The organism is Mesorhizobium sp. 43Arga (genome assembly GCF_053714255.1).
Map to the genome: position 1 here is coordinate 110,571 of NZ_JBSKBO010000011.1, position 99,159 is coordinate 209,729.

Genomic DNA, 99,159 nt, shown 5'->3' on the forward strand with positions numbered 1-99,159 from the left:
CTTGCGTCGGGTGCGCATGGATGGTGCCGGCGATGTCCTCCAGCCGCGCCCCCATCTCCAGCGCCAGGCCGAACGCCGCCGCCAGCTCCGACACCCCCTGCCCGACCGCCTGGATGCCGACCACCAGATGGTTGTCGGCGCGGGCGACGACGCGGACGAATCCATCCTCGCCGAGCTTGGTCATGGCGCGACCGTTGGCGGCGAACGGGAACAGCCCGACCGTGATCTCGCTTTGGGCCTTGGCTTCCTCGGGTGACAGCCCGACCGTCACCAGCTCAGGATCGGTAAAGCACACGGCGGGGATCGCGCGCTTGTCCCAGCTGCGCTTGTGGCCGGCGACGATCTCGGCGACCATTTCGCCTTGCGCCATCGCCCGATGCGCCAGCATCGGCTCGCCGGTGACGTCGCCGATGGCGTAGATGCCGCGCATCGAGGTGCGGCACTGGTCGTCGATCCGGATGAACTTGCCTGACATGTCGAGGTCGATCTGGTCGAGGCCCCAGCCTTCGGTCACCGGCTTGCGGCCGACCGTCACCAGGATCCTGTCGGCGGAAACCTTCGCATTCTTGCCGTCCGCCGTCTCGACCAGCAGCGCATCGCGTTTTGTCGACAGCCCCTTGGCCTTGGCGCCCAGCATCACCTCGATGCCGAGCGCGGCAAGCCGTTTCACCACGGGCCGGGTCAGTTCGGCGTCATACTGCGCCAGCAGGCGCGGCAAGGCCTCGACCACAGTCACCTTGGCGCCCATTTTGGCGAAGGCCATGCCGAGTTCCAGCCCGATATAGCCGCCACCGACGACCGCGAGTTTTCCGGGCACCGCACTCAAAGCCAGCGCATCCGTGGACGATATCACAGGCCCGCCAAAGGGCAGAAATGGCAGTTCCACCGGCGCCGAGCCGGTGGCGATGACGATCGTCTCCGCTCGGATCACCTGGCTTCCCGTCTCGGTCTCGACCCCGACGGTCTTGCCGTCGCGGAACGTCGCCCAGCCATGCACGGTCTTGACGCCGGCCTTCTTCAGCAGGCCGGCGACACCGCTGTTGAGCCGGCTGACGATGCCGTCCTTCCAGGCGACGGTTTTGCCAAGATCGAGCGCGGGCGCCGCGACAGAAATGCCGAGCGGGCTCTTGCCGCCGGCCATATGCGAGACCTTCTCGAACTCTTCCGCCGCATGGATCAGCGCCTTGGACGGGATGCAGCCGACATTGAGGCAGGTGCCGCCCGGCTTCGCAACCTCGACGATGACCGTGTCGACGCCAAGCTGGCCGGCACGGATCGCGCAGACATAACCGCCCGGACCGGCGCCGATGACGAGCAGCTTGCAGGAGATTTCTTTCATGTTGCGACCCTTCGATCCGAGGGAATGTTCCGTCGCGATCCTTCACGCCCCCCTCTGTCCTGCCGGACATCTCCCCCACGAGGGGGGAGATTGGCAGTTTCGTCGCTGCGCCCATTTCGCCAGTATTGGAGTTTGGCGAAAGCCGGCGTGATATCCGATCTCCCCCCTTGTGGGGGAGATGCCTGGCAAGGCAGAGGGGGGCGCTGGCCCGCGGTCATCTCGGTCATTCCACCCTCAATCCACAAAGATCAGCGCCGGCGTTTCCAGCAGCGCCTTGATGCGCTGCACGAACACCGCGGCGTCCCAGCCGTCGATCACCCGGTGGTCGAAGCTCGACGACAGGTTCATCATCTTGCGCGGGATGAACTGGGTCCCGTCCCACACCGGCCGCACCATCATCTTGTTGACGCCGATGATCGCCACTTCCGGATGGTTGATGACCGGCGTCGTCGCGATGCCACCCATGGCGCCGAGCGAGGTGATGGTGATGGTCGAGCCGGACAGTTCGTCGCGCGTCGCGGTGCCGGACTTGGCCGCCTCGGCCAGCCTGACGACCTCGGCGCCGCAATCCCAGATGTCGCGTGCCTCGGCATGCTTGACGACAGGCACCACCAGCCCGGATGGCGTCTGCGCGGCGATGCCGATATGGATGCCGCCATGCTGGTGGATGATGCCAGCCTCGTCGTCGAACAGCGAATTGAGCTGAGGCTGGTCCGCGATCGCCTTGACCATCGCCCGCATCAGGAACGGCAGCAATGTCAGCTTCGGCCTCTCTCCAGCACCCTTGGCGGCCCGCTTCTCCTTGTTGAGCGCGGCGCGCAATTCCTCGAGTGCCGTGACGTCGATCTCCTCGACATAGGTGATGTGCGGGATGCGCGATTTGGACAGCGTCATCTTCTCGGCGATCTTGCGCCGCAAGCCCACCACCTTGATATCCTCGACGGCATCGTTGCGCGCGAGGCCCGATGCTTTGGCGACCTGCGGGCCGCGCGCCAGGAACGCCTCGATGTCCTCATGGCCGATACGGCCGGCCGGGCCGCTTCCCCCGACTTGCCTGAGATCGATGCCGGCCTCCTTCGCGCGCAGCCGCACGGCGGGCGACGCCAGCGGCTTTTCACCCTCCGGGCGCGGCGCGCCGGAAACGGACCTCTGCCCGCTGCCTTTCGAAAAGGCCGGAGCCGATTTCGCCTCAGGAGCAGCGGCTTTTGGCGTGGTCTTCGCGACCGGCGCGGCGGTCTCCGGCTTCGGCGTCGGAAGCTTGGCCGGCGGCTCGGCGGCCACCACCTCCACCGCGCCGCCCTGCGGCTTTACATTGCCCTCGCCCGCCACTTTCAGCCGCACGATCGGCGAGCCGATCGCCACCGTGTCGCCGATCTCGGCGCCCAGCCACAGGATCTCGCCATCGACGGGGGAAGGGATCTCGACCGTCGCCTTGTCGGTCATGACGGCGGCGAGCACGGTGTCCTCGCGCACGATGTCGCCGACCTTGACATGCCATTCGACGAGTTCGGCCTCGGCAACGCCTTCGCCGACATCGGGAAGCTTGATGATGTGTTCGCCCATGTCAGGCCTCCCCCATTTTAGGCTTCCAATGTTTCTTTGAGCGCGCGGCCGACCCGGGCGGGACCGGGGAAATAGTCCCATTCCTGCGCGTGCGGATAGGGCGTGTCCCAGCCGGCGACCCGCGCCACCGGCGCCTCCAGATGGTAGAAGCAGTTTTCCTGCACCAGCGCCGACAGCTCGGCGCCGAAGCCGGAGGTCAGCGTCGCCTCATGCACGATGACGCAGCGCCCGGTCTTTCTGACCGATGCGACGATGGCGTCGAGGTCGAGCGGCAGCAGCGTCCTCAGATCGATGATCTCGGCATCGATGCCGGTCTCCTCGGCCGCGGCCTGCGCGACATAGACCATGGTGCCGTAGGCGAGCACGGTGACAGCGGAACCCGCCCTGCGGATCGCCGCCTTGCCGAGCGGTACGGTGTAATGGCCGTCGGCGACCTCGCCGAGTTCATGCTTTGACCACGGCGTCACCGGTCGGTCGTGATGGCCGTCGAACGGGCCATTGTAGAGCCGCTTCGGCTCGAGGAAAATCACTGGATCGGGATCCTCGATCGCTGCGATCAGCAGCCCCTTGGCGTCATGCGGATTGGACGGCACCACCGTCTTCAGCCCGGATACATGGGTGAACAAGGCTTCCGGGGACTGGCTGTGCGTCTGGCCGCCGAAAATGCCGCCGCCGGTCGGCATGCGGACCACGATCGGGCAGGTGAAATCGCCGTTTGAACGGTAGCGCAGCCGTGCTGCTTCCTGGGTGAGCTGGTCGTAGGCCGGATACATGTAGTCGGCAAACTGAATTTCCACACAGGGCTTCAGCCCGTAGGCGGCCATGCCGATGGCCGAGCCGACAATGCCGGATTCGTTGATCGGCGCGTCGAAGCAGCGGCTCTTGCCGTATTTGGCCTGCAGGCCCTGCGTGCAGCGGAAGACGCCGCCGAAGAAGCCGACATCCTCGCCGAAGACGACGACCTTGTCGTCGCGCCCCATCGACACGTCCATGGCATCGCGAATGGCCTCGATCATGGTCCGTCTCGGCATGGCTCAGACTCCCGCCTGCTGGCGCTGGCGCCTGAGATGCGGCGGCATCTCGGCATAGAGGCCCTCGAACATGTCGCGCGTCGACGGCTTGCCGCCGGCATGCAGCGTGCCGTGGCTTTCCGCCTCCTTCTGCGCCGCGATCACCGTGTCGAGGATTTCGGCCTCGGCCTGCGCGTGGCGCTCGTCCGACCAGACGCCGAGCCCGATCAGATGGTTCTTCAGCCGCACGATCGGGTCGCCGAGCGGCCAGGCGTCGGATTCGGTCTTCGGCCGGTAGGCGGAAGGATCGTCCGAGCTCGAATGGGCCCCGGCGCGGTAGGTGACATATTCGACCAGCGTCGGCCCGAGATTCTTGCGCGCGCGCTCGGCCGCCCATTTGGCCACCGCGTGCACGGCGAGATAGTCATTGCCGTCGACACGCAGCGACGGGATGCCGAAGCCGAGGCCCCGCGCGGCGAAGGTTCCGGAGCCGCCGCGCGCAATGCCTTGAAAGGTCGAGATCGCCCACTGGTTGTTGACGACATTGAGCACCACGGGTGCCTTGTAGGTGGAGGCGAACACCAGCGCCGAGTGGAAATCGGATTCCGCCGTCGAGCCGTCGCCGATCCAGCCCGCCGCAATCTTGGAATCGTTCGAGATCGCCGAGGCCATCGCCCAGCCGACCGCCTGGATGTACTGCGTCGCCAGATTGCCGGAGATGGAGAAGAAACCATGCTCCTTCGACGAATACATGATCGGCAGCTGCCGGCCCTTCAGCGGGTCGGCCTCGTTCGAGTAGATCTGGTTCATCATCGTGACCATCGGATAGCCGTCGGCGATGAGCAGGCCGGCCTGCCGGTAGGTCGGAAAATTCATGTCGCCCGGCTCGAGCGCCTTGCGGAAGGCGCAGCTCACCGCCTCTTCGCCGAGATGCTGCATATAGAAGGACGTTTTTCCCTGGCGCTGCGCCATCTGCATGCGGGCGTCGAAGGTCCGCAGAGTCATCATGTGGCGCAGGCCTTCCAGCAGCTCCTCACTGGAGAGCAGCCCGGCCCACGGTCCGACGGCTTCGCCATCGCGGTTCAGCACGCGGATGATGGAAAAGGCCATGTCGCGGATTGTGCGCGGATCGACATCGATGTCGGGGCGCGGCACCGAGCCGGCCGCGGCGATGGTCACATTGGAGAAATCAGGCGTGCCGCCCGGCCGCACTTCCGGCTCCGGAACGTGAAAACGCAACATCCCAGCGTCGGCCATGACCTTCGTCCTCCAATGTTGCCTGGTGCCGATATTTGCACATCCGCGCGTCCAGTGCGAATTCGCCGAAGGTCATCGGACCGGCCGCGCCGGCCGAGCCAACCTCCCCGCACCAAGATGAAGATATGTCCGCGAAATTTCTTGTCGATGTTTCACGACAGCGCGCAATTTGACGCAAGGTTGCGCAGGGGTTTCCGCCAGATAAGGCGATTCACTGTCGGGCGCTGCGGTTGAAGCCGCCAATCTCCCCCACGAGGGGGGAGATCGAACTCTGTTCACGCCGCCGCCGTGCCATGCTAACCACCCCCCATGGCACAGAAGAAAGCTTTCGAGGTCGATTCCTGGCTCGCGCGACCTGATGCGCGCTTCTCCATCGTCCTGCTTTATGGTCCCGACCGCGGCCTCGTCTCCGAGCGTGCGAAAGCCTTTGCCGAAAAGACCGGGCTGCCGCTCGACGATCCTTTTTCCGTCGTCCGGCTCGAGGGTTCGGAGGTCGACCGTGACGAAGGCCGCCTGCTCGACGAAGCCCGCACCGTGCCGATGTTTTCCGACCGCCGGCTGCTCTGGGTGCGCAATGCCGCCGGCCAGAAGGCGCTCGCCGAGGACGTCAAGGCGCTGACGGCGGAGCCCGCGCGCGATGCCATCATCCTCATCGAGGCCGGCGACCTCAAGAAGGGCGTCGGCCTGCGCGCCGTGGTCGAGGGCGCCGACAACGCCATGGCGCTGCCTTGCTACGCCGACGAGGCCGGCGACATCGACACGGTCATCGACGACGAATTGCGCAAGGCCGGCATGTCGATGACGCTGGAGGCCAGACAATCGCTGCGTCGCAATCTCGGCGGCGACCGGCTGGCCTCGCGCGGCGAGATCGAAAAGCTCATCCTCTACGTCCACGGCCAGAAGGAGATCGGCCTGGAGGATGTCAGGGCGATGTCAGGCGACGTCTCCGGCGCCTCGTTCGACGATGCCGTCGACGCGCTGCTCGAAGGCAAGATCGGCGACTTCGACACCGCCTTCACCCGCCACTGCCAGTCCGGCGGCCCGCCCTTCCTGGTGCTGTCCTCGGCGATGCGCCAATTGCAGCAGATCCAGGTGATGCGTGGCCAGATGGACTCCGCCGGGCGCAATGCCGCCTCGGTCGTCGCCGGCGCCCGCCCGCCGGTTTTCTTTTCGCGGCGCAAGCTGGTGGAGAAGGCACTGGAGCGCTGGAGCAGCGAAGCGCTAAGCCGCGCGCTGACCCGGCTGCAGACCGCGGTGCTGCAGACCCGCAAACGGCCCGATCTGTCCGAGGCACTGGCGCGTCAGGCACTGCTCGGCATTGCGGTGGAGAGCGCGAGGCTGGGGCAGCGTTAGGAGGGCAATCCTCCCGTACTGTGCGGCCAACAGCTACTCGCCGGACCAATTGATCGGGGCGTAATGTCCGTTTTGGCCCGAATTGTCCCAGCTCATGCCATGGTCGCTGAATGTGCTGCCTTGCGCCCCCATCGCCATGGCCAGCCAGTCGGGATTGACGGGATGGCCGGTGGCCGCCCACATCTGCCCGTCCTCGCGCATCGTCGGCAGCGGCTCGACCGCCATCCGCATGACGCCGGCAATCGCCGCCGACCGCTTCTTGCCGTCTATCCGGTAGTCTATCGGCACCTTCCTGGCGCCGAGGTTCGTGCCGATCATCGGTGCCAACACCGCCATGGGGCCGCCCGCGGCGCCAGTGAAGATGGCACCCAGCGCCTCTGTCTGCCTGTCATCGGCCCGTTCGTCGATATAGGCGGCGGCTGTCCAATTGCCGTCTGCCATCGGACCCGGCGTGTGGGCGACCAGCGCGACGCTCAGCCCATCCAATCGAACGTCGCCGTAATTGCCCGTATCGATATGAAAGACCAGGCCGACGTCGCAAACGCCTTTCGTCGGCTTTGATGTCAGCTGCGCCTTGGTGGACAGCAGGCAAGGGCACACGACATCGCAGCTGCAATTTTCGAAGTAGCTTCCGGACAATTGCCAACGGACTGCCATTTGCACCTCCCATGCGTCAGGCGCGTCGGCATATCATTTTGGCGAGGCGGTGCCATTTCACGACGACTGCAGGAATGGCAAATAGCCCTCGCCGCGACCGGCACGCCTGGGCAATTTATTTAAGCCATGTCTAAAACAAGTTACGCCGTTGCCGGGCACTGTCAAGCCGCGGGTTAGGCTGGGGCTGCGGTCGGCGATTGGCCCATCTCCCCCCTCGTGGGGGAGATGGCTGGCAAGCCAGAGGGGGCGCTGACCCGCCGACTTCTCGATCAATCGCGATGCAGCTTCAGGTGAGTTCTCGGCCAGTCTAAGATGAACAAGGCAGCGCCCTACGACGCCCCCCTCTGCCCTACCGGGTATCTCCCCCACGGGGGGGGATCGGCGGTTTCGCCGATTTCGCCAGTCACCAGCGCCGCAAAACGAGGGCTGGCCCAACAGCCAGCCCTCGCTTTTTCTGCGTCAAATCAAGCTTCCGCTTGATGTCATTCGCCGGCTAACTACCGCTCCTGCTTCAATCTCCGGCACAGCTCATCGAGCTGCTCCAGCGACCGATAGGACACCCGCAGCTCGCCGCCCTTGCCCTTGTGGTCGATGGCCACGATCATGCCGAGCGTGTCGGTCATCAGCTTTTCCAGGGCCAGCGTGTCGGCATCCTTTTCCGGCACGGCTTGCGGCTGCTTCGGCTTGGCCGGCGTGGGGCCGGCCGGCATCTGCGCCAGCGCTTCGGCCTGGCGCACCGAAAGCCCTTCCTCGACGATGCGCTTGGCAAGGCCGGCCGGATCCTCCGCCGTCACCAGCGTGCGGGCATGGCCGGCCGACAGCGCCCCGTCGACCAGCATGTCGCGGATCACATCCGGCAGCTTCAGCAGCCGCAGCGTGTTGGCGACATGGCTGCGGCTTTTGCCGATGACATTGCCGAGATCGGCCTGGGTGTAGCCGTGCTCGTCGATCAGCTGCTGGTAGCCCAACGCTTCCTCGACCGCGTTGAGGTCGGTGCGCTGGACGTTCTCGATGATCGCCAGCTCGAGCGCGGTGCGGTCGTTGACCTCGCGGATGATGACCGGGATCTCGGTCAGCCCGGCGCGCTGCGCCGCGCGCCAGCGCCGCTCGCCGGCGATGATCTCGTAGCGACCCGCCTGCGTCGGCGACGACCGCGCCACCACCGGCTGCACCACGCCATGTTCGCGGATCGACTGGGCAAGGTCCGTCAGTTCGGCGTCGCCAAAGTGCCGGCGCGGATTTTTCGGGTTGGGGCTCACGAACTCGATCGGCACCTTGCCTTCGGCGCTCATGCCGGGCTTCTCCGGTGCCGCCGGGCGATCGATCTCACCGATAAGTGCCGCCAGGCCACGGCCCAGTCTTTTCCTCGAAAGGTCTTCGCTCATGTCTATTCCAAGTCTATTTTGGATAAGTCTGTTTTGGATAATCGTCTTGGGATCGTTTCGGCATCGAATCGGCTGTTAATTCTGGACCCGATCCAATCAAGCGGCGCGCAATTTACGTTCGCGGCGGATCACTTCCGAGGCCAGTTGCAGATAGGCCTGGCTGCCCGAGCACTTCAGATCGTAGAGGATCGCCGGCTTGCCGTAGGACGGCGCCTCCGACACACGCACATTGCGCGGAATGACGGTCTCATAGACCTTGTCGCCCATATGCTCCCGCACATCCTGCACCACCTGATTGGCCAGATTGTTGCGGCCATCATACATGGTCAGCACGATGCCCTGGATGGTGAGCTCCGGATTGATCGACCGGCGCACCTGCTCGACGGTTTCCAGCAACTGGCTGAGACCTTCCAGCGCGAAGAACTCGCATTGCAGCGGCACCAGCACCGAATCGGCCGCCGCCATCGAATTGAGCGTGAGCAGATTGAGCGACGGCGGGCAGTCGATCAGCACATAGCCGAAACCGGCCGACCGTGCCGAGGCGGCACGCAAGGCGTTGCGCAGCCGCAGCACCCGGTCGGGCGCCGAGGCGATCTCCATCTCGATGCCGAGCAGGTCGAGCGTCGACGGCACGATCGACAGGCCTGGCACGGCGGTCGGAATGGCCGCGGCTTCCAGCTCCAGTTCGCCGGTCAGCACGTCATAGGACGAGACGGTGCGGTCCTTGCGGTCGATGCCAAGGCCGGTGCTGGCATTGCCTTGCGGATCGAGGTCGACAATCAGCACCTTTTCGCCGATCGCGGCCAGAGCGGTGGCCAGATTGATAGCGGTGGTGGTCTTGCCGACACCGCCCTTCTGGTTGGCTACGGTGATGATTCGGGGGCCGTTCTTCATCATGGGTTTATGCCAGAAATTCATTTTTGGGTCGCCAAATAGCCCGACAGGTCGAAGATCAGACAGGTCGCAGGTTAGACAGGTCCAGGATGACGCCATGGGGGTCCGTCACACTGGGATGTTCTACCAGATCGAAGGCCCATCGGTTAACGCTTTCTTGCACTTCCGCTCGGTAATCCCGGCCTTTGTGGAACAGTCCGTGCGCACCTGCCATCAGCCAAGGCGCGGACAGGTCGAGCAGGACCGAAAGCGACGCCAGGGCCCGGGCCGTAACGATTTGCGGTGCTGGAACAAGCGCGTGGCTGTCCTCGATGCGCCGCGCCACGACCCGCGCCGGCAGGCTGAACTGGCCGATGACGGTCTGCAGGAACGACGCCTTTTTGCGGTTGCTTTCGACCAGATCGATGCTGGCGCCGTCGCGCTCGGCGAGCAGGAAAGCCACGACCAGGCCCGGAAATCCGCCGCCCGAGCCGATATCGACCCAGCGCGTGGCATTGGGCTCTATGCGCGCCAGCTGCGCACTGTCGAGGATGTGGCGCTGCCAGACATCGCCCGCGGTCGACTGCGCCACCAGATTGATGCTGCGATTCCATTTCTGGAACATGGCTTCGAACGCCACAAGGCGATCGAATGTTTCACGTGAAACCGGACCGGCCGCCTCCTGCAGGCTCTTCCAGGAGACAGAGCTCACGCAACGTCCCTCTGCGCGTTCTCGTAGTGGCGGACATGCGCGACAATGATCGCCAGTGCCGCCGGCGTCATGCCCTCCATGCGCTGCGCGTCCGCGATGGAACGCGGGCGCCGCGCCTGCATCTTCTGCTTCAACTCGTTGGACAGCCCAGGCACACCGGCGAAATCCACCGTCTCGGGGATCAGGCGGCTCTCTTCGTGCCGGATCTGCGCAACGTCACTCTTCTGCCGGTCGAGATAGACAGAATATTTCACTTCCGTTTCGAGACGCTCCGCAGTCTTGACGTCGATCGCCGCAAATCTCGGCTCAATCCTGGCCAGCCAGGCGACATCGACGTCGGGATAGGCCAGCAGCTCATACCCCGATCGCCGGACACCATCCCGGTTGATCTCCAACCCGTGCCGCGCCGCTTCATTGGGGGTCATCGCAACCGATCTGGCCAGTTCGCGCGCCGCGTCGAGCCGCTGCATGACATCGCCGTAGCGTTGCATGCGTTGCGCCGACGCGATCCCCAGCTTCGCGGCGAGCGGCGTCAGCCGCTCATCGGCATTGTCGGCGCGCAGCGACAGCCGGAATTCGGCCCGCGAGGTGAACATGCGGTAGGGTTCGCTGATACCGCGGCTGGTCAAATCATCGACCATCACGCCGATATAGGCCTCGGTGCGGCTGAGCACGATCTGTTCGCTGCCCGACGCGCGACGCGCCGCGTTGAGCCCGGCGAGCAGGCCCTGGCCAGCCGCCTCCTCATACCCAGTCGTGCCATTGATTTGCCCGGCGAGAAAGAGGCCGGCGACGCGCTTGGTCTCCAGCGTCTGCTGCAGCTCGCGCGGATCGACGTGATCATATTCGATGGCATAGCCCGGCTGCAGCATGGTCGCATGCGCGAGCCCGGGGATTGTCTTAAGGATCTCAAGCTGGACATCCTGCGGCAGCGAGGTTGAAATCCCATTGGGATAGACGGTGTCGTCGTCGAGCCCTTCCGGCTCCAGAAAGATCTGGTGGCCGTCGCGGTCGCCGAACTTGACGATCTTGTCCTCGATCGACGGGCAATAGCGCGGCCCGACGCCTTCGATCGAACCGGAATACATGGCGGAGCGGCCGAGATTGGCGCGGATCAGTCCATGCGTGGCTGGTGTCGTGCGGGTGATGCCGCACTCGATCTGCGGTGTGGTGATACGGTCGGTCATCAGCGAGAACGGCACGGGATCCTCGTCCGCCGCCTGGCTTTCCAGCGAAGCCCAGTCGATGGTCTTTCCGTCCAGCCGAGGCGGCGTGCCGGTCTTCAGGCGACCGAGCTTGAAGCCGGCGCGGTCCATCGTCGCCGACAGGCCGAGGCTCGCCTGCTCGTTCATACGGCCGGCGACGATCTTCTTCTCGCCAATATGAATGAGACCGCGCAGGAAGGTGCCTGTCGTCAGGACCACGGCGCCGCAGGCGAGCCTGCGGCCGTCCGCCAGCAGAACAGCGGCGATCCGTCCGTTGTTGATCTCGAAATCCAGGACTTCGCCTTCGACCACGTCGAGATCGTTCTGCTGCCGAATCGCTTCTTGCATGGCAAGGCGATAGAGCTTCCTGTCAGCCTGCGTGCGCGGCCCGCGCACCGCCGGACCCTTGCGGCGGTTGAGCAGACGGAACTGGATGCCGGCCGCATCCGCCACCCGGGCCATCAGCCCGTCCATGGCGTCGATTTCGCGGACCAGATGGCCTTTCCCGAGCCCGCCGATGGCCGGATTGCACGACATCACGCCGATCGTGTCGAAGCGCAGCGTCACCAGCGCGGTTCTGGCACCAGCGCGCGCGGCGGCACTGGCCGCCTCGCACCCTGCATGGCCGCCGCCCACCACAACCACATCATAGTGATCGGTCATTTCAAATCCTGGACTCGAAAAAGAGATTGACGGACACATGTCCCCGCAGGGCCAAACTGTCAAGAAAACTTCAAGGCAAGTTTCACGTGAAACAGGGTAGGAGGTGCACCCCGCGATGTTTCACGTGAGTCATGGCCGCAGCGCGTGTTTCACGTGAGTCGTGGCGTTGGTGGTTTCCCGAGGGCCTCCATACATTCGTCATCCCAGGGCAAAGTACGAGCGAAGCTCCGTCACGGAGATCCAGGATGACGAAGCGGCGGGCATTACTACAGCGGAAACCCCGGCGTGCTCAGCCACGTCACTGTTTCACGTGAATCATTTCCCGATGCAGAACTGCGAAAAGATCACGTCGAGCATGTCCTCGACATCGATCGCCCCAACGATTCGACCCAGCCTGTCCGCCGCCAAACGCAGCTCTTCGGCCCGCAGTTCCTGGCCGCCGATGTGCTCTTCGATCGCGCGAAGCAGATGGCGATTCGCCTCGCTGAGCAGTTCAACATGGCGCAGGCGCGACGGCAGAACATCGCCGACATCACCCGCCGCTTCCGCCGCGCGACGGCCAATCTCCGCCAACAGCGCCTCCACGCCAATGCCCTTCATAACTGAAATGCCGAAATCATACTTGCTGGCCGCATCACCCGACGCCTGCCCATCCAGCAGATCGAGCTTGGTGCCGACGCGCAACAGCGGGGCTGTGGCCGGAACCAGGCCGACGACCTTGGGGGACAAAATGTCCTCCAGCAGCAACAGGAGATCGGCTCGGTCGGCCTTGGCCCGCGCCTTCTCGATGCCGATCGCCTCGACCTTATCAGGCGCTTCGCGCAGGCCGGCCGTATCCGTCAGCCGGACACGCAGGCCGCCGAGGTCCAGCGTCACCTCGATCAGGTCACGGGTCGTGCCGGGCTCATCCGTTACAATAGCTGCATCGCGCCGCGCCAAGGCGTTGAACAGACTCGACTTGCCGGCATTCGGCGCGCCGAGGATCACGACCTCAAAACCGTCGCGGATGATTTCGGCCGCGTGGAATCCGGCGATGTGGCGATCGATCTCGCCGATCATCGCCCTGACATCAGACCAGACCGTATCCGAAACGGATCCCGGCACGTCGTCTTCGTCGGCAAAATCGATCTCAGCCTCTATCATGGCACGCGCGTGGATCAGCCGGCGGCGCCAACTCATATACAGATCGCTCTGCACGCCCTCGGCGTTCTGGACCGCGAAGCGTCGCTGCGCCTCGGTCTCGGCATTGACCAGATCCGCCAGTGCCTCCGTCGCGACGAGGTCGACCTTGCCGTTGAGAAAGGCGCGACGGGTGAATTCGCCTGGCTCGGCATGCCTGACGCCGTCGAAGCCGGCGATGATCTCCAGCATCCGGGTCACCACGGCGCGTCCACCATGGACATGGAATTCGGCGACATCCTCACCGGTAAAACTGGCTGGGCCGGGAAAGAACATGACCAGGCCGCTGTCGAGCACGGTTCCATCCGGCGCCCTGAACTTGCGCAGGACCGCCGCCCGGTCCTTAACCATGCCGCCAGCAATCGTTTCGACAACGAATCGAGTCCGCGGGCCGGAGATACGCAGCACGGCAACACCGGCCGGAAGCCGGCCGCTCGACAACGCAACGATCGAATCGCCTGAAATCATTTGCCCGCTCTGTTGAACCGCCCTAGCCTCGCGCCTTCAAACAAACTGAGTTGCCCATTGTGACATTGCCCGCGCAAAACCTGCTTGCCGAAGAGGCCAGCCCTTATCTGCAGCAGCACAGCGGCAATCCCGTCCATTGGCGGGCCTGGTCGCCGGCATCGCTTGAAGAAGCAAGGACGCTCGATCGCCCGATCCTGCTCTCCGTCGGCTATGCCGCCTGCCACTGGTGCCATGTCATGGCGCACGAAAGCTTCGAGAATGACGGCGTCGCCGCCGTCATGAACCGTCTGTTCGTCAATATCAAGGTCGACCGCGAGGAGCGTCCCGACATCGACCAGATCTATATGGCCGCGCTGTCCTCGATGGGTGAGCAAGGCGGCTGGCCGCTGACCATGTTCCTGACGCCGGACGGCAAGCCATTCTGGGGCGGCACCTATTTTCCGCGCGAGGCGCGCTATGGCCGCCCGGGCTTCATCCAGGTCATGGAAGCGGTCGACAAGGCCTGGCGCGAGAAGCGCGACAGCCTGCACCAGAGCGCCGACGGCCTGACCTCCCATGTCGAGGCACGGCTCTCCGGCACGCATGCCAGGGGAAGCCTCGACCGCGGCACGCTCACCGACCTCGCCGGCCGCATCGACGGCATGATCGACCGCGACCTTGGCGGCCTGCGCGGCGCGCCGAAATTCCCCAACGCGCCGTTCATGCTCACGCTCTGGCTGTCATGGCTGCGCGATGGCAACGCCGCGCATCGCGACGACGTGCTGGTCAGCCTGGAACGGATGCTAGGCGGCGGCATCTATGACCATATTGGCGGCGGGCTCAGCCGCTACTCCACCGATGCCGAATGGCTGGTGCCGCATTTTGAAAAGATGCTCTACGACAATGCGGAGCTGATCCGCTTCTGCAACTGGGCCTTTTCGGCAAGCGGCAATGATCTGTTCCGGATACGAATCGAAGAGACGGTCGACTGGCTGCTGCGCGAAATGCGCGTCGCCGGCGGCGCCTTCGCCGCCAGCCTCGACGCCGACAGCGACGGTGAGGAAGGGCTTTTCTACACCTGGAGCAGGCAAGAGATCGAAGCCGTTCTTGGTGACGATTCCACCTTGTTTTTCAAATACTTCACGCTTTCTGCCCCGCATGGCTGGGAAGGCAAGCCGGTTGTCCACCAAACCAGCGCCCAGCAAACCCAAAGCGTGGCCGATCGCGAACAGTTGATCCCGCTTAAGGCAAGGCTGCTCGCCGCGCGGGAAGAGCGCGTCAGGCCAGGCCTCGATGCCAAGACCCTCACCGACTGGAACGGCCAGATGATTGCGGCACTCGCCGAGGCCGGTCGCTCGCTGGCGCGGCCCGACTGGATCGAGGCCGCGGCCAAGGCCTTTACCCATATCTTCGGAGCAAGCCGCGACGGCCGCTTGCCGCATTCCATGCTCGGCGCCAGAAAACTGTTTCCCGCTCTGTCGAGCGATTACGCCGCCATGACCAATGCCGCCATCTCGCTGTTCCAAGCGTCTGGCGATTGGAGCTATGTCGACCAGGCGAAGCAGTTCATCGACCAGCTCGACCGTTGGCATGCCGACGACGCCGGCACAGGTTACTATCTGACCGCTTCGGACAGCACCGACGTGCCGATCCGCATCAGGGGCGATGTCGATGAGGCCATTTCCTCAGCGACGAGCCAGATCATCGCCGCGCTTGTGCGGCTCGCCTCCATTATCGGCGATCTCGATCTCGGCGAAAAAGCCTGGAAGATCGCCGAACACGCGGCTGGCCGTGCGGCACACCAGGCCTATGGCCAGGCCGGCATCGTCAATGCCTGCGCGCTTGCCATCGAGCCTTTGAAACTCGTCATCGTCGACAGTCCGGAGGATCCAAAGCTCGTTCCGGTCGCGAATCGAAGCCCCGACCCGCGCCGCGTCGACATCATTGCCGCGATTGGTTCGGAAACGAATAGACCCTTGCTGCCCGGCGGTGTCTTCCCGCCGACCAACAGGCCAGCCGCCTGGCTTTGTACGGGGCAGGTGTGTTTGCCGGCGTTGACGGATGCCGAGGAACTAGAGCGGCTGTTGCGGCGTCGATAAGGTCGTCATCCCAGGCGAAGCAAGGAGCGAAGCGACGCGGCGCAGACCCCTGGAGCTGCTCCGCAGCCCAAGGGATCCATGCCGCGACATTTGGGCGCCGCAACGGTGCAATTTCTGCTTCCGCCGCTTCTTCCGGTTGAGACCACGGCATGGATCCTAGGGTCAAGCCCGAGGATGACGAAGGCGGGAATGTGCTCCCGCCCACCCAATCACGTATTCATCGAATCGAAGAAATCCGCATTCGTCTTGGTCTGCTTGAGCTTGTCGATGAGGAACTCGATCGCGTCGGTGGTTCCCATCGGCGCCAGGATGCGCCGCAGCACGAAGATCTTCTGCAGATCCGAACGTGGGACCAGCAGGTCTTCCTTGCGGGTGCCGGATTTGAGGATGTCCATCGCCGGATAGATGCGCTTGTCGGCGACCTTGCGGTCGAGCACGATTTCCGAATTGCCGGTGCCCTTGAACTCTTCGAAGATGACTTCGTCCATGCGGCTGCCGGTATCGATCAGGGCGGTGGCGATGATGGTCAGCGAACCGCCTTCCTCTATGTTGCGCGCGGCACCGAAGAAGCGTTTCGGCCGCTGCAGCGCGTTGGCGTCGACACCGCCGGTCAGCACCTTGCCGGATGACGGCACCACGGTGTTGTAGGCGCGGCCGAGGCGGGTGATGGAATCCAGCAGGATGACGACGTCGCGGCCATGTTCGACCAGCCGCTTGGCCTTTTCGATGACCATTTCGGCGACCTGGACGTGGCGCACCGCCGGTTCGTCGAAGGTCGAGGAGACGACCTCGCCCTTCACCGAGCGCTGCATGTCGGTCACTTCTTCCGGCCGCTCGTCGATCAGAAGCACGATCAGATAGCATTCCGGATGGTTGGTGGTGATGGAGTGGGCGATGTTCTGCAGCAGCACCGTCTTGCCGGTGCGCGGCTGCGCGACGATCAAAGCGCGCTGGCCCTTGCCGAGCGGCGCCACCAGGTCGATGACGCGCGGCGAGATGTCCTTGGAGGTCGGAACCTCCATTTCCATCTTCAGCCGCGAGGTCGGATAGAGCGGCGTCAGATTGTCGAAATGGATCTTGTGGCGGATCTTTTCGGGATCGTCGAAATTGATGGTGTTGACCTTGAGCAGCGCAAAATAGCGCTCGCCCTCTTTCGGGCTGCGGATCGGTCCTTCGACCGTATCGCCGGTCTTCAGCGAAAAGCGCCGGATCTGCGACGGCGAAATATAGATGTCGTCGGGACCTGGCAGATAGTTGGCGTTGGCCGAACGCAGGAAGCCGAACCCGTCCTGGAGCACTTCGACCACGCCGTCGCCGATGATCTCGACGTCCTGGGCGGCAAGCTTCTTCAGGATCGCGAACATCAGCTCCTGCTTGCGCATGACGCTGGCGTTCTCGACCTCGAGCGATTCGGCATAAGCGATCAGCTCTGGCGGCTTCTTGTTCTTGAATTCGGTAAGTTTCATTTCTTGCATAGACGGACTCTGGGTGAGCTTTGGGAAAAAAATATCGGCGGGATGCGACAAATGCCGGGCGCGGCCGAAAACAATGAAGGGCGGCGCATGACGGGAAGGAAGACCCGTCTTTTATCGTCGGTCGGATGAAAGAGCAAGCCGCGTTTTAAGCGGCCTGATCGGCCTCAGAACGGCTTGACGACAACCAGGATCACGATGGCGATCATCAGCAATGTGGGGATCTCGTTGATCATCCGCCAGTGCTTCGCGGATTTTTCGTTGCGATCTTCGGCGAATTTGCGCACCGCGCCGGCCAGATAGCCATGAACGGCTGACAACAGCAGCACCAGGCCGATCTTGGCGTGCAGCCAGCCGCCCTGGAAGCCAAAGATTTTCCAGGCGAGCCACAGGCCGAACACCCAGGTGACGATCATCGCCGGATTGATGATGCCGCGCAGCAGGCGCCGCTCCATCACCTTGAAGGTCTCCGACTGCACCGAGCCCTTCTCGGCATCGACGTGGTAGACGAACAGCCGCGGCAGATAGAGCATGCCGGCCATCCAGGAAATGACGGCGAGGATGTGGATCGCCTTTGCCCAGGAATAGAAACTGTCGGGCGCCACGAAAAACAGAAGCGCCGTCAACGCGACCAGCACGCCGATGCTGACGACCATGCGCATCATCGCCTGTCCGGTGCCGTTCGGATTGTGCATCTCAGCCATCAGCGTGCCGCGCTCCTCACCTGCTTCACCATCGCCTCGACATGCGCGATCGGCGTCTCCGGCGTGATGCCGTGGCCAAGATTGAAGATCAGCGGCCCGTCTCCCAACGCCTTCAGGATCGCCTCGACGCCATCCGACAGCGCCTTGCCGCCAGCCACCAGGCGCAAGGGATCGAGATTGCCCTGGACCGCACCCGAACGCTGCAGATCCTTCGCCGCCGCCAGCGGCACCGTCCAGTCGATCCCCAGCCCCGTCACGCCGGTCTTCTGGCGATAGGTCCGGTAGCGGGCGCCGGCGCCCTTGGGAAAGCCGATGATGGGAACATCGGGATGAACAGCCCTCACCTGCCGGACGATCTCCGCCACCGGCCAAACGCAGAACTGGTCGAATGACGCATCGTCGAGCACGCCGGACCAAGAATCGAAAATCTGCACCACATCCGCGCCGGCTTCGATCTGGCGGATCAGATAGGCCGCCGAATGATCGGCCAGCACCTTCAAGAGATGTTGAAACGCCGCCGGCTCGCGATAGGCAAACAGCCGCGCAGGCGCCTGGTCGGGCGTGCCATGGCCGGCGATCATATAGGTCGCCACCGTCCACGGCGCGCCGCAAAAGCCGATCAACGTCGTCTCATCAGGCAGTTTTGCCCGCAACCGGCGAACCGTCTCGTAGACCGGTTCGAGATTCACGTGAAACACATCGCTTTCCACAGCCATGATCTCGGCCACGGAGATCGGCGTCAGAAGCGGTCCTCTTCCCTCTTCGAAGCGCACGTCGCGGCCGAGCGCATGCGGAACGACGAGGATGTCCGAGAACAGGATCGAGGCGTCGAAGCCGAAGCGCTCGATCGGCTGCAGCGTCACTTCGACAGCAAGGTCGGGATCGTAGCAGAGGTCGAGGAACGAACCGGCGCGCCGGCGTGTTTCACGGTACTCCGGCAGATAGCGCCCGGCCTGACGCATCATCCAGAGCGGCGGCGGAAAATGAGCCTCGCCCTTCAGGACGTCCAGCATGATCCGGCTTTTGGGCATCGAGCGCTTACCCTCTCCCAGCCTTCCTATAATCAAAGATTCTTATATCTAAGATTCTTCTGATTCTAAGAGTCTGTTGGTTGTGGTGGTTGTCACCTGTCCCGCTTCGCCAGCCAAAAAGCCAGCAAGCATATTGTCGCGCGCCTTCGCTCTCCCAACTGCAGGGTTCTGGGGACAGTCCGGAATCCATGATCGGAGTCAAGGCGTTAGGACGCCCAGGGAAAAGTCGTCCCTGTGTACGGCCGAAAGGCAAAGGCGGCCGTCCCCAGACTTGTCCCCAGCCGCCCGGCCAAGCTGACAGCACGGCGAATTGTGGACAAACTGCCATCTGATACAGTCGCCTCCGACCGGCGCCTCTTTCTGTCCCGGCTTATCCACATCCGCCCACAGCCCCAGGTGATCCCTTGTGAACAAACCCCAGAGCTTCTTTCACCTGCACCTGATTTCAGACGCGACCGGCGAAACGCTGCTCGCCGCCGGGCGGGCGGCTTCGGCGCAATACAAGGACGCGCGGGCGATTGAACATATCTACCCGCTGATCCGCACCGAAAAGCAGGTGGCCAAGGTGTTCGAGGACATAGAGGAGGAGCCTGGCATCATTCTGTATACGGTCGTCGACCAGAAGCTGGCGCGCGGCATCGACGAGCGCTGCGCCGCCATGGGCCTGCCCTGCGTGTCGGTGCTGGAGCCGGTGCTCACCGTCTTCCAGTCCTATCTCGGTACGCCGGCTGGCCGGCGCGTCGGCGCCCAGCACGTTCTCGACGCCGAATATTTCCGCCGCATCGATGCCCTCAACTTCACCATGGACCATGATGACGGCCAGCTGCCGGCCAATATGGACGATGCCGATGTGGTGCTGATCGGCATTTCGCGGACGTCGAAGACGCCGACCAGCATCTATCTCGCCAACAGAGGCATCAAGACCGCCAACATCCCGATCGTGCTTGGCGTGCCTGTGCCCGATAGCCTGGTTGCCGCCAAGACGCCGCTGATCGTCGGGCTGATCGCCACCGCCGAGCGCATTTCGCATGTCCGCCAGAACCGCATCCTCGGCAACAGCAGTTCCTATGTGCCGACCGACTATGTCGACCGCGCCGCCATCAACGAAGAGCTCGCCTACGCCCGCCAGATCTGCACCCGCCATGGCTGGCCGATGATCGACGTCAGCCGCCGCTCTATCGAGGAGACGGCGGCGGCGATCGTTGCCCTGCGCGGGAAGAACAGATAATTGGAGCCGGGCTGCGCGTCGCCAACACCCACCGTCGCGAAGCTCCTACGATCCATGCCGTTACAGTGGCCGAGGAGCGCAACGGTTTTCTGCTTGGGTGAACATCCCGTCGGCGTTGGACGGACAACCAGGCACACAAACCATGACCGAAAAAATCATCCTCGCCTCAGGCAGTCCGTTCCGCAAGGCGATGCTTCTCAATGCCGGGCTCGACGTCGAGGCGGTGCCGGCCGAGGTCGACGAGCGCGCGCTCGAGGCACCGTTGCAGGACAGCGGCGTTTCGCCCGAGGATGTCGCGCTGGTGCTGGCCGAGGCCAAGGCCACCGAGGTCAGCGAACGCAGGCCCGGCGCGCTGGTGCTCGGCTGCGACCAGACCTTGTCCTTGAGTGACGAGGTGTTCCACAAGCCGGCCGACATGGAAGGTGCGCGGCGCCACCTTCTGGCGCTCTCGGGCAAGACCCATCAGCTCAACAGCGCCGCCGTGCTGGTGCGCGACGGCAAGGTGCTGTGGCGCCATGTCGGCATCGCCGGCATGACCATGCGCAAGCTCGACCCTGGCTTCATCGGCCGGCATCTCGCCCGTGTCGGCGCCAAGGCGCTGGCCAGCGTCGGCGCCTACCAGATCGAAGGCGAAGGCATCCAGCTCTTCGAGAAGATCGAGGGTGACCATTTCACCATTGTCGGCCTGCCGCTTTTGCCGCTGCTGGCGGAACTGCGGACGCTGGGGGCCATCGATGGCTGAGGCAACGAAGAAGGCTTTTGTCACCGGCCACCCGATCAAGCATTCGCGCTCGCCGAAGATCCATGGTTACTGGCTGGCCCAGCACGGCATCGACGGCAGCTACCAGGCGATCGACGTGGCGCCGCAGGATTTTGCCGAGTTCATCGCGACGTTGCCGGCAGACGGGTTTCGCGGTGGCAATGTCACCATCCCGCACAAGGAAGCCGCCTTCGCTCTATCCCACTGCCGCGACCAGGCGGCCGAGGAGATCGGCGCCGTCAACACGCTGTGGTTCGAGGACGGCGTCCTGTGGGGCGGCAACACCGACGGTCACGGCTTTGCCGCCAACCTCGATGACTACGCGCCGGGCTGGGCGGATACCGGCCCCGCGGTCGTGCTCGGCGCCGGCGGCGCGTCGCGCGCCGTCATCCAGGCGCTGAAGCAGCGTGGTTTCAGCGACATCCGAATCGTCAACCGTACCCTCGCCCGGGCCCGGGAATTGCGGGATCGTTTCGGCGCCGGCATTTCGGCGCATGGCACGGCGGCGACCGACGAATTGCTGGCCGACGCCGGCCTGCTGGTCAACACCACCGCACTTGGCATGGTCGGCAATGAAGGTCTCGCCGCCGATCCGGCCTTGCTGCCGGACCATGCCGTCGTAACCGACCTCGTCTATGTGCCGCTCGAAACCCCGCTGCTCGCCGCCGCGCGCGCCAGGGGCCTGACGACGGTCGACGGCCTCGGCATGCTGCTCAACCAGGCCGTGCCCGGCTTCGAACACTGGTTCGGCGTCAGGCCGCGGGTCACGCCTGAGCTTCGCGCACTCATCGTTGCCGATCTGGTGCCCAAACCATGATCGTGCTCGGTCTCACCGGCTCGATCGGCATGGGCAAGTCGACGACGGCAAAAATGTTCGCCGAAGCGGGCGTGCCGGTCCACGATTCCGACGAGGCGGTGCATCGCCTCTATGCGGGCGCGGCGGCGCCTTTGGTCGAGGCGGCTTTTCCCGGCACCACGGTTGGCGGTGTGGTCGACCGCGTAAAACTTGGCGCTCACGTCCTTGGCGATGCCGCCGCGCTGAAGCGGCTGGAAGCGATCATCCACCCGCTGGTGCGCGCCGATGCCGACGCCTTCCTGGCCAGGCATCGTACCGCAGGCGAATCGATCGCTTTGCTCGACATTCCGCTGCTTTTCGAAACCGGCGGCCGTGGCCGCGTCGACAAGGTTGTCGTCGTCACGGCGCCCGCCGAAGTCCAGCGCCAGCGCGTGCTGGCCCGGCCGGGCATGACGGAAGAAAAACTGGCGGCGATCCTGGCCAAGCAGGTGCCGGACGAGGAGAAGCGCAGGCTGGCCGATTTCGTCATCGATACCGGCCAGGGGCTGGACGCCGCGCGTGCCGCCGCCGTCGCCATCATCGCCGAACTTCGGGGACAAAGGGGTTCCTGACGGCGGGCTGTCAGCATTGCCCATTGCCATTTTGTTCCGGTCTCGTGATTCTGCTCCCCCAGGAGCAAACTGATTCGATGCGCGAGATCATCTTCGATACGGAAACCACCGGCCTTGATTCGCGCGACGACCGCGTGATCGAGTTGGGCGGCGTCGAGCTGGTCAATCGTTTCCCGACCGGCAGGACGTTCCACCACTACATCAACCCGCAAGGCCGGGCGATCCACGAGGAGGCGCAGGCGGTGCACGGCATCAGCGCGGCGGATCTCGCGGGCAAGCCGACCTTTGCCGAAATCGCCGAGGAATGGCTGACCTTCACCGACGGCGCCAAGTTGGTCGCCCACAACGCCACGTTCGACATCGGCTTCCTCAATGTCGAATTCGGCCGGCTCGGTCATCCGGTCGTCGATCCCGGCCGCGTCGTCGACACGCTGGCGCTGGCGCGCCGCAAGCACCCGATGGGGCCCAATTCGCTCGATGCGCTCTGCCGGCGCTACGGCATAGACAATACCAAGCGCACCAAGCACGGCGCGCTGCTCGATTCCGAACTGCTGGCCGAGGTCTATATCGAACTGATCGGCGGCAAGCAGGCGGCGCTGATCCTCGACAGCGCCACCGCGCCGGCGCAGGGCGAGAATGTCCGCCACATCGAGATCATCGTCGCCGAGCGCCCGAGGCCGCTGCTGCCGCGCCTGACCGAAGCGGAGCGCGCGGCGCATGCCGCCATGGTCGTCACGCTCGGCGAAAAGGCGCTCTGGCTGAAAGCCAGTTCTTCCGAAAAGAGCGTCGCGGCGTCGTAGGCCTCAATACGGCCACTCACCGCGCCCCAGTGCCGCAATCGCTGCGATGATTCGGCCAAAAGCCTCCGCCGCGGCGGGCACCGTGGTGCGGGCGCGCAGGAAGCTGTGCACCAGGCGCTTCTCCTCATGCCACCAGGCCTTGCCGCCAGCCCCGACAATGCGGTCGCGGTAGGTCTCGCCATCCGACGATAGCGGGTCGCACTCGGCGGTGATGATCACCGTCGGCGGCAGGCCGGAAAAATCACTGTCGCGTAGCGGTGAAAATGTCGGGTCATCGGGCGATTGCCGCTTGGCCGAACGGACGTCGCGGTAGAAGGCGATATCGCCGACGGACAGCAGCGGCGCCTCGGCATGTTCGACATAGGAGCCAGCGCCCTCGTCGCCGCCGAGGCCGGGATAGATCAGCACCTGGCCGACCGCGGCACGACGGCGCGTTGCTTGCGCCACGGCGGCGGCGAGATTGCCGCCGGCGCTCTCGCCGCACAGAACGAGCGGCAGGCCGGACGTCTTCGCCGCCCATGCGAAGGCGGCCATCGCATCGTCGAAGGCGGCGGGGTGGACATGCTCGGGCGCCAGCCGGTAGTCGACCGACACCACGTCGAAGCCGGTGCCGGCGCAGATCTCGGCGCAAATGTCGTCATGGCTGTCGAGATTACCCAGAATGAATCCGCCGCCGTGGAAATAGAGCACCATGGCCCGCGCCGCCTTGCCGGCAAGCCGGTAGTGACGGATCGCTATGCCGTGGGTCGGGGCGGCGACCAGGCCGTCGCTGGCCTTGACCCCGGCCGGGCGGCCCTGATGGAAAGCCCGGCACATCCTGTCATAGACCGCGCGCTGCTTGTCGATCGGCAGGCCGGTGATTTCGGGCGGGTACCAGGCGTTGACGCTGTCGATGTAGGCCCACAGCGCCGGGTCGAGCCGTGTTTCATATTTGCCGCGGCCGGTCATGTCGGTCTGCCGTCATAGATCGGCGTAGAGCGCCGCCGCATTGTCGAAGGTGAAGCGCAGCGGCACCGAACCCTCGACCTGCCAGGCGGTGACGGTCTCGCCGGCCAGCAGCTGGCAGGCGCCGTGCGTATCGGTGACCGCGCCGCCATAGAGCCGGTTGGCGAGGTTGAGGATCCCGGTCTGGTGCATGGCCGCGCTGCCGCTGCCACAGGCATCCTTGACCAGGAGCACGCGAAATCCGCCTGCCACGGCGTCCTTCACGGTGGCGTCGATGCAGGCCTCGGTCCAGACACCGGCGACGACCAGCCATTCGATGCCGGAAGCCTTCAGCCGGTCAGCGGCCGGACCGCTGCGGAAGGCACTGGCCTCGGCCTTGATCAGCAGCGCTTCGTCCCCGGCCGGCGCCACCTCATGGCAGATCTCGGTCAGCGGATCGCTCTTGTCGGAAAACGCCGACCTGCCGTCGGCACCGAGCGGATGAAAGGGCCGGTCCTGCTTGTCGAGATCGACAATATAGGCCCAGTGCTGGAGCGGCACGTGGTTGGCGCGCGCCGCTTCTTGCAGGCGCTGGACGTTGGCGAGGATGGCGGCGAAACCCTCGACGAGATAGCGCTTGTCCTGCCGGTGCTCTTCCTGCAGGTCGATGAAGATTGCGGCCACGGTGCCTCTGCTGATGGAGATGGGAGCCTTCACGCCAGAAACTCATCCTCATAGGGAAAGCGCGACAGAAGCTCCGTACCCGTGTCTGTGATCAGGATCTCGTCCTCCAGCTTGACGCCCTCGCGGCCGCCCTTCTCGCCAATATAGCTTTCCACGCTTACCACCATGCCTGGCACGACATGGCCGTCGCGGCCATAGGTCTCGTAATCCATTGCATGCGCGATGAACGGCGTCTCGCCATGCATGCCGACGCCGTGCATCACGGAAGTGTAGCGCTGGTCGACGAAGCGGTCGGGGATCTTCCAGGCCTTCTCGGCGATCTCGCGAAACGCCATGCCGGGTTTGACGATCGAAATATTGTGCTGAACCTGGTCATGCGCCATGCGGTAGAGCGATTTCTGGTAATCGGTCGGCTTTCCCGGGCCGCAGCGGAAGGTGCGGGAGAAATCCGAATAATAGCCGTAGCAGCCGATCGTGTCGGTATCGAGCGCGAGCAGCTCGCCGGGCCGGATCTTGCGGCCGCTGGCCTCGTTGAACCAGGGATTGGTGCGCTGGCCTGAGGTCAAGAGCCGCGTCTCGATGAACTCGCCGCCCTGGCGGATCACCTCGCCATACATGATGGCGAACAGCTCGTTTTCGGAAACGCCGGGCTTGATCGCCTCGCGCACCGCATAGACGGCGGCCTCGGCGCCAGCCATCGACACTTGCAGGCATTTCACCTCTTCCGGCGTCTTCACCGCGCGCACCGCCAGGATTTCGCCCTGGCAATCCTTGACCTCGCAGCCGCGCTTTTCCAGCGCCAGCGCCTGCAGATGGCTGCAGCGGTCGAGCCCGAGCTTCATCGAGCCGCCGCCATGCTTCTTCAGGAGCTCGGCGATCTCGTCGGCAAAGGGGCCGGCGGTCTGGTCGTCGCGGCCGGAGACCGACGACCAGACGAGTTTTGAGGGCCGCGCCTCGTCGATCGTGTCGAGCACCATCGAGACATGGTAGCTCTGCGGATATTCAAACAGCACGATCGGCCCTTCGGTCGGGATAAAGAAATAGCGGGTCGAGTTGCGCAGGAAATAGCCGAACATGTTGCGCGAGCCGGTGGCGTAGCGCTGGTTGTACGGGTCGAACAGCACCACCCCGCCATAGCCGGCCTCGCGCATCCAGCCGCGCAATTTGGCCAGCCGGCCGTTGCGCAGCGCGTCCGCGTCAATGAAGGACGGCTCGGTGTCCGACAGCCACATGCCGCCGGCCGGATCGGCCGCCGCCGGGTGGCGCATGCGGTCCTTGAAGTCGACGTCCTCGGTGCTGTCGGGGTCGAATACGACGATGCTCATGGGGTTCGGCCTTGGGTGGTTGCTAGGTCCGACCATGGCGCAGGCGCGATGAAGGGATTGTGCGGAAAACCGCGTTTGTTGTGCGGGATGCCGCTGACCACTTGGTTGCGCCGCGATCCTTCGCGCCCCCCCTCTGCCCTGCCGGGTATCTCCCCCACAAGGGGGGAGATTGGATGTCGCCACGGCTTTCGCCAATCTCCAACGTTGCAAGACTGAGCGAAGCGCCGAAGCTGCCAATCTCCCTCCAAGTGGGGGAGATGTCCGGCAGGACAGAGGGGGGCGCTGGCCCGCAAACGTCTCACAGAATCAGCGAGCTCGACCCTAATGCCGTCTCGCCAGCTTCGGCGGATGGCCATGCTCTTCGCGAAACGCCCGGGCAAAGCTCGACATCGAGGCAAAGCCGCAGGCCAGCGCCACGTCGCGCACGGCGAGCGTCGAATGCGCCAGCAGGTCGGCGGCGCGCTTCAGCCTGAGCCGCCGGTAGTAGCCATTGGGCGAGATGGCGAGTTCGGAGCGGAAGGAGCGCTCGAGCTTGTCGGAGGAGACGCCGAGCCGCCTGGTCAGCTCGGCCATGCCGAGCCGTTCCTCGACCGCGTCTTCCATGATGGCGATGGCCGACAGCACCAGCTCGTTCTGCACGCCGGTGCGCAACCTGAGCGGCATCAGCTTGCGGTCGACGCTGGAACGCAGCTGGCTGTGCACGAACCATTCGGCGACGCCGCCGGCAAGCTCGGCGCCATAGTCGCGAGTAATGATCTCCAGCATCATGTCGAGGCTGCCGACGCCGCCGGCCGAGGTGAAGCGCTTGCGATCGATGACGTAGAGATCGCGCCGCAGTTCGATGTTGGGAAACGCCTCGGTGAAGGCCGCCTGGCTGGTCCAGTGCAAGGTGCAGGCATGGCCGTCGAGCAGGCCGGCGCGCGCCAGGAAGAACGCCGCATCCGCCACCGCGCCGATATGGGCGCCATTGCGCAGGCTGCGGCGGATCCAACTCGCGGCGTCCTCGGCGACGAGATGGTCGGCATCGCCGCCCGAGCAGACGACGATGCGATCGACCTTCGGCGCATCCTCGGCATAAAAGCCCGGCTGGATGACGACGCCGTTCGAGGCTACGACCGCCCCTCTCGTGCCGCCGACGATGATCCAGCGATAGCATTGCCGCTTCGCCAGAATGTTGGCCGCGCGCAGCGGCTCGATGACGGAACTGAACGCCATCATCGGAAAGCCGGGGAACACCAGCACCGCGAAGGTCAGGGGTTCGATGGGTTTTTCAGATTCGCGCGTGGCCATGGGCGCTACATCTCGGGCGAATGGTGCGCCAGGTCAATCGGGCTGATACTTGGCGTCGCCGCCCGCTATCCCCCCAGCGCCTGCTCGAGATCGGCGATCAGATCATCGCCGTCCTCGATCCCCGCCGACAGCCGCACCAGCGAATCCGAAATGCCGATCTCCGCCCGCTTGTCGGCCGGGATCGACCCATGCGTCATCAGCGCGGGGTGTTCGATCAGGCTCTCCACCCCGCCGAGGCTTTCTGCCAGCGTGAACAATTGCGTGCGTTCGAGGAAGCGTTTGGTTCCGGCGAGATCGCGGTCGAGCACGGCTGATATCATGCCGCCGAAGGCGTGCATCTGCTGGACGGCGATGGAATGCTGCGGGTGGCTGGCGAGGCCGGGATAGAGGACCCGGCGCACATCCTTGCGCGCCTCCAGCCACTGCGCGATCTTCAGCCCGTTGTCGGAATGCCGTTCCATCCGCAGCGCCAGCGTCTTCAGGCCGCGCAGCGCGAGAAAACTGTCGAACGGGCCCGATATGGCGCCGATGGCGTTCTGCAGGAATTTCAGCTGGGTGGCGAGCTCCTTGTTGTCGCCGACGACAGCGACGCCGCCGACCATGTCGGAATGGCCGTTGAGATACTTTGTCGTCGAGTGGACGACGATGTCGATGCCGAGTTCCAGCGGCCGCTGGATATAGGGGCTGCAGAACGTGTTGTCGGCGACGGTGAGGACGCCCTTGCGTTTGGCCAGTGCGGCGACGCCTTCAAGGTCGACGATGCGCAGCAGCGGGTTGGTTGGGGTCTCGACCCAGAGCAGTTTCGTCTCCGGCCGGATCGCGGCTTCCACGGCTGCTAGGTCGGTGAAGTCGACGAAAGAGACCTGCAGACCCGCCGAGCGCTTGCGCACCCGCTCCATCAGCCGGAACGACCCGCCATAGATGTCGTCGGTGGCGACGATATGCGCGCCGCTGTCGAGCACCTCCAGCACAGTCGAGATCGCCGCCAGGCCGGAGGCGAAGGCGAAGGCGGCCGTTCCGCTTTCGAGATCGGCCACCGCGCGCTCGAAGGCGAAGCGCGTCGGGTTCTGGCTGCGGGCGTATTCGAACCCCTTGTGCACGCCGGGCGACTGCTGGCCGTAGGTCGAGGTGGCATAGATCGGCACCATCACCGCGCCGGTCAGCGGGTCGTGGCTCTGGCCGCCATGGATGGTGCGCGTCGAGAAGGCCAGGCGGTTCTTGCCCGATGGTGGTGGTGTGTGGCTGGTCATCGTGCGCGCCTCAAATGGTTGATCAGGTCGATGCGGGTGATCAGGCCGACGAACTCGTCGTCGTCGAAGATGATGGCAACCTCGTTGCGATCGAACACCGGCAGCAGCGCATCCAGCGTCTGGCTGGCCTGCAGCGTGTGCAGGTTGGAGGTCATGGCCGTGCGCACCGGACCGTTGAAGCGCTCCCAGCGCCCGTCATAGGGACCGTCGACCTTGGCCAGAATATCGCTTTCGTCGACGATACCAATGAGCTTGCCGTTTTCCAGAACCGGCAGCTGTGAGACATCGGAGCGGCGCATGCGGCCATAGGCGTTGAGCAGGCTTTCATCCGGGCCGACATAGACGGTGTCGCCGGTGCGGTGCGAGCGCATGACCAGGTCGCGCAGATCGCCATGCTGCTCGTGTTCGGCCAGCCCTTGCTCGGCCAGCCAGAAATCGTCGAACACCTTCGACAGATATTTGTTGCCGCTGTCGCAGACGAAGGTGACGACGCGTTTCGGCACCGTCTGCTCGCGGCAATAGCGCAAGGCCGCCGACAACAGCGTGCCCGAGGACGAGCCGGCCAGGATGCCTTCGCGCGACAGGAGATCGCGCACCGCCAGCATGCTTTGCTTGTCTGATATCGAATAGGCCTTTTTCACCAGCGACAGATCGGCATTGGGCGGCACGAAATCCTCGCCTATGCCTTCCACCGTCCAGCTGCCGGCCTCTTCCATCTTGCCGGTCTTGATCAAGGGCGCCAGCACCGAGCCGACCGGATCGGCCAGCACCATTTCGGTCTTGGGCGACACTTTGGCGAAGTAGCGGCCAAGCCCGGTCAGCGTGCCGCCCGAGCCGACGCCGACGACCACCGCGTCGACATTGCCGTCGAGTTGCGAAAAGATCTCCGGGCCGGTCGTCGTCTCATGCGCCAGCGGGTTGGCGGGATTGGCGAACTGGTTGGCATAGAAGGCGCCAGGCACCTCAGCCGCGATCTTCTCGGCCATGTCCTGGTAATATTCGGGATGGCCCTTGCCGACATCGGAGCGCGTCATGCGCACTTCCGCGCCCAGCGCGCGCAGGTGCTGGATCTTCTCGCGCGACATCTTGTCGGGCACCACCAGCACGATGCGGTAGCCCTTGGGGATGCCGACCTGGGCAAGGCCGAGGCCGGTATTGCCGGCGGTCGCCTCGACGATGGTGCCGCCGCGCTTGAGCTTGCCCTCTCTCTCGGCCGCCGCGATCATCGACAGCGCGATGCGGTCCTTGATGGAGCCGCCGGGGTTCTGGCTTTCGAGCTTGATGAACAGCCGGCATTTTCCGGTGTCGAACCTGGTCAGCTCGACCACCGGCGTCTGGCCGATCAGGTCGAGAACCGAGGCATAGGGCAGGCGCAGGCGCGAGGATTGGCCATCCGAGGGGGTACTGCCTGGCGCAGCCTTTCCGTGCTCGCTCATATCGAAGCTCCCTGATCAAGCGACCGCCCAGAGCATGATGCCGAAAAGTGTGAAGCGGTTTTCGGACGACATCATGCTCTATTTCTTTGATTGAGCCGGCAGAGCGGCAACGTAGCCTCTTTTCCAGCCGTTTGTCGCGGGAAAGAAGATAGAACGTGCCAATCAGACGGCCAGACGAGGAATGAAATTCCAAGCGGCAGCTGCTTATCCGCCACGGCGCCAAAGCGGGGCGTCTACACGATCGCGGCCTGGCCTTCGATCTCGATCAGGAAATCCGGATTGGCGAGGCCGAGCACGCGTATGCCTGTCACCACCGGCGGCGGCCCGCGATCTGCCCAGAATGTCATCCAGGCGCCGAAGGCCGGCCTGATGTCGGCGTCGCCGACGAAGTAGATCGACAGGCGGACAAGGTCTTCCGGTCTGGCGCCGCCGGCTTCGAGCACCATCGCCAGATTGGCGAGCGCCTGCGCGGTCTGCGCAGCGATGTCGCCCTTGCCAACGATCTGGCCATCGGCGTCGATGCCGTTCTGGCCGCCGATCAGCACGATGCGCGCCGAGGCGGGCAGCGCCACGCCTTGCGAATAGGCCGGGTTGCTGTGCATGCCCTTCGGGTTCAGCCGCTCGATACCCATTCTCATCTCCTCGTCGCGGGATGCCGCGCGCCACGAAAGGGTAGCCGGCCGGCTCGTTCAACGAACCATCTCGTTCGTTGAAGCCGCCATTTTCGACATGCTAGCCGAACGGGACGCGGCCGAAACAAACAGGCCGCGCGATCCTGACATCCCGCAAGGAGCCTGCCGATGAAGATCATCGCCTATGACAACTTCAAGCCCGGCGTCACCCTCGACGATTTGAAACCCTATCTGCGTGATGAGGTGTCGAATGTCTGGCGGCTGTGGAAGGCAGGCATCGTGCGCGAAAACTATGCGCGCGCCGATGTCGGCGGCGTCATCATCGTCTTCGAACTCGACAGCGTCGAGGAGGCCAGGCGCTATACGGATGACTTCCCGCTGTCGAAGGCAGGGCTGCTCGAATGGCATTTCCTCGCCTTCGACCCGGCACCCTTGCCGCTCGAATATCTGTTCGACCCCAGCGTCGACATCGCCCAGCCCTGGGATCGGACCGCGGCATGATCCGGTCGAGCGAAGGCATCGAAATCCCCGCCAAGCTGGCCGAATGGTGCGATCCGCACCGCATGGCGCTGGTGGTCTACGACATGCAGGTCGGCATCTGCCGCCAGATCGCCGGCGCGGCCGATATCGTCGAGCGCACCGGCATCGTGCTCGAAGCCGCTCGCTCGGCCGGCATGCGGGTGGCGTTCACGCGCCATCTCTCCTTGCCGCGCAAATGGATGGGCGCCACCCAATTGCGCACCGCCATGGCCTGGCAGCGGCGCGACAGCCCCGACGCGGTCGAGCCGTGGTTTTTGCGCGACGCCGAAGCGACCGGGATCGTCCCCGAACTGGCCCCCCGCGCCGACGAAGCCGTGTTCGACAAGCTGACCATGTCGGCCTTCGATTCCACGGCGCTTGGCTTTGCGCTCAGCGATTGCGGCGTGCGCGCCGTCGCCCTTGCCGGCATCGCCATGGAGATCGGCATCGAGCCGACCGTCCGCCAGGCGACCGACAATGGTTTTACGGCTCTCCTGATCGAAGATGCCTGCGGCTTCGGCAACCGGCAAGCGCGCGACCGCTCGATAGCGACGCTGCGTTTCCTCGGCGAAGCCGTCATCACCGATGTCGCCGGCTTCTGCGCCGCGCTGGTCGCTGCGGCGTGAGGGACCGAATTTGTCAGGCCGCCGCCTCGATATCACTGCGGAAGCGCACGCCCTCGGCGCGGCCATGCACGCTGCCCCAGTCGTAAAGCGCCTGGAGTGCCGCGGCCAGATCGTGGCCGCGCTTGGTCAAGGCGTAGCGCGCCTTGCCGTCGGGCGACGGCTCGAGCACGACGAAGCCGATCTCGACGAGATCGGCCAGCCGCTGCGTCAGCATCTTGTCGGAGAGCGAGGGGATCATTCGCCGCAGCTCGGAATAGCGCAGCGGTCCTTGCTTGATCCGCGCGATGATCACCGTTTTCCACTTGCCGCCGAGCGCGTCGAGCGCGAACTCGACCGGGCAGCCATAGAGTCTACCGCGTTGTGTCATGCCGCCATCGTAGGCAAGGCGCTGCGGCGACGGAAGCGGAATTTGCCCGGCCATGTGGCCAGATTGCCGGGCCCTGCTTTGTCGGCGACAGTTTCATAAGGGAGAGCAGAGATGAGTGTCAGGGATGCCAATCCGGTCAATGCGCTGAGGCCAAAGCGTGTGGCCATCGTCATCGCCAATCCAGCCATATCGACAACGACCGGCTGGCCGGTCGGCTTCTGGTGGAGCGAACTGACGCATCCCTGGTTCGCCTTCACCGAGCGCGGCTATGCGGTGGAAATCTTTTCGCCCGACGGCGGCGGATGCGAGGCCGACGCGCTGAGCGACCCGCGTGATCCCTCGGGCTATTCCGAAACCGATCTCATCTCGCTCGGCTTCCTGTCGAGCCCGAAACTGGCGGCCCTGGTCGAGACCACGCGGCCGGTGGCCGAGATCGATGTCGACGGCTTTGACGCGATTGTGGTCGCCGGCGGCCAGGCGCCGATGTTCAGCTACGACCGCGCGGAAACATTGCAGCGAACCTTCGTCGCCTTCCACGAGGCCGGCAAGGTGGCCGCCGCACTCTGCCACGGCACCGCGCTGCTGCGCTATGCCAGGCGCGCCGATGGGTCGCTGCTTGCCGCCGGCAAGACGGTGACCGGTTTCGCCAATGCCGAGGAGGACTTCGCCGACAGGGCGACCTGGGAGATGGGCGCGCTCGAGCGCGGCAAGCATCTGATGCCCTGGCGCATCGAGGACGAGTTGAAGGCGATCGGTGCCAATTATGTCCAGGCCGGGCTGTGGCGCGGCTTTGCCGTGCGCGACGGCAATCTGATCACCGGCCAGCAGAATTTTTCCGGCGCCGAGACCGCGCGCCTGGTGTGCGAGGCGCTGGGCGGCTAACCCAGCAACTGCTTGCTCAGCCGCGCGCACTGGACGCGGATATCGGGAATGGCGTCGATCTCGAAGAAGGTGCCGCGCGTCAGCGGGCCGACGGCGAGGATCTTTCGGGAGACCGTGCCGTCGCCGGCGATGATCTCGCAATTGGCCGAGACGTCGAGGCCGATGCGCATCGGATCCGGCCGCGCGAGCCCGCGGTCGACCAGCGAGCGCACCACGCTGTTCGACGAGGTCGAAATGTCCCTGACGATGCCCGAACAGTCATAGATACGGGCGACGTCGAAAGTCTCGACAAGCTGGCTGTGGCGCGACTGGACGTCGACGGCGAAAGCCTCGTTTGGCGTGATGCCGACGACGCGCCCGGCGACAAGCCGGATGCGGCCGGATTGCACGGCTTGCGTCACCTTGGCGTAGACCTCGGGCGCCATGCGATGGCGGTGGATGTCCCACCAGGCCTTGGTGTGTTCGACGAAGCGGCGCTTGGCGGAAGCCGGCCAGTTCTGCCAGATCTTCTGGTTGAACGGCCTGAGGCCGTCGACCACGTCGCGCCAGTCGATGCCGGCCTTCTGGTTCTCCCGGATCAGGTCGCGGAACCAGCCGACGAAATAGGAAAGCTGGGTGCCGAGCGGGATGTCGGCGACGTCGAGCTTGATCGGATTGCCCTTGCGGTGCGGCGACGGCAGCAGGCCGCGCCGCGACACGGCGACGATCTCACCCGTGTGGCCGCGCTGTTCCAGCGCCAGGAACGCGTCGACCATGCTGAGGCCGGTGCCCAGCACCATGACACGGCTTTCGGGATCGAACGCGGTGTCGGCCTCCGAGCCCATGCGGATCGCATGGCCCTGCGCCGGCTGTTCGTCATGGCCGGTGGCGAGTATGGCAAGATGGGCGACGACGCTGGTGCCGTTGGCCAGCGCCACCTCGACGCCGGACGGGGTCGGCGTGATCGACAGGCTCTCTTCGTGGATCAGGCGCAGCCGACCGGTCGGCTGTTCGCGCGCTTCCAGGTCGTCGAGCAACTCGCCGAGATAGCGGGCATAGAGGCTGCGCGGCGCGTAGAAGGGTGTCTGCGGTGTCTGTTCCGGGTCCACCAAGCCACGCCCCTGCAGCCAGCGCCAGAAATTGCCGGGATCGTCGGCATAGGCGCTCATGCCGGCGGCGCTGACATTCAAGACATGCGCCGACAGCAGCGTCGAATAGGCGATGCCCTGGCCGAAATGCGGGCGCTTCTCGATCAGCGTGACGCGCAGATCCGGATTGGCTGATTTCAGGAGATGCGCGGCCATCACGACGCCCGAGGCGCCGCCGCCGACGATGATGATGGAACTGATCGAATTGGCGCGCCCGCTCATGCGCGCACCTGCGCAATGCGAGGCGTCAGGCCTGGACCTTCACTGGCAGGTCGTCGATATCCCTCGCGACCGTAAGGTCGTCGAGACCAATGTCGCGCATTTCGGCGAGGCTGCGCTGGTCGAGCACCTCGGCGATCGCCTGCCGGACCTCGAGCATCAGATGTCGGACTTGGCATGTCGCCTCGTTGCAGTCTTCACAGCGCTGATATTGTGTGCGGCTGGCGCAGGGAATTGGCGCCAGCGGCCCGTCGAGGACGCGCACGACATGGCCGACCTTGATCTCGTCGGCCGGCCGCGCCAGGCGGTAGCCGCCGTCCTTGCCCTTGCGGCTCTGGACAAAACCGGCATTGCGCAGCTCGCCCAATATGGCGTCGAGAAATTTCTTCGGGATGTTGTTGCCGGTCGCGATGTCGTTGACGAAAGCCAGCTGCCCGGCCGGCATGTGCGCCAGGTGGACGAGCGCCTTGAGGCCGTACTTGCCTTTTTTGGTGAGCATTGACCGAACGTTTCTCTGTCATGCGATGGCACGAGGCCATCCGTTGCGAAACGCCTGGCGAGCCTCCCCGCCGCGCCCAAGCATCCATGACACATAAATTCTAGTGACATGATATACAAGCCAAGAAACGTTGAATTTGCTGCGTTTTCAAGCCGCAATAGCCATTTTGTCAGGCTTTTGTGCCATTAAGAGCACAGAACTGCACTGCGACGGCGACAAAGCGATAAATGGTTTCCCGCAGACCAGCCGTGCCGCGCGCAGGGTCCCGCGGCGCCGGAAGCCGATGCATGCCGCGAGCGATCCTGGTGATGGGGTACCTCGCTCATCGTCGCCTCCAATCCCTCATGTCGATAAGGATACTATACTTACCCTCGAACACGCGGAACGGCTTGTCAATTCCGTTGGCTGTTTGAGGCATGGATTTGCGTGGCAATCGCAAAGGCGAAAATTGTCGTTCGTAGGTGACGACGCCGACGGTTGTCGAACTGCCCGCTCGCGGAGCGTCATTCCCATTCACGTCGAGGTGACCATCGGAGGAGGGTGACGGCCGCTGCAGCCGCCCTATGCGCTCCGACGATCCGCCACCGGCAGATTTTTTCCAACAAACCCACCTTCGTTGGAAGGATTTAACTCTACAAGAACGATAGAATTAGCGGACTATCATAGGGCAATCCGGTTTTCTCTGTTTCATGGAGCCCTTTGATGTCCACCATTTCGCGACGCATCCTCCTCCTGTCGTCGGCCGTCCTTGCCGGCGCCGTCCTCCTCAGCCCCGCTTCGGCCGATGATCTGAAGATCACCATCGGCTACCAGACGGTGGTCGAACCCTCTAAAGTGCCGCAGGCCGACGGCGCCTATGAAAAGGCCACCAAGGCGACGATCGACTGGCGCAAATTCGATTCCGGCGCCGATGTCATCGCCGCGGTCGCTTCCGGCTCGGTCGATATCGGCTATGTCGGTTCGAGTCCGTTGGCGGCGGCGGCAAGCCGCGAATTGCCGATCCAGACCATCTTCGTCGTCGGCCTGATCGGACCGTCCGAAGCGCTGGTCGCGCGCAACGGCGCCGGCATCGAGAAGGTCGCCGACCTCGCCGGCAAGAAGGTCGTCGTGCCCTTCGTCTCGACCACGCATTACAGCCTGCTTGCCGCTCTCAAGCATGAGAATGTCGATCCGAAGTCGGTCCAGATCCTCAATCTGCGGCCGCCCGAAATCGCCGCCGCCTTCGCCCGCGGCGACATCGATGCGGCCTATGTCTGGGATCCGGCACTCGGCCAGATCAAGACGAGCGGCAAGGTGGTGCTGGATTCCTCGCAGGTCGCCGCGTGGGGCGCGCCGACCTTCGACGCCTGGATCGTACGCACCGATTTTGCACAGAAGAACCCGGAGGCCGTGCGCGACTTCGTCAAGGTGACGGGCTCGGCCTATGCCGAGTACCTCGCCAAGCCCGACGCCTGGTCGGTGTCCTCGCCGCAGGCCGGCAAGATCGCCAAGCTCACCGGCGCCAAGCTGGAAGAGGTGCCGGAGCTGCTGAAGGGCTATGTCTTCCCGACCCTCGAAGAGCAGGCCTCCGACAAATTCCTCGGCGGCGGCACGGTCAAGGCGGTCGCGGCGGCCTCGGCCTTCCTGAAGGAGCAGGGCAAGGTCGACGCCGTGCTGCCGGACTATTCGAAATATGTGACGTCGAAATACGTCACCGAGGCGCTGGCCTCGAACTGAGCGCCTGACGCCACCTGAACGCGCGCGCGGATCTCCTTCCCTGACGCCGCGCGTGCCTGCCCCGGAACCGCTGACGAGGCGCGGTTTCGGGGCGGGCTGATTTCCCTCTGAGAGGCCCCATGCCGCATCTCGTGCTCGACAAGATCTCGATCCACTATGACGGCCAGCCGGCACCCGCCGTCGAGCGCGTGTCGATCGATGTGGCCGGGGATGATTTCGTCGTCCTTGTCGGCCGCTCCGGCTGCGGCAAGACCTCGCTGCTCAATGTCGCCGCCGGACTGGTCACGCCGGCGCGGGGCGCCGCCACGATCAACGCCCGGCCGATCACGGCACCCGGTTCGGATCGCGCCGTGGTGTTCCAGAACGATGCCTTGTTTCCCTGGCTGACCGCACGCGAAAACGTTGCCTTCGCGCTGCGCCTGCGCGGTGTCCGGCCGGTGGAGCGGGCGCGGCGCGCCGACGAGCTTCTGGCACTGGTCAAACTCGGTGATGCCGGCGACAAGCGCATCTGGGAGCTCTCCGGCGGCATGCGCCAGCGTGTCGGCCTTGCCCGCGCGCTTGCCGCCGAACCGCAATTCCTGCTGCTCGACGAGCCGCTCGGGGCACTCGACGCGCTGACGCGCGAGCGCATGCAGACGACGCTGCTCGACCTCTGGACGGCAAGCCATGCCGGCGTGCTGATGGTAACCCACGGCATCGAGGAGGCACTGGTTCTCGCCACCCGCATCGTCGTGCTGGCGCCGGGCCCCGGCCGCGTGGTCCGGACCTTCGAGCCAGGCTTCTCCAGGCGCTACGCCGCCGGCGAGGCCATCCGCGCGATCAAGGCCGACCCGGCCTTCGCCGCGGCGCGCGGCGAACTGACCGACGCCATTTTCGAGGGAGAAGCGGCATGACGATCTCCTCCTACACCGAGCGCGCCGGCCACAGGACCGAAGAGGCCGACCGCCTGTCGGTGCCATGGTCGCGGCCGAGCCCGAAACACAAAGGCGTCTCGGCGCGCGTGATCAGCGCGATCACAATCCTGGCTGTGCTGGCGGCGTGGATGCTGTCGGCCCGCCTGCAACTGGTGTCGCCGGTGTTCCTGCCCTCGCCCGTCGCGGTGTGGAACAAATTCATCGTCGTCATCAACGACGGCTTCGTCGACGCGACGCTGCTGCAGCACACTGTTGCCAGCCTGGGCCGGGTGTTCGCCGCATTGGTCGTCGCCATCCTCGTCGGCGTGCCGGTCGGTCTTGCCATCGGCATCAGCACGGTCGGCCGCGGCATTTTCGATCCGCTGCTGGAATTCCTGCGGCCGATCCCGCCGCTGGCCTATCTGCCGCTGGTCATCATCTGGTTCGGCATTGGCGAGCCGTCGAAGATCCTGGTGATCGCCATCGCCATGCTGGCGCCGGTGGCGCTGTCGACTGCGTCCGGCGTTCGCGGCGTCTCGCAGGAGCGCATCAACGCCGCGCGCTCGCTCGGCGCGACCAAGCGCCAGGTGGTTCGCCACGTCATCCTGCCCAGTGCGCTGCCGTCGATCCTGACCGGGCTGCGCATCGCGCTCGGCGCCGGCTGGTCGACGCTGGTCGCGGCCGAACTGGTGGCCGCGACGCGCGGGCTTGGCTTCATGATCCAGTCGGCGGCGCAGTTCCTGGTCACCGACGTGGTGATCATGGGCATTCTGGTGATCGCGGCCATCGCCTTCGTGCTCGAATTCGCCATCCGCCGGATCGAGCGCGCGCTCGTCCCGTGGGCGGGACGGGAATGATCAACCGCAAGCGCAGGAGAATGACGATGACGACCCATTCCACCGCAGTGCTGTTCGCCCATTTCGGCGCCTGGCTGCTCGGCCTTGCCTCCGACGACAAGGCGGCGAGGCAGGAGCGCTCGCAGGCTCCGGTCCAATTCCCAGCCAGCCGCGACCGCCTGCCGCCGCGCGACGAGAGTTTCTACTGGGCCTGGCAGTATTGGTCGCAGTGAGGGCCAAGGAGCTTCGCTCTGTATCGCTAACTCTTTGTTTTTGAGCCAATTCCGGGACGGAAAACCGCTCACACTTTTCCTGGAATTGCTCGGGGACGAACACTTTAGCACCGCGTCAGTTCCGCAGCCTGTACCCGGTCCTGAAGATCCAGGCGACGATGGCGATGCAGACGGCCAGGAAGACCAGCGTCATGCCGAGGCTGATGCCGACCGAGACGTCGGCCTTGCCGTAAAAACTCCAGCGGAAGCCGCTGATCAGATACACGACCGGGTTGAACAGCGTGATCGTCTTCCAGATGCCCGGCAGCATGTGGATCGAATAGAAACTGCCGCCAAGGAAGGTGAGCGGCGTGACGATCAGCAGCGGCACCAGCTGCAGCTGTTCGAAGCTTCTCGCCCAGATGCCGATGATGAAGCCGAACAGGCTGAAGGTCACCGCCGTCAGCACCAGGAAGGCGATCATCCAGAACGGATGATCGATGCGGAGCGGCACGAACAAAGAGGCGGTGGCCAGGATGATCAGGCCGAGGATGATCGACTTGGTCGCCGCGCCGCCGACATAGGCGATGACGATCTCCAGATAGGAAACCGGCGCCGACAAAAGCTCGTAGATCGAGCCGACGAATTTCGGAAAGTAGATGGCGAAGGAGGCGTTGGAGATCGACTGCGTCAACAGCGACAGCATGATCAGACCCGGCACGATGAAGGCGCCGTAGCTGATGCCGTCGATCTCGGTGATGCGCGAGCCGATGGCCGAGCCGAAGACGACGAAGTAGAGCGATGTCGAGATGACCGGCGAGATGATGCTCTGCAGCACGGTGCGGAAGGCACGCGCCATCTCGACCCGGTAGATCGCCCATACTGCACGGAAATTCATGGCTGCGCGCAGGGTCATGGCTCTCTCCTCACCAGATTGACGAAGATCTCCTCGAGCGAGCTGTTTTGCGTGTCGATGTCGCGGAACTGGATGCCTGATGCCTCGAGGTCGCGGATCAGCGAGGCGACGCCCGGCCGCTCGGCCTGGTTGTCATAGGTGTAGGTCAGCCGCCCGCCATCCGGCGATAGTTCCAGCGCGTAGCGCGAGAAGGCTTCCGGGATCGCCGCCAGCGGATGGCGCAGCTCCAGCACCAGCCGCTTGCGGCCGAGCTTGTGCATCAGCTCGGCCTTGTTCTCGACCAGGATGATCTCGCCGCGGTTGATGACGCCGACGCGATCGGCCATCGCTTCCGCCTCCTCGATATAGTGGGTGGTGAGGATGATGGTGACGCCATCCTCGCGCAGCCGGCGCACCATCTCCCACATGTCCTGGCGCAACTCGACATCGACGCCGGCGGTTGGTTCGTCGAGGAACAGGATGCGCGGCTCATGCGCCAGCGCCTTGGCGATCATCAGCCTGCGCTTCATGCCGCCCGACAGCGTGATCGCCTTGGCGTCCTTCTTGTCCCACAGCGACAGATCGCGCAGCACCTTCTCGACGAAACCGTGATTGGGCGCCTTGCCGAACAGGCCGCGGCTGTAGTTGACCGTCGCCCAGACGCTCTCGAAGGCGTCGATGGTCAGTTCCTGCGGCACCAGGCCGATCAGGCTGCGCGCGGCACGGTAGTCCTTGCCGATGTCGTGACCGTCCACCGTGACGGTGCCGGTCGACCGGTTGACGATGCCGCAGACGATCGAGATCAGCGTTGTCTTGCCGGCGCCGTTCGGCCCGAGCAGCGCGAAGATCTCTCCGCGCTGGATGTCGAGATTGACTTCCTTGAGAGCGGTGAAGCCGGTGGCGTAGGTCTTGGAGACCCCGGAAATGGACAGAATGGAGGGCATGGGCTGAAAACGGCTGCCTGAAAGAGGTCCCCTGATATAGGCCGAATGTCGTCGCGCGCAACCGCAAGTCAATTGCGTTGCTGACAGTTCTGGTCAGCCAGTGCGGGAAGCGCCTGGAGACGAGCCGTATGAACCGGTAAAATTGTCCTGTGGCGTTCAGCCTCGCGGCAGGACGCCGCTTTGACCAACTCGCATTACGGGCATACGCTGCCGCCAGCAAATAGCAGCCGGAGCCCGCCATGGACCCGCTCATACTGTCGCGCATCCAGTTCGGCGCGAATATTTCGTTTCATATTCTGTTCCCGACGATCACCATTGCACTTGGCTGGGTGCTGCTGTTCTTCAAGCTGCGCTACAACGCGACCAACGATTCCGCCTGGATGCGCGCCTATTTCACCTGGGTGAAGGTGTTCGCGCTGTCCTTCGCCATGGGCGTGGTCTCCGGCGTCACCATGAGCTTCCAGTTCGGCACCAACTGGCCGGGCTATATGGAAACGGTCGGCAACATCGCCGGACCGCTGCTGGCCTATGAAGTGCTGACCGCCTTCTTCCTCGAGGCGGCCTTCCTCGGCATCATGCTGTTCGGTTTCCGCCGCGTCTCCAACCGCGTTCACACGCTGGCGACGGTGCTGGTCGCCGGCGGCACCACGCTGTCCGCCTTCTGGATCATCGCGCTGAATTCCTGGATGCAGACGCCGGCCGGCTTCGAGATGATCGACGGCAAGGCGCATGCCGTCGACTGGTGGGCCATCGTCTTCAACCCGTCCATGCCTTACCGGCTGGTGCACATGCTCCTGGCCTCGGGGCTGACGGTCTCGTTCCTGGTATCGGGCCTGTCGGCGCTGCGTTATCTCAACGGCGACCGCTCGGAATCGATGTGGAAGGCGCTGCGCACCGGCGTCTTCACCGCCGCGACCCTGATCCCGATCCAGATCTTCGCCGGCGACCAGCATGGGCTGAACACGCTGGAGCACCAGCCGCAGAAGATTGCCGCCATGGAGGCCAACTGGAACACCGGCCCCAACGTGCCGCTGGTGCTGTTCGCCCTGCCTGACGAGGCGGCCAGGGAAAACCGGTTCGAGATCACCATTCCCGACGGCGCCAGCCTGGTGCTGCGGCACTCGACCAGCGGCGTGGTGCCGGGACTGGACGCCTTTCCCGGCAACCATCCGCCGGTCTTCCCGGTGTTCTGGGGTTTTCGCATCATGGTCGGCACCGGCCTGTTGATGCTTGCGGTCTCCTGGTCGGCCGCCTTCTTCCTCAAGCGCCGGCACAGCCTGCCGAAGCCGCTTGCCATGCTGATGGTGCCGATGGGGCTGTCGGGCTGGCTGGCGACGCTGGCCGGCTGGTACACCACCGAGATCGGCCGCCAGCCCTGGCTGGTCACCGGCGTGCTGAAGACCGCCGACGCCGTCGGCCCGGTGGCCGGCAGCCATGTCGCGCTGACGCTCGCCATCTACCTCATCCTCTACGTGCTGTTGCTGATCGCCTATCTCGGCGTTCTGGTGCATCTGGCGCTGAAAGCGGCGAAGGATGGTGATTCATCACCACTGCCGGGCGTCATGAAAGCAGCCATGTCGCAACCGGCGGCTGGGGAGTAAGAAAAATGACCTTCGACTGGCCCACCGCTCTCCCCCTCATCTTCGCCGGCCTGATGGGGCTCGCTATCTTGATCTATGTCATTCTCGATGGCTTCGACCTCGGCATCGGCATCCTGTTCGCCTTGGCCGGGGACGCAGAGCAGGACACGATGATCGCGGCGATCGGTCCGTTCTGGGACGCCAACGAGACCTGGCTGGTGCTGGCCGTCGGCCTGCTGCTGGTCGCCTTCCCGATGGCGCATGGCGTCATCCTGACCGCGCTCTACATTCCCGTTTTCGTGCTTTTGGTCGGGCTGATCCTGCGCGGCGTCGCCTTCGATTTTCGCGCCAAGGTGCCGAGCGGCAAGAAACACCGCTGGAACCGTATTTTCTTCGTTGGCTCGGTCATCGCCTCGCTGGCCCAGGGCTATATGCTGGGCGTCTATGTGCTCGGCCTCGATGTCGGCCTTGGCGGCGTGGCGTTCGGCGTGCTGGTGGCGTTCTGCCTGGCCGCCGCCTACGCTGCGATGGGGTCCGCCTGGGTGATCTACAAGACCGAGGGCGATCTGCAGAAGAAGGCGGTGCGCTGGCTGCGCACCGCGCTGGTGCTGACCGCGCTCGGCATGGCGGCGGTGTCGCTGGCAACGCCTTTCGCCAGCCCGCGCATCTTCGACAAATGGTTCGTCTGGCCGCAGATGCTCTATCTCTCGCCGCTGCCCATCCTGTCGGCGCTCCTGTTCCTGTGGCTGTGGCGGCAGACCTTCCATCTGCCGAAGCCCGACGACCGCCATGCGCTGACGCCGTTCCTGACGCTGGCCGCCATCTTCACACTCGGCTTTGCCGGCCTCGCCTGGTCGTTCTACCCGTTCGTCGTGCCCGACAAATTGACCATCTGGCAGGCGGCGTCGGCCACCGAAAGCCTGGCCATCATCCTGGTCGGCACGGCGGTGGTGCTGCCGATCATCATCTTCTATTCCTTCTATGCCTACCGGGTGTTCGGCGGCAAGGCGACGGATCTGACCTATGATTGAGGTGCCGGCCGTTCAAACTGGCCTGCCGCCTTCAGATCAGCCCGCTGTCACGGGCCGCCGCCGTGGCCTCGCCGCGTGAGACGGCATCCAGCTTGCCCAGCACGGCCGAGACGTGGTGATCGACCGTCTTGGGTGAAATGGCGAGATGCTCGGCTATGCGCTTGTTGGAGAGACCGCGCTCGATCAGCTGCAGCACTTCCATCTGGCGCTGGGTCAGGCCGGCGCTGTTGGCGCGCGTGGCGCGGCGCGGTCCACGCGCGATGCGGATGACGCCGTTTCGCCGCATGATGTCGCGCACATGGCTCGCGACCGGCCGAGCGCCGAGCGCCTCAAGGATCTCCAGCGCTGCCCGCTGTGCCGCCTCATCGCCCTGTGCGAGCGCCAGGGCGCGTTCGTAAGGCGCGTCGAGTTCAGCCCACGCCGTGGCCGCTCCCCGCCAGTCGCCGGCCAGGAACATCCGGTAGGGCGCGGCCATGCCTGATGTGTCGTCCGGATCTGCATCGGGTGCCAGCATCCGCCGCCAGCAGGCCAGTTCGGCGAAGACCGCCCGGGTCGGCGACATGCCCTCGGCAAGGCCGATCAGCCGCAGCGCCTCGTCCTTTTCCGCCTCCCCAAGCCAGGCCAGTTCGGCCATCACAGCCGCGTAGGGCAACAGCCGCTGCAGTTCGGCGCCCTTCTCCAGAAACCGCTTCATCTCCGCCAGGAGCGGCTCTGCCGAGGGGTCGCCGCGGCGGACCCTCAGCCGCGACAGCGCTACGAGGGCGGGATAGCGCACCAGCGCCGTCGCCCGGTCGTTGGCAATCACATCCAGCGCCTCGGCAGCCGCGTCATCCCAGCGTCCGTTGCGCACCAACAACTGGGCCCGCACGCCACGCATGTAATCGCGCCAGGTCGCCAGATCGTTCTCGACGCAATAGTCGATGCCGCGATCAAGGAAGGATTGGGCCTGGCTGTAGCCCAACTGGTTCATCTCGCTACAAGCGCAGTTGGTGAAGGCCCGCGCGGCATGTTCCTGAAAATTCTGCTCGAGCGCCATTTCGAGGCTGCGGGCAAGATGCAGCCTGCTGCTGCTCAGGTCCAGCCACTGCTCGGCGGCGCCGACATTGTTGAGAGCATGGCAAACGACTTCCGGCCTGTTCAACCGTTCGGCGAGTTCGATGGCCCTGGCGCCGAGCGACAAAGTCTCGTCCAGCCTTTCGGCCAGCATCGCAAGCTGCGAAAGGTTCGAATAGGCCATGGCAAGTTCGGTGCTGGCCGGAACGGTTTCCAGCAATGCGGCCGCCTGGGCGCCGAACATGTCGGCTGCCTGTCGGTTCCCCAGAAGATAGGCGAAGCGCGATAGCCATCTGAGGCTGTCGCCTTCCTTCAACCTGTTGCCAAGCGCCTGGTGCAACACACGTGCCTGTTCCTGCGCCTTGATGGCCTCGTCTATGCGAGCGATCAAATGGCACTCGAACGCATATTGCTCGTAAAGGCCAGCGCGCTCATCTTGCGGCAAGCTATCGGCCTGGCGCAGGGCAACCTCGTAGTAGCCGGCGGCGTCGCGATGGGCACCGACACGCGAGGCCTCCCGCGCCGCAACCGGTGCGAACTCACGCACCGATTGCAGATTGTGCGCCTCGACCGCATGGTGGACGAGGCGCGCGGTGGCGACACAACCATTCTCGAGCAGCGCCGACAGCGCACGCTGATTGAACAATCTCCTGGAACTCGTCGTCAGCATCATCTCGATGGCGCGGCGCGCGATCTCATGTCGGAAGGCGTAGCCGTCGCCGAGATCGTCGAGCAGGCCGTTTGACACGCATTCCGCCAGCTGGCCGGCAGCCGCGACGCCGCACAGGCCCTGCAAGGCCCATGCGTCGGCGCGTCTGGGAAACACCGAAACTGCATCGAGCATCGAGCGGGCGCCGGCCGACAGCCGTTCGGCCCGTGCGACAACGGCGTCGCGCACGCTGGCAGGTGGCGTCATCTCATTGTCCGCGCACAAAAGCTCGGTAACGAAGAAGGCATTGCCCGCCGTCGCTCGGTAGATGGCATCGCCATCACGGCCGGCGGCATTGGCAAGCGAGAGCACCGCCGCCTCGCTCAGCAGTGGCACATCGATGCGCACGACGTTGCCGGCGGGGATTTCGCCGAGCGCGCGGCGCACGCGCATCTGCCCTTCGCTACGGTCGGTGCGCGCCGTCAGGGCGAGCAGGATGTGGGTGTTGGCGATGCGGCGCCCGAGGAAGCGAACGAAATCCAGTGTCGCGTCGTCGGCCCAGTGCAGGTCCTCGATTACCAGGAGCGTTGGCTGCGTCCTTGCCTCGAAGACTCCCAGCGCGTCCGAAAACAGGGGCAACCTCTGCCCCTGCCGGGCGTCGACCGCCTGCGGCATCGCCCATTGCGCCTCGCGGGCAAGATCGTAGAGCGGGCCGAGCGGATCGGGGATCGACAGATCCTCGCAGGCGCTGCGGAAGATGCGCGTGCCATCGGCAACCCTGCCAACGAAAGCCTCGACAAGCGCCGACTTGCCGGCGCCTGCCTCGCCCGATAGCGCCACCACGTGGCCGCGGCCAATCGCGGCCTCCGCGAGAAGTTCATCCAGCTGCGCCAGCTGTGTTTGCCGTTCCAGAAGCATCATCATACGCCCAGAAAGGATTGTGTTTCGGCGGTTCCCCCGACGCCCGCCAGAAGCGTCCAGGACCATGACCGACAATGTGACCCTCCACACATTGCGGTGCAACCTCACACATAACGTCGCCAGCATAGGGAATCTTCCCACAAAACATAGGGAAAGGCTCCGATGCGCGTCCATGGCGAGCGTGGTCAATGTCCGGCACGCTCAAAATCGAGCGTGAAACCATGGAAAAGGAAAACCAATATGCCTCGCTATGTGGTTGAACGCACATTTCCCGATGGCCTCAGCGTGCCGATGAACGATGTCGGCGCCGACGCGCTTGGCGGCGTCATCATGCGCAACGCCGAGAAGGGCGTAACCTGGGTGCAGTCCTTCGTCTCGCCGGACAAGAAGCAGAGTTTCTGCATTTATGATGCGCCCTCGCCGGAAGCAATCCGCAGCACTGCGCAGAAAAACGCGCTTCCGGTCGACAAGATCACGGAGGTGCGGGTTCTTGACCCTTACTTTTACCGTTGATCGCGGCAATGAGCATCCAACTGCCCTTCGCGGCGATGGCAGCCTGCCTGACAACGCGTCCAGCGAAGTGCTGGCGGTTTCGAGACCAGTCGGACGAGGCCCGTTACTGGGCCGGCTTTTCCAGGGGCTTGCCGCCTTGCTGTTGGCGCCATTGCGCTCGAGTCGGCGCCGATTGCCACCGCAGGACGATCATCTGAGGCGCGACATCGGCTTGCCGGAGCTCGTGGAACTGCCGCAATACTGGGACTTCATCCGGTCAGACAGATGATGCCCAGCCCAGACTTCGCAGCGGGGCGGCTGTCCCCGCGCGTAATGGGGCGGGTGGCATGCCGGCTGGCTCCAGCGGCGCGGGGAGCTTTGGCTCCCCGCGCATTTTTCCCACTGGTTTCCTGCTGTACCCGAAAACGCTGCAAGCGCTTGGGTGCTGTGGATCAATTGCTCGCCGACAGCACCAGCACCGGCTTCTCGCTGTACAGCGCCGGGAACAGCTGCTTCAGGTTCGCCACCTTGGGCAGGTCGTTGTAGACGATGTAGGGATAGGTCGGGTTCAGCGTCAGAAAATCCTGGTGGTAGTTCTCGGCCGGGTAGAAGGTCTTGCCGGTCTCGATCGTGGTGACGATTCGTGCCGGATAGAGCTTGGCCTTGTCGAGCTGGTCGATATAGCTCTGCGCGATCTTCTTCTGCGTGTCGTTCTCGGCGAAGATCGTCGAGCGGTACTGGGTTCCGGAATCCGGGCCCTGGAAGTTCAGCTGCGTCGGATTGTGGGCGACCGAGAAATAGACCTGCAGCAGCTGGCCGTAGGTCACCTTCGACGGATCGTAGGTGATCTCGACGGATTCGGCATGCCCGGTGCGGCCGGTGCCGACGGTCTCGTAGACGGCGTCATCCTTGGCGCCGCCGGTGTAGCCGGAAACGGCCTTGCTGACGCCCTTGACGTGCTGGAACACGCCCTGCACGCCCCAGAAGCAGCCGCCGGCGAAGATCGCCGTCTCGCTGCCCGGGGCCGCCTTTTCGTCCATTGCCGGCGGCGGGATCACCACCGCGTCCTCGGCCGAGCGGGCCGGGGTCTGCCAGAAGGCCGCCGCCGCCGCAAAACCGAGCACGGCCAGCGCGCCGCGGGTAAAGAACGGCCGTGTCTTTTCGATACCGGTCATGTTCAGATCTCCTGTTATTGTTCCAATATATACGACACGAGCCGCCAAGAGCTTCTCAATTTGCCGTGCGGGCGGCCCCCCCGCCGGCACTCCCCATCATCCGGCCCTTCGGGCCACCTTCTCCCCGAGGGGGAGAAGAGAAGAAATGGCGCCGGCGCTCACAGTCTCCTCTCCCCGCCGGGGAGAGGTCAGCCGAGCGAAGCGGAGGCTGGGTGAGGGGCAGCCGACCTGGCTTACTGTGCCGGCTTCATCGCGTCGGTGGCCGGCTTCATCGCATCCGCCGCCGGCTTCATGGCATCCGCCGCTGGCTTCATCGCATCCGCCGCAGGCTTCATCGCATTGGTTGCCATCGGGTCGGCGGGCTTCATCGCGTCGGTCGCGGGCTTCATGGCATCCGCCGGCTTCATCGCATCCGTCGCCGGCTTCATGGCGTCGGTGGCCATCGCATTGGCGGGCTTCATGGCGTTGGTCGCGTCGTCGGCACGGGCGCCGGCGACGAAAACGGCGGCCGAAAGCGCGAAGGCGAGCGCCGGCAGGGTCAGGTACTTGGTCATCAGGAGTCTCCTTGGGTTTTGGCGCGCAAGCGGGCCGGGTGATGCGTTGCCGCTGCATGCGGCCCCGCGCGAAGAGAAAGAAAAATCAGTTGGTCGCGGCGGCCAGGATCGGCCCGCCGCCCGGAGACTGCACCAGCACGGCGGTGCTCAAGCCAGCGGAGGCGGCGGGCAGCGCATAGGCGGTGGCGTCGCCGGTCCAGCTGCCGAGCCTTTCCAGCGCATGCACGACATTGGCATGCGGCAGCGTGCGGCCGGTGTTTTCGCCGCGCGCCACCGGCACCTGCACGACGCCCTTGGCATAACGCACCAGCCAGACATCGGCCTTGCCGCCTGGTGCGGCACCTGCGCCGATCGCGACCTTGCCGCCCTCGAGCGACAGCGTGGGGCCGCCGGTCTTGCCGGTCGTGGAAATCAGATGTTCGATCTCGCCCGGTGCCGCGCCGACGACATCGGCATGGCCATTGACCACGACCTGCGGCGTGAACGGGCCGTCATGGCCGAGCGGCGGCTCGTAGGAAACCTGGCGCTGGGTGAACTCCTGTTTCCCAAAAGTGTCCTTCCAACCGAGATAATCCCAGTAGGTGACGTTGAAGGACAGCGCCAGCACGCCGGGCTGGTCCTTGACCTTGATCAGATTGGCATTGGCCGGCGGGCAGGACGAGCAGCCCTGGCTGGTGAACAGCTCGACCACGCTGAGCGGCTGCGCGGCGGCGGCACCGAGCGAGGCGGCGAGCGCCAGCGCTCCCAGGCTGGACAGGGCAATGAACTTTGAGGCTCTCGGCATGGCTGGGCTCCGTGGGGGCGGCGCTGCGATGCGCCGGTCATTCCCCCACTTCGCCGCCATTTGCCGCTTCGTTACAGCGCTCACCGGTTTGTGATTGGAGCGCGCCTCGCCAGGCCTACGCGAGTGGCCCGAAACGCCACAGCGAGGTGTAGTGCATGATCGGCCGCTCAAACCTTGCGCCCGCGGCGACAAACAGCTTTCCCGCGTCCAGCATGGGCTGGAAGGTGTCGAGCTGCCTGGCGTGCTCCAGCGTGTCCCACACACTGGTGTTGATCAGCGACGCTGTCGCCTCGTCCGCGCCGGCGTAGAACACGAGCAGCCCCGGCAGTGCCTCGATGCCGGGCCGAAGCTCCGCCTCGGCGTCCACCATCATCGCTCGCAACGACGCGAACTTCGCTGCATCGCAGCGCAGGATGGACACACGCAGCACGGATTGAGGCATCGGGTTCTTCTCCAGGAGTTGACGTGCCCACGCTAGGCCACGCCGACCCCGGCCGCCAATACCGTGCCCAATCAAGATTGAGTGCGCATTGAGCCTGCTCTTCCCTTCTCCCCTTGTGGGAGAAGGTGGATCGGCGCGCAGCGCCGAGACGGATGAGGGGTGGTCCAGCGAAGTGAGGCGTTGGCGTTCCCTGGAGCGCACCCCTCATCCGTCGCCTTCGGCGACACCTTCTCCGACAAGGGGAGAAGGAAGAGTGCTCTTACCGCCAGGGCTGCAGACTGGTGTCCCTTACATAGGCGACGATCGTGTCGCAGACGGCGTTGAGGTCTTTCAGGACCTCGTCATTCCAGAAACGCAGAATCCGAAAGCCCTTGGCCTCGAGTTCGGTCTTGCGGATCTGATCCGTGTCCGACTCCGCATGTTGGCTGCCGTCGATCTCGATGATCAGTCGAGCTTCGGGACAAACGAAATCGGCGACGTATTTTCCTATCGGGGCCTGGCGCCGGAATTTTATCCGGTCGAGCCTGCGGTCGCGCAGCTCCTGCCAGAGCTTGCCTTCCGCTTCCGTCATCTCGCGCCGGAGCGAACGGGCAAATTTACGCTTGGCTTGGGTGACGGGTTGATGCGGCATGGCGCCAGATTAGCCAGACGGCGTTCCGTCTAACACCCCTCATCCTTCTCGCCGCTACGCGGCGATCCACCTTCTCCCGCAAGGGAGAAGGGAAGCCGCGTCTGTGTTACTGCGTCAGCGCCGTCAGCGACGGCCGCTGGTTGACGTCGCACTTGCCGCTGATGTTGTAGACGAAGTCGGCATTCGTATAGTCCGCGGGAAGGGTTGTACCGCCGTCTTCCCAGGCCTGGTAGCTGGTCTGCGAGCAAGGCACGACGCTGAAGATGTCAATCAGCTTGCCGGCGTCAACCTCGATCAAAGGCGTGGGTGTGGTGCCCAGATAGAGGTGGTCGGAGGTGGTGGCGTCGTTCGATTTGAACGTCGCCTTGGTGCCGGTCGTGACATCCATCTGCAGGTAAAGCTGGCCCATCTGGCTGACGTCGACGGCGGCGCCGGCACCGGTGGCCGGCACGTTGACGGTGACGCAGGTGGTCTGGAAATAGACCGTCTTGCCGCTGTTGCTGTCGTACTGCCCGGCGCTCAGGATCGCGCCCGACGGAGGGCTGGTGAAAGCGGCCGTCGAGCCGATGGTGGAACACGTCTGCGTCTGGACCACCGTCGACGTCGAACCATTGACAAGCGATGTCGTCGTCGTGCCGTAACCCTTCGGTTCCGTCATGGAATAGGACTTGCCGTTCACCTTGTATGAATAGGTGTAAGGCGAATAGACATAGCTGGCCGTCATCAGTTTTTGCGGCGTCGTCGCGCCGAAGTTCGTGCCGTAAAGCGTCATCGTCTTGTTCCAGTAACCCGACACCTTGTCGATCTTGAACGTCGCCTGCACCAGGCCGGGCGCCTTGTTGACGCCCGAGGTGACGCCGATCGGCACGCTGTTGATCCTGGCGATGGTCATGAAATTGGTCGGCATGGCAAAGCTGGCCGAGGTCTGCGCGGTGACGGTGCCGTCGGCGGCGGTGTTGTAGCTCACCAGCGTCGTGGTGCCATTGCCATTGTTGGCGGTGAAATTGTCCTGCAGCGCCTGCTGGCGGGCCGTCTGCGTCGTGCTCGGCGGCAGCGTGGTGATGGCCAGCGTCGCGGCATCCAGCGCTTCCTGCATGTTGGAGCGGGTCTGGACGGCATCGGTGTAGTCGACGGAGAAGCCGACGGCGGCGATCAAGGGCACCAGGCTCAGGAAAAACAGCGGCATCATCGAGCCGCTGCGCGAACGGCCAAACCCGCCTGCAACTTTCAGCATTTTCTTACCCCGCGGATATTAGTGATGGCGCATATACCACGCGGCGGCAAACCAAGGTCTAAACGGATCGATCAAAGTTTAAGCATCTGTGGCCGCCGGGCTGGTGTTCACCGCTTTGTGACCGCCGGGGCAGCCCCCTGCGCCGCAAGCGGGCCGCTCGACCGCGCGACGCAAAATCGCCATAGGCGATTGCCGTGTGACGAGGGGGGCGATCGGCAGTTCCAGCCTTACTGCGTCAGCGCTGTGTCCGAGGGCCGCTTGTTGAAGTCGCACTTGCCGGTGACGTTGTAGAAAAAGTCGGCATTTGAGGACGGAGTGGGCACCGTTGTGCCGCCGTCTTCCCAGGCTTGATAGCTGGTTACGCCACAAGGCACGATGCCGAAGATGTCGACCTTCGTCCCGGTCGCGGTCTCGACCAGGGAGTTCGCGTCCACCCCGCTGAAGAGTCGGTCGGAGGTGCTCGCATCGTCCGATTTGAGGTATTGCGGGTTGCCCGATGGCACGTACATCTGCAGAGAGAGGCCACCCATCTGGCTGACATCAATCGCAGCGCCAGCGCCGTTGGCCGGATACATGGTGTTGACGCAGGTTGTCGAATATTTCCTGGTGCCACTGGTCTGGAGGATCGCATCGGCGGGCAGACCGGTGAAAGTGGTCACGCTGGCGGTGGTGCAAACTTGCGACTGGACGAGCGTCTTGATGTCTGCGCCACCATTGTTGGTGATCGTATACACGTTCGTGGTGCCGTAGCCCTTCGGATCCCCGAAGCGGTTATAGGTATACTCGATAGACATCAGCGGCTTGGCCGCCGTCGCTGCAAATTGGGTGCCGTAGAGCGTCATCGTCTTGTCCCACCAGCCCGACACCTTGGAGATCTTGAAGGTCGCATTGACCAACGCCGGCGGCTTGCTGACCGCCGCCGTGACGGCAACCGGCACGGAGTTGATCCTGGCGATCTTCATGAAAATGGTCGGCATGGAGAAACTTGCCGAGGCCTGGCCGGTGGCGGCGGCGGTGGTGGTACCAGCCACAAAACTGTTCAGCGTCGCAGTGCCCTGGCCACCATTGGCGATGAAGGAATCCTCCAGCGCCGTCTGGCGCTGCGCCAGCGTCGAGGTGGTGTCCATGGAGGTGATCGACAGCAGCGCGGCATCCAGCGCCTGCTGCTGGTTGGACCGGGTTTGGATCGCGCTGGTATAGTCGACCGCGAAGCCGACCGCGGATATAATCGGCACCAGCGTGAGAAAGAACAATGGCATTATCGAGCCGCCGCGCGACTCCAGGAACCTGACTGCAACCCCCCGCATTTCCTGCCCCTTTTTAACGCACCATCCGGCAGAGCTAACATACGGTTCTAAAATTATGCTCTAATGCGTTTGGTTAAAGTTTATCGATATTCCCGCAATTCCGCCGAAATGATCGGCAAAGGCCGCCGCTTGCCGCCGCTTTCCACCCCTGCTAAAGCGCGCGGATGAGCACGCCCCTCGACCACATCCGAAATTTCTCCATCGTCGCCCATATCGACCATGGCAAATCCACGCTTGCCGACCGCCTGATCCAGCTGACCGGCGGGCTGGAGCTGCGCGACATGAAGGAACAGGTGCTGGACTCGATGGACATCGAGCGCGAGCGCGGCATCACCATCAAGGCGCAGACGGTGCGGCTGAAATACCGTGCCAACAATGGCGAGAACTATATCCTCAACCTCATCGATACGCCCGGACATGTCGACTTCGCCTATGAAGTGTCGCGTTCGCTCGCCGCCTGCGAGGGCTCGCTGCTGGTGGTCGACGCCTCGCAGGGCGTCGAGGCGCAGACGCTCGCCAATGTCTACCAGGCCATCGACAACAACCACGAGATCGTCGTGGTGCTGAACAAGGTCGACCTGCCGGCCGCCGAGCCCGAGCGCATCCGCGAGCAGGTCGAGGAGGTGATCGGCATCGACGCTTCCGGCGCCGTGCTGATCTCGGCCAAGACCGGGCTTGGCATTCCCGATGTGCTGGAGGCCATCGTCCACCAATTGCCGCCGCCGCGCGAGGGCGATGCGTCAGCACCCTTGAAGGCCATGCTGGTCGACAGCTGGTACGACGCCTATCTCGGCGTCATCGTGCTGGTGCGCATCATCGACGGCGTCTTGAAGAAGGGCCAGACCATCCGCATGATGGGCACCGGCGCCAAATATCTGGTCGAGCGCACCGGCGTGTTCACGCCCGCCCGCATCAATGTCGACGAGCTCGGCCCCGGCGAGTTCGGCTTCTTCACCGGCTCGATCAAGGAAGTGGCCGACACCCGCGTCGGCGACACCATCACCGAGGACAAGCGCGCCACCGCGCATGCGCTGCCCGGCTTCAAGCCGGCGCAGCCTGTGGTGTTCTGCGGCCTGTTCCCGGTCGACGCCGCCGATTTCGAGGATCTGCGCGCCGCCGTGGGCAAGCTGCGCCTCAACGACGCGTCCTTCTCCTATGAAATGGAAACCAGTGCCGCGCTCGGCTTCGGCTATCGCTGCGGCTTCCTTGGCCTCTTGCATCTGGAAATCATCCAGGAGCGGCTGGAGCGCGAGTTCAACCTCGACCTGATCGCCACGGCACCCAGCGTCGTCTACCGGCTGCTGCTCAATGACGGCTCGGTCAAGGAACTGCACAACCCCGCCGACATGCCCGACGTGGTGAAGATTTCGGCGATCGAGGAGCCGTGGATCCGCGCCACCATATTGACGCCCGACGACTATCTCGGCGGCATTCTAAAACTCTGCCAGGACCGGCGCGGCATCCAGGCCGACCTCTCCTATGTCGGCAAGCGCGCCATGCTGACCTACGATTTGCCGCTCAACGAAGTCGTCTTCGACTTCTACGACCGGCTGAAGTCGATCTCCAAGGGCTACGCCTCGTTCGACTACCACCTCACCGACTATCGCGAGGGCGATCTGGTGAAGATGTCGATCCTGGTCAATGAGGAGCCGGTCGACGCGCTGTCCATGCTGGTGCACCGCACGGCGGCCGAAAAGCGCGGCCGCCAGATGTGCGAGAAGCTGAAGGAGCTGATCCCGCACCACCTCTTCAAGATCCCGATCCAGGCCGCGATCGGCGGCAAGGTCATCGCCCGCGAAACCATCTCCGCCCTGCGCAAGGACGTGACCGCCAAATGCTATGGCGGCGACGTGAGCCGCAAGCGCAAGCTGCTGGACAAGCAGAAAGAAGGCAAGAAGCGGATGCGGCAGTTTGGGAAGGTCGATATCCCGCAGGAGGCGTTTATCCAGGCGCTTAAGATGGGGGACTAAGCGGTCCGGCCTTCGGCCGGACGCATCGACCCGGTGGGTCGATGCGAGCGCAAGTCCGGGTGGGAGCTGCCGCAGGCAGCGGGTCCCACCCCGGGGTTGCGGCAGTGCGGTGACCCTGTTTGGCGCGCTTCGCGCGCCAAGTCATCGATCCGGTGGATCGATGACAGGCTTCGAAAGTGCGGCGCTGGAGCTGCCCGGTGGAGATTATTCGCAACACTCCACGCACCCTTGCATTGTCTACCCCCCATTGTATCGTTACCTCATTCTCGGGGGACATCGCCTTTTCATGCGCAAATATGGAATTCCGGCCCTTTCGCTCTTTCTTGACTTCCTCTGGATCAACACCGCCATCACGCTGACCATCTATCTGCTGCCGACACTAACGGAAGCCGCATTTGGCGGACCCATGCCATTGTCGGCGCAGATCGTGGTCTCGCTGGTCCTGCTCTCGATCGGCCGTGTGCTGAACCTCTCGCTCGGCGACTATCTGCTTTCCAAGGCCGTCGCAGAATGGGACGCCGGCGGCCGGCTCCGCCAATGGCCGAACCTGCTGCTTGGGACGATCGGATTCCTGTCCGGCCTCAAGGAGCTGGAGCGCTGGACGGAAGCCGGCAACGGAATACCGTTCCTGTTCATGGTCGAGGAAACACCGCTCAAGATAGTCGTCCTTGTGATCTATGGAACGCTCTATGGGTTGGGCGGCATCTTGCTGCTGCGGTTCGCAGCCGGTGCAAAGCTGCTCAACGGAGCCTTGCTGGCGGTCGGCGCCGTGGCGATGGCAATCAACATCCTGTTCTACCATGACGCCATGGTTGCCGCGATCATCGCGCGCAATGAAAACCAGGGCCGGGAGATCACCGTGGAAGCCGCCGAGCGCGCCGTGGCGCTGTCGCCCTATGGTTTCGTGCTGCTGGGTGTGATGGCTGCGGTGCTGTATTTTTGCCGGGAGCGGCGGGCGGGGGTGTGAAGCGGAAGTGCTGTTGCTATGCAATCAGGGCTACAAGTGCATGCGCCAGTTCGGCAAGGTGGATATCTTCGATAGCGGGCCCCCCGGCAGCGTTTGGAAGGCGATTATTCGATGCTCAAGCGCCTCTCTCGGCCTCGCCATCGGCGGCGCTCTCGGCCTCGCCGGCACCTTCGTCGCCAGCGCGCCGCTGCGCGAAACGCTCTGGACGATCGACGGCGTGGCGCTCGTCGTTGCCGCAGCACTCCTCACCATGAAATACCAGCGGCTGGGTAATAATTGCGTCACCGCCGGGTCCTGACCGTCCTTGCCGGCGAGAGTCGCAATCGGAACCGTATGTACGAAGCCGTACCAACCCTGGGTTGGTTGCTCGCCTGGCACCGGGGCGGTAGAAAAATCGGGCGGCGGACGTTTATCAGTTCGCCAGTGGCCGGCGCGGGCTCAGGCAATTGCCCACCGGCATTTGCGCCGGCCATTTCCCCACCGCTGTATGGTGCGCGGATTGCCCGGCGATGCGCCCGAGGCGGATCCAGCTTTGCGCTTGCACCGCCCCTCGACAACGGCTTTCAGAACACCTCGCCCTGGCGTATCCTCCGCACGGCTTGGGGGATTTCAAATGCGCACCACCTCGGACACCGTCGCCGCGATCGGCCTCGCCATCGGCGGCGCCTTCGGCCTGGCCGGCACCTTCGTCGCCAGCGCTCCGCTGCGCGAAACGCTCTGGACGATCGACGGCACAGCGCTCGTCGTCGCCGCCGCGCTACTGACCATGAAATACCAGCGCCTCGGCAATGACTGCGTCGCCGCCGGCTTCCTGACCTTCCTGGCCGGCGAGAGCCTGCTGCTGGCCGGCAATGCGGCGGGCCTGCAGGCCAGCGTGCCTTCCTATGTCGGCGGCATCTCGCTCTGGGCGGCGGGGCTGGTCCTGGTCAGCGCACCGAGCACGTTCGCCCTGTGGATGCGGCTCACCGCGCTCGTCGCCGCCCTGCTGTTTGTCGTCTCGGCCGGCATGATCCTGTGGGGCGCGCCCTTGCTGCCGACCTCGGCGCCGCTGCCCGCCGCCGGCTATCCGTTCCTGGTGCTGACTTTTATCGGCTGGATCTGGACGCTGCTGAGGCCGGCCCGGTGAGCGATGGCGGGCGCTGTTGCCTTCCCCCACAAGGGGGAAGGAAGACGGCGGGCGCAGCTGCCGGGCCCAGCCTATCGACTCCGGCCGAACTCAGGCTCAAACTCGTGCAATGGCCGCGCCGCTCGAAATCCGCAACAGCGCCACGGGAAAGATCTTCCCGGCGGTCGGGCCGGTGCTGATCGGCACGATGTTCGGTTTCGGCGCGCTGCGCGGCTTCGTCTCGGGCGCGGATGGCGGCTGGGTGCTGGTGATCGCGCTGATTGCACTGGGATGCCTGGGACTCGGCTATGTCATCGCGCGCGGCGCCTTCGACAATTCGGTGAAGGTCGTGCTGGACGCCCGTGGTTTTCGCGACCGCCGCGCCGGCGACGTGCTGGTGCCCTGGCGCGACGTGCGCGGCGTGCGCCTTGTCGCCGGCGGCAAGGGCTCGGCGATGCTCAATTTCGAGCTCGCCGGGGAACTTCCCGACGCGATCAAGTTTGCGCCGGCCAACACGCTGGACCGGGTGCTGCCCTTCGCCGGTAACACCGTGCACATGGAAATCTCCTCGCTCGACGTGCGCGGCCAGGACATGATCGAGGCGATCAGGATATTCGCGCCGCATGTGAGGATCACAGGTTAGCGGGCGCCGACCTGCGATAGGCACGTGCCAGCGGGGCCTCTATCGTCAATCGTGGCCCGGCTTTGGCTTCATTGAGGGCGTCCCCCGCTCCGTCCCCGCTTCGCCGGGCCACCTGCCTGGCGAGCCACTGGTCTCGCCCGTCCTTCGGACCAGCCGACTTCCGTGGGGGTGAGGAAATCAGGGTAGCGCCTGGCTCAACTTTCTATCCAAACCTTCTCGAAATGCTGCTCCAGCCCCTGGTGCTGCTCGCAGCCTTCCACGCCCTTGCGATAGGTGCGGTAGACCGAGCGCCAGTAGGGCTGGATGATGATCCCGCTGTCGCGCAGATTCTTCTCGATGCCGGCCATGATCTCTTTGCGCGCCTTGGCGTCGGGCATGGCGAGCGCCTTGTCGAGCAATTCGTCGAATTCCTTGCTCGCATAGGCGCTTTCGTTCCAGGCGGCGCCGGATTTATAAGCCAGCGCCAGCACCTGGACGCCGAGCGGCCGTCCCAGCCATTCGGTGCAGGAGAAGGGATATTTGCTCCAGTCGTTCCAGAAGGTGGCGGCGGGCAGCACGGTGCGCTTGATCTTGAGGCCGGCCTCGCGCATCTGCGCTGATATCGCGTCGCCGGTGCTCTTCTGCCATTCGACGTCGACCGAGATCAGCTCATATTCATGGTCCGGCTTGCCGGAGGCGGCGAGCAGCTTCTTGGCCTCCTCCATATCGCGCTTCGCCGGGCCGATATCGGCATATTCGGGGTGCATCGGGCCGACATGGTGGTTGTCGGCGGGTTTGCCGCGCCCGCCGAGGCCGAGCGCCAGCACCGCTGAGTTGTCGACGGCGAGCTGGGCGGCGCGGCGGACCTTGATGTCGTCATAGGGCGCGTTGCCGATGTTGAAGCGGGCGACGATGGTCGAGCCGGTGGCGATCTCGGAATTCTTCAGCCCCATACTGTCGGTCTGCGCGACGGCGTCGGAGGCGGTTTCGTGGTCGGTGTCGATCTCGCCGGATTCGAAGGCGGACAGCATGGCGTTGGGGTCGGAGCCGTAGTCGATCCACTGGATGCCATCCAGATAGAATTCGCCCTTCCACCAGGGCTTGTCCTTGCGCTTCACCTCCGCACCCGTCTCGGCGTTCCATTTCACCAGCTCGCAGGGGCCGGTGGTGATGGCGAGGGCCTTCATCGGATCGCCGTCGCCTTCATAGGAGCGGTGCATGATCAAAGCGGGATAGTCGGCCATGCCGGCGATCAGCGAAATGTCAGGCTTCGGCAGGTTCAGCTTGATCGTGTGGTCGTCGACCTTCTCGATGCCGCCATCGACCGCCTTCTTGGTGTCGGCATTGACCAGCGCGCCCATGCGCGCGGCGACCGAATTGCCGGCGACGCCCGCCTCGCACCAGCGGGTGAGGTTGTGGACGACATCGTCGGCGTTGAAGGCGTCGCCGTTCGACCAGGTGATGCCCTTGCGCACATGCAGCGTCAGCGTCCTGGCGTCGTCGCTCATCTCCCATTTTTCCAAGAGCCAGGGCTCGAACGAGAAATCGGTGTTCCAGCGCACCAGATATTCGTTGCAGTGGCGGGCGACGTTGGACATTTCGACGCCGTCGAAGGTGCGCGGATCCTTGAAACCCTTGACGTTCATGGCGACGCGCAAGGTGCCGCCCTTCTTCGGCTCGGCCGCGCGGGCCGGCGTCGGGGCGAGGCCGCCCAGCGCCAGCGCGCCGGCGGCGCTGACGCCGAGACCGGCCATCAGCGCCAGATATTCGCGGCGGCTGATGCCGCCGGTTTTGAAATCCTCGGCGACGGGCTTGGCCCGCGGATGCAATTTTCGGTCGGTCAGCATGAATTTCATCGTCGTTCCCTTTGTCGTTGGTGCATGCCGCCCAAAAACGCCGGGGGTTGGGACGTGCACGGAAAGCAGACTCGTCCCGACGAATCGCCAACGCGAGAGCGGCTGCGACCGCCGGGACGCCTTTGCCTGAGGCGGCGATGATAGGGCTGGGTGACATTGCGGAGTGTTCTGGAATCCGCAGGACTTGTGCGCTGCTCCGCAGGGTGAGCGCCGGTTCACGAAGTGAATTCATCGTGCCAGTGGCACGATGAAAGGCAGCGAACGCCGGGACGCTGCGAAGCAGCGGGGACCCGGCCGGCCGCAGCCAACAAAAAAGCCCGGCGCGAGGCCGGGCTTTTCGGAAACGCGGAGGAGAAACCTCAGCTCACCTGAACCTTCGATGCGGCCTGGTCCTCGGCGATCTTCTGCTGGAACATCTGCGCGAAATCGATCGGGTCGAGCATCAGCGGCGGGAAGCCGCCATTGCGGGTCGCCTCGGCGATGATCTGGCGGGCGAAGGGGAACAAAAGCCGCGGGCATTCGATGAACAGGATCGGCAGCATGTGCTCCTGCGGGAAGCCGGAGATGGCGAAGACGCCGCCATAGACCAGCTCGACATTGAACAGCACTTCCTGGTCGAAGGAGGCCTTGGCGTTCAGCGTCAGATTGACGTCGAACTGCTTGTCGGAAAGCGGGTTGGCGTTGACGTTGACGTTGATGGCGATGCCGGGCGCCTTGTCGCGGCCGCGCAGCGAGTTCGGCGCGCCGGGGCTTTCGAAGGACAGGTCCTTCACATACTGGGCGAGCACGTTGAGCGACGGCTGCGCCCCGTTTCCGTTGGCTGCGCCGGTCGGCGCGTCATTGCTGGCCATGAGCCTAATATCCTTTTCCCCTGGGCAGCGTTGCTGACCGAATTGAAATCGGGCGTTCGCTACCATGGTCGGCATGACAAGACAAGGTTTGCCGCCTTGCGACCGGAGCGGACGCAGACTGCATCGAGATTCAGGTCAGGCCGAGGCGAAAAGGGTGGTTTCCGAGAACCGGAGCGGAGCGTACTTGACGTACGTGAGCACCGGAAGCGCAGGAAGCCGCCCTTTGCAGACCGGCATCACCTGAATATCGGTGCAGTCTCAGTCGTCCTTCAGCCGCCGCCACGGCGAATTATGATCCGGGCCGCGCTTGAGATCGTCCTCGCGCGAATAGTCGCCGTCTTCGAGGTCGATGACCTTGTCGCGCGGCCTGCGAAAACCGCCCGCCGAGAAATCGGTGGCGACGACGATGCGGCCCTTGAACCGGCGCCAGGCAAGGTCGCGCACCGGCGGCAGGAACAGGAGCAGGCCGATAATGTCCGTGATGAAGCCGGGGATGATCAGCAGGATCGCGGCGACCACGATCATGGCGCCGTGGGCGAGGTGGCGGCTGGGATCATGGCCGGTATCCATCTCGGCGCGCACCCGCGCCATGACGCCGAAACCCTGGTGCCTGAGCAAAAGCACGCCGGCGATGCTCGAGGCCAGCACCAGGCCGACCGTCGCCAGCGCGCCGACCTCGCGGCCGACGATGACGAAGCCGGCGATCTCCATGAGCGGCAAAGCGAGAAGAAAAAGGGGAAGCAGCGAAATGCGCAAGTCTTGCCAACCTTCCGGTCGTTGGTCGTTTCGATTGTTTGCCCTTGGCGGCCAATCGCCGCTGGCACTGAGGCCGTTAGATAGGTATGCCTGCCTTTGATTTGAATGATTGCGCCTTGCGTTCTATATGCTTTGAATGTTGAACGCTATGCGACCGCGGCCTGTTGGCCGGATGGTCCGGCCTAGAGGCAGGGATTGATTGGCGGAAGATATGGGCTTCTTCGACTTCGGCACGATTTTCTTCCTGATCGCGGCGGTGGTGATCTTCTTCCAGCTGCGCAACGTGCTGGGCCGTCGGACCGGTAGCGAGCGGCCGCCCTTCGATCCCTACTCGGCGGCGCGCACCGACAAGGACGCCACGCCGAAGCCGGAAAATGTCGTTTCGCTGCCGCGCAAGCGCCTGCCGGGCGAGCCGGCGCCGGCCGACGCCTATACGGCGATCGACGCCTTCGCCAAGCCCGACACCGACCTCAACAAGGGCCTGCGCGCGATCAAGGACAATGACCCGTCCTTCGACCCGAAGGGCTTCATCGACGGCGCCAAGATGGCCTATGAGATGATCGTCATGGCCTATGCCGACGGCGACCGCAAAACGCTGAAGAACCTTCTGTCGCGCGAAGTGTTCGACGGGTTCGTCGCGGCGATCGGCGAGCGCGAGGCGAAGTCGGAAAAGATCCAGTCCTCCTTCGTCGGCATCGACAAGGCCGACATCGTCTCGGCCGAGATGAAGGGCGGCGAGGCGCATGTCACGCTGCGCATCATCAGCGAGCTGATTTCGGCGACGCGCGACAAGGCCGGCACGGTCATCGATGGCGATCCGGAGACCGTGGCCGAGGTCAAGGATGTCTGGACCTTCGCCCGCGACACGCGCTCGCGCGATCCGAACTGGAAGCTCGTCGCCACCGAAGAAGAAGACTGAGCCCGATGCATGTCGCCCAAAAGTGCGAAGCGGTTTTGGGACAACGACTTGCATCAAGACCACGACCAGAAGCGCGTCGCATGACCGTCTTCAAACACGACGCGCTTTAAGCGGCGGGGCTCCGGTGTCGCTATCGCCTCTCTTCATCGAAAAATCTTTTGACGATCTGCCCGGCTGGGGCGATGACGACGCTGTGCCGGCCTTCGCGGCGTTTCGCCGCTCCGCCTTCCATGTGCCGGTAAAGCCCTATCGCAGCGGCGCGCTCGGCGTCGACTTTGGCGCCTTCGCTGCAGCCTATGCCGAAGCGCGCGGCACTTCGCAGTTGACCGGAGCGGAAGCCCGCGCTTTCTTCGAGCGCCATTTTGTCCCGATGCTGGTCCGGCCCGAGGGTGGCGCCGGCCTCGTCACCGGCTTCTACGAGCCGCAGGTCGAGGCTTCGCCGGTGCGCACGGAGCGCTTCGTCGTGCCACTCACGTCGCGGCCGGCCGATCTCGTCGATGTCGACGACGCCAACCGGCCGCGGGGGATGGATCGCTATCTCGCCTTCGCGCGCCGGACGGCGGATGGACTGGCCGAGTATTTCGACCGTGGCGCGATCGAGCGCGGCGCGCTTGACGGCCAGGGGCTGGAGATCGCCTGGCTGGCCGACAAGGTCGACGCCTTCTTCATCCATGTGCAGGGCGCGGCACGGCTCGCCATGACCGATGGCCGGCTGCGCCGCATCACCTACGCCGCCAAGTCAGGCCAGCGTTTTACCGGCCCTGGCAAGGTGCTGAGCGAGTTGGGCGAAATCCCGCTGGCCGAGGTGACGATGCAGTCGATCCGCGCCTGGTTCAAGGCGCATCCGGAGCGGGTCGACGAGATCCTCTGGCAGAACCGCTCCTATATCTTCTTCCGCGAGGCCGATGTCGAGGACGCCGCGCTCGGCCCGATCGCCGCCGCCAAGGTGCCGCTGACGCCGGGTCGCTCGGTCGCGGTCGACCGGCTGCTGCACACATTCGGCACGCCCTTCTACATCGACGCGCCGACGCTGACCGCTTTCGACGCAAAACCGTTCCGCCGGCTGATGATCGCGCAGGACACCGGCTCGGCCATCACCGGGCCGGCGCGCGGCGATCTGTTCGCCGGTTCGGGCGATGCCGCCGGCGAGATCGCCGGCGTGGTGCGCAACGCCGCCGATTTCTATGCGCTGGTGCCGCGCGCACTGGCCGGGGGCGCAAGATGAGCAAGCGTCCGGACCGGCTGAGCGAAGACGACCGGGTGCTGTGGAACCTGGTGGCGCGCACGGCCAAGCCGCTCAAGGGCAGGGCCTCGGCCGAGATTCCCGACATGGCCATCGAGGTCAAGCCGGCGGCGCCGCAGGCGGCCCAGCCCGCCGCCAATGCGGCGGGTGCGGCGAAGCCGAAGGTGCAGCATGTCACCCACCGGCTCGACGAGCCGACGCTGGACAAACTGTCGAAGGGCCGGCTGCCGATCGAAGGCCGCGTCGACCTGCACGGCATGACGCAGGACGAGGCCTATTCGCTGCTGTTCTCGTTCCTGCACCGGGCGCATGCCGGCGGCATCCGCTATGTGCTGGTCATCACCGGCAAGGGGTCGTCCTCCGGCGGCGATGGCGTGCTGCGGCGCGCCGTGCCGGCCTGGCTGTCGACGCCGGCATTCCGGCCGCTGGTCTCCAGCCATGACCATGCCGCCCGCAACCATGGCGGCGCGGGCGCGCTCTATATCAGGCTGCGGCGGGCGCGCTCATGAGGATCGGGAGGCCGGGCGCATGACGCCGTTCGGCGAGAGGCTGCGGGCGCTCAGACACGAGCGCGGCGTCAGCCAGAAGGACATGGCGGCGGCGATCGGCGTCAGCGCCGCCTATCTGTCGGCGCTCGAGCATGGCCGGCGCGGCGCGCCGACCTGGACGCTGATCCAGAAGATCATCGGCTATTTCAACATCATCTGGGACGATGCCGAGGAACTGGCGCGGCTGGCCGAAGCCTCGCATCCGCGTGTAAAACTCGATACGTCGGGCCTCAATCCCGCCGCCACCGAACTCGCCAATCTCCTGGCCGAGAACATCGAGAAGCTCGACGAAGCGGAACTGCGCCGCATCACCGCCTCGATCCGCGCCGCACTCGGCCGGCTGAAGTAACTGGTTTTACCGGGATTTCGCGGCGACGGCCGGGTGTGTGCCGGAGCGCTAAACAGTGCTCGCCAGCGGCCGCCGGCGGGCCACTGTGGCGGGATCAGGGCTTGCCGGCCGTGCTGCCATTGGGGTTGCCGCCCTTGGTGCCCGGGTTGCCATTGTCGCGATGGTCGCGGCCATTGTTACCGCCGCGCAGGCAGTCCGACGCGCCGGCAGTGCCGCAACAGCGGCCGGCCCAAAGATCATTGAGGTTGGTGTGGACGCAGCTCACCGTCTGGTCGGCCATCGCGGATCCGCCCAGGGCCGACACGGCAGCGAAGGCGAGAAGGGTGTTACGCAGGAAGGCAGTCATTTGAAGTCTCCATGGTTGGGTTTTCGTCGTTCACGGCTGTGTGTCGCCGGGCGGACGGAAATGGTTCACGGAGAGAGGCGAGATTTCTTCGGAGGGATGCGCGGAGGCCATCCTCGCTTTCGTCATCCACGGGCGAAGTGGACGCGCAGACCCGAGGATCCATGCCGCGACCTGCGGGCGCTGCAGCGGTGCAGAATGGAGCGCTGCTTGCATGAAGATGGCGGACGCCTGTTCCTGGGCCGCCGTGTTCTATGTTGGTGTCACGGCATGGATCGAAGCGTTGGGGTGCGCAGCCCCAGGCGGCCGCAGTCCCTACTCCACCGACCCGACCAGCACCTGCTGGCCGCCGCGGATGGAGACCCAGCGGCCGGTGTTGTCGATCGCCTGCCGCTTGAGGTAGCGGTAGCCGGTCTGGTCCCAGGCCTTGACCTTGTCGGTCAAATTGTCGAGCACGTAGTCGCCCTTGTCGGTGCGCACCGTCAGCACGGAATGGCCTTCGCCGTCGGGCTTTCGCACCACGGTGATGAGCAGATCGGCCAGCGAGATGCCCATGTGGGACAGCCGGCGGCGCTTTTCCAGCACGTAGTCCTCGCAATCGCCGACGCCCTTGTCGGGATAGGCCCAGACCTCGTCCTTGCCGTAAATGTCCATGTCGCTCATCGGCTTGACGGCGGCGTTGACCCGGGCGGTGACGCTGGCGAGCTTGCGCATCAGCCCATTGGTCATCCTGGCCGGCGCCAGATTGCTCGGACGGATCGAGCATTCGCCGGGGTGCAGCTTGCAGAAATCATAGTGGCCGATCGGCTGCGAGGTGATGCCCCCGGTCGCCATCGCACCGGCTGCCATTGCCGGCCAGCTTCCCGTGGCTGCCAAGCCGGCCGCAGCTACGCACAAACGCAGCCTTCTCGCCATTGTTGAGGAATTCATTGTCCCCGCTCACCCTGTTGTTAACGAAACGTTAAGGGCGATTGACAGTCCGTGTCAATTACGACGACGGACTGATTTGCGGCATGGTTACCCGCGGGGAGGGACAGCGTCTATTGTGCAACAGAATCGGCCCTGCTGCCGATCTGTCCCGGGATTGCTTACCGCTTGGCGGTGCGGACCAGCTTCGGCTTCACCGCGACGCGGTTCTGGCGGCCGTAGCTGGTGATGAAGTCGACGATGCGCGGCACGATTTCGGAGCGGAAGCGCGAGCCGTTGAAGACGCCATAATGTCCGACCGCCGGCTGCATGTAATGGGCCTTCTTGTCGGCCGGAATGTTGACGCACAGATCCTGCGCCGCCTTGGTCTGGCCCAGGCCCGATATGTCGTCGTTCTCGCCCTCGACCGTGAACAAAGCGACGTTGCGGATGACCGACGTATCGATACGGGCGCCGCGATGCGTCATCTCGCCCTTAGGCAGGGCATGGCGTACGAACACGGTGTCGACGGTCTGCAGGTAGAATTCCGCCGTCAGGTCCATGACAGCCAGGTACTCGTCATAGAAGTCGCGGTGCTTCTCGGCATTGTCGCCGTCATGCTTCACAAGGTGCATGAAGAAGTCCTTGTGGGCGATGATGTGGCGGTCGAGATTCATGCTCATGAAGCCGGACAGCTGCAGGAAGCCCGGATAGACCTCGCGGCCATAGCCCGGCTCCGGCCACGGCGCGCGCATGACGACATTGTCGCGGAACCAGTCGATGCCCTTTTCCTCGGCCAGCAGATTGACCGCGGTCGGGTTGCGGCGCGTGTCGATCGGCCCGCCCATCAGGGTCATGGTCGAGGGTACGAAGGGATCGCCCTTCGCCTCCATCAACGCCACCGCCGCCAGAACCGGCACGGAGGGCTGGCACACCGCCATCACATGGGTGTCGGGCCCGAGCGCGTGGAACATCTCGATGATATAGTCGATATAGTCGTCGAGATCGAAGCCGCCGTCGGCCAGCGGCACCATGCGGGCGTCGACCCAGTCGGTGATGTGGACATCGGCGTAGGGCAGCATGGCTTCCACCGTGCCGCGCAGGAGCGTCGCATAGTGGCCCGACATCGGCGCCACGATCAGAAGCTTCGGATCCGGCTTGCGGCCGGCCGGCACTGCGCGCTCGAAGCGGACGAGATTGCAGAACGGCTTCGACCAGACGGTCTTCTCGATGACCTCGACGCTCTTCCAGTCGACGACGGTCTTGTCGAGGCCGAAGGCGGGCTTGCCGTAGCGGCGCGTGGTGCGCTCGAACAGTTCGGCGCTCGCCGCGACCGAACGGCCCCAGGGCGTGTGCGCAATCGGATTGAGCGGATTGGAATAGAACATCCGCACCGCATCGGCATAGAGCCGGGCCGGCTGCAGCGCCGCATGGTTCAATTCGTAGAGCTGGTAGAACATTGAAAACCCCGCTGCTGCTGCGACCGAAGGGACGACGAGCAGCGCCGAGCCTCAAATGTCTCGTGGCGAGGTTAACAACTAATTGCTGCGATGCAATACGTCACGTGGCGTGACCAATAGTTCTTTCGTTCAAAGCGTTGGAAATCGGGCTTGAACGGCCGAGCCGGCTCAATGTGCGGTGCCGAAATGTGTAGGAAATATGTCCGCTGTCGGACACCAGACCATGATCCCGAAAAGTGGAACCCGCTTTTCGGAAAAAGATCATGGTCCAGGATAATCACATCAAACGCGCGCCATGCAGACCGAGGTATGGCCGGAACCGATGAAGCCGAGCTGGCCGGCGGCGCCCTTCGACAGGTCGAGCACGCGACCCCGGATGAAAGGCCCGCGATCGTTGATGCGCACGATGACGCTGCGGCCATTGTTCTGGTTGGTGACGCGCAATTTGGTGCCGAACGGCAGCGTGCGGTGGGCGGCGGTCAACGCCGACGGGTTCATGCGCTCGCCCGATGCGGTGCGCGAGTGCAGCGCGTACCAGGAAGCACGGCCACACTGGCCGGCGGCGGCGGTTGCCGAAGTGGCCGAAGCGCCGACCACCAGGCCAGCAGCGATCGTTACCGCGACAAGCGCGGTCTGGTTTAGGGTCTTCATATTTGAGGGGTGGCTCCGTTTTTGACAGACCCCAGCCGTTAGGTGCCGAATAAGGCAGGAAATGCGGCAAGCATCTGTCCGTTCCGTGGCGAGATCACACGTTTGGAGTCAGAAGGTAACAGTCTGTCAGGGATTTTCCGGCGCGATTTGAGTCATTTTCGATGATATTCGGACCGATATAGGAGATCGCTTTGACAAGATGCCGGATTAATATCCAAGTAGAATCCGGCGTGATTGGGTCCATTCCTTTGGCTCTTTCATCACGCTGACAGCGTCACGAACGATCGACTTCAAAAGCGAGATCCGTCAATGAGACTGACCAAAAATCTGCTGGCCTTGATTGTGCTGGCTGTCGGCGCGCTGTGGGCGCTGCAAGGCATCGGCGTGGTCGGCGGCAGCTTCATGACCGGCCAGCCGCAATGGCTTTACATCGGTCTCATCGCCATGCTGCTCGGCCTGGCCGGGCTGGTATGGGCGAACCGGTAGGGCTTAGAAGCAGCGACGGAGCGGTGAAGCCGCTCGCCAATAGCGCTGTCGCCGCAGCCCTAACCGAACAGCTGGTCCAGGATCGTGCCTTCGAGGCGGGCGAGTTCGGCGGAGCCGCGCCGGCGCGGCCGGGCCACCGGCACCTCCAGGTCGAGCGCGATCCTGCCGGCTCTGATCACCACCACCCGGTCGGCGAGCGCGACCGCCTCGGCGACATCATGCGTGACCAGCACGGCGGTGAATTTCTGGGCGAGCCAGATGCGCTCCAGCAATTGCTGCATCTCGATGCGGGTCAGCGCGTCGAGCGCGCCGAGCGGCTCGTCGAGCGCCAGGATCTGCGGGTGGCCGACCAGCGCGCGGGCGAGCGCCACGCGCTGCTTCTGGCCGCCGGACAGCACAGAGGGCCATTCGTCGGCGCGGTCGGCGAGGCCAACCTCGCCCAGAATGTCGAGCGCGCGTTGCCTTGCGTCCGCGCCGGCAGCGATGCCGGTCAGCCCGATTTCGACATTTTTCACCACGCTGGCCCAGGGCAGCAGGCGCGGCTCCTGGAACATGAAGCGCGTGCGGCTGTGGCCCTCTTCCTCGGCGCCCAGCGTCAGCGATCCCGATGTCGGCCGGTCGAGCCCGGCCAGCAGCCTGAGCAGCGTGCTCTTGCCGCAGCCGCTCTTGCCGATGACGGCGACGAACTGCCCGGCCGGCACGTCGAGGTCGATGCCGTCGAGCACGACCTTGTCGCCGAAGCGCTTTTCCACGCCCTTGAAGGCGAAGGCGCGGCGGCCTTCGACGGAAATCGCCGGGCGCGCCGGCACTGGTGCTGCGACAAAGGAACGGACGGAAGTCAGGCTGGCGGCCGGCATCGAAACCTCATCCGTTCTGGAAGGCGGGATGCCAGCCGAGCGACAGCCGCTCGAGCAGGCGGGCGAGGCTGTCGGCGAGCTTGCCGAGCAGCGCATAGATCAGGATCGACAGCACGACGACATCGATCAGCAGGAATTCGCGCGCCTGCATGGCCATGTAGCCGAGGCCGGAACTGGCCGAGATGGTCTCGGCGACGATCAGCGTCAGCCACATGATGCCCAAGGCATAGCGCAGGCCGACGAAGATCGCCGGCAGCGCGCCTGGCAGGATGACACGGAAGAACAGGGCGCGCCGGTCCATGCCGTAGACGCGGCCCATCTCGACCAGCTGCGGATCGACGCTCTGTATGCCGAGCAGCGTGTTGACATAGATCGGAAAGAACACGCCCAGCGCCACCAGGAACAGTTTTGCCTCCTCGTCGATGCCGAACCACAGGATGACGAGCGGGATCAGCGCCAGATGCGGAATGTTGCGGATCATCTGCAGCGTGGTGTCGGTCAGGCCCCGGCTGAGCCGCGACAGCCCGTTTGCAAGGCCGAGCGCGAAGCCGATCGAGCCGCCTATGGCAAAGCCGGCGAGCGCGCGCGCCGTCGAAACGCCGATGTTGCGGATCAGCTCGCCCGAAAGCGTCAGCCGCCAGAACGCTTCGGCGACGGCGCTTGGCGCCGGCAGCACATTGGCCGGCACGAGGCCCGCCCGCGATGCGGCTTCCCAGCCGGCGATCACCAGCACCGGCAGTACCCAGCCGATGGCACTTGCGTGGAGGCGCGCGGAAAAGCTCATGAGGAGGCCTGCAGGCGGGCGGCGCCATGGAAGCCGACCGAGAATTCGTTGGCGATGTCGCGATGCGCCCGCTGGCGCCTGGTGCCGAGCCCGAGGCGCGGGAACAGAAGCTCGGCGACGCGGTAGGCTTCCTCGAGATGCGGATAGCCGGAGCCGATGATGGTGTCGATGCCGATCTCCTGGTATTCTCGGATGCGCTCCGTGACCTGCTCCGGCGTGCCGACCAGCGCGGTGCCGGCACCGCCGCGCACCAGGCCGACGCCGGCCCACAGATTGGGCGAAACGACGAGCCTGTCGCGACGGCCGCCATGCAGTTCGGCCATGCGGCGCTGGCCCACCGAATCCATCTGGTTGAGGAAGCGGGCCTGCGCATTCTCGATCTGGGCGTCGGTGACATGGCTGATCAGCCGGTCGGCGGCGCGCCAGGCTTCGTCCTCGGTTTCGCGCACGATGAAATGCAGCCGGATGCCGAAGCGCAGTTTCTTGCCGCGCAGCGCTGCCCTTTTGCGCGCCGAAGCGAGCTTTTCGGCCACCTGCGCCGGCGGCTCGCCCCAGGTGAGGTACATGTCGACGAGGTCGGCGGCGAGCTCCTGCCCGGCATCGGACGAACCGCCGAAATAGAGCGGTGGCCGCTCTTGGCTTGGCAAGAGGTCGAGGCGGCCATCTTCAACGCGGTAATATTTGCCGACGAAATTGACGCGCTCACCCGAGACGAGACCGCGCCAGATGGTCAGGAACTCATGCGCCTGGGCATAGCGTTCGTCATGCGGCAGGAAGACGCCGTCGCCGGCGAGCTCGGTCAGATTGCCGCCGACCACGACATTGAGCAGCAGGCGGCCATTGCTCAGCCGGTCGAGTGCCGCGGTCTGCCGCGCTGCAAAGGTCGGCAGCGTCACGCCGGGCCGCAGCGCCACCAGGAATTTGAGTTTTTCGGTCAGCGTCGCAAGGCCTGTCGCGGTGATCCAGGAATCCTCGCAATTCTGTCCGGTCGGCAGCAGCACGCCGGGAAAACCGAGCCTGTCGACCGCCTGCGCGATCTCCTTGAAATAGCCGAACTCCGGCGGCCGCTGCAGCTCCTCGGAACCGAGATAGGAGCCGTCGCCATGCGTCGGGATGAACCAGAAGAAATCGAGCGGGCTGGCTGGAGCGGTCATGTCTGACGCGGTCACGTGCGGATCTCCCTGGATACAGGCACAAACGGCAATGGCGCCGGGCGGTCTCACCCGGCGCCATCGAGGAAAAAATCAGTTACCGGGCGCTGCCCACACGGCGTCGGAGATACGGACCGCCTTCGGGATCAGACCGAGCTTGTAGAAACGGTCGGCGGTCGCCTGCTGGCTGGCGACGATCTCGTCGGTGATCGGAAAGATGCCGAATTTGCTGCGGTTGGCGGCGATGGTCTGGGCGTCGAGCGGCACACCGGTGACCTCATGCAGCGCCTCGGCCACCTTGTCGCGGTTCTGGTCCGCCCATTTCGCCGCTTCGCCGAGAGCGGCGATGGTGGTGGTGATGATTTCAGGATGCGCCTTGGCGAAATCCTTGTTGGCGAGGAAATAGGTGTTGACCTTGAGCACCTCGCTGGAGCGCGTCAGCACACGCGGCTGGTAGCGTGTTTCGGCAATGGCGAAGAACGGATCCCAGACCGCCCAGGCATCGATCTGGTCGCTGGCGAAGGCGGCCGCCGCATCGGCGGGGCTGAGATAGACCGGCGTGATCTGATCGTAAGGAATGCCGGCCTTCTCCAGCGCCGCCACAAGAAGGTTGTGCGCAGAGGTGCCCTTGCCGACGCCGATGCGCTTGCCCTTGAGGTCGGCAACCGACTGAACCGGCGAGGCCGGCTTGACGAAGATCGCCTCGCCCTCCCCATTGGACGGCAAGGCCGCCGCATAGACGATGTTGGCGCCGGCCGACTGGCCGAAGATCGGCGGCGCGTCGCCGGTCCAGCCGGCGTCGATGGCGCCGACATTGAGCGCCTCGACCAGTGGCGGGCCGGCGGTGAACTCCACCCACTTGACGGCGACGCCCTTGTCGGCGAGCGCCTTCTCGATGACCTGCTGCTGCCGGGCGATCACCGGCAGGCCGGTCTTCTGGTAGCCGATGTTGAGCTGCTTCAGCTCCTGCGCGGCGGCGCCGAACGACAGGCCGATGGTCGCGGCGAGCAGGCCGATGCCGAAGATGCGTCTGGTCAGATTGAACATGGGTCGCTCTCCTTCGCTGTGGATCGGCGCCGGGAAAACGTCCTCGCCGGTTGGGACAAGGCTAGGTAGTTCTATAAATTTAGTAGAGGAATGATTTTGCGAGTTGGCGCCGTGGTGCGGAAATATCTTCTGCGACAACCAGAATTCGTCGTCCGAGAGCGAAGCATCCAGCGCAGCGACGCGGCGCGAGGATGCCGAAGGAACCTTTGGCCAGGACCGCGCGAGGGTCTCCTAGATCGCTTTCACCAGCCGCAGCAGGCCCAGCATCTCGATATAGGTTCCCTTGCGGAAAGCGATGTAGACCGGCTCTTCCTTGCCATGGAAGCGGCGCTTGAATGCCGCCTGGCCCTGCAGGTTGAACCTGCGGCGGTTGACCCATGGCGAAGCGTAGGCGCGCTGGAAAGTGTCGCGCCAGAAATCGCTTTCAGCGAATCCGCTGGGGGTGACGTCGACGAGCGGCGACAGGCCGAGCGTGACCACCGAGATGCCCTCTTCGCGAAACCGGTCGACGGCGAATTTGGTCAGGCCGATCTCGGCGTGCGGCGAGGCATCGATGTGCTTGCGCTTGAAGGCGGTGGTGTAGCCGATCACCTTGCCGTCACGAAACAGCGGATCGAAATCGAGCAGCGCGATCAGCTCGCCATCGGGACCATGCAGGACGAAGCGGCGCATGTCGGTGCCGAGCTGATCGTAGAACGGGCGGTTGAGAAACCCCATCTCCCAACGCTTGACGATGCGGTCGCCGCGCCAGTTCTCGGACAGCCGGGCGATTTCGTCGAGGAATACCGTCCGCTTGTCTTCCTCGAACGAAAAGCCCTTCTTCAAGAGCCAGCGCTCGGAATAGCGCACGGTCTCGTTGCGCTTGCCGGAAAAGTCATGCTCGGGCAGGACGAGGCTTGTGTCGATGCCCAGCCGGTTGACCTTGTAGCCGAGCTCGGCCAGCACGCGCGCGGTCTCCTCGCCGATCTGCACGAACCACGGGTCGCCGGCGGTCTCGACGAAGCGCCTGATATAGTCGGGCCGCTGGGCCGGCGCCGCCACCGGATCGCCAAGCGCGAAATGATGTTTCATCTTGGTGCCGAAGGCGATGTAGCCGTCGGCGTCGCCAAAATAGGAAAGCTTCTGCTGTACGGCAGTCGAATAGGCGAGCGAGAAGTCGCCATGGCGGCGAACCATTGCCAGGCGTTCGACATGCGTCAGCGCCTGGCGCTCGACCTTGGGCGAGGCACGCTCGAGGATTTTGTCGAAATAGATCCGCAAGGAGGGCATGGTCGAGATTCCGCGTGCCGTCTGTGGCGCGACATGCCTTTCGGCACGCCAGACGCGCCACGGCGCCTTGATTTTTCACGAGAAGCCGAAATCGCTGTGGTTTCGAATTCCTGCGTCGGTAACGAGATCCAGCCCCCGGAGCTCGAATCAATCACATTGCCGCGACCTGATTATCGCCGATGCCGTTGATATGCCATATAGGGCTGCATGGTTTCGGACGGAAGCGGGCGTTCCGCGCCATGTCGTTGTTGTTTGGCCGCATTTCCGCGACTGCGATGCTCTGGTGTGCAGCCGTGACCTCGCGCAAGGCCTCGGCAATCGGCACCGATCTGCTGAATGGGCTTGCGCGCGATCAAACGGTTACAGCATCCTGCGAGCTTGTCGGGATGCCGCGGCGGTTGAATGGGTTTTGAGAGTGAATGGCTGACACGACGACCAGACCGAGGGTAGAGCAGCTGGCGGCGGTCGAGCCGGCGATCGTCATTGGCGCCGGCGCCGCCGGACTGGCTGTCGCGCAGGCCCTGATCAAGGCCGGCGTGCCGGTGGCGATCCTGGAAAAGGAGAGCCGGCTTGCCGAGCCCTGGCATCGGCGGCACCAGCAGCTGCATCTCAACACCCACCGCGATCTGTCGGCGCTGCCCGGCCTGTCCTACCCCGGGGGTACGCCAGCCTTTCCAGCCAAGAGCGTCGTCATCCGCCATATGAACGATTTCCGCGAGGCGAACCAGCTGCCTGTGGAGTTCGGCGTCGCCGTCGAGACCCTCGTGTTCCGGGGCGACCATTGGGCGGTGCACACCAGCGCCGGCTCGCGCCTGGCGCGTCATGTCGTCGTCGCCACCGGCCGCGACAAGGATCCCTTCACGCCGCAATGGAAAGGCATGCAGGCCTTCGCGGGTCGGATCATCCACTCGGCGGATTTTGGCGACGCCCAGTCCTATGCCGGCAAGAAGGTGCTGGTCGTCGGCGCCGGCAATTCGGGCTTCGACGCCCTCAATCATCTGGCCGGCGTGGATGCGGCTTCTCTCTGGCTGTCGGCCCGCAATGGCCCCGCGCTTCTGCCCAAGCGGATCGGCAAGATCGCCGTGCACCGGCTTTCGCCGCTCATGGCACGTTTGCCGCTGCGCGTTGCCGATGCGGTGATGGCCGCGACGCAGCGCCTGGTTTTCGGCGATCTCACCAAATTCGGCATGCCGCCTGCGCCGTCGGGCGGAGCCAGCCGCCTGACCTCCGACTACACCGCGATCGCCGCGGACGACGGCGCCGTCGACGCCATCAAATCGGGCAAGATCACCGTGGTGCCGGCGATACGGGAATTCACCCGCGACGGGGTGATCCTGGCCAATGGCAGCCTCATCGATCCCGATATCGTCATTGCGGCGACGGGCTATCGCACCGGGCTGGAGCGCATGGTCGGCAATCTCGGCGTGCTCGACGGCAAGGGTGTCCCACGCTTCAACGGCGGTGAAGCCGACCCGAAACTGCCCGGTCTTTGGTTCACCGGCATGCGGCCGAGCATTCGCGGCTGCTTCGCCAATGCCGCCATATTGGCAAAGGTGATCGCCAGGCGGATCGCCGGAGCCGGCAGCTACCAACCTGGCGCCTCACGCTGATTTCGGCTCCAGCCGGCGGAAACCGACGGCTTCCATCAGCATCTCCTCGTCGACCATGCCGGCATTGTGGAGTGCCAGCAGGGTGAGGGCGATCTCGCGCGCTTCCGGCGAATCGGGTCGCGCTGCGCGCCGGAGGCAGGCTTCGTCAAAGACGCGCTGCAGCCTGGCGATGTCGGCGGGCCTGAGCAAGCCGCGGTCATAGACTGACTTCGACATGGTGGCGGTCTCCTGAGCGAGGAGGTAGGGCGCCATCCGTAAATTGCCAATCTTTCCCGGAGCTTGAATGGACTCCACGCCGAAGGAGGGGCGGTCGCAAACCGAAACCCCGCCCCGAGATTCGCAGACCTCGATCAGACCGCGATCTTGCCGCCGCCTTGCCTGGTGATGGCGACGACCGACGGCCGCACCGGCATTTCGGGCTTGAAGTCCGGCCAGCGCGTCGACGGATCCTCATAGTAGGACGGCCGGCCGAAACCTTCCCAATCCTCGCCGCCATCGCCCGGATGCTGGACCGCGACGAAGGCGGTCTGGTCGTCGGGCGCGAACAGCGGGCCGCACATTTCCGCGCCGATCGGCACGCGGAAGAACAGTTTTGAGGTCGCCCGCGCCGCCCCCTCCGTGTCGACCGCCCACAGGCCGTCGGTGCGGCCGGTGGCTTTCGGGCCCTGGCCGTCGGTGGCGACCCACAGGCGCCCGGCCGAATCGACCGCGCAATTGTCGGGCATGCCGAACCAGCCATGGGCCGTCGTCGCCGTCGAGAAGGTGGCGCCGACATCGGCAACCGACGGATCGCCGCATTGCAAAAGCACTTCCCATTTGCCTTTGGCGGCGGTGAAATCGCCGTCGGTCTCGGTGATCTCGATGATGTGGCCAAAGGCATTTTCGGCGCGCGGATTGGCGGCATCGACCTGGTCGGCCTTGCGCTTCGAATTGTTGGTCAGCATGACATAGACCTTGCCGTTGACACCATTGGGCTGAATGTCCTCGGGCCGGTCCATCTTGGTGGCGCCGAGCAGGTCGGCGGCGCGCCGCGTCTCGATCAGCACGTCGGCCTGGCTGCCAAAGCCGTTTTCCGCCGTCAGCGGCCCTTGGCCGAAGACGATCGGCAGCCAGTCGACCGTGCCGTCCTCGGCGAATTTGGCAACATGCAGCGTGCCCTCGTCGAGCAGGTCCTTGTTGGCGCCATGGTCGTTGGCGTTGAACGCGCCCTTGGCGACGAATTTGTAGACATAGTCGAAGCGCTCGTCGTCGCCGAGATAGAAGACGACGCGGCCGTCCTTGGCGACGATCGATTCGGCGCCCTCATGCTTGAAGCGGCCCATGGCGGTGCGCTTCCTCGGCGTCGAATTCGGATCGTTGACGTCGACCTCGACGATCCAGCCAAAACGATTGGGCTCGTTCGGCTCCCTGGCGAGGTTGAAGCGGTCGTAATGCGCGCCCCATTCATAGGCGCCTTCCGGAATGCCGAGCCGCTTGTAGTTGGCGGCTTCCCTGTGGCCTTCCGGCAATTCGCCGGAGAAATAGCCGTGGATGTTCTCCTCGGCCATCACATAGGTGCCCCACGGCGTGACGCCGCCGGCGCAATTGTTGAAAGTGCCGAACACCTTGGTGCCGGAAGGGTCGGCATTGGTCTTGACGCGGTCATTGCCGGCGACCGGGCCTGACAGCGCCATTTCGGTGGTCGAGGTGATGCGGCGGTTGAGCTTGCCGTCGCGCACCACTTGCCATTTGCCTGACACCTTGCGGATCTCGACGATGGTGCCGCCATGCGCCGCCATCTCGACATCGACCTGCTCCTTCGAGAGAGGCGCGACCTCGGCCTTCTTCTTCCCGTCCTTCTCGACGATCGAAACGATGCCCGGGAACATCAGATGCGGGTTGGTGTATTCGTGGTTGACGACCAAAAGGCCATGCTCGGCCGAGCCGTCGATCGCGATGTAGCCGACATAGTCGTTGTTGTAGCCGAACTGCCTGGCCTGCGCCTCAGCCGACTGTTTCGTCGGGTCGAACTCCGGCGAATCGGCAAACAGCGGATCGCCCCAGCGCAACAGCACGTCGGCATCATAGCCCGGCGCGACATGGTGCTTGTCGTCGATGCCGGCCTCGAGCTCGTCGAATTTGAAGGCCGAGCCTTCCGCGGCGCGGGCGTCGTCGGCGGCGATCATGGCCAGCGGGCCGACCGTCGCGGCGATCGCCGAGACGGCGAGCGATCCCTTCAGGAATCCCCGGCGCGAGAACCGCGCGGCGATGATCTCGCCCATGGTGCGGTTGTCGGTGGGGTTGATGGCGGGTCCTTCGTTTTGCTCGAGCAGACTGGTGCGGAATCGGGCGTCGGGGGAGCGATGTTCGGTCACGGAGGGCCTCTGGCTTTGGTGTGGCTGGTGCTTGTTGCCTGTTCGACCCCCCTTAAGTCAGGCCGATCACATTTTCGTGACATCATACCGGCTCCGCCACTCCGCGCGAGGCGTCTGTCACCATGACATCGGACTTTGGTCCAATCTTGCGCTGGCAAAAGTCCTGGAGGACAAACGCAACGGTCGGAGGTCGCTTCCGGCCAATACGTCTTTCGGCGATGTTGCTGGTTGCAACGTTGGGGTGGGCGCGCCGGCTCAATCGACGGAGATCAGGATGCACGGATCGATCACGGCCCGGTGTCGCCGGCTGACGCTCGTTTCGGCGGCTGCTCTGGCACTGACCATCATTCCCTATCGAATTTCCCTGCACGGATCCGCTTCCGGAATCGACGCCGCATCGGCACAGGCTGCCAAGGGCGGCAATGGTGGCGGAAACGGCGGTGGTAATGGTGGCGGCAACGGCGGCGGCAACGGTGGCGGCAATAGCGGCGGTAATGGTGGCGGCAACGGCGGCGGCAAGGGCGGTAACAGCAGCGGCGGCAACGGCGGAAACAGCGGCGGCGGCAACGGTGGCAACAGCAGCGGCGGCAACGGTGGGAACAGCGGCGGCGGCAACGGCGGAAACAGCGACAGCGGCAACGGTGGCAACAGCAGTGGCGGCAACGGTGGGAACAGCGGCGGCAGCAACGGCAGCAGCAACGGAAATGGAAACGGCGGCAATTCCGGTACGGAAGGCGGTGGTGAATCCTCGGGGTCGGGCAAGGGTCAGACCGACAAAGGCGTCAGCCATGTCAACGTCACGACCGGTGACAAGGTCGACGTAAGCGACAACAAGATTACCGTGACACACCCCGACGGCATCACCGAAAAGATCGAGAACGGCCGTTTCAAGATGAAGGATGCGCTGGGTCGCACGATCATCGATCGCCGCGCCACACCGGCAGACGTCAGCCGTCTAAAGGCCATGTGAAACTGGTCAACAGGGTAACGGCCAGTTTCACATGTCACCTCCGCCGCCCCCGGCGGAGGTGACCTTCTTTGTCCGGCCCTCGCGCGGGTCCGCAATGGTCTTCCCAAGGGAAAGCGCTATGCGCTTTTCCCGGGAAAACCGTTCACACTGTTCCTGGAATTGCCCTAGAGCAGTTCACCGTTTCACAGAAACGGCGACCTGCTCTAGCCTTTCGTTTTGACGCAATTCCGGACGGAAAACCGTTCCACACTTTTCCTGGAATTGCTCTAGGCGCGGTTTCTGTCCCGGTCGCGAAACTCGCGCATCATGAGAGCCGCCTCCGTGCGGTTTCGCACATTGAGTTTCGACAGCACCCCGGTCATGTGGTGCTTGACCGTCTTCTCCTGCAGCTCCAGGCGCAAGGCAACCTCCTTGTTGCTGAGCCCTTCCGCCACCAGCCGCAGGATTTCCGTTTGCCGTTCGGTCAGTTGCCGCAGCCGGTCCGCCACGCCGTTGGCAGATTGGGGGGACTGGAGATCGGAAAGCAGCCGCGCCGACAGCGCCGGCGAAAGATAGCTCTCGCCGGCCGCCACATTGCGCAGGATTTCAGCAAGCGCGCGCGATCCGACGCCCTTGAGGATATAGCCCTGCACGCCGGCATTCAGCGCCGTGGTTACATCGGCATTGGTCTCCGAAACGGTCAGCATGACGATCCTCTGGGCTGGATGGTCGGCAAGGATGCTTGCGACCGCCGACAGGCCGCCACCCGGCATCGAGATGTCGAGCAGCAATATGTCAGGCTGCACCGTCGAGGCGATGCGTTCGGCATCTTGCGCTGTCGCGCCTTCGCCGACGATCTCGAAACCTCCGATTTCCGACAGGCTGCGCGTCACGCCTTCGCGAAACAGCGGATGATCGTCGACAATAGCGATACGGATAGTGCCAATCATGCTTGCTCCTCGACCGAAAGACTGATCACCAATCGCGTGCCTTGCGCTCCGGTCAAGGTCTCGAACTGGCCGCCAATGCTTTCCACCCGCTCCCTGAGGCCAGCGAGCCCCAACCCGTCGACCCGCGCCGGATCGAAACCAGGCCCGCTATCCGACACTTCGACAAAAAGCCTGCCATTCTTCATCCCGGCCCGCACCGCCTGATCCTTGGCCCGCCCGTGGCGATAGGCGTTGTTCAGCCCTTCCTGCACGAAACGATAGATGCTGATCTTCTCGGAAGGGCCAAGTTCAGGCAAATGCCTGGGCAGTGTGAGCGTCACCGACGTTCCCGTCCGGCGCTCATGTTCGTCGACGGCCAGCCGCAATATGTCCGTTGCCGCGGCCGTTTCCACCTGCGGCAGGACGAGACCGGTGCAGATGCCGCGTATTTCGCGCATCGCATCCTCCAGCGTCTTGCGGATCATCGCGACTTCGGTCGAGCGGTTCTCGCCCCAATGGCCGTCGCCGGAGAATATCGGGCTGTCCATGCGCAGCGCCGCCAGGGCCACGAGTTGTGCCGGTCCGTCATGCAGGTCGGCGCCGATCCGGCGCAAATATCGTTCGTTGAGCGCGGTGGCGCGGCGGGATGCCCGCTGCACACGCTGCCGCAAGGCGCTGTTTTGCGTCACCAGGCCCTGCAGCTCCGACACCTGGCGGCGCAGCGCCCCGCGCTGATCGTCGATGGTGCGGCTGGCGCGCAGCACGATGCTCGACAGGAGCAGAAAGGCTGTCAGGGTGGTGCCGGCCACGATCAGCCAGCTCGACCGCAGGGCAGAGGCCAGCGTGGCTTTGAAATCAGTGGCGACCTCGAAGAATTCGGTGACGGCCACCACCTCGCCGGACCAGGGTTCGCGCACGGGATTGTAGATCTCCAGCAACGGCACGCCAACGGCCTGCTCATTGACTTCGTCTCCGTCGAACGTATCGAATTGCGCGGTGACGTTGCCCTGGAAGGCGGACCGCAGATCGTCGGTCAGATCGAAGCGGCGGCCGATCAAGGTCGCGTCCTTGGCATAGAGCACGGTGCCGTCGCGGCGCCAGAGCCTGAACGAGACCAGGCGCTTGCCGAGCGCGCCCTGGCCGAGCGTCTCGTCCAGCGCCTGCTTGACGGAGTCGCTTAGCTTCTCGCTCTTGCGCAGGTCTGGCAGCAGCGGCGCGATCACGCTGTCGACATAGAGCGCCGTCGTGGCGGCCGAATTGCGGATGACGCCGTCGCGGATCTGCGACGTCACCCAGGCGCCCACCACCAGCATGACGGCCAGGAGGCCAAAGCCGCCGGCAACGAGGAATTGCAGGGCAAGCGAAAGCTCGCTCCAGCGCCGCGCCAAATTCTGCAGAATACGAATCATGAGCCCCTGACCGCCCTTCCATCGAACAGCTGGGCGATATCGCACATTGAGCCTCAGTCTTGCCGTTGCCAAGACCCTCGTTGGAACGAGGTCGCTTGACGTCTCGATGCGCTTCGGAAACAAGGTCCGCGGCACATGCGGCGGCAGCCGCTTCGAGGGGGATGGGACGGTGAGTTTTTCGGGACTGCTGCAGCTTGGCTTTTCGACGGTGATCTTCCTTTTGGCGGCAACCGCCGCCAAGCAATGGGGACTGGCGCCGAGCCTGGGCAAGATCCTGTTGACGCTCGCGCTCTATTCGCTGGGCAATCTGATCATGCTGCGGCTGATCCGCGAATTCGGCATGTCGGTGTCGTTCAGCCTCTCGGCGGTCATCCAGCTGGTCTCGGTCAACGTCGTGGCGCTGGTATTCTTCGGCGAGCGCGTCAACGCGCTGCAGGCCACCGGCATCGTGCTGGCGATCGCCGCCGTGGCGCTGATCACGCTCGGGCCCTATCTACAGGGGCGTTGATCGAGATGAAGATTGCGACACCGGCCCGATGAAAGACACCGCAAGCACCCTGCTCAACCGCATCGAATTCCCGGTGTTGCTGGCCGGTCTGATCATCGCCGGCGGCCTGTGGGGCTTCGTCGAGCTGACGGAGGTGGCGCGGGCAACCGCGCCGCATGCCTTCGACACCGAAATCCTGCTTGCCTTCCGCCAGGTTGGCCAACCGGGAATCCCGATCGGCCCATCGTGGCTGGAAGGGGCGATGCGCGACATCACCAGCCTCGGCAGCGCCAGCGTGCTGGTGCTGATCACGACGGCAACGATCCTCTATTTGCTGTTGATCCGCCGGCCGGGGACGGCACTTCTCATCTTCGTCGCCGTGGCCGGCGGCCAGGTGCTGTCGAGCCTGCTGAAGGTCGGCGTCGACCGGCCGCGGCCCGAGCTCGTTTCGCATCTGGTCAGCGTGACCTCGCTTTCCTTCCCGAGCGGCCACGCCATGCTGTCGGCGGTGACCTATCTCACGCTCGGTTCGCTCGCGGCGCGCTTCCTGCACGGCAGGGCGACGAAGATCTACGTCTTGTCGCTGGCCGTGCTGACCACGGTGCTGGTCGGCGTCAGCCGCATCTATCTCGGCGTCCACTGGCCGTCGGATGTGCTGGCCGGCTGGTGCGCGGGCTTCGCCTGGGCGATGCTGTGCTGGCTGGTGGCGCGGCTGTTGCAGCGCGGCAAGGTGGTGAGCGACGATGGCGCCTGACTGCGCTCTCGGGCTTGCGCTCAGATCAATCTGTTGATCAGGTGTCCACCACAGCCTGCCAGCGCCAGAACCATCGACAGCAGGCATGCCGATGTCATCAAGGTCTTCAAAATATTCAACTGCATTACCCCCGCCCGGATGGACGACACCCTAGCCTGCAATCCTCGGGACGTATCGGAAAAAATGGACAATCAGGTGAAGGAGCTTACGCCTCAGACATTCATACTGATGCTTGAAACATCATGACAATGGTATTATACGTTATTCCTGCAGACTCAGACATGGGGTCCGGCCGATGATCACTGCCGCGCAGATGCGTGCCGCAAGGGCTTTGGCCGGCATCGACCAGAAGACGCTCGCCGAGCGCGCAGGCGTTTCGCTTCCGACCATCCAGCGCATGGAAGCGAGCGATGGCGTGGTCCGGGGCGTGGTCGATACGCTGATGAAGGTCATCCAGGCGCTCGACGAGGCCGGGGTGGAGTTGATCGGCGAGAACCAGGCCAGCGAGCGCGGCGGCAGGGGCGTGCGCCTCAAACCCGCCGTGCCGCCCGATCCCAGGGCTGAGCCGGCATAAGTCGCGACGGCGACCGCCGACACTCCTGCCGACGATCCCGCCGCCTTCATGTGCGGAAGGCAGTTCATGGATCAGACACGGCAGGCAGTGCACCAATCGACCCGCAAGTCGGCCCATGGGTCGGCCCAAGGGTTGGCCCAAGGGTCGGCAAAGCCGACATTTTCCGAATTGTTCACGCCCAAGCTGGTGACGGTCTGGCGCGAAGGCTACCACCTGCCGCAGTTCAAGGCCGACGTCATGGCCGGGCTGACCGTCGCCATCGTCGCGCTGCCGCTGTCGATGGCGATCGCGATCGCCTCCGGCGTCACCCCGGAGCGCGGTCTTTATACCTCCATCGTCGGCGGCTTCATCATCTCGGCGTTCGGCGGCAGCCGCTTCCAGATCGGTGGCCCGGCCGGCGCCTTTATCGTGCTGGTGGCGGCGACGGTGGCGCGCGTCGGTGTCGACGGCCTGCTTCTGGCGACGATGATGGCCGGCGTGTTCCTGCTTGCCATCGGCTATCTCAGGCTCGGCACCTACATCAAATTCATTCCCTATCCGGTCACCGTCGGCTTCACCGCCGGCATTGCCGTCATCATCTTCTCCGGCCAGATCGTCGAACTGTTCGGCCTGACTTTGCCGGGTAAGGAGCCCGGACCGTTCGTGCCGAAGCTGATCGCGCTTGGCGCGGCGGCCGGCACGATCAACCCCGCAGCGACCTTCGTGGCGGCGCTGACCATCGCAACCATCGCCTTCTTGAAGCGCTGGCGGCCGAAATGGCCGGCCATGCTGGTCGCCATCGGCTTGGCCTCGCTGGTCGTGGCGCTGTTCGCGCTGCCGGCCGAGACGATCGGCACGCGCTATGGCGGTATTCCGCGCAGCCTGCAATGGCCGGCGCTTCCGCCGGTCAGTCTCGAAAGGATGATCGAGGTTCTGCCGGACGCCGTCGCCTTCGCGCTGCTCGGCGCCATCGAATCGCTGCTGTCGGCCGTCGTCGCCGACGGCATGACGGGCCGGCGGCACCGCTCCAATTGCGAACTGGTGGCGCAGGGTTTCGCCAACATCGCGTCCGCCTTGTTCGGCGGTATCTGCGCCACCGGCACCATCGCCCGCACCGCCACCAATGTGCGGGCCGGCGCGCACGGGCCGGTCTCGGGCATGGTCCATTCGGCCATCCTGCTCGTGCTGATGCTGGTGGCCGCGCCGCTCGCCAGCTACATCCCGCTCGCTGCCCTTGCCGGCGTGCTGGCGGTGGTCTGCTGGAACATGTTCGAGAAGCAGGCCTTCGCGACGCTGTTGCGCGCATCGCGCGGCGACGCGCTGGTGCTGATGGCGACCTTCCTGATCGTCGTCTTCCGCGACCTGACCGAAGGCATCGTCGTCGGCTTCGCGCTGGGCTCGATCCTGTTCATCGATCGCATGGCAAAATCCGTCGCGGTCGAGGCGGATCTGGTTCAGGACGATGTCGCCGACAGCGTCAACGCCGCCGGCGCCTATGATGCCAGCGAGGCCAGCGACGCCGACACCATCGTCTATCGCATCTCCGGCGCCTTCTTCTTCGGCGCCGCTTCCACCGTCGGCAGCGTACTCGACCGCATCGCCGACCAACGCAAGAATTTCATCCTAGACTGTTCCGCCGTGCCGCTCTTCGATTCGACGGCGGCCAATGTCATCGAAAGTGCTGCTCACAAGGCCAGGCGCGCCGGGGTCCGCTTCATCATAGCGGGTGCGGCGCCGCCAATACGGCGCATGCTGATCAACCACGGCGTCAAGCGCCCGCTGGTGACCTACGCCGCTTCGATCAGCGATGCGCGGGCGCAGCTGGTGGCTCCGCCGGCCCGCGCTGACACGCAATAGGCAGGGTCAGATGTCAACCACCCGCATTTCTTCAGCGTGCGCCTTCACGAGGTCGGCCATGCTGTCGAAGCGGAAATCCACTGTCGGTACATCGCCGGGGTTCATCGTAGCGCCGAAGCCCTGATCCGCATGCCGGCGATGGATCCAGCACGATGTCAGGCCGAAGCGGTTGGCGGGAGCGTGATCGTGGAACATGCTTTCCGCGGTGTGCAGGATTTCTCGCTTCTCTATCCCGATTGTACGGAGCTTTTCGAGCATATATTCGAAGTTCCGGTCGGACGGCTTGTAGGAGCCGATATCTTCCGCCGTATAGATCGCGTCGAAGTCCACGCCGAGCATCTTGTTGCTGAACGAGAAGCTTTTGTTGTCGACGTTGGAGAGGATGATCAGTCTGTAGTGCTTTTTGAGGTACTGCAAGGCTTCCGCGGTGTCGGCAAAAGCCGGCCAATCCTTCACGCTTTCGCCATACGCCACGCATTCCTCAGGAGTGACGATGAGACCCCACTCTTCCGCAAGTCGCTTGTAAACGATCGACAGAAGGTCCCGGTAGCGTTTCCCCGGCGTCCATTTCTGCTGGCTGGCTTCGTGCCGGGCGTGCGCCTCCAGAATGTCGTTCCGGCTCAACTTGCGCGCGGCCCGTTCGGTCAGCGGCTTTAGGCCGTCGATCATACCGGATTCCCAATCGATCAGGGTGCCATAACAGTCGAAGGTCAGGGCTTTGAAATCTGTGAGCTGCATGGGGTTGCCTCCTTTGATGCGCGTGGGTGAAGCAATGCCGGCGTGGATCGCGATCAGTCATCAGGTCGATTTCGCCTCGGTGATTAGCCGCTCTGCTGCCGGCTGAGCTGGAAGTCCTTCGCCACAGCGCTGCGCGACGGCGTGTACCAAACACCGAATAGTGTCACCGCAAGGCCAGCGAACATCGCCTTCGAAAGCGGCTCGCCGAACATCGACCAGCCCCAGAGCATCGTCACCGGCGGGCTGAGATAGATCACGCTGCTGACCTGTGAGGCGGTGTAGAGGCGCAGGCTTACGTAGTACGTGCTGTAGCAGAAGAAGGTCGAAAACAGCACCAGCCAGGCGATGCCGAATCCGAACCGGGCATTGAGGGGCGGCATCAGCCCGCCATTCCATCCGGCGCAAGCGGCGAAAAGGATCGCTGCCGTCAGGCATTGAATGCACAGGCTCTGATGGATGGACATATTGATCGTCCCCATCCGCTTCTGGACCAGGGTGGCCAGCGCCAGAACCATCATGGAAGCGACTGTCAACAGATATGCCCAGGCCGGGGCCGTCCCGAGGCTCAGGCTGTCCAGCGAGACGATCAGAACGCCCGTCACGCCGAGGGCCGTTCCGATCCATTGTCTCCCGGTCAGCCGGTGTCCCAGAACCGGCTGCGACAAGGCCGCGATGGCGAGCGGGACAAGATCGGAAATCAGCGCGACAAGGCCGGTCGGCACGCGCTGGCCGATGGCAAGCGCGAATCCGCCGAGATAGAGGAACATCATCGCCACGCCGAAGACCATCTGCTGGACCAGGGCACGGGCACCTATGCGCGGTCCGATCAGGAGGGCAAATGGCAAGAGGATCAATCCGGACATCAGTGTCCGCCAGAACAGCACCAGCATGACATCGGCATTCTCGCTGGCATAGCGGATGCCGACGAAGCCGGAACTCCAGCTTATGACCAGCGCCGTCGCCATCATTGGCCACACGAGGCGATGGGCTTTGGTGTGCAGGAGCGTCATGGCATCTCTTTGGTCAGGCGCCCGTGACCCGAAGCGGATCAGGGCCAATTTTGGCGCGGACTATTGACGACACGCACACGCCTTTGCACATGACAAATTTCGATACGATCATGAAGTAGTCCGAAAACCGGCATATCAACTTGACCTGAAGTGCATCAGAGGATCAGAAATTGACGCTTCTCTTTGGTTTCGAGCGAGCATTGTCATGGCTGGACTGATGAGCCGCCGCCTGGATGTCGACGCCTTGCGCGCACTGGTCGCGATCGAGAAGCACGGCGGCGTCACGCGCGCGGCCGAAATTCTCGGCCTGTCGCAGTCGGCCGTCAGCCACAAGATCAGGAGACTCGAAACGAGCCTCGATTGCGAAATCCTCACCCGAAAAGCAAACGCGCCGATGTTCACCACGGCCGGACAGGATCTGCTTGGTTATGCGCGGCGCATTCTGGGCATCCATGACGAGGCGGTCCTGAGCCTGTCGAAAAGCACTTTGCAAGGCAAGATCGCGCTGGGGATGACCGAGGATACGACGTGCACGGACCTTTCGCGCATTCTTGGCCGCTTTCGCCGGCTCTACCCGGAGGTGAGCGTTCGCACTCAGGTGCGCATGAGCCTCGTGCTACAGGAGCAGGTCAGCCAGGGAGCCCTTGATGCCGCCATCATCCAGGTCTTCCAGCACGAGGTCCGCCCCGCTGATCTCCTCCTGTTCCGCGAGACGCTGCATTGGGTGAAATCGCGCGATCTGGTTCTGTCGGCCGGGAAGCCGGTCCCGTTTCTTTCCTTCGATGAAAATTGCTTTTACCGGCGCTGGGGCATCGACGTCGGGCAGGATGAGCATACGGTGTTGGAGACAGTGTTCGAATGCTCCAGCGCAGCCGGGATCATTGCAGGCGTGACTGCTGGGCTTGGCGTCGCACTCTTAAGTCAGCGCTACCTGCAGCCCGACATGGAGATCGTCGACAACGAATTCCCCAAGCCTCCAGACCTGGCCTATGTCATCAGGCGCGCGCGTGCCCCCAAAAACCCGGCGCTCGAGACTTTGGTCAGGGAGATCGAGGCCGAGATAAAGCGTTACGGAACGCTTCAAATCGCCGTCTGAGTGCATCGTGCTGCGAAAGCTGGCTGGTCTCTTATTCCTGAAGCGATCTCGGACCGCTGACGAACGGGCTGCCCCTGACATAAAACCGCAGCAGCCGGTCTGCATCCTTGGTAATGCCGATCCTGGTGCTCTGCCCGATCTCGCCGGGTTTTTGGGTATCTTTCGCCAGCCATAGCGGCCCTTTCCGGCAAAGGTCGAGCCCGTCGAGCGACCGGTCGATGCGCAGCGCCGCCGCCAGCCTGCCCGGCCCGCGCGCCAGGTCGCGCAAGGGCTCGACGCCGCGATTCTGACGCATGATGGCGATGCCTTCGAGCGGCTCGAGCGCCCGGATCAGCACGCCGGTTCCGGTCCCTTCCGCCTCGCTCGAGACATTCAGCATCATCGAGACGCCATAGGCGAGATAGACATAGGCGTGGCCGCGCTCGAGGAACAGCGAGCGGTTGCGCGGGGTCATCCCCCTGAAACCATGCCCGGCGGCATCGCCGACGACATAGGCCTCGGTCTCGACGATGCGGCCGCTGACCATGCCTTCCGGCAAGTCGCGCACCACCAGTCTGCCGATGAGGAAGCGGGCGAGAGCGGCTGTCTCATCAGGCAGCTCCGAACGAGCGATCGGCGGATGATTTTCCCCATGACTCATGGTATGCGCTCGACCCATTGCGCGCGCGACGGGCCCGGCTCGAACGGGTCGCCGAAATACTGGGTCTCGCGGGCCACTTTGCCGCCGACGAACTCCATGATGCTGACCGTGTAGGACGGCCGCCCGTCATAGGTCAGGACATATTCGGTTATCCAGAGGTCGCCCGTGCCTGTGATCCGCCGCACGGTGAACCGCTTGCGGTTTGGCTGCGCGGCGCGAGACGACTGGATGTTGCGCCGCCCGCCGATGCGCTCGCCCGATTGCGGATAGTCGAGCACCGCATCCTCCCGGTAGATCTCATGCTCCGCCTCGAAGTCACCGGCATCGGAGGCGGCCCAGTGGCGATCCAGGTCGGTTCGGATCTCCCGATCGTCCATGGCAATCCTCCTTGACCATCATCGTGGGATGGACCGTCGTAGCACGGCCCATCCCACGGCTGTAGCAAGAGGTCGCGCGAAACGACCCTGAGAACTCAATCAATCTTCAGCGCCGCGATTTCGCCCTCGTTCATCAGCGGTACGTAGAGGATCGACTTGCCGTCGGTGCCGATGTCGGCGCTGCCCGGGTTGAAACGCGCCACCGCTTCCGGCGTACCGCCGGCCTTGTAGCGGTAGAGCGTGCCGGTCATGTAGGCGGTGGCATAGATGGTGTCGCCAATAGCGATGACGCCATCGAGATCGGCGAATTTCTGCGCGCCGGGCAGCGGCGAAATCGCCTTGCTGGCGAGGTCGATGGCCAGCAGCCCGCCCGGTTCCGCCGTGCTGAAGTCGGGCTTGATGCCCTTGCCCCAGGAGGCGACGATCAGCCTGTCACCGTCGGCGAAGACGCCATTGGGCGAAGCCAGCAGCGCATCCCTGACGAACAGCTCCGGCCGGTCGCCGTCGATGCGGTAGATCGTGTCGGCCAGCATGTCGCTGACATAGACCTTGCCTGTGTGGTCCGAGGTCATGTCGTTGAGGAACACGGCATTCGGCACCACGATGCTGGCGATCAGCCTGCCGCTGGCCAGATCGACGACACGGACCTTGGTGATGTCGGCGACATAAAGCTTGCCGCCCGATATCGCCATGCCCTTGGGCGCGTCCATGCCGTCGGTCCAGTGCTGGGTGATCGTCTTGCCGTCGAGGGACAACACCGAGAGATAACCGTTGCCGTCGGCGGCGCCGGGATTGCCGACGATGTTGGAGACGATGATCCGGTTGTTGGCGGCGTCGAACAGCGCCGATTCCGGCTGTTCGAGGCCCGTGGCGCGCCAGAGCTCACCGGCCCGGGCGGCTGGTGCGGCGGCGACACTGATGGCGACGATAAAGGCTGAGAGACGGTTCATGGCTGTTCTCCTGTGATGACAGGCGAGAGCTTGGGGTTTTCGATACTTCTCCGGAAGTCCGATTGCCGCTAGTATCAAATATCGATACGAAATCGCCGGCAAGAGGTGCATGCCATGAACGGTCTGATTTTCGAGGCGCTGAAGCGGACGCTGAAGGCCAAGGGCGTCACCTATCGCGAACTCGCCGAACGCATGTGCGTTTCCGAGCCGACGGTGAAGCGCATCTTCCACGAGCGCAACTGCAAGCTCGACCGGCTGGTGGAGATCTGCGCGGCCGCCGGCGTCGAGCTGGAAAACGTGCTCGGCTCGATGAACCGCGGGCCGGGGCCGCTCAACCACATCGCGCCCGAGATCGAGCGCCGGCTCGCCGGTCGGCCTGCGCTGCTGTTCATCTTCGTCATGCTGTCGGAAAAGTTCACGCCTGAAGGCATCATGCGCTCGCAAGGCCTGAGCGAGGCCTCGATGTTCCTCTATCTGCGCGATCTGGAGGAACTCGGCCTGATCGCGCTCGGCCGGGGTCTTTCGGCAAGATTGCTGGTCGAGACGCCGATCCAATGGAATTTCGAAGGGCCGCTGAGGCCGCTGTTCGAGATGACCAACAAGAATTTCATCGGCTGGGCCATTACCCATATCGACAAGGAGGCGAGCTTCGTCAGCTTCTCCAGACGGATGCGGCCGGAGACGGCGGAGATGGTGCGGCGCGAGGCGGAGGAGCTCGCCGAGCGCGTCAAACTGCTCGCCCATCACGACCAGCACACGACGCCCGAGGACGGGCTCACCGGCTACAAATTCACGTTTGCCTTCGGCGCGACGCCGTTCCCCGCGATCATGCCGATCGGGCCGCACCCGCGCGATGCTGGCGCCCAGCCCGCCGCTCCTGCAAAGCGACGCCGCCCCTTGCCGGCCTGACCAATCATCCCAAGCAGGATTGCATCCGGCGGCTGGACATGTCGCGCCCGCTCCGGCGCCGACTGCCACCTTTCGCCACCAGCTTGCCGCCCGGATGCGACCAGCGATGCCGACCGCGCCCGTAGGCGCGTTGGGATAGAACAGATCCGGTAGCAACATTCATGATAGAATTCGCACACTGATTTGCCAGACTGTAGAGGACGGCTTGCCGAATGCCTGACACGTTGCCATGAAATCGAAGTGATCCCATGCCGACCGCACCAACACTTGAACGTCGCCGCTATTCGCGCCTGAAAAATTTGCGGGCGCGCGCAGAACGCCAGGGTGCTGCATTGCAGTTCTGGGCGCGTACGGCATCGCTCGCTGTGATCTTCTGTTTCTTTTCATTGATCAGCCGCTGGGATGCCTCACTGCTCTTCGTGCTGGCGGGTCTCCTGCTGTTTCAGCTCGTCGGCCTGATCCAGTTTCTCTTTGCGCGCCGTCGCACGGCGCCATGGTGGATCGGCTACGTCGTCGGTACGCTGGACATCATTCTGTTGACCATTCTGCTGGTAACGCCCAACCCGTTTTCCCCGGAGGTCGCGCCGGCCGCGATGCAGCTGCGCGAGGGCAGCTTCAAATTCCTGCTGATTTTCATATGCCTTGGCGCGCTGACCCTTTCAACACGATTGGCGCTCTATCTCGGGGTGCTCGCGGCGTTGACGTGGGCGATCGGTGTGGGATGGGTGATTTCTCATCCGGGCACCGTCATTCCGGCGACGAACCTCTATTCACTGCCGATGACAGAGCGACTGAACCTCTATCTCAACCCCAATTTCGTCGACACATTCGCGCAGGCGACCAACGTGTTGGTTGTGATGATTATCGGCGCGATCATGGCGCTGGTCGTCGCTCGTTCCCGACGTCTGTCGGAAGACTATGTCAAGGCAGAGCGCGCCCGCGCCAATCTCGCCCGGCATTTTTCGCCCAACGTCGTCGACCAGCTCGCCACGGACGACGAGCCCTTCGGCCCGGTCCGCCGGCAGGATATCGCGGTGCTGTTCGCCGACATCGTCGGCTTCACCCACTATTCCGAGGATCATCCGGCCGAAGCAGTGTTCGAACTTCTGCGTCAGTTCCACCGTCGCATGGAGCAGGTCGTTTTTGACCACCATGGCACCGTCGATAACTATATCGGCGATTGCATCATGGCGACATTCGGGGTTCCGCAAGCCGGCCATGACGACGCGACTCGCGCCATCCAGTGCGCTGAAGCGATGGTCGCCACTCTCGAAGACTGGAATGTGCAGCGGGTGTCCAGGGGATACCCGCCGCTGGACGTTCGAATCGGTGCACAATATGGCGCAGTCGTCATCGGCGCGGTCGGCAGCGAGCGCAATCTGTCCTTCGCCGTGGTGGGCGACACCGTCAACGTCGCCAGCCGTTTGCAATCGCTTTGCCGTGAGCTTCAAGCGAATATTTGCTTTGGGTCACGACTGATTGAGGCCGCGAAGGCGGAATCGCCCACGACACAGTTGAATGCGCGCGATCATGGACCGGTGAACATCCGCGGCCGGGACGAACCGGTCCATGTCTGGGTCGAACACAGAGCCGAAAACCAGGGCGCTGTTGCGGTTTCGGCATGATGCAGGGGTAGTGGATCTGGCCATAGGCCTCGGCGATGAGCGAGGAGCAGATGGCCCGCTTCGGGTCGCCGGAGCCGAAGGCCAGCATGCGGCGGCGCCAGCGCACGGGCTACAAATTCACGTTTGCCTTTGGCGCGACGCCGTTCCCCGCGATCATGCCGATCGGCCCGCACGTGCGCGACGCCGGCGCGCGTCCGAAGGATCCGGCAAAGCGGCTCCAGCCCGCGTGAGCGGCGGAATTCCTCAGGTGGCCTGCCTGAGGTATCCCCGCGGAAGAACGCCGATCGAGCGTGCGATCATCATTGCCGCAAAGAGACCCGACAACACTGCGCTTGCCAGGACGAAACCGGTCTCCCGCGCCAGGGCAGGATCTACCCCAAGCGCAATGCCCCTGGCAAAGCGAATGATGATGATCGCGACGATCAGCGCCAAGGGCAACCAGTCGCCCTGCAGCGCCAGCCTGCCGTCGGCAAGCAGCCTGGCCGGCCGCCGACGCGCCATGGCCGTGCCGGCGAGGGCGCCGGCCACGGCGCCGCAGGCGAAGCCGAGCAGTCCGGTCGCCGAAATGCCCGAGGCGACGAGATTGTAGAGGGCAAGGCCGCTGACGAGCGCCGGCAGGGCGAGAAGGCGTGAAGGCGAGACAACGCGTTCCCGGGTGCGGTTCCAGCCGATGAACAGGCCGTAGAGGATCAGCGGCCAGACCCAGAGCGGTGTGTGCGACAGGATGTCGACCGCACCGGGCATCTGGGTGTCGGCAGCGGTGTCCGCGGCCAGTGCGATACTGCTTGACGTCAGCAAGAAGCCGGCAACAGAAAGCATGGCCGGCCTGCCGAAAGGCAGGGCTATCCGAATTGCATGGATGCGGTGAAGTGACATTGCGGAACTCCGTCTGCGGTTGAAGGCTTCTCGCCGGCGCTGTATCGCTTGGCGCTGCGGTTCGACCGCACCATGCGGAGCCGCCGGCGCCGCATCAAACGCGTCTTCGGCAAGGGGCGAATGGCTACGTGAAGAGCAGGCTGTTGCATTCCACGCTTCGCGAAATGCAGGCATTGCTGTTTTCGCCGCGTTTCTGGGGCGCGCTTCTGGCGGTGTCTGCGATCCTTGGCCTCACCGGGCCGTTCGGCACCTTCGAGCAGCTCGATGCCTTGCCGCGCTTTGCCTACTGGCTGGCCCTGGCGCTCGCCACCTTCACCGCCGGCTATTTCGCCATGCGGCTGACGCTTGCCGCGGTGTTCGGCGCCGCCGGCTCGCGGCCAGTCCGTAGCGTCGTTGCCGGCGTCGTCGCCGGCATTCCGGTCACAGGGATCGTCGTGCTGTTCAACCGTGCCTTGTTCGGCGGCCCGCTTCCGTCGGCCGCCGCTATCGGCGGGTTGTTCGTCAACTGCAGCCTGATCGCGGTCGCCATTTCCTTCCTGGTGGCCATCGGCAGGGATGCCCAAGGCGCGTCCGCCACAAGGGTGGGACCGAACGCGGATGTTCCGTCGGTGCCGCAGCCCTCGCCGCAACCAACACGGCCGCCGCTGATCGACCGTCTGCCGCATGCGGCTCGCGGAAAGCTCCTCTATCTCTCGATGCAGGATCACTATGTCGAAGTGCACACCGACAGGGGAATGTCGCTGATCCTGATGCGGCTTGCCGACGCCATCCGCGAGGTCGGCGATACGCCGGGCGTGCAGGTTCACCGCTCGCATTGGGTGGCGTTGGACGCCGTCGCCGGCAACAAGCGTCAGAACGGCAAACCGTTCCTGCGGCTTGTCGACGATGCCATGCTGCCGGTCAGCCGCTCCTATGCCGACGCGGTGCGCAAGGCTGGATTGCTTTAAAAACTATCCGGCGGTTGCCGCCGCGCCCGTATCTTCCGGCGCGGCAGCGCCGGCAAGATCGTCGCGCGCCTTGCGGGCCAGTTTTTTCGTCGAGTGCTTGGGGCTGTCGCCGAACAGCTCGGCGGCATCGGCGAGGCAGGTTTTCCGCAACTGCTTCTCCGAGCGCTTCAACAGCTTGCCGAGAAGCTTCGTGTCCTCGCGCGGCCCCAGCGGCTCGTCGTCCGCCTCGAGCAGAGCGCGCATGACGAACAGGTCATGCAGTTCGCCGAGCCGTTCGCCCAGTTCATCGACCGCCTTGCGCCGCGCCTTGATCGGCGTCGGCCACAGCCTGCCCAATAGCGACAGGTGCATGCCATGCGTCTTGGCCGCCTTGCGCAAATCGTGGAAGTCATCGGCCTCGCCGCTCGCGCCGGCCTTGTCGAGCGCCTTTTTGGCACGGCGCAGAGCGACGCGGGCGCCTTCGGCAAGCACGTCGGCCGCCTGTTCGGGCTGGTCGGGCAAGGCAAGGCTTTCGATCCGCTTCATGCCGTCCGCGCAGGCCGCGGTCGCCGCGCCGATCGCCGCTTCGAGGCCGGCGCCTTCATGCAGATCGTGCTGACGCGCGACCAGCCTGTCGCGCACGGCATCGAGCCCGCCATCGGCGCTCTCCTTGGGAAAAGCTGCCGCCAGCCGGTCGACGGTTTCGATCAGCGCCGTCGCCTCGCGCGGCCCGGCAAGCAGCGCCGCCACGTTGCGATAGCATTGGTTCTCTGTCGTGCAGAATATTTCGTCACCGGAATGAACCAGGCGCAACAGGGCACGCGCGCTCTTCAGCCGCTTGCGGCATTTGTGCAGTCCCTGTTCCGGCCGGCTGCGCGCCGCATCCAGATGCTGAAGTGCCTTGCCGATTTCCTCGGCAAGGATGCGCCTGACCTCATCGGTCAGCGGCAGGCGCGGGTCGATGCGAAAACTCATGCGGCGATCTCCGGTATCCCCCCGAGGGCGAGCGACGCGTTGTAGAATTTCTGCTCGCCGGTCACTTCGCGGCCGAGCCAGTCAGGCAGCATTTCGTCCGGCACATCTTCCGGAGTCTCGAGTTCGGCCACCACAAGTCCCGCGAGCGCACCGCCGAAGACGTCGACTTCATAGAGATAGCCGCGATGCCTAACATGGTGACGTGTCTTCTCGATGACACGTCCGATGGCGAAGTCCAGCATCTCCAGGGCATCGGCAAGCGGGATCGGATATTCGAACTCGTCGCGCTCGCGCACGCCGCTGCCGAATTTGAGCGTCAGCTCGGCGGAAGCGCCGTCGCTGATGCGGATGCGGACGGTTCGCCCGGGCGCCGTGGCGAGATAGAACTGGAGAATGCGGATATCCGCCTCGACCAGGCCCCGCCATGCGGTGCTGGAGACCAGGAACTTGCGCTCGACTTCCTTGCCCATGGCTGCGCACTAAAGCGTGTGCCGCGGACGATGGCAAGACAACTCCGAACGCAAGTTGACTTTAATCAATCGATTGATTAAAGTCTGCGCATGATCAAATTGCCCGACGCCAAAAGTCCACGCCGCGAGACATCTCCCGCGGAGCTTACCCGAGCCGCACTCGTGCAGGCGGCGCTGAAACTGTTCGGTCGGCAGGGTTTCGACGGCACTTCGACCCGTGAGATCGCGGCCGAGGCGCAGGCCAATATCGGCTCGATCGCCTATCATTTCGGCGGCAAGGAAGGGCTCCGCGCCGCTGCCGCCGACTATATTGTCGAAACCATCCAGGTGGTTGCCGGCCAGGCGCTGGGCAGTGGCCGGGCGCCGAGCAGCGGCCAGATCGCGCCGGCGGGCGATCCCGAGGCGGCGCGCGCGCAGCTTTTCGCGGCAGTGGAGGGGATCGTCGGCTTCGTCGTGGCGCAGCCGCACGCCGGCGAGATCGTACAGTTCCTGCTGCGTGAACTGCAAAACCCCACCGCTGCGCTCGACCGCATCTATGACGGCGTGTTCGAGCCGACGCATCGCCGGCTATGTCATCTCTGGGAACAGGCGACCGGCGAGCCGGCCGAAAGCGAGCGGACCCGGCTCACCGTGTTCACGCTGATCGGCCAGGTCGTCTATTTCCGCATCGGCCGCGAGGCGGTGAAGCGCCGCATGGGCTGGCACGACATCGGCGCCGCCGAGGCCGCCAAGGTCGTAGCGGTCACCACGGACAATCTCAGCGCCATACTGGACGCCCGAATGGGATCAAAACCCAAAATGGGATCAAAACCCCCAATGGGATCAAAACAATGAGTTTCCTCTGCTCCTTGCCCCTTGCCGCGAAGCTCCTCAGTGCCTGTGCGCCCGCCTCGCCACTCGCGGTCGGCTATGTCGAGGGCGACTATGTGCTGCTGGCGCCCATCGAGGTGGCGCAGGTCGAGACCGTCGCCGTCAAGCGCGGCGATCGCGTCACGCCCGGCGCGACGGTGGTGACGCTGGAAAGCGCCGACGCCAGGATCGCGGTGGCGCAGGCCGAGGCAAGCCTCGCCCAGGCGCAGGCGCAACTCGCCGATTTACAGGTCGGCAAGCGTCCGGAAGAGATCGCCGCACTCAAGGCGCAGGTCGACATGGCCAAGGCGCAGGCCGACGATGCGAAGCGCAAATACGACCGCGCCGCCGACCTGTTCAAGCGCGGCACCGGCACCCAGGCCGACTACGACACCGCCTCGGCGACGCTGGAGACGGCCAACGCCCAGGTCGGCCAGGCGCAGGCCAATCTCGCCGTCGGCGGCCTGCCGGCGCGACCCGAAACGATCAAGGCCGCCGACAATCAGGTCAAGCAGGCGCAGGCAACACTGGAGCAGGCCAAGTGGCGGCTGTCCAAGCGCACGCTCGCCGCACCTTCGCCCGGCCGCGTCAACGACGTCATCCGCAATCCCGGCGACACCGCCGGCCCGACCGCGCCAGTCATTTCGATGCTGCCTGACGGCGCGATCAAGCTCAGCGTCTACATACCGGAGGCTGCCTTCGCCTCCGTCAGGATCGGTAGCCTCCTCAGCGTTCATTGCGACGGCTGCGGCGAGGGTGTGAAGGCGCGCGTCAGCTATGTCTCGCCCGATCCCGAATTCACCCCGCCGGTGATCTATTCGCTCGAGAACCGGCAGAAGCTCGTCTATCTCGTCGAGGCGCGGCCGGAGGGCGATGCCGGCCCGCTGCAGCCCGGCCTGATCGTCGATGTCGACCTTGCGGAAACGGCAAAATGAACGCCATCGACGTTCACGGCCTGGTCAAGCGGTTCGGCGACAAGACCGTCGTCGACCATGTGACGATGTCGGTCGCCGAAGGCGAGATCGTCGGCTTCCTCGGCCCCAACGGTTCGGGCAAGACCACCACCATCCGCATCATGTGCGGGCTGCTGACGCCGGACGAAGGCGAAGGCACGGTGCTGGGCTTCAACATCCGCACCGACTCGCTCAGCATCAAGCGCGAAGTCGGCTACATGACGCAGAAATTCTCGTTCTACGAGGATCTGACGATCGGCGAGAACCTCGAATTCGTGGCGCGGCTCTACCGGCTGAAACCGGTCGAGGAGTATGTCGCCAGGACGTTGGAGGAACTCGGGCTGACGACGCGCCGCAACCAGCTGGCCGGCACGCTGTCCGGCGGCTGGAAGCAGCGGCTGGCGCTCGCCGCCTGCATCATGCACAAGCCGAAACTGCTGCTGCTCGACGAGCCGACGGCCGGCGTCGACCCGAAGGCGCGGCGCGAATTCTGGGACGAGATCCATCGCCTCGCCAGCGGCGGGCTGACCGTGCTGGTCTCGACCCACTACATGGACGAGGCCGAGCGCTGCCACCGCATCAGCTACATCTCCTACGGCAAGATGCTGGCCACCGGCACCGTCGACGAGGTGGTGAAAAACGCCGGCCTGACGACGTTCGTGGTGCAGGGGCCGCGGCTGGCCAAGGTGGCCGAAGCGCTGCAGGGCCGCCCAGGCGTCGACCAGGTGGCGCCGTTCGGCGCCACGCTGCACGTCGTCGGTTCCGACAGGAAGAAGCTCGAAGCAGCGCTTGCCGATGTCGAGAACGAGCACAAGGGCGTGACGGTGGCGCCGGGCGAAACCAGCCTGGAGGATGTCTTCATCCAGTTCATGTCGGGGTCGAAGGACAATATGGCATGAACAGCGTTTTCTCCTTCGCCCGGCTCGGCGCGCTGCTGATCAAGGAATTCATCCAGATGCGGCGCGACCGCATCACCTTCGCCATGATGCTCGGCGTGCCGCTGCTGCAGCTCATTCTGTTCGGTTTTGCCATCAACAACGATCCCAAGGGCTTGCCGACGGCACTGGTGGCGATGAGCAACGACCAGTACACGCGCGCCATGGTCTCGGCGCTGCAGGTGACGGGCTACTATCATTTCGACCACGTCACCGAGAGCGCCGAAGAGGCGGAGTTCCTGATGGCGCGCGGCGACGTTTCCTTCGTCGTCACCATCCCTGCCGACTTCGCCAGCCGAGTCGAGCGCGGCGACAATCCGCAAATCCTGATCGAGGCCGACGCGACCGATCCTTCGGCCGCGAGCGGCGCCATTTCCACGTTGAGCACGGTGGCGAGCCAGGCGCTGCTGCGCGCGCAAGGCATGCAGGCCGCCGCCGCCGAGAACGCCAGGCAGCAGCTGCAGGTGGTGGTGCACCAGCGCTACAATCCCGAAGGCATTTCGCAATACAACATCGTTCCCGGCCTGCTCGGCGTCATCCTGCAGATGACCATGGTGATGATGACGGCCATGGCGCTGACCCGCGAAACCGAGCGTGGCACGATGGAGAACCTGCTTGCCATGCCGTCCAGTCCGGCCGAGATCATGCTGGGCAAGGTGCTGCCTTTCCTCGTCGTCGGCGCGGTGCAGGTGGCGGTGGTGCTGGTGGCGGCGAAGCTCTTGTTCGATATCCCGTTCGTCGGCAGCCTGACGTTGCTGTTGTCGTCGGTGCTTGTCTTCGTGCTGTCGCTGGTGCTGCTCGGCTACACCATCTCGACCATGGCCCGCTCGCAGATGCAGGCGATGCAGCTGACCTTCTTTTTCTTCCTGCCGTCGCTGCTCTTGTCCGGCTTCATGTTCCCCTATCGCGGCATGCCGGGCTGGGCTCAGGTGCTTGGCGAAATCTTCCCGCTGACGCATTTCCTGCGCATCACCCGCGCGGTGATGCTGAAGGGCGCCGACTTCCATGCCATCGCCACCGAGGTCGGCTGGCTGGCCGTGTTCGTGCTGGTCTTCGCGGGCACCGCGCTGCTGCGGTTCAGGCGCACGCTGGACTGACCGCAAAAGGGCGACTCAGCCCGGCCCCTGTGAGCGGCCGATGCCGGGCTACGCCGATAGCCAGACGGCACAGAGGACAAAGCGATCAGGCGGCCGCCATGATCTCGGCATAGGTGCCGAAATCGACATTGCCGCCGGACAGCACCACGGCGACGCATTTGCCGGATAGTTCGATCTCGCCCGACGACAGCGCCGCCAGCGCCACGCAGCCGCCCGGCTCGACCACCAGCTTCAGATAGGCCATGGCATCGCGCATCGCCTGTGCGGTCGCTTTGTCGGAGACGGCAATGGCCCCGGCGAGGTTCTTGCGGTTGATCTCGAAGGTGATGACGCCCGGCTCGGCGGTCAGGATCGCGTCGCAGATCGAGCTATGACCGGGTTCGTTCGAGACCCGGGCGCCGGCGGCGAGCGAGCGGCGCGTGTCGTCGAAATGCTCGGGCTCAACCGCCCAGACCGCGGTGTCGGACGAGGCATCCTTGACCGCCACCGAAATGCCGCTCGACAGGCCGCCGCCCCCGCAGGGGATGACGGCGGCGTCCAGGCTGACGCCGAGCGCTTTGGCCTGCCGCATGAGTTCGAGGCCGATCGTGCCTTGCCCGGCAATGATGGCCGGATCGTCGAAGGGCGGCACCAGCACCATGCCCTGGTCGATATAGGGGCGAACCACGCTCATGCGGTCATCGCGAAACCGGTCGAACGGCACCACCTCCGCGCCCATCTTGCGGACATTGCCGATCTTCATCGCCGGCGCGTCCGCCGGCATGGCGATGACCGCCTTGACGCCGAACATGGCCGCCGAAGCGGCCACCCCTTGCGCATGATTGCCCGAGGAGAAGGCGACGACGCCCCGGCTGCGCTCTTCCTCGCTCAGCGACGACAGCTTGTTGTAGGCGCCGCGGAACTTGAACGAGCCGGTGCGCTGCAGCGTCTCCGGCTTGAACAGGATGCGCCCGCCGAAGCGCTTGTTCAGCTCGGCCGATTCGATCAGTGGCGTTTCGACGATCAGGCCGGAGAGGCGCGCGGCGGCGGCACGGATGTCGGCGATGCCGGGAAGGGTGGTGGCGGTCATGCGAGGTCCAGTGGAAGACGTGTCACATCATGATGCGCGCAAACAGCCGCGGCGCACCATCGAAAAAATGTGACCGTTACAAAGTTGGCGGATACGGACCGGGGCAATGCCGCCAGCGTCTCGGCAGTCACCCCCCCTCTGCCCTGCCGGGCATCTCCCCCTCAAGGGGGGAGATTGGCACGCTTCGAAGTGCCGCTCGTTTCCGAACGTTGGAGACTGGCGAAGGCCTCTGAGAGCCTGATCTCCCCCTTGAGGGCAGGGCTATCGCATATGAGCGATTGCCTGGATGAGATAGTCGTCATTCCAAGCGCATTTCTTGATGCGGTGGCTAATGGGGACTTTGTCGATG

Annotated in this window: 99 protein-coding genes and 1 pseudogene (1 of these 100 cut by a window edge); 41 read left to right on the forward strand and 59 right to left on the reverse strand. The window is 64.5% G+C overall.

Annotated features, from left to right (window positions below; genetic code table 11):
• The 4 genes from lpdA to ACWGS8_RS29755 form a co-directional block, all read right to left on the reverse strand.
• Positions 1-1,339: the 5' portion of a dihydrolipoyl dehydrogenase gene (gene lpdA / locus ACWGS8_RS29740; RefSeq protein WP_454584275.1), read on the reverse strand. Its footprint begins 56 nt before the window's first position; the window shows 1,339 of its 1,395 coding nt (coding positions 1-1,339); its start codon is at positions 1,337-1,339; its stop codon lies beyond the left edge, outside the window.
• A 234-nt stretch (positions 1,340-1,573) separates the two neighbouring features.
• Positions 1,574-2,902 (reverse strand): dihydrolipoamide acetyltransferase family protein, encoded by a 1,329-nt coding sequence (locus ACWGS8_RS29745; protein ID WP_454584276.1) that lies wholly within the window; start codon positions 2,900-2,902, stop codon positions 1,574-1,576.
• A gap of 17 nt (positions 2,903-2,919) precedes the next feature.
• Positions 2,920-3,933 carry an alpha-ketoacid dehydrogenase subunit beta gene (locus ACWGS8_RS29750; protein ID WP_454584277.1) on the reverse strand — a complete coding sequence of 338 codons (1,014 nt, stop codon included), beginning with the start codon at positions 3,931-3,933 and terminating at the stop codon, positions 2,920-2,922.
• Between the two features lie 3 nt (positions 3,934-3,936).
• Positions 3,937-5,169 carry a thiamine pyrophosphate-dependent enzyme gene (locus ACWGS8_RS29755; protein WP_454584278.1) on the reverse strand — a complete coding sequence of 411 codons (1,233 nt, stop codon included), beginning with the start codon at positions 5,167-5,169 and terminating at the stop codon, positions 3,937-3,939.
• Positions 5,170-5,478: 309 nt separating this feature from the next.
• Between ACWGS8_RS29755 and holA the strand changes: the two genes are divergently transcribed.
• Positions 5,479-6,522: a DNA polymerase III subunit delta gene (holA, locus tag ACWGS8_RS29760; RefSeq protein WP_454584279.1), complete on the forward strand. Its 1,044-nt coding sequence runs from the start codon at positions 5,479-5,481 to the stop codon at positions 6,520-6,522.
• 33 nt (positions 6,523-6,555) lie between these two features.
• On the opposite strand, the gene ACWGS8_RS29765 is transcribed toward holA, so the two are convergent.
• The 6 genes from ACWGS8_RS29765 to mnmE all read right to left on the reverse strand — a co-directional run bounded on the left by ACWGS8_RS29765 (position 6,556) and on the right by mnmE (position 13,664).
• Complete coding sequence (locus ACWGS8_RS29765) at positions 6,556-7,179, reverse strand: DUF1326 domain-containing protein (RefSeq protein ID WP_454584280.1); 624 nt, start codon at positions 7,177-7,179, stop codon at positions 6,556-6,558.
• A gap of 497 nt (positions 7,180-7,676) precedes the next feature.
• The gene (locus tag ACWGS8_RS29770; protein ID WP_454584281.1) at positions 7,677-8,564 is read right to left on the reverse strand and encodes a ParB/RepB/Spo0J family partition protein; all 888 of its coding nucleotides are present in this window, start codon (positions 8,562-8,564) and stop codon (positions 7,677-7,679) included.
• A gap of 96 nt (positions 8,565-8,660) precedes the next feature.
• Entirely contained in the window at positions 8,661-9,461 is an 801-nt protein-coding gene (locus ACWGS8_RS29775; protein ID WP_454584363.1) for a ParA family protein, read from the reverse strand.
• A gap of 55 nt (positions 9,462-9,516) precedes the next feature.
• Complete coding sequence (gene rsmG / locus ACWGS8_RS29780) at positions 9,517-10,149, reverse strand: 16S rRNA (guanine(527)-N(7))-methyltransferase RsmG (protein WP_454584282.1); 633 nt, start codon at positions 10,147-10,149, stop codon at positions 9,517-9,519.
• Positions 10,146-12,017: a tRNA uridine-5-carboxymethylaminomethyl(34) synthesis enzyme MnmG gene (gene mnmG, locus ACWGS8_RS29785; protein WP_454584283.1), complete on the reverse strand. Its 1,872-nt coding sequence runs from the start codon at positions 12,015-12,017 to the stop codon at positions 10,146-10,148. Before mnmG ends, rsmG begins: the two co-directional genes overlap by 4 nt.
• A 315-nt stretch (positions 12,018-12,332) precedes the next feature.
• A complete protein-coding gene (mnmE, locus tag ACWGS8_RS29790; RefSeq protein WP_454584284.1) occupies positions 12,333-13,664 on the reverse strand; it encodes a tRNA uridine-5-carboxymethylaminomethyl(34) synthesis GTPase MnmE in 1,332 nt (443 codons plus the stop codon).
• 59 nt (positions 13,665-13,723) lie between these two features.
• Here mnmE and ACWGS8_RS29795 point away from each other — a divergent pair, with 59 nt between their 5' ends.
• On the forward strand, positions 13,724-15,742 hold the full coding sequence (locus ACWGS8_RS29795; RefSeq protein ID WP_454584285.1) for a thioredoxin domain-containing protein: 2,019 nt from the start codon (positions 13,724-13,726) through the stop codon (positions 15,740-15,742).
• A gap of 209 nt (positions 15,743-15,951) precedes the next feature.
• Here the strand turns inward: ACWGS8_RS29795 and rho are convergent, their stop codons facing one another.
• From rho to hemE, 3 genes are all read right to left on the reverse strand, one after another.
• Positions 15,952-17,217 carry a transcription termination factor Rho gene (rho, locus tag ACWGS8_RS29800; RefSeq protein WP_081294988.1) on the reverse strand — a complete coding sequence of 422 codons (1,266 nt, stop codon included), beginning with the start codon at positions 17,215-17,217 and terminating at the stop codon, positions 15,952-15,954.
• 164 nt (positions 17,218-17,381) lie between these two features.
• On the reverse strand, positions 17,382-17,918 hold the full coding sequence (hemJ, locus tag ACWGS8_RS29805; RefSeq protein ID WP_454584286.1) for a protoporphyrinogen oxidase HemJ: 537 nt from the start codon (positions 17,916-17,918) through the stop codon (positions 17,382-17,384).
• Positions 17,918-18,949: a uroporphyrinogen decarboxylase gene (hemE, locus tag ACWGS8_RS29810; protein ID WP_454584287.1), complete on the reverse strand. Its 1,032-nt coding sequence runs from the start codon at positions 18,947-18,949 to the stop codon at positions 17,918-17,920. Before hemE ends, hemJ begins: the two co-directional genes overlap by 1 nt.
• 406 nt (positions 18,950-19,355) lie before the next feature.
• Between hemE and ACWGS8_RS29815 the strand changes: the two genes are divergently transcribed.
• The 5 genes from ACWGS8_RS29815 to dnaQ all read left to right on the forward strand — a co-directional run bounded on the left by ACWGS8_RS29815 (position 19,356) and on the right by dnaQ (position 23,144).
• A complete protein-coding gene (locus ACWGS8_RS29815) occupies positions 19,356-20,177 on the forward strand; it encodes a pyruvate, water dikinase regulatory protein (protein WP_454584288.1) in 822 nt (273 codons plus the stop codon).
• Positions 20,178-20,319: 142 nt separating this feature from the next.
• Positions 20,320-20,919 (forward strand): Maf-like protein, encoded by a 600-nt coding sequence (locus tag ACWGS8_RS29820; protein WP_454584289.1) that lies wholly within the window; start codon positions 20,320-20,322, stop codon positions 20,917-20,919.
• Positions 20,912-21,754 (forward strand): shikimate dehydrogenase, encoded by an 843-nt coding sequence (locus ACWGS8_RS29825; protein ID WP_454584290.1) that lies wholly within the window; start codon positions 20,912-20,914, stop codon positions 21,752-21,754. Before ACWGS8_RS29820 ends, ACWGS8_RS29825 begins: the two co-directional genes overlap by 8 nt.
• The gene (gene coaE, locus ACWGS8_RS29830; RefSeq protein ID WP_454584291.1) at positions 21,751-22,344 is read left to right on the forward strand and encodes a dephospho-CoA kinase; all 594 of its coding nucleotides are present in this window, start codon (positions 21,751-21,753) and stop codon (positions 22,342-22,344) included. Before ACWGS8_RS29825 ends, coaE begins: the two co-directional genes overlap by 4 nt.
• Positions 22,345-22,421: 77 nt before the next feature.
• A complete protein-coding gene (gene dnaQ / locus ACWGS8_RS29835; RefSeq protein ID WP_454584292.1) occupies positions 22,422-23,144 on the forward strand; it encodes a DNA polymerase III subunit epsilon in 723 nt (240 codons plus the stop codon).
• 3 nt (positions 23,145-23,147) lie between these two features.
• On the opposite strand, the gene ACWGS8_RS29840 is transcribed toward dnaQ, so the two are convergent.
• The 7 genes from ACWGS8_RS29840 to ACWGS8_RS29870 form a co-directional block, all read right to left on the reverse strand.
• Positions 23,148-24,092 (reverse strand): alpha/beta hydrolase, encoded by a 945-nt coding sequence (locus tag ACWGS8_RS29840; protein WP_454584293.1) that lies wholly within the window; start codon positions 24,090-24,092, stop codon positions 23,148-23,150.
• Positions 24,093-24,104: 12 nt separating this feature from the next.
• Entirely contained in the window at positions 24,105-24,785 is a 681-nt protein-coding gene (locus tag ACWGS8_RS29845) for an isochorismatase family protein (protein WP_454584294.1), read from the reverse strand.
• Positions 24,782-26,077 (reverse strand): M24 family metallopeptidase, encoded by a 1,296-nt coding sequence (locus ACWGS8_RS29850; RefSeq protein WP_454584295.1) that lies wholly within the window; start codon positions 26,075-26,077, stop codon positions 24,782-24,784. Before ACWGS8_RS29850 ends, ACWGS8_RS29845 begins: the two co-directional genes overlap by 4 nt.
• 321 nt (positions 26,078-26,398) lie before the next feature.
• Positions 26,399-27,367 (reverse strand): GlxA family transcriptional regulator, encoded by a 969-nt coding sequence (locus tag ACWGS8_RS29855; protein WP_454584296.1) that lies wholly within the window; start codon positions 27,365-27,367, stop codon positions 26,399-26,401.
• Between the two features lie 65 nt (positions 27,368-27,432).
• The gene (locus tag ACWGS8_RS29860; protein ID WP_454584297.1) at positions 27,433-28,617 is read right to left on the reverse strand and encodes a trans-sulfuration enzyme family protein; all 1,185 of its coding nucleotides are present in this window, start codon (positions 28,615-28,617) and stop codon (positions 27,433-27,435) included.
• Positions 28,614-30,053: a pyridoxal-phosphate dependent enzyme gene (locus tag ACWGS8_RS29865; protein ID WP_454584298.1), complete on the reverse strand. Its 1,440-nt coding sequence runs from the start codon at positions 30,051-30,053 to the stop codon at positions 28,614-28,616. Before ACWGS8_RS29865 ends, ACWGS8_RS29860 begins: the two co-directional genes overlap by 4 nt.
• A gap of 233 nt (positions 30,054-30,286) precedes the next feature.
• Entirely contained in the window at positions 30,287-30,685 is a 399-nt protein-coding gene (locus ACWGS8_RS29870; protein WP_454584299.1) for a RidA family protein, read from the reverse strand.
• Between the two features lie 168 nt (positions 30,686-30,853).
• Here ACWGS8_RS29870 and ACWGS8_RS29875 point away from each other — a divergent pair, with 168 nt between their 5' ends.
• Both ACWGS8_RS29875 and ACWGS8_RS29880 read left to right on the forward strand, forming a co-directional pair.
• Positions 30,854-31,186: a hypothetical protein gene (locus tag ACWGS8_RS29875; protein ID WP_454584300.1), complete on the forward strand. Its 333-nt coding sequence runs from the start codon at positions 30,854-30,856 to the stop codon at positions 31,184-31,186.
• Positions 31,183-31,830 carry a cysteine hydrolase gene (locus tag ACWGS8_RS29880; RefSeq protein WP_454584301.1) on the forward strand — a complete coding sequence of 216 codons (648 nt, stop codon included), beginning with the start codon at positions 31,183-31,185 and terminating at the stop codon, positions 31,828-31,830. Before ACWGS8_RS29875 ends, ACWGS8_RS29880 begins: the two co-directional genes overlap by 4 nt.
• A gap of 13 nt (positions 31,831-31,843) precedes the next feature.
• Here ACWGS8_RS29880 and ACWGS8_RS29885 read toward each other — a convergent pair whose 3' ends face one another.
• Positions 31,844-32,197, reverse strand: a complete 354-nt coding sequence (locus tag ACWGS8_RS29885; protein ID WP_454584302.1) for a winged helix-turn-helix transcriptional regulator — start codon at positions 32,195-32,197, stop codon at positions 31,844-31,846.
• Between the two features lie 111 nt (positions 32,198-32,308).
• Here ACWGS8_RS29885 and ACWGS8_RS29890 point away from each other — a divergent pair, with 111 nt between their 5' ends.
• On the forward strand, positions 32,309-33,079 hold the full coding sequence (locus ACWGS8_RS29890) for a type 1 glutamine amidotransferase domain-containing protein (RefSeq protein WP_454584303.1): 771 nt from the start codon (positions 32,309-32,311) through the stop codon (positions 33,077-33,079).
• Here ACWGS8_RS29890 and ACWGS8_RS29895 read toward each other — a convergent pair.
• Both ACWGS8_RS29895 and ACWGS8_RS29900 read right to left on the reverse strand, forming a co-directional pair.
• Positions 33,076-34,428 (reverse strand): FAD/NAD(P)-binding protein, encoded by a 1,353-nt coding sequence (locus tag ACWGS8_RS29895; RefSeq protein WP_454584304.1) that lies wholly within the window; start codon positions 34,426-34,428, stop codon positions 33,076-33,078. The two genes, ACWGS8_RS29890 and ACWGS8_RS29895, sit on opposite strands and share 4 nt — an antisense overlap.
• A 25-nt stretch (positions 34,429-34,453) precedes the next feature.
• Positions 34,454-34,924 carry an RrF2 family transcriptional regulator gene (locus tag ACWGS8_RS29900; protein ID WP_454584305.1) on the reverse strand — a complete coding sequence of 157 codons (471 nt, stop codon included), beginning with the start codon at positions 34,922-34,924 and terminating at the stop codon, positions 34,454-34,456.
• A gap of 702 nt (positions 34,925-35,626) precedes the next feature.
• On the opposite strand from ACWGS8_RS29900, the gene tauA reads away from it, so the two are divergent.
• The 4 genes from tauA to ACWGS8_RS29920 all read left to right on the forward strand — a co-directional run bounded on the left by tauA (position 35,627) and on the right by ACWGS8_RS29920 (position 38,602).
• Positions 35,627-36,640, forward strand: coding sequence for a taurine ABC transporter substrate-binding protein (gene tauA / locus ACWGS8_RS29905; RefSeq protein ID WP_454584306.1), 1,014 nt, complete (start codon positions 35,627-35,629; stop codon positions 36,638-36,640).
• Between the two features lie 119 nt (positions 36,641-36,759).
• Positions 36,760-37,533: a taurine ABC transporter ATP-binding protein gene (locus tag ACWGS8_RS29910; RefSeq protein WP_454584307.1), complete on the forward strand. Its 774-nt coding sequence runs from the start codon at positions 36,760-36,762 to the stop codon at positions 37,531-37,533.
• Positions 37,530-38,390 (forward strand): ABC transporter permease subunit, encoded by an 861-nt coding sequence (locus tag ACWGS8_RS29915; RefSeq protein WP_454584308.1) that lies wholly within the window; start codon positions 37,530-37,532, stop codon positions 38,388-38,390. The genes ACWGS8_RS29910 and ACWGS8_RS29915 overlap by 4 nt, the downstream gene beginning before the upstream one ends.
• A 20-nt stretch (positions 38,391-38,410) precedes the next feature.
• Entirely contained in the window at positions 38,411-38,602 is a 192-nt protein-coding gene (locus tag ACWGS8_RS29920) for a hypothetical protein (RefSeq protein ID WP_454584309.1), read from the forward strand.
• A 115-nt stretch (positions 38,603-38,717) separates the two neighbouring features.
• On the opposite strand, the gene ACWGS8_RS29925 is transcribed toward ACWGS8_RS29920, so the two are convergent.
• A complete protein-coding gene (locus ACWGS8_RS29925) occupies positions 38,718-39,479 on the reverse strand; it encodes an ABC transporter permease (protein ID WP_454584364.1) in 762 nt (253 codons plus the stop codon).
• Positions 39,480-39,493: 14 nt separating this feature from the next.
• A complete protein-coding gene (locus ACWGS8_RS29930) occupies positions 39,494-40,420 on the reverse strand; it encodes an ABC transporter ATP-binding protein (protein WP_454584310.1) in 927 nt (308 codons plus the stop codon).
• A gap of 239 nt (positions 40,421-40,659) precedes the next feature.
• On the opposite strand from ACWGS8_RS29930, the gene ACWGS8_RS29935 reads away from it, so the two are divergent.
• Together ACWGS8_RS29935 and ACWGS8_RS29940 are read left to right on the forward strand one after the other, a co-directional pair.
• A complete protein-coding gene (locus ACWGS8_RS29935; protein WP_454584311.1) occupies positions 40,660-42,021 on the forward strand; it encodes a cytochrome ubiquinol oxidase subunit I in 1,362 nt (453 codons plus the stop codon).
• 5 nt (positions 42,022-42,026) lie between these two features.
• Complete coding sequence (locus ACWGS8_RS29940) at positions 42,027-43,031, forward strand: cytochrome d ubiquinol oxidase subunit II (protein ID WP_454584312.1); 1,005 nt, start codon at positions 42,027-42,029, stop codon at positions 43,029-43,031.
• Positions 43,032-43,062: 31 nt separating this feature from the next.
• On the opposite strand, the gene ACWGS8_RS29945 is transcribed toward ACWGS8_RS29940, so the two are convergent.
• A complete protein-coding gene (locus ACWGS8_RS29945) occupies positions 43,063-45,654 on the reverse strand; it encodes an ATP-binding protein (protein ID WP_454584313.1) in 2,592 nt (863 codons plus the stop codon).
• Between the two features lie 240 nt (positions 45,655-45,894).
• Between ACWGS8_RS29945 and ACWGS8_RS29950 the strand changes: the two genes are divergently transcribed.
• On the forward strand, positions 45,895-46,167 hold the full coding sequence (locus tag ACWGS8_RS29950) for a DUF4242 domain-containing protein (RefSeq protein WP_027047569.1): 273 nt from the start codon (positions 45,895-45,897) through the stop codon (positions 46,165-46,167).
• Between the two features lie 431 nt (positions 46,168-46,598).
• Here ACWGS8_RS29950 and msrA read toward each other — a convergent pair whose 3' ends face one another.
• From msrA to ACWGS8_RS29985, 7 genes are all read right to left on the reverse strand, one after another.
• Positions 46,599-47,321, reverse strand: a complete 723-nt coding sequence (gene msrA / locus ACWGS8_RS29955) for a peptide-methionine (S)-S-oxide reductase MsrA (RefSeq protein WP_454584314.1) — start codon at positions 47,319-47,321, stop codon at positions 46,599-46,601.
• Positions 47,322-47,554: 233 nt separating this feature from the next.
• Positions 47,555-47,875, reverse strand: coding sequence for a hypothetical protein (locus tag ACWGS8_RS29960; RefSeq protein WP_019862212.1), 321 nt, complete (start codon positions 47,873-47,875; stop codon positions 47,555-47,557).
• 85 nt (positions 47,876-47,960) lie between these two features.
• Positions 47,961-48,659, reverse strand: coding sequence for a DUF1223 domain-containing protein (locus tag ACWGS8_RS29965; protein WP_454584315.1), 699 nt, complete (start codon positions 48,657-48,659; stop codon positions 47,961-47,963).
• 115 nt (positions 48,660-48,774) lie between these two features.
• Complete coding sequence (locus ACWGS8_RS29970; RefSeq protein WP_454584316.1) at positions 48,775-49,101, reverse strand: hypothetical protein; 327 nt, start codon at positions 49,099-49,101, stop codon at positions 48,775-48,777.
• Positions 49,102-49,360: 259 nt separating this feature from the next.
• The gene (locus tag ACWGS8_RS29975; protein ID WP_454584317.1) at positions 49,361-49,732 is read right to left on the reverse strand and encodes an endonuclease domain-containing protein; all 372 of its coding nucleotides are present in this window, start codon (positions 49,730-49,732) and stop codon (positions 49,361-49,363) included.
• 106 nt (positions 49,733-49,838) lie between these two features.
• A complete protein-coding gene (locus tag ACWGS8_RS29980) occupies positions 49,839-50,966 on the reverse strand; it encodes a TadE/TadG family type IV pilus assembly protein (protein WP_454584318.1) in 1,128 nt (375 codons plus the stop codon).
• 227 nt (positions 50,967-51,193) lie between these two features.
• Positions 51,194-52,273: a TadE/TadG family type IV pilus assembly protein gene (locus tag ACWGS8_RS29985; protein ID WP_454584319.1), complete on the reverse strand. Its 1,080-nt coding sequence runs from the start codon at positions 52,271-52,273 to the stop codon at positions 51,194-51,196.
• A 164-nt stretch (positions 52,274-52,437) separates the two neighbouring features.
• Here ACWGS8_RS29985 and lepA point away from each other — a divergent pair, with 164 nt between their 5' ends.
• From lepA to ACWGS8_RS30010, 5 genes are all read left to right on the forward strand, one after another.
• On the forward strand, positions 52,438-54,243 hold the full coding sequence (gene lepA / locus ACWGS8_RS29990) for a translation elongation factor 4 (protein WP_454584320.1): 1,806 nt from the start codon (positions 52,438-52,440) through the stop codon (positions 54,241-54,243).
• A gap of 286 nt (positions 54,244-54,529) precedes the next feature.
• Entirely contained in the window at positions 54,530-55,210 is a 681-nt protein-coding gene (locus tag ACWGS8_RS29995) for a hypothetical protein (protein WP_454584321.1), read from the forward strand.
• A gap of 40 nt (positions 55,211-55,250) precedes the next feature.
• Positions 55,251-55,508 carry a hypothetical protein gene (locus ACWGS8_RS30000; RefSeq protein ID WP_454584322.1) on the forward strand — a complete coding sequence of 86 codons (258 nt, stop codon included), beginning with the start codon at positions 55,251-55,253 and terminating at the stop codon, positions 55,506-55,508.
• 315 nt (positions 55,509-55,823) lie between these two features.
• Complete coding sequence (locus tag ACWGS8_RS30005; RefSeq protein ID WP_454584323.1) at positions 55,824-56,336, forward strand: hypothetical protein; 513 nt, start codon at positions 55,824-55,826, stop codon at positions 56,334-56,336.
• Between the two features lie 109 nt (positions 56,337-56,445).
• Positions 56,446-56,958 carry a hypothetical protein gene (locus tag ACWGS8_RS30010; RefSeq protein ID WP_454584324.1) on the forward strand — a complete coding sequence of 171 codons (513 nt, stop codon included), beginning with the start codon at positions 56,446-56,448 and terminating at the stop codon, positions 56,956-56,958.
• A 194-nt stretch (positions 56,959-57,152) separates the two neighbouring features.
• Here ACWGS8_RS30010 and ACWGS8_RS30015 read toward each other — a convergent pair whose 3' ends face one another.
• From ACWGS8_RS30015 to ACWGS8_RS30025, 3 genes are all read right to left on the reverse strand, one after another.
• Entirely contained in the window at positions 57,153-58,793 is a 1,641-nt protein-coding gene (locus tag ACWGS8_RS30015; RefSeq protein WP_454584325.1) for an ABC transporter substrate-binding protein, read from the reverse strand.
• 359 nt (positions 58,794-59,152) lie between these two features.
• Positions 59,153-59,644: a protein-export chaperone SecB gene (gene secB / locus ACWGS8_RS30020; RefSeq protein WP_454584326.1), complete on the reverse strand. Its 492-nt coding sequence runs from the start codon at positions 59,642-59,644 to the stop codon at positions 59,153-59,155.
• 258 nt (positions 59,645-59,902) lie between these two features.
• Positions 59,903-60,400: an FxsA family protein gene (locus ACWGS8_RS30025; RefSeq protein ID WP_454584327.1), complete on the reverse strand. Its 498-nt coding sequence runs from the start codon at positions 60,398-60,400 to the stop codon at positions 59,903-59,905.
• Positions 60,401-60,611: 211 nt separating this feature from the next.
• On the opposite strand from ACWGS8_RS30025, the gene ACWGS8_RS30030 reads away from it, so the two are divergent.
• From ACWGS8_RS30030 to ACWGS8_RS30045, 4 genes are all read left to right on the forward strand, one after another.
• Positions 60,612-61,319, forward strand: a complete 708-nt coding sequence (locus tag ACWGS8_RS30030; protein ID WP_454584365.1) for a Tim44/TimA family putative adaptor protein — start codon at positions 60,612-60,614, stop codon at positions 61,317-61,319.
• A gap of 124 nt (positions 61,320-61,443) precedes the next feature.
• Positions 61,444-62,544, forward strand: a complete 1,101-nt coding sequence (gene mltA, locus ACWGS8_RS30035) for a murein transglycosylase A (RefSeq protein WP_454584328.1) — start codon at positions 61,444-61,446, stop codon at positions 62,542-62,544.
• On the forward strand, positions 62,541-63,071 hold the full coding sequence (locus ACWGS8_RS30040) for a Smr/MutS family protein (RefSeq protein WP_454584329.1): 531 nt from the start codon (positions 62,541-62,543) through the stop codon (positions 63,069-63,071). Before mltA ends, ACWGS8_RS30040 begins: the two co-directional genes overlap by 4 nt.
• Positions 63,072-63,090: 19 nt before the next feature.
• Entirely contained in the window at positions 63,091-63,459 is a 369-nt protein-coding gene (locus ACWGS8_RS30045) for a helix-turn-helix domain-containing protein (RefSeq protein ID WP_010912519.1), read from the forward strand.
• Between the two features lie 94 nt (positions 63,460-63,553).
• Here ACWGS8_RS30045 and ACWGS8_RS30050 read toward each other — a convergent pair whose 3' ends face one another.
• The 4 genes from ACWGS8_RS30050 to ACWGS8_RS30065 all read right to left on the reverse strand — a co-directional run bounded on the left by ACWGS8_RS30050 (position 63,554) and on the right by ACWGS8_RS30065 (position 66,819).
• A complete protein-coding gene (locus tag ACWGS8_RS30050) occupies positions 63,554-63,805 on the reverse strand; it encodes a hypothetical protein (protein WP_454584330.1) in 252 nt (83 codons plus the stop codon).
• A gap of 312 nt (positions 63,806-64,117) precedes the next feature.
• Positions 64,118-64,732 (reverse strand): transglutaminase-like cysteine peptidase, encoded by a 615-nt coding sequence (locus ACWGS8_RS30055; protein ID WP_454584331.1) that lies wholly within the window; start codon positions 64,730-64,732, stop codon positions 64,118-64,120.
• Positions 64,733-64,890: 158 nt separating this feature from the next.
• Positions 64,891-66,168: a polyhydroxyalkanoate depolymerase gene (locus ACWGS8_RS30060; protein WP_454584332.1), complete on the reverse strand. Its 1,278-nt coding sequence runs from the start codon at positions 66,166-66,168 to the stop codon at positions 64,891-64,893.
• Between the two features lie 282 nt (positions 66,169-66,450).
• Positions 66,451-66,819 carry a septal ring lytic transglycosylase RlpA family protein gene (locus ACWGS8_RS30065; RefSeq protein ID WP_454584333.1) on the reverse strand — a complete coding sequence of 123 codons (369 nt, stop codon included), beginning with the start codon at positions 66,817-66,819 and terminating at the stop codon, positions 66,451-66,453.
• Between the two features lie 309 nt (positions 66,820-67,128).
• Here ACWGS8_RS30065 and ACWGS8_RS30070 point away from each other — a divergent pair, with 309 nt between their 5' ends.
• Positions 67,129-67,305 carry a hypothetical protein gene (locus ACWGS8_RS30070; protein WP_454584334.1) on the forward strand — a complete coding sequence of 59 codons (177 nt, stop codon included), beginning with the start codon at positions 67,129-67,131 and terminating at the stop codon, positions 67,303-67,305.
• A 59-nt stretch (positions 67,306-67,364) separates the two neighbouring features.
• Here the strand turns inward: ACWGS8_RS30070 and ACWGS8_RS30075 are convergent, their stop codons facing one another.
• From ACWGS8_RS30075 to ACWGS8_RS30095, 5 genes are all read right to left on the reverse strand, one after another.
• A complete protein-coding gene (locus ACWGS8_RS30075) occupies positions 67,365-68,162 on the reverse strand; it encodes an ATP-binding cassette domain-containing protein (RefSeq protein ID WP_454584335.1) in 798 nt (265 codons plus the stop codon).
• 7 nt (positions 68,163-68,169) lie between these two features.
• Positions 68,170-68,946: an ABC transporter permease subunit gene (locus ACWGS8_RS30080; RefSeq protein ID WP_454584336.1), complete on the reverse strand. Its 777-nt coding sequence runs from the start codon at positions 68,944-68,946 to the stop codon at positions 68,170-68,172.
• The gene (gene ssuD / locus ACWGS8_RS30085) at positions 68,943-70,100 is read right to left on the reverse strand and encodes an FMNH2-dependent alkanesulfonate monooxygenase (protein WP_454584366.1); all 1,158 of its coding nucleotides are present in this window, start codon (positions 70,098-70,100) and stop codon (positions 68,943-68,945) included. The genes ACWGS8_RS30080 and ssuD overlap by 4 nt, the downstream gene beginning before the upstream one ends.
• 90 nt (positions 70,101-70,190) lie before the next feature.
• Positions 70,191-71,144, reverse strand: a complete 954-nt coding sequence (locus ACWGS8_RS30090; protein WP_454584337.1) for a sulfonate ABC transporter substrate-binding protein — start codon at positions 71,142-71,144, stop codon at positions 70,191-70,193.
• Positions 71,145-71,375: 231 nt separating this feature from the next.
• Positions 71,376-72,413, reverse strand: a complete 1,038-nt coding sequence (locus ACWGS8_RS30095; protein ID WP_454584338.1) for a phosphatidylglycerol lysyltransferase domain-containing protein — start codon at positions 72,411-72,413, stop codon at positions 71,376-71,378.
• Positions 72,414-72,832: 419 nt separating this feature from the next.
• Between ACWGS8_RS30095 and ACWGS8_RS30100 the strand changes: the two genes are divergently transcribed.
• Positions 72,833-74,023: a flavin-containing monooxygenase gene (locus ACWGS8_RS30100; protein ID WP_454584339.1), complete on the forward strand. Its 1,191-nt coding sequence runs from the start codon at positions 72,833-72,835 to the stop codon at positions 74,021-74,023.
• Here the strand turns inward: ACWGS8_RS30100 and ACWGS8_RS30105 are convergent.
• Together ACWGS8_RS30105 and ACWGS8_RS30110 are read right to left on the reverse strand one after the other, a co-directional pair.
• Positions 74,015-74,239, reverse strand: a complete 225-nt coding sequence (locus ACWGS8_RS30105; RefSeq protein ID WP_454584340.1) for a hypothetical protein — start codon at positions 74,237-74,239, stop codon at positions 74,015-74,017. The two genes, ACWGS8_RS30100 and ACWGS8_RS30105, sit on opposite strands and share 9 nt — an antisense overlap.
• Positions 74,240-74,373: 134 nt before the next feature.
• Positions 74,374-76,377 carry a PhoX family protein gene (locus ACWGS8_RS30110; RefSeq protein WP_454584341.1) on the reverse strand — a complete coding sequence of 668 codons (2,004 nt, stop codon included), beginning with the start codon at positions 76,375-76,377 and terminating at the stop codon, positions 74,374-74,376.
• A 274-nt stretch (positions 76,378-76,651) separates the two neighbouring features.
• Between ACWGS8_RS30110 and ACWGS8_RS30115 the strand changes: the two genes are divergently transcribed.
• A complete protein-coding gene (locus ACWGS8_RS30115) occupies positions 76,652-77,347 on the forward strand; it encodes a hypothetical protein (protein ID WP_454584342.1) in 696 nt (231 codons plus the stop codon).
• A gap of 266 nt (positions 77,348-77,613) precedes the next feature.
• Here ACWGS8_RS30115 and ACWGS8_RS30120 read toward each other — a convergent pair whose 3' ends face one another.
• Positions 77,614-78,276, reverse strand: coding sequence for a response regulator (locus ACWGS8_RS30120; protein WP_454584343.1), 663 nt, complete (start codon positions 78,274-78,276; stop codon positions 77,614-77,616).
• The gene (locus ACWGS8_RS30125; RefSeq protein ID WP_454584344.1) at positions 78,273-79,664 is read right to left on the reverse strand and encodes a sensor histidine kinase; all 1,392 of its coding nucleotides are present in this window, start codon (positions 79,662-79,664) and stop codon (positions 78,273-78,275) included. The genes ACWGS8_RS30120 and ACWGS8_RS30125 overlap by 4 nt, the downstream gene beginning before the upstream one ends.
• 169 nt (positions 79,665-79,833) lie before the next feature.
• On the opposite strand from ACWGS8_RS30125, the gene ACWGS8_RS30130 reads away from it, so the two are divergent.
• The 4 genes from ACWGS8_RS30130 to ACWGS8_RS30145 all read left to right on the forward strand — a co-directional run bounded on the left by ACWGS8_RS30130 (position 79,834) and on the right by ACWGS8_RS30145 (position 83,315).
• A complete protein-coding gene (locus tag ACWGS8_RS30130) occupies positions 79,834-80,172 on the forward strand; it encodes a hypothetical protein (RefSeq protein WP_019862242.1) in 339 nt (112 codons plus the stop codon).
• A gap of 28 nt (positions 80,173-80,200) precedes the next feature.
• Positions 80,201-80,905, forward strand: coding sequence for a phosphatase PAP2 family protein (locus tag ACWGS8_RS30135; protein ID WP_454584345.1), 705 nt, complete (start codon positions 80,201-80,203; stop codon positions 80,903-80,905).
• Between the two features lie 295 nt (positions 80,906-81,200).
• Positions 81,201-81,479, forward strand: a complete 279-nt coding sequence (locus tag ACWGS8_RS30140; RefSeq protein ID WP_010912541.1) for a helix-turn-helix domain-containing protein — start codon at positions 81,201-81,203, stop codon at positions 81,477-81,479.
• 66 nt (positions 81,480-81,545) lie between these two features.
• Positions 81,546-83,315: a SulP family inorganic anion transporter gene (locus ACWGS8_RS30145; protein WP_454584346.1), complete on the forward strand. Its 1,770-nt coding sequence runs from the start codon at positions 81,546-81,548 to the stop codon at positions 83,313-83,315.
• 6 nt (positions 83,316-83,321) lie between these two features.
• On the opposite strand, the gene ACWGS8_RS30150 is transcribed toward ACWGS8_RS30145, so the two are convergent.
• Both ACWGS8_RS30150 and ACWGS8_RS30155 read right to left on the reverse strand, forming a co-directional pair.
• Positions 83,322-84,053: a haloacid dehalogenase type II gene (locus tag ACWGS8_RS30150; RefSeq protein ID WP_454584347.1), complete on the reverse strand. Its 732-nt coding sequence runs from the start codon at positions 84,051-84,053 to the stop codon at positions 83,322-83,324.
• A gap of 83 nt (positions 84,054-84,136) precedes the next feature.
• Positions 84,137-85,063, reverse strand: coding sequence for a DMT family transporter (locus ACWGS8_RS30155; RefSeq protein ID WP_454584348.1), 927 nt, complete (start codon positions 85,061-85,063; stop codon positions 84,137-84,139).
• Positions 85,064-85,268: 205 nt separating this feature from the next.
• Between ACWGS8_RS30155 and ACWGS8_RS30160 the strand changes: the two genes are divergently transcribed.
• Positions 85,269-86,159: a LysR family transcriptional regulator gene (locus ACWGS8_RS30160; RefSeq protein WP_454584349.1), complete on the forward strand. Its 891-nt coding sequence runs from the start codon at positions 85,269-85,271 to the stop codon at positions 86,157-86,159.
• A gap of 31 nt (positions 86,160-86,190) precedes the next feature.
• Here ACWGS8_RS30160 and ACWGS8_RS30165 read toward each other — a convergent pair whose 3' ends face one another.
• The 3 genes from ACWGS8_RS30165 to ACWGS8_RS30175 all read right to left on the reverse strand — a co-directional run bounded on the left by ACWGS8_RS30165 (position 86,191) and on the right by ACWGS8_RS30175 (position 88,126).
• The gene (locus ACWGS8_RS30165) at positions 86,191-86,817 is read right to left on the reverse strand and encodes a DNA-3-methyladenine glycosylase (protein WP_454584350.1); all 627 of its coding nucleotides are present in this window, start codon (positions 86,815-86,817) and stop codon (positions 86,191-86,193) included.
• Positions 86,796-87,176, reverse strand: a complete 381-nt coding sequence (locus ACWGS8_RS30170; protein WP_454584351.1) for a nuclear transport factor 2 family protein — start codon at positions 87,174-87,176, stop codon at positions 86,796-86,798. Before ACWGS8_RS30170 ends, ACWGS8_RS30165 begins: the two co-directional genes overlap by 22 nt.
• Before the next feature lie 95 nt (positions 87,177-87,271).
• Complete coding sequence (locus ACWGS8_RS30175) at positions 87,272-88,126, reverse strand: SMP-30/gluconolactonase/LRE family protein (protein WP_454584352.1); 855 nt, start codon at positions 88,124-88,126, stop codon at positions 87,272-87,274.
• 114 nt (positions 88,127-88,240) lie between these two features.
• Here ACWGS8_RS30175 and ACWGS8_RS30180 point away from each other — a divergent pair, with 114 nt between their 5' ends.
• Together ACWGS8_RS30180 and ACWGS8_RS30185 are read left to right on the forward strand one after the other, a co-directional pair.
• A complete protein-coding gene (locus ACWGS8_RS30180; protein WP_454584353.1) occupies positions 88,241-89,035 on the forward strand; it encodes a helix-turn-helix domain-containing protein in 795 nt (264 codons plus the stop codon).
• 248 nt (positions 89,036-89,283) lie between these two features.
• Positions 89,284-90,660, forward strand: coding sequence for an adenylate/guanylate cyclase domain-containing protein (locus tag ACWGS8_RS30185; protein WP_454584354.1), 1,377 nt, complete (start codon positions 89,284-89,286; stop codon positions 90,658-90,660).
• On the opposite strand, the pseudogene ACWGS8_RS30190 reads toward ACWGS8_RS30185, so the two are convergent.
• A pseudogene (locus tag ACWGS8_RS30190) lies at positions 90,632-90,769 on the reverse strand (lipo-like protein); the annotation flags it as partial. The gene ACWGS8_RS30185 and the pseudogene ACWGS8_RS30190 sit on opposite strands and share 29 nt — an antisense overlap.
• A gap of 134 nt (positions 90,770-90,903) precedes the next feature.
• A complete protein-coding gene (locus ACWGS8_RS30195; protein ID WP_454584355.1) occupies positions 90,904-91,536 on the reverse strand; it encodes a DUF6622 family protein in 633 nt (210 codons plus the stop codon).
• A 143-nt stretch (positions 91,537-91,679) separates the two neighbouring features.
• Here ACWGS8_RS30195 and ACWGS8_RS30200 point away from each other — a divergent pair, with 143 nt between their 5' ends.
• Positions 91,680-92,483, forward strand: coding sequence for a LytTR family DNA-binding domain-containing protein (locus tag ACWGS8_RS30200; RefSeq protein WP_454584356.1), 804 nt, complete (start codon positions 91,680-91,682; stop codon positions 92,481-92,483).
• A 3-nt stretch (positions 92,484-92,486) separates the two neighbouring features.
• On the opposite strand, the gene ACWGS8_RS30205 is transcribed toward ACWGS8_RS30200, so the two are convergent.
• Complete coding sequence (locus ACWGS8_RS30205; RefSeq protein WP_454584357.1) at positions 92,487-93,437, reverse strand: CHAD domain-containing protein; 951 nt, start codon at positions 93,435-93,437, stop codon at positions 92,487-92,489.
• Positions 93,434-93,907: a CYTH domain-containing protein gene (locus ACWGS8_RS30210; RefSeq protein WP_010912553.1), complete on the reverse strand. Its 474-nt coding sequence runs from the start codon at positions 93,905-93,907 to the stop codon at positions 93,434-93,436. Before ACWGS8_RS30210 ends, ACWGS8_RS30205 begins: the two co-directional genes overlap by 4 nt.
• Before the next feature lie 90 nt (positions 93,908-93,997).
• Between ACWGS8_RS30210 and ACWGS8_RS30215 the strand changes: the two genes are divergently transcribed.
• The 4 genes from ACWGS8_RS30215 to ACWGS8_RS30230 are packed head-to-tail and all read left to right on the forward strand — an operon-like array spanning position 93,998 to position 97,741.
• Positions 93,998-94,741, forward strand: a complete 744-nt coding sequence (locus ACWGS8_RS30215; RefSeq protein WP_454584358.1) for a CerR family C-terminal domain-containing protein — start codon at positions 93,998-94,000, stop codon at positions 94,739-94,741.
• Positions 94,738-95,691, forward strand: coding sequence for an HlyD family secretion protein (locus tag ACWGS8_RS30220; RefSeq protein WP_454584359.1), 954 nt, complete (start codon positions 94,738-94,740; stop codon positions 95,689-95,691). The genes ACWGS8_RS30215 and ACWGS8_RS30220 overlap by 4 nt, the downstream gene beginning before the upstream one ends.
• A complete protein-coding gene (locus ACWGS8_RS30225; RefSeq protein WP_454584360.1) occupies positions 95,688-96,608 on the forward strand; it encodes an ABC transporter ATP-binding protein in 921 nt (306 codons plus the stop codon). The genes ACWGS8_RS30220 and ACWGS8_RS30225 overlap by 4 nt, the downstream gene beginning before the upstream one ends.
• Complete coding sequence (locus tag ACWGS8_RS30230; RefSeq protein ID WP_454584361.1) at positions 96,605-97,741, forward strand: ABC transporter permease; 1,137 nt, start codon at positions 96,605-96,607, stop codon at positions 97,739-97,741. The genes ACWGS8_RS30225 and ACWGS8_RS30230 overlap by 4 nt, the downstream gene beginning before the upstream one ends.
• 85 nt (positions 97,742-97,826) lie before the next feature.
• On the opposite strand, the gene ACWGS8_RS30235 is transcribed toward ACWGS8_RS30230, so the two are convergent.
• Positions 97,827-98,810, reverse strand: a complete 984-nt coding sequence (locus tag ACWGS8_RS30235) for a threonine/serine dehydratase (RefSeq protein ID WP_454584362.1) — start codon at positions 98,808-98,810, stop codon at positions 97,827-97,829.
• Between the last annotated feature and the right edge of the window lie 349 nt (positions 98,811-99,159).

Bases quoted from the DNA above. Each gene is read 5' to 3' on its own strand.
- ACWGS8_RS29745 (WP_454584276.1), bottom strand. From the start codon at position 2,902: ATGGGCGAACACATCATCAAGCTTCCCGATGTCGGCGAAGGCGTTGCC.
- ACWGS8_RS29750 (WP_454584277.1), bottom strand. From the start codon at position 3,933: ATGCCGAGACGGACCATGATCGAGGCCATTCGCGATGCCATGGACGTG.
- ACWGS8_RS29755 (WP_454584278.1), bottom strand. From the start codon at position 5,169: ATGGCCGACGCTGGGATGTTGCGTTTTCACGTTCCGGAGCCGGAAGTG.
- holA (WP_454584279.1), top strand. From the start codon at position 5,479: ATGGCACAGAAGAAAGCTTTCGAGGTCGATTCCTGGCTCGCGCGACCT.
- ACWGS8_RS29765 (WP_454584280.1), bottom strand. From the start codon at position 7,179: ATGGCAGTCCGTTGGCAATTGTCCGGAAGCTACTTCGAAAATTGCAGC.
- ACWGS8_RS29770 (WP_454584281.1), bottom strand. From the start codon at position 8,564: ATGAGCGAAGACCTTTCGAGGAAAAGACTGGGCCGTGGCCTGGCGGCA.
- ACWGS8_RS29775 (WP_454584363.1), bottom strand. From the start codon at position 9,461: ATGATGAAGAACGGCCCCCGAATCATCACCGTAGCCAACCAGAAGGGC.
- mnmG (WP_454584283.1), bottom strand. From the start codon at position 12,017: ATGACCGATCACTATGATGTGGTTGTGGTGGGCGGCGGCCATGCAGGG.
- mnmE (WP_454584284.1), bottom strand. From the start codon at position 13,664: ATGATTTCAGGCGATTCGATCGTTGCGTTGTCGAGCGGCCGGCTTCCG.
- rho (WP_081294988.1), bottom strand. From the start codon at position 17,217: ATGCAAGAAATGAAACTTACCGAATTCAAGAACAAGAAGCCGCCAGAG.
- hemJ (WP_454584286.1), bottom strand. From the start codon at position 17,918: ATGGCTGAGATGCACAATCCGAACGGCACCGGACAGGCGATGATGCGC.
- hemE (WP_454584287.1), bottom strand. From the start codon at position 18,949: ATGCCCAAAAGCCGGATCATGCTGGACGTCCTGAAGGGCGAGGCTCAT.
- ACWGS8_RS29820 (WP_454584289.1), top strand. From the start codon at position 20,320: ATGACCGAAAAAATCATCCTCGCCTCAGGCAGTCCGTTCCGCAAGGCG.
- ACWGS8_RS29825 (WP_454584290.1), top strand. From the start codon at position 20,912: ATGGCTGAGGCAACGAAGAAGGCTTTTGTCACCGGCCACCCGATCAAG.
- coaE (WP_454584291.1), top strand. From the start codon at position 21,751: ATGATCGTGCTCGGTCTCACCGGCTCGATCGGCATGGGCAAGTCGACG.
- dnaQ (WP_454584292.1), top strand. From the start codon at position 22,422: ATGCGCGAGATCATCTTCGATACGGAAACCACCGGCCTTGATTCGCGC.
- ACWGS8_RS29840 (WP_454584293.1), bottom strand. From the start codon at position 24,092: ATGACCGGCCGCGGCAAATATGAAACACGGCTCGACCCGGCGCTGTGG.
- ACWGS8_RS29850 (WP_454584295.1), bottom strand. From the start codon at position 26,077: ATGAGCATCGTCGTATTCGACCCCGACAGCACCGAGGACGTCGACTTC.
- ACWGS8_RS29855 (WP_454584296.1), bottom strand. From the start codon at position 27,367: ATGGCCACGCGCGAATCTGAAAAACCCATCGAACCCCTGACCTTCGCG.
- ACWGS8_RS29860 (WP_454584297.1), bottom strand. From the start codon at position 28,617: ATGACCAGCCACACACCACCACCATCGGGCAAGAACCGCCTGGCCTTC.
- ACWGS8_RS29865 (WP_454584298.1), bottom strand. From the start codon at position 30,053: ATGAGCGAGCACGGAAAGGCTGCGCCAGGCAGTACCCCCTCGGATGGC.
- ACWGS8_RS29870 (WP_454584299.1), bottom strand. From the start codon at position 30,685: ATGGGTATCGAGCGGCTGAACCCGAAGGGCATGCACAGCAACCCGGCC.
- ACWGS8_RS29875 (WP_454584300.1), top strand. From the start codon at position 30,854: ATGAAGATCATCGCCTATGACAACTTCAAGCCCGGCGTCACCCTCGAC.
- ACWGS8_RS29880 (WP_454584301.1), top strand. From the start codon at position 31,183: ATGATCCGGTCGAGCGAAGGCATCGAAATCCCCGCCAAGCTGGCCGAA.
- ACWGS8_RS29885 (WP_454584302.1), bottom strand. From the start codon at position 32,197: ATGACACAACGCGGTAGACTCTATGGCTGCCCGGTCGAGTTCGCGCTC.
- ACWGS8_RS29890 (WP_454584303.1), top strand. From the start codon at position 32,309: ATGAGTGTCAGGGATGCCAATCCGGTCAATGCGCTGAGGCCAAAGCGT.
- ACWGS8_RS29895 (WP_454584304.1), bottom strand. From the start codon at position 34,428: ATGAGCGGGCGCGCCAATTCGATCAGTTCCATCATCATCGTCGGCGGC.
- ACWGS8_RS29900 (WP_454584305.1), bottom strand. From the start codon at position 34,924: ATGCTCACCAAAAAAGGCAAGTACGGCCTCAAGGCGCTCGTCCACCTG.
- tauA (WP_454584306.1), top strand. From the start codon at position 35,627: ATGTCCACCATTTCGCGACGCATCCTCCTCCTGTCGTCGGCCGTCCTT.
- ACWGS8_RS29910 (WP_454584307.1), top strand. From the start codon at position 36,760: ATGCCGCATCTCGTGCTCGACAAGATCTCGATCCACTATGACGGCCAG.
- ACWGS8_RS29915 (WP_454584308.1), top strand. From the start codon at position 37,530: ATGACGATCTCCTCCTACACCGAGCGCGCCGGCCACAGGACCGAAGAG.
- ACWGS8_RS29920 (WP_454584309.1), top strand. From the start codon at position 38,411: ATGACGATGACGACCCATTCCACCGCAGTGCTGTTCGCCCATTTCGGC.
- ACWGS8_RS29925 (WP_454584364.1), bottom strand. From the start codon at position 39,479: ATGAATTTCCGTGCAGTATGGGCGATCTACCGGGTCGAGATGGCGCGT.
- ACWGS8_RS29930 (WP_454584310.1), bottom strand. From the start codon at position 40,420: ATGCCCTCCATTCTGTCCATTTCCGGGGTCTCCAAGACCTACGCCACC.
- ACWGS8_RS29935 (WP_454584311.1), top strand. From the start codon at position 40,660: ATGGACCCGCTCATACTGTCGCGCATCCAGTTCGGCGCGAATATTTCG.
- ACWGS8_RS29940 (WP_454584312.1), top strand. From the start codon at position 42,027: ATGACCTTCGACTGGCCCACCGCTCTCCCCCTCATCTTCGCCGGCCTG.
- ACWGS8_RS29945 (WP_454584313.1), bottom strand. From the start codon at position 45,654: ATGATGCTTCTGGAACGGCAAACACAGCTGGCGCAGCTGGATGAACTT.
- ACWGS8_RS29950 (WP_027047569.1), top strand. From the start codon at position 45,895: ATGCCTCGCTATGTGGTTGAACGCACATTTCCCGATGGCCTCAGCGTG.
- msrA (WP_454584314.1), bottom strand. From the start codon at position 47,321: ATGACCGGTATCGAAAAGACACGGCCGTTCTTTACCCGCGGCGCGCTG.
- ACWGS8_RS29960 (WP_019862212.1), bottom strand. From the start codon at position 47,875: ATGACCAAGTACCTGACCCTGCCGGCGCTCGCCTTCGCGCTTTCGGCC.
- ACWGS8_RS29965 (WP_454584315.1), bottom strand. From the start codon at position 48,659: ATGCCGAGAGCCTCAAAGTTCATTGCCCTGTCCAGCCTGGGAGCGCTG.
- ACWGS8_RS29970 (WP_454584316.1), bottom strand. From the start codon at position 49,101: ATGCCTCAATCCGTGCTGCGTGTGTCCATCCTGCGCTGCGATGCAGCG.
- ACWGS8_RS29975 (WP_454584317.1), bottom strand. From the start codon at position 49,732: ATGCCGCATCAACCCGTCACCCAAGCCAAGCGTAAATTTGCCCGTTCG.
- ACWGS8_RS29980 (WP_454584318.1), bottom strand. From the start codon at position 50,966: ATGCTGAAAGTTGCAGGCGGGTTTGGCCGTTCGCGCAGCGGCTCGATG.
- ACWGS8_RS29985 (WP_454584319.1), bottom strand. From the start codon at position 52,273: ATGCGGGGGGTTGCAGTCAGGTTCCTGGAGTCGCGCGGCGGCTCGATA.
- lepA (WP_454584320.1), top strand. From the start codon at position 52,438: ATGAGCACGCCCCTCGACCACATCCGAAATTTCTCCATCGTCGCCCAT.
- ACWGS8_RS29995 (WP_454584321.1), top strand. From the start codon at position 54,530: ATGCGCAAATATGGAATTCCGGCCCTTTCGCTCTTTCTTGACTTCCTC.
- ACWGS8_RS30000 (WP_454584322.1), top strand. From the start codon at position 55,251: ATGCGCCAGTTCGGCAAGGTGGATATCTTCGATAGCGGGCCCCCCGGC.
- ACWGS8_RS30005 (WP_454584323.1), top strand. From the start codon at position 55,824: ATGCGCACCACCTCGGACACCGTCGCCGCGATCGGCCTCGCCATCGGC.
- ACWGS8_RS30010 (WP_454584324.1), top strand. From the start codon at position 56,446: ATGGCCGCGCCGCTCGAAATCCGCAACAGCGCCACGGGAAAGATCTTC.
- ACWGS8_RS30015 (WP_454584325.1), bottom strand. From the start codon at position 58,793: ATGAAATTCATGCTGACCGACCGAAAATTGCATCCGCGGGCCAAGCCC.
- secB (WP_454584326.1), bottom strand. From the start codon at position 59,644: ATGGCCAGCAATGACGCGCCGACCGGCGCAGCCAACGGAAACGGGGCG.
- ACWGS8_RS30030 (WP_454584365.1), top strand. From the start codon at position 60,612: ATGGGCTTCTTCGACTTCGGCACGATTTTCTTCCTGATCGCGGCGGTG.
- ACWGS8_RS30040 (WP_454584329.1), top strand. From the start codon at position 62,541: ATGAGCAAGCGTCCGGACCGGCTGAGCGAAGACGACCGGGTGCTGTGG.
- ACWGS8_RS30045 (WP_010912519.1), top strand. From the start codon at position 63,091: ATGACGCCGTTCGGCGAGAGGCTGCGGGCGCTCAGACACGAGCGCGGC.
- ACWGS8_RS30050 (WP_454584330.1), bottom strand. From the start codon at position 63,805: ATGACTGCCTTCCTGCGTAACACCCTTCTCGCCTTCGCTGCCGTGTCG.
- ACWGS8_RS30055 (WP_454584331.1), bottom strand. From the start codon at position 64,732: ATGAATTCCTCAACAATGGCGAGAAGGCTGCGTTTGTGCGTAGCTGCG.
- ACWGS8_RS30060 (WP_454584332.1), bottom strand. From the start codon at position 66,168: ATGTTCTACCAGCTCTACGAATTGAACCATGCGGCGCTGCAGCCGGCC.
- ACWGS8_RS30065 (WP_454584333.1), bottom strand. From the start codon at position 66,819: ATGAAGACCCTAAACCAGACCGCGCTTGTCGCGGTAACGATCGCTGCT.
- ACWGS8_RS30070 (WP_454584334.1), top strand. From the start codon at position 67,129: ATGAGACTGACCAAAAATCTGCTGGCCTTGATTGTGCTGGCTGTCGGC.
- ACWGS8_RS30075 (WP_454584335.1), bottom strand. From the start codon at position 68,162: ATGCCGGCCGCCAGCCTGACTTCCGTCCGTTCCTTTGTCGCAGCACCA.
- ACWGS8_RS30080 (WP_454584336.1), bottom strand. From the start codon at position 68,946: ATGAGCTTTTCCGCGCGCCTCCACGCAAGTGCCATCGGCTGGGTACTG.
- ssuD (WP_454584366.1), bottom strand. From the start codon at position 70,100: ATGACCGCTCCAGCCAGCCCGCTCGATTTCTTCTGGTTCATCCCGACG.
- ACWGS8_RS30090 (WP_454584337.1), bottom strand. From the start codon at position 71,144: ATGTTCAATCTGACCAGACGCATCTTCGGCATCGGCCTGCTCGCCGCG.
- ACWGS8_RS30095 (WP_454584338.1), bottom strand. From the start codon at position 72,413: ATGCCCTCCTTGCGGATCTATTTCGACAAAATCCTCGAGCGTGCCTCG.
- ACWGS8_RS30100 (WP_454584339.1), top strand. From the start codon at position 72,833: ATGGCTGACACGACGACCAGACCGAGGGTAGAGCAGCTGGCGGCGGTC.
- ACWGS8_RS30105 (WP_454584340.1), bottom strand. From the start codon at position 74,239: ATGTCGAAGTCAGTCTATGACCGCGGCTTGCTCAGGCCCGCCGACATC.
- ACWGS8_RS30115 (WP_454584342.1), top strand. From the start codon at position 76,652: ATGCACGGATCGATCACGGCCCGGTGTCGCCGGCTGACGCTCGTTTCG.
- ACWGS8_RS30120 (WP_454584343.1), bottom strand. From the start codon at position 78,276: ATGATTGGCACTATCCGTATCGCTATTGTCGACGATCATCCGCTGTTT.
- ACWGS8_RS30125 (WP_454584344.1), bottom strand. From the start codon at position 79,664: ATGATTCGTATTCTGCAGAATTTGGCGCGGCGCTGGAGCGAGCTTTCG.
- ACWGS8_RS30135 (WP_454584345.1), top strand. From the start codon at position 80,201: ATGAAAGACACCGCAAGCACCCTGCTCAACCGCATCGAATTCCCGGTG.
- ACWGS8_RS30140 (WP_010912541.1), top strand. From the start codon at position 81,201: ATGATCACTGCCGCGCAGATGCGTGCCGCAAGGGCTTTGGCCGGCATC.
- ACWGS8_RS30145 (WP_454584346.1), top strand. From the start codon at position 81,546: ATGGATCAGACACGGCAGGCAGTGCACCAATCGACCCGCAAGTCGGCC.
- ACWGS8_RS30150 (WP_454584347.1), bottom strand. From the start codon at position 84,053: ATGCAGCTCACAGATTTCAAAGCCCTGACCTTCGACTGTTATGGCACC.
- ACWGS8_RS30155 (WP_454584348.1), bottom strand. From the start codon at position 85,063: ATGACGCTCCTGCACACCAAAGCCCATCGCCTCGTGTGGCCAATGATG.
- ACWGS8_RS30160 (WP_454584349.1), top strand. From the start codon at position 85,269: ATGGCTGGACTGATGAGCCGCCGCCTGGATGTCGACGCCTTGCGCGCA.
- ACWGS8_RS30165 (WP_454584350.1), bottom strand. From the start codon at position 86,817: ATGGGTCGAGCGCATACCATGAGTCATGGGGAAAATCATCCGCCGATC.
- ACWGS8_RS30170 (WP_454584351.1), bottom strand. From the start codon at position 87,176: ATGGACGATCGGGAGATCCGAACCGACCTGGATCGCCACTGGGCCGCC.
- ACWGS8_RS30175 (WP_454584352.1), bottom strand. From the start codon at position 88,126: ATGAACCGTCTCTCAGCCTTTATCGTCGCCATCAGTGTCGCCGCCGCA.
- ACWGS8_RS30180 (WP_454584353.1), top strand. From the start codon at position 88,241: ATGAACGGTCTGATTTTCGAGGCGCTGAAGCGGACGCTGAAGGCCAAG.
- ACWGS8_RS30185 (WP_454584354.1), top strand. From the start codon at position 89,284: ATGCCGACCGCACCAACACTTGAACGTCGCCGCTATTCGCGCCTGAAA.
- ACWGS8_RS30195 (WP_454584355.1), bottom strand. From the start codon at position 91,536: ATGTCACTTCACCGCATCCATGCAATTCGGATAGCCCTGCCTTTCGGC.
- ACWGS8_RS30205 (WP_454584357.1), bottom strand. From the start codon at position 93,437: ATGAGTTTTCGCATCGACCCGCGCCTGCCGCTGACCGATGAGGTCAGG.
- ACWGS8_RS30210 (WP_010912553.1), bottom strand. From the start codon at position 93,907: ATGGGCAAGGAAGTCGAGCGCAAGTTCCTGGTCTCCAGCACCGCATGG.
- ACWGS8_RS30215 (WP_454584358.1), top strand. From the start codon at position 93,998: ATGATCAAATTGCCCGACGCCAAAAGTCCACGCCGCGAGACATCTCCC.
- ACWGS8_RS30220 (WP_454584359.1), top strand. From the start codon at position 94,738: ATGAGTTTCCTCTGCTCCTTGCCCCTTGCCGCGAAGCTCCTCAGTGCC.
- ACWGS8_RS30225 (WP_454584360.1), top strand. From the start codon at position 95,688: ATGAACGCCATCGACGTTCACGGCCTGGTCAAGCGGTTCGGCGACAAG.
- ACWGS8_RS30230 (WP_454584361.1), top strand. From the start codon at position 96,605: ATGAACAGCGTTTTCTCCTTCGCCCGGCTCGGCGCGCTGCTGATCAAG.
- ACWGS8_RS30235 (WP_454584362.1), bottom strand. From the start codon at position 98,810: ATGACCGCCACCACCCTTCCCGGCATCGCCGACATCCGTGCCGCCGCC.